General features: G+C 65.4%; 84 protein-coding genes, 2 tRNA genes and 1 pseudogene (1 of these 87 cut by a window edge). 52 read left to right on the plus strand and 35 right to left on the minus strand.

Annotated elements, in window-relative coordinates; translation table 11 throughout:
• Positions 1–486, plus strand: the 3' portion of a protein-coding gene (locus AVKW3434_RS14255; RefSeq protein WP_284406373.1) for a DUF2325 domain-containing protein. The gene continues 435 nt to the left of window position 1, outside the view; only the last 486 of its 921 coding nucleotides appear in the window; its start codon lies off the left edge, out of view; its stop codon occupies positions 484–486.
• Positions 487–626: 140 nt separating this feature from the next.
• Here AVKW3434_RS14255 and putA read toward each other — a convergent pair whose 3' ends face one another.
• Positions 627–4,427 (minus strand): trifunctional transcriptional regulator/proline dehydrogenase/L-glutamate gamma-semialdehyde dehydrogenase, encoded by a 3,801-nt coding sequence (putA, locus tag AVKW3434_RS14260; RefSeq protein WP_502869089.1) that lies wholly within the window; start codon positions 4,425–4,427, stop codon positions 627–629.
• 65 nt (positions 4,428–4,492) lie between these two features.
• Here putA and AVKW3434_RS14265 point away from each other — a divergent pair, with 65 nt between their 5' ends.
• From AVKW3434_RS14265 to rlmD, 3 genes are all read left to right on the plus strand, one after another.
• Positions 4,493–4,969 (plus strand): Lrp/AsnC ligand binding domain-containing protein, encoded by a 477-nt coding sequence (locus tag AVKW3434_RS14265; protein ID WP_272563850.1) that lies wholly within the window; start codon positions 4,493–4,495, stop codon positions 4,967–4,969.
• 112 nt (positions 4,970–5,081) lie between these two features.
• On the plus strand, positions 5,082–5,396 hold the full coding sequence (locus AVKW3434_RS14270; protein ID WP_284406375.1) for a hypothetical protein: 315 nt from the start codon (positions 5,082–5,084) through the stop codon (positions 5,394–5,396).
• Positions 5,397–5,440: 44 nt separating this feature from the next.
• On the plus strand, positions 5,441–6,880 hold the full coding sequence (gene rlmD / locus AVKW3434_RS14275; RefSeq protein ID WP_284406376.1) for a 23S rRNA (uracil(1939)-C(5))-methyltransferase RlmD: 1,440 nt from the start codon (positions 5,441–5,443) through the stop codon (positions 6,878–6,880).
• A gap of 34 nt (positions 6,881–6,914) precedes the next feature.
• On the opposite strand, the gene AVKW3434_RS14280 is transcribed toward rlmD, so the two are convergent.
• The gene (locus AVKW3434_RS14280; protein WP_284406377.1) at positions 6,915–7,295 is read right to left on the minus strand and encodes a hypothetical protein; all 381 of its coding nucleotides are present in this window, start codon (positions 7,293–7,295) and stop codon (positions 6,915–6,917) included.
• 157 nt (positions 7,296–7,452) lie between these two features.
• On the minus strand, positions 7,453–8,145 hold the full coding sequence (locus tag AVKW3434_RS14285) for a Bax inhibitor-1/YccA family protein (RefSeq protein ID WP_272563846.1): 693 nt from the start codon (positions 8,143–8,145) through the stop codon (positions 7,453–7,455).
• Between the two features lie 223 nt (positions 8,146–8,368).
• On the opposite strand from AVKW3434_RS14285, the gene AVKW3434_RS14290 reads away from it, so the two are divergent.
• Positions 8,369–8,776 carry a GlcG/HbpS family heme-binding protein gene (locus AVKW3434_RS14290; RefSeq protein WP_092745095.1) on the plus strand — a complete coding sequence of 136 codons (408 nt, stop codon included), beginning with the start codon at positions 8,369–8,371 and terminating at the stop codon, positions 8,774–8,776.
• A gap of 214 nt (positions 8,777–8,990) precedes the next feature.
• Here AVKW3434_RS14290 and hemP read toward each other — a convergent pair whose 3' ends face one another.
• From hemP to yedA, 7 genes are all read right to left on the minus strand, one after another.
• Positions 8,991–9,209, minus strand: a complete 219-nt coding sequence (gene hemP / locus AVKW3434_RS14295; protein ID WP_092745014.1) for a hemin uptake protein HemP — start codon at positions 9,207–9,209, stop codon at positions 8,991–8,993.
• A 90-nt stretch (positions 9,210–9,299) separates the two neighbouring features.
• Entirely contained in the window at positions 9,300–9,707 is a 408-nt protein-coding gene (locus tag AVKW3434_RS14300; RefSeq protein ID WP_272563844.1) for an ExbD/TolR family protein, read from the minus strand.
• Positions 9,708–9,712: 5 nt separating this feature from the next.
• Complete coding sequence (locus tag AVKW3434_RS14305; RefSeq protein ID WP_092745016.1) at positions 9,713–10,429, minus strand: MotA/TolQ/ExbB proton channel family protein; 717 nt, start codon at positions 10,427–10,429, stop codon at positions 9,713–9,715.
• 15 nt (positions 10,430–10,444) lie between these two features.
• Positions 10,445–11,146: an energy transducer TonB gene (locus AVKW3434_RS14310; RefSeq protein ID WP_284406378.1), complete on the minus strand. Its 702-nt coding sequence runs from the start codon at positions 11,144–11,146 to the stop codon at positions 10,445–10,447.
• A 97-nt stretch (positions 11,147–11,243) separates the two neighbouring features.
• A complete protein-coding gene (locus AVKW3434_RS14315; RefSeq protein WP_272552300.1) occupies positions 11,244–11,516 on the minus strand; it encodes a (2Fe-2S)-binding protein in 273 nt (90 codons plus the stop codon).
• Between the two features lie 214 nt (positions 11,517–11,730).
• Positions 11,731–12,039 (minus strand): SWIB/MDM2 domain-containing protein, encoded by a 309-nt coding sequence (locus AVKW3434_RS14320; RefSeq protein ID WP_272552302.1) that lies wholly within the window; start codon positions 12,037–12,039, stop codon positions 11,731–11,733.
• 222 nt (positions 12,040–12,261) lie between these two features.
• Complete coding sequence (gene yedA, locus AVKW3434_RS14325) at positions 12,262–13,185, minus strand: drug/metabolite exporter YedA (RefSeq protein ID WP_284406379.1); 924 nt, start codon at positions 13,183–13,185, stop codon at positions 12,262–12,264.
• Positions 13,186–13,278: 93 nt separating this feature from the next.
• On the opposite strand from yedA, the gene AVKW3434_RS14330 reads away from it, so the two are divergent.
• Positions 13,279–13,770 carry an Lrp/AsnC family transcriptional regulator gene (locus AVKW3434_RS14330; RefSeq protein ID WP_272563841.1) on the plus strand — a complete coding sequence of 164 codons (492 nt, stop codon included), beginning with the start codon at positions 13,279–13,281 and terminating at the stop codon, positions 13,768–13,770.
• 21 nt (positions 13,771–13,791) lie between these two features.
• Here the strand turns inward: AVKW3434_RS14330 and AVKW3434_RS14335 are convergent, their stop codons facing one another.
• On the minus strand, positions 13,792–14,772 hold the full coding sequence (locus AVKW3434_RS14335) for a DMT family transporter (protein ID WP_284406380.1): 981 nt from the start codon (positions 14,770–14,772) through the stop codon (positions 13,792–13,794).
• A 49-nt stretch (positions 14,773–14,821) separates the two neighbouring features.
• On the opposite strand from AVKW3434_RS14335, the gene AVKW3434_RS14340 reads away from it, so the two are divergent.
• The 15 genes from AVKW3434_RS14340 to AVKW3434_RS14410 all read left to right on the plus strand — a co-directional run bounded on the left by AVKW3434_RS14340 (position 14,822) and on the right by AVKW3434_RS14410 (position 28,724).
• Entirely contained in the window at positions 14,822–15,250 is a 429-nt protein-coding gene (locus AVKW3434_RS14340) for a gamma-glutamylcyclotransferase family protein (RefSeq protein ID WP_284406381.1), read from the plus strand.
• Between the two features lie 249 nt (positions 15,251–15,499).
• Entirely contained in the window at positions 15,500–16,819 is a 1,320-nt protein-coding gene (gene aceA / locus AVKW3434_RS14345; RefSeq protein WP_272563838.1) for an isocitrate lyase, read from the plus strand.
• 268 nt (positions 16,820–17,087) lie between these two features.
• Positions 17,088–19,007, plus strand: coding sequence for a threonine--tRNA ligase (thrS, locus tag AVKW3434_RS14350; RefSeq protein ID WP_272563837.1), 1,920 nt, complete (start codon positions 17,088–17,090; stop codon positions 19,005–19,007).
• Between the two features lie 80 nt (positions 19,008–19,087).
• Positions 19,088–19,684: a translation initiation factor IF-3 gene (infC, locus tag AVKW3434_RS14355; RefSeq protein ID WP_284400508.1), complete on the plus strand. Its 597-nt coding sequence runs from the start codon at positions 19,088–19,090 to the stop codon at positions 19,682–19,684.
• Positions 19,685–19,872: 188 nt separating this feature from the next.
• Complete coding sequence (gene rpmI / locus AVKW3434_RS14360) at positions 19,873–20,076, plus strand: 50S ribosomal protein L35 (protein ID WP_092745026.1); 204 nt, start codon at positions 19,873–19,875, stop codon at positions 20,074–20,076.
• Positions 20,077–20,100: 24 nt separating this feature from the next.
• Positions 20,101–20,463, plus strand: coding sequence for a 50S ribosomal protein L20 (rplT, locus tag AVKW3434_RS14365; RefSeq protein WP_092745027.1), 363 nt, complete (start codon positions 20,101–20,103; stop codon positions 20,461–20,463).
• A gap of 111 nt (positions 20,464–20,574) precedes the next feature.
• A complete protein-coding gene (gene pheS, locus AVKW3434_RS14370; protein WP_272563836.1) occupies positions 20,575–21,627 on the plus strand; it encodes a phenylalanine--tRNA ligase subunit alpha in 1,053 nt (350 codons plus the stop codon).
• Between the two features lie 74 nt (positions 21,628–21,701).
• Complete coding sequence (pheT, locus tag AVKW3434_RS14375) at positions 21,702–24,143, plus strand: phenylalanine--tRNA ligase subunit beta (RefSeq protein WP_284406382.1); 2,442 nt, start codon at positions 21,702–21,704, stop codon at positions 24,141–24,143.
• Positions 24,143–24,499 (plus strand): integration host factor subunit alpha, encoded by a 357-nt coding sequence (locus tag AVKW3434_RS14380; RefSeq protein WP_272563834.1) that lies wholly within the window; start codon positions 24,143–24,145, stop codon positions 24,497–24,499. The genes pheT and AVKW3434_RS14380 overlap by 1 nt, the downstream gene beginning before the upstream one ends.
• A gap of 98 nt (positions 24,500–24,597) precedes the next feature.
• Positions 24,598–25,017 (plus strand): MerR family transcriptional regulator, encoded by a 420-nt coding sequence (locus AVKW3434_RS14385; protein ID WP_284406383.1) that lies wholly within the window; start codon positions 24,598–24,600, stop codon positions 25,015–25,017.
• Positions 25,018–25,046: 29 nt separating this feature from the next.
• A tRNA-Pro gene (locus AVKW3434_RS14390) sits at positions 25,047–25,123 on the plus strand.
• A 376-nt stretch (positions 25,124–25,499) separates the two neighbouring features.
• Complete coding sequence (locus AVKW3434_RS14395) at positions 25,500–26,642, plus strand: sedoheptulose 7-phosphate cyclase (RefSeq protein ID WP_284406384.1); 1,143 nt, start codon at positions 25,500–25,502, stop codon at positions 26,640–26,642.
• The gene (locus tag AVKW3434_RS14400; protein WP_272563831.1) at positions 26,629–27,063 is read left to right on the plus strand and encodes a GlcG/HbpS family heme-binding protein; all 435 of its coding nucleotides are present in this window, start codon (positions 26,629–26,631) and stop codon (positions 27,061–27,063) included. Before AVKW3434_RS14395 ends, AVKW3434_RS14400 begins: the two co-directional genes overlap by 14 nt.
• On the plus strand, positions 27,060–27,815 hold the full coding sequence (locus tag AVKW3434_RS14405) for an SDR family NAD(P)-dependent oxidoreductase (RefSeq protein WP_284406385.1): 756 nt from the start codon (positions 27,060–27,062) through the stop codon (positions 27,813–27,815). Before AVKW3434_RS14400 ends, AVKW3434_RS14405 begins: the two co-directional genes overlap by 4 nt.
• Positions 27,816–27,824: 9 nt before the next feature.
• The gene (locus AVKW3434_RS14410; RefSeq protein WP_284406386.1) at positions 27,825–28,724 is read left to right on the plus strand and encodes a DMT family transporter; all 900 of its coding nucleotides are present in this window, start codon (positions 27,825–27,827) and stop codon (positions 28,722–28,724) included.
• Here AVKW3434_RS14410 and AVKW3434_RS14415 read toward each other — a convergent pair.
• Entirely contained in the window at positions 28,721–29,542 is an 822-nt protein-coding gene (locus AVKW3434_RS14415) for a LysR substrate-binding domain-containing protein (RefSeq protein ID WP_284406387.1), read from the minus strand. The two genes, AVKW3434_RS14410 and AVKW3434_RS14415, sit on opposite strands and share 4 nt — an antisense overlap.
• Here AVKW3434_RS14415 and AVKW3434_RS14420 point away from each other — a divergent pair.
• Positions 29,529–30,509: an ROK family protein gene (locus tag AVKW3434_RS14420; RefSeq protein ID WP_284406388.1), complete on the plus strand. Its 981-nt coding sequence runs from the start codon at positions 29,529–29,531 to the stop codon at positions 30,507–30,509. The genes AVKW3434_RS14415 and AVKW3434_RS14420 overlap by 14 nt on opposite strands.
• Position 30,510: 1 nt before the next feature.
• Positions 30,511–31,428, plus strand: a complete 918-nt coding sequence (locus AVKW3434_RS14425) for a carbohydrate kinase family protein (protein WP_284406389.1) — start codon at positions 30,511–30,513, stop codon at positions 31,426–31,428.
• A 93-nt stretch (positions 31,429–31,521) separates the two neighbouring features.
• Here AVKW3434_RS14425 and AVKW3434_RS14430 read toward each other — a convergent pair.
• From AVKW3434_RS14430 to AVKW3434_RS14440, 3 genes are all read right to left on the minus strand, one after another.
• Positions 31,522–31,611: transfer RNA gene (locus tag AVKW3434_RS14430), tRNA-Ser, on the minus strand.
• Positions 31,612–31,671: 60 nt separating this feature from the next.
• Positions 31,672–32,592, minus strand: a complete 921-nt coding sequence (locus AVKW3434_RS14435) for an SPFH domain-containing protein (protein WP_272563823.1) — start codon at positions 32,590–32,592, stop codon at positions 31,672–31,674.
• 81 nt (positions 32,593–32,673) lie between these two features.
• Positions 32,674–33,099: an NfeD family protein gene (locus AVKW3434_RS14440; protein WP_284400507.1), complete on the minus strand. Its 426-nt coding sequence runs from the start codon at positions 33,097–33,099 to the stop codon at positions 32,674–32,676.
• Positions 33,100–33,233: 134 nt separating this feature from the next.
• On the opposite strand from AVKW3434_RS14440, the gene AVKW3434_RS14445 reads away from it, so the two are divergent.
• Together AVKW3434_RS14445 and AVKW3434_RS14450 are read left to right on the plus strand one after the other, a co-directional pair.
• Positions 33,234–35,615, plus strand: coding sequence for an arginine/lysine/ornithine decarboxylase (locus tag AVKW3434_RS14445; RefSeq protein WP_284406390.1), 2,382 nt, complete (start codon positions 33,234–33,236; stop codon positions 35,613–35,615).
• Between the two features lie 175 nt (positions 35,616–35,790).
• Positions 35,791–36,351 (plus strand): fasciclin domain-containing protein, encoded by a 561-nt coding sequence (locus AVKW3434_RS14450; RefSeq protein WP_284406391.1) that lies wholly within the window; start codon positions 35,791–35,793, stop codon positions 36,349–36,351.
• 137 nt (positions 36,352–36,488) lie between these two features.
• On the opposite strand, the gene AVKW3434_RS14455 is transcribed toward AVKW3434_RS14450, so the two are convergent.
• Together AVKW3434_RS14455 and fabI are read right to left on the minus strand one after the other, a co-directional pair.
• Positions 36,489–37,364 carry a DNA ligase gene (locus tag AVKW3434_RS14455; protein ID WP_284406392.1) on the minus strand — a complete coding sequence of 292 codons (876 nt, stop codon included), beginning with the start codon at positions 37,362–37,364 and terminating at the stop codon, positions 36,489–36,491.
• Between the two features lie 75 nt (positions 37,365–37,439).
• Positions 37,440–38,237: an enoyl-ACP reductase FabI gene (fabI, locus tag AVKW3434_RS14460; RefSeq protein ID WP_272563819.1), complete on the minus strand. Its 798-nt coding sequence runs from the start codon at positions 38,235–38,237 to the stop codon at positions 37,440–37,442.
• Positions 38,238–38,362: 125 nt separating this feature from the next.
• Here fabI and AVKW3434_RS14465 point away from each other — a divergent pair, with 125 nt between their 5' ends.
• The 4 genes from AVKW3434_RS14465 to AVKW3434_RS14480 are packed head-to-tail and all read left to right on the plus strand — an operon-like array spanning position 38,363 to position 44,073.
• A complete protein-coding gene (locus AVKW3434_RS14465) occupies positions 38,363–40,195 on the plus strand; it encodes an extracellular solute-binding protein (RefSeq protein WP_284406393.1) in 1,833 nt (610 codons plus the stop codon).
• Positions 40,196–40,254: 59 nt separating this feature from the next.
• Entirely contained in the window at positions 40,255–41,292 is a 1,038-nt protein-coding gene (locus tag AVKW3434_RS14470) for a microcin C ABC transporter permease YejB (RefSeq protein WP_272563817.1), read from the plus strand.
• Positions 41,285–42,373, plus strand: coding sequence for an ABC transporter permease (locus AVKW3434_RS14475; RefSeq protein WP_284406394.1), 1,089 nt, complete (start codon positions 41,285–41,287; stop codon positions 42,371–42,373). Before AVKW3434_RS14470 ends, AVKW3434_RS14475 begins: the two co-directional genes overlap by 8 nt.
• Entirely contained in the window at positions 42,370–44,073 is a 1,704-nt protein-coding gene (locus tag AVKW3434_RS14480) for an ABC transporter ATP-binding protein (RefSeq protein WP_502869087.1), read from the plus strand. The genes AVKW3434_RS14475 and AVKW3434_RS14480 overlap by 4 nt, the downstream gene beginning before the upstream one ends.
• A 138-nt stretch (positions 44,074–44,211) precedes the next feature.
• Here AVKW3434_RS14480 and AVKW3434_RS14485 read toward each other — a convergent pair whose 3' ends face one another.
• The 3 genes from AVKW3434_RS14485 to AVKW3434_RS14495 are packed head-to-tail and all read right to left on the minus strand — an operon-like array spanning position 44,212 to position 48,011.
• Entirely contained in the window at positions 44,212–44,595 is a 384-nt protein-coding gene (locus AVKW3434_RS14485) for a FlxA-like family protein (protein WP_272563815.1), read from the minus strand.
• 56 nt (positions 44,596–44,651) lie between these two features.
• The gene (locus AVKW3434_RS14490) at positions 44,652–46,910 is read right to left on the minus strand and encodes a diguanylate cyclase domain-containing protein (RefSeq protein ID WP_284406395.1); all 2,259 of its coding nucleotides are present in this window, start codon (positions 46,908–46,910) and stop codon (positions 44,652–44,654) included.
• Positions 46,911–46,952: 42 nt separating this feature from the next.
• Positions 46,953–48,011, minus strand: coding sequence for an AI-2E family transporter (locus AVKW3434_RS14495; protein WP_284406396.1), 1,059 nt, complete (start codon positions 48,009–48,011; stop codon positions 46,953–46,955).
• A 232-nt stretch (positions 48,012–48,243) separates the two neighbouring features.
• On the opposite strand from AVKW3434_RS14495, the gene AVKW3434_RS14500 reads away from it, so the two are divergent.
• The 5 genes from AVKW3434_RS14500 to AVKW3434_RS14520 all read left to right on the plus strand — a co-directional run bounded on the left by AVKW3434_RS14500 (position 48,244) and on the right by AVKW3434_RS14520 (position 55,876).
• Positions 48,244–51,123, plus strand: coding sequence for a 2-oxoglutarate dehydrogenase E1 component (locus AVKW3434_RS14500; protein ID WP_284400425.1), 2,880 nt, complete (start codon positions 48,244–48,246; stop codon positions 51,121–51,123).
• 52 nt (positions 51,124–51,175) lie between these two features.
• Positions 51,176–52,462, plus strand: coding sequence for a 2-oxoglutarate dehydrogenase complex dihydrolipoyllysine-residue succinyltransferase (gene odhB, locus AVKW3434_RS14505; RefSeq protein WP_284406397.1), 1,287 nt, complete (start codon positions 51,176–51,178; stop codon positions 52,460–52,462).
• Between the two features lie 86 nt (positions 52,463–52,548).
• The gene (lpdA, locus tag AVKW3434_RS14510; RefSeq protein ID WP_284406398.1) at positions 52,549–53,976 is read left to right on the plus strand and encodes a dihydrolipoyl dehydrogenase; all 1,428 of its coding nucleotides are present in this window, start codon (positions 52,549–52,551) and stop codon (positions 53,974–53,976) included.
• Between the two features lie 86 nt (positions 53,977–54,062).
• Positions 54,063–55,160, plus strand: a complete 1,098-nt coding sequence (gene zapE, locus AVKW3434_RS14515; RefSeq protein ID WP_272563809.1) for a cell division protein ZapE — start codon at positions 54,063–54,065, stop codon at positions 55,158–55,160.
• A gap of 14 nt (positions 55,161–55,174) precedes the next feature.
• Positions 55,175–55,876, plus strand: coding sequence for a hypothetical protein (locus AVKW3434_RS14520; RefSeq protein ID WP_284406399.1), 702 nt, complete (start codon positions 55,175–55,177; stop codon positions 55,874–55,876).
• 88 nt (positions 55,877–55,964) lie between these two features.
• On the opposite strand, the gene AVKW3434_RS14525 is transcribed toward AVKW3434_RS14520, so the two are convergent.
• The gene (locus AVKW3434_RS14525; protein WP_272563807.1) at positions 55,965–56,753 is read right to left on the minus strand and encodes a PP2C family protein-serine/threonine phosphatase; all 789 of its coding nucleotides are present in this window, start codon (positions 56,751–56,753) and stop codon (positions 55,965–55,967) included.
• Positions 56,754–56,949: 196 nt separating this feature from the next.
• Here AVKW3434_RS14525 and yoaA point away from each other — a divergent pair, with 196 nt between their 5' ends.
• The gene (gene yoaA, locus AVKW3434_RS14530; RefSeq protein ID WP_284406400.1) at positions 56,950–59,034 is read left to right on the plus strand and encodes a DNA repair helicase YoaA; all 2,085 of its coding nucleotides are present in this window, start codon (positions 56,950–56,952) and stop codon (positions 59,032–59,034) included.
• Here the strand turns inward: yoaA and AVKW3434_RS14535 are convergent.
• Positions 58,997–59,794: an outer membrane protein assembly factor BamD gene (locus AVKW3434_RS14535; protein ID WP_272563805.1), complete on the minus strand. Its 798-nt coding sequence runs from the start codon at positions 59,792–59,794 to the stop codon at positions 58,997–58,999. The two genes, yoaA and AVKW3434_RS14535, sit on opposite strands and share 38 nt — an antisense overlap.
• A 188-nt stretch (positions 59,795–59,982) precedes the next feature.
• On the opposite strand from AVKW3434_RS14535, the gene dnaE reads away from it, so the two are divergent.
• From dnaE to clpA, 3 genes are all read left to right on the plus strand, one after another.
• Positions 59,983–63,531, plus strand: coding sequence for a DNA polymerase III subunit alpha (gene dnaE, locus AVKW3434_RS14540; RefSeq protein ID WP_284406401.1), 3,549 nt, complete (start codon positions 59,983–59,985; stop codon positions 63,529–63,531).
• 82 nt (positions 63,532–63,613) lie between these two features.
• Positions 63,614–63,982, plus strand: a complete 369-nt coding sequence (gene clpS / locus AVKW3434_RS14545) for an ATP-dependent Clp protease adapter ClpS (protein WP_272563803.1) — start codon at positions 63,614–63,616, stop codon at positions 63,980–63,982.
• A 57-nt stretch (positions 63,983–64,039) separates the two neighbouring features.
• Positions 64,040–66,391 (plus strand): ATP-dependent Clp protease ATP-binding subunit ClpA, encoded by a 2,352-nt coding sequence (gene clpA, locus AVKW3434_RS14550; RefSeq protein WP_272563802.1) that lies wholly within the window; start codon positions 64,040–64,042, stop codon positions 66,389–66,391.
• A gap of 138 nt (positions 66,392–66,529) precedes the next feature.
• Here the strand turns inward: clpA and AVKW3434_RS14555 are convergent, their stop codons facing one another.
• Positions 66,530–67,933, minus strand: coding sequence for a lytic murein transglycosylase (locus AVKW3434_RS14555; protein WP_502869088.1), 1,404 nt, complete (start codon positions 67,931–67,933; stop codon positions 66,530–66,532).
• Positions 67,934–67,994: 61 nt separating this feature from the next.
• Here AVKW3434_RS14555 and sbcB point away from each other — a divergent pair, with 61 nt between their 5' ends.
• The 3 genes from sbcB (at position 67,995) to AVKW3434_RS14570 (ending at position 72,647) form a co-directional block, all read left to right on the plus strand.
• Positions 67,995–69,431 carry an exodeoxyribonuclease I gene (gene sbcB, locus AVKW3434_RS14560; RefSeq protein ID WP_284406402.1) on the plus strand — a complete coding sequence of 479 codons (1,437 nt, stop codon included), beginning with the start codon at positions 67,995–67,997 and terminating at the stop codon, positions 69,429–69,431.
• 69 nt (positions 69,432–69,500) lie between these two features.
• Positions 69,501–70,361 carry an NAD-dependent protein deacetylase gene (locus AVKW3434_RS14565; protein ID WP_284406432.1) on the plus strand — a complete coding sequence of 287 codons (861 nt, stop codon included), beginning with the start codon at positions 69,501–69,503 and terminating at the stop codon, positions 70,359–70,361.
• A gap of 174 nt (positions 70,362–70,535) precedes the next feature.
• Complete coding sequence (locus AVKW3434_RS14570) at positions 70,536–72,647, plus strand: sigma-54-dependent Fis family transcriptional regulator (RefSeq protein ID WP_284406403.1); 2,112 nt, start codon at positions 70,536–70,538, stop codon at positions 72,645–72,647.
• Here the strand turns inward: AVKW3434_RS14570 and AVKW3434_RS14575 are convergent.
• The 3 genes from AVKW3434_RS14575 to adh form a co-directional block, all read right to left on the minus strand.
• Positions 72,622–73,044, minus strand: coding sequence for a DUF779 domain-containing protein (locus AVKW3434_RS14575; protein WP_284406404.1), 423 nt, complete (start codon positions 73,042–73,044; stop codon positions 72,622–72,624). The genes AVKW3434_RS14570 and AVKW3434_RS14575 overlap by 26 nt on opposite strands.
• A 5-nt stretch (positions 73,045–73,049) precedes the next feature.
• Complete coding sequence (gene adhP, locus AVKW3434_RS14580) at positions 73,050–74,084, minus strand: alcohol dehydrogenase AdhP (RefSeq protein WP_284406405.1); 1,035 nt, start codon at positions 74,082–74,084, stop codon at positions 73,050–73,052.
• A gap of 109 nt (positions 74,085–74,193) precedes the next feature.
• Positions 74,194–75,714, minus strand: a complete 1,521-nt coding sequence (adh, locus tag AVKW3434_RS14585; RefSeq protein ID WP_284406406.1) for an aldehyde dehydrogenase — start codon at positions 75,712–75,714, stop codon at positions 74,194–74,196.
• Between the two features lie 307 nt (positions 75,715–76,021).
• Between adh and AVKW3434_RS14590 the strand changes: the two genes are divergently transcribed.
• Both AVKW3434_RS14590 and AVKW3434_RS14595 read left to right on the plus strand, forming a co-directional pair.
• Positions 76,022–76,426: a TfoX/Sxy family protein gene (locus AVKW3434_RS14590; RefSeq protein ID WP_284406407.1), complete on the plus strand. Its 405-nt coding sequence runs from the start codon at positions 76,022–76,024 to the stop codon at positions 76,424–76,426.
• Positions 76,427–76,691: 265 nt separating this feature from the next.
• Positions 76,692–77,405 carry a YebC/PmpR family DNA-binding transcriptional regulator gene (locus tag AVKW3434_RS14595; protein WP_272563794.1) on the plus strand — a complete coding sequence of 238 codons (714 nt, stop codon included), beginning with the start codon at positions 76,692–76,694 and terminating at the stop codon, positions 77,403–77,405.
• An 85-nt stretch (positions 77,406–77,490) separates the two neighbouring features.
• Here AVKW3434_RS14595 and AVKW3434_RS14600 read toward each other — a convergent pair whose 3' ends face one another.
• Positions 77,491–77,784 carry a hypothetical protein gene (locus tag AVKW3434_RS14600; protein WP_272563793.1) on the minus strand — a complete coding sequence of 98 codons (294 nt, stop codon included), beginning with the start codon at positions 77,782–77,784 and terminating at the stop codon, positions 77,491–77,493.
• 73 nt (positions 77,785–77,857) lie between these two features.
• Positions 77,858–78,244, minus strand: coding sequence for a hypothetical protein (locus AVKW3434_RS14605; RefSeq protein ID WP_284406408.1), 387 nt, complete (start codon positions 78,242–78,244; stop codon positions 77,858–77,860).
• A 292-nt stretch (positions 78,245–78,536) separates the two neighbouring features.
• On the opposite strand from AVKW3434_RS14605, the gene AVKW3434_RS14610 reads away from it, so the two are divergent.
• Both AVKW3434_RS14610 and AVKW3434_RS14615 read left to right on the plus strand, forming a co-directional pair.
• A complete protein-coding gene (locus tag AVKW3434_RS14610) occupies positions 78,537–80,075 on the plus strand; it encodes a winged helix-turn-helix domain-containing protein (protein WP_284406409.1) in 1,539 nt (512 codons plus the stop codon).
• Positions 80,076–80,144: 69 nt separating this feature from the next.
• Positions 80,145–82,277, plus strand: coding sequence for an NAD(P)/FAD-dependent oxidoreductase (locus AVKW3434_RS14615; RefSeq protein ID WP_284406410.1), 2,133 nt, complete (start codon positions 80,145–80,147; stop codon positions 82,275–82,277).
• Positions 82,278–82,337: 60 nt separating this feature from the next.
• Here the strand turns inward: AVKW3434_RS14615 and AVKW3434_RS14620 are convergent, their stop codons facing one another.
• Positions 82,338–83,612: an amidohydrolase family protein gene (locus AVKW3434_RS14620; RefSeq protein WP_284406411.1), complete on the minus strand. Its 1,275-nt coding sequence runs from the start codon at positions 83,610–83,612 to the stop codon at positions 82,338–82,340.
• Positions 83,613–83,865: 253 nt separating this feature from the next.
• Here AVKW3434_RS14620 and AVKW3434_RS14625 point away from each other — a divergent pair, with 253 nt between their 5' ends.
• The gene (locus tag AVKW3434_RS14625) at positions 83,866–84,255 is read left to right on the plus strand and encodes a VOC family protein (protein WP_284406412.1); all 390 of its coding nucleotides are present in this window, start codon (positions 83,866–83,868) and stop codon (positions 84,253–84,255) included.
• A gap of 76 nt (positions 84,256–84,331) precedes the next feature.
• On the opposite strand, the gene AVKW3434_RS14630 is transcribed toward AVKW3434_RS14625, so the two are convergent.
• The 6 genes from AVKW3434_RS14630 to AVKW3434_RS14655 form a co-directional block, all read right to left on the minus strand.
• Entirely contained in the window at positions 84,332–85,036 is a 705-nt protein-coding gene (locus AVKW3434_RS14630; protein ID WP_284406413.1) for a helix-turn-helix domain-containing protein, read from the minus strand.
• A gap of 16 nt (positions 85,037–85,052) precedes the next feature.
• Entirely contained in the window at positions 85,053–85,667 is a 615-nt protein-coding gene (locus tag AVKW3434_RS14635; RefSeq protein ID WP_284406414.1) for a GNAT family N-acetyltransferase, read from the minus strand.
• A gap of 55 nt (positions 85,668–85,722) precedes the next feature.
• Entirely contained in the window at positions 85,723–86,646 is a 924-nt protein-coding gene (locus tag AVKW3434_RS14640) for an ABC transporter permease (RefSeq protein ID WP_284406416.1), read from the minus strand.
• 109 nt (positions 86,647–86,755) lie between these two features.
• Positions 86,756–87,817: an ABC transporter permease gene (locus tag AVKW3434_RS14645; RefSeq protein WP_284406417.1), complete on the minus strand. Its 1,062-nt coding sequence runs from the start codon at positions 87,815–87,817 to the stop codon at positions 86,756–86,758.
• Positions 87,814–89,466, minus strand: a complete 1,653-nt coding sequence (locus AVKW3434_RS14650; protein ID WP_284406418.1) for an ABC transporter ATP-binding protein — start codon at positions 89,464–89,466, stop codon at positions 87,814–87,816. Before AVKW3434_RS14650 ends, AVKW3434_RS14645 begins: the two co-directional genes overlap by 4 nt.
• Positions 89,467–89,499: 33 nt before the next feature.
• A complete protein-coding gene (locus AVKW3434_RS14655) occupies positions 89,500–90,510 on the minus strand; it encodes a BMP family protein (RefSeq protein WP_284400379.1) in 1,011 nt (336 codons plus the stop codon).
• A 257-nt stretch (positions 90,511–90,767) separates the two neighbouring features.
• On the opposite strand from AVKW3434_RS14655, the gene AVKW3434_RS14660 reads away from it, so the two are divergent.
• The 6 genes and pseudogenes from AVKW3434_RS14660 to AVKW3434_RS14685 form a co-directional block, all read left to right on the plus strand.
• Complete coding sequence (locus AVKW3434_RS14660; protein ID WP_284406433.1) at positions 90,768–92,996, plus strand: type I secretion system permease/ATPase; 2,229 nt, start codon at positions 90,768–90,770, stop codon at positions 92,994–92,996.
• Positions 92,993–94,531 (plus strand): HlyD family type I secretion periplasmic adaptor subunit, encoded by a 1,539-nt coding sequence (locus AVKW3434_RS14665; protein WP_284406419.1) that lies wholly within the window; start codon positions 92,993–92,995, stop codon positions 94,529–94,531. Before AVKW3434_RS14660 ends, AVKW3434_RS14665 begins: the two co-directional genes overlap by 4 nt.
• Positions 94,532–94,704: 173 nt before the next feature.
• Positions 94,705–95,457 (plus strand): hypothetical protein, encoded by a 753-nt coding sequence (locus AVKW3434_RS14670; protein ID WP_284406420.1) that lies wholly within the window; start codon positions 94,705–94,707, stop codon positions 95,455–95,457.
• 370 nt (positions 95,458–95,827) lie between these two features.
• Positions 95,828–96,373 carry a hypothetical protein gene (locus AVKW3434_RS14675; protein WP_284406421.1) on the plus strand — a complete coding sequence of 182 codons (546 nt, stop codon included), beginning with the start codon at positions 95,828–95,830 and terminating at the stop codon, positions 96,371–96,373.
• Positions 96,374–96,442: 69 nt separating this feature from the next.
• Entirely contained in the window at positions 96,443–96,745 is a 303-nt protein-coding gene (locus AVKW3434_RS14680; protein ID WP_284406422.1) for a hypothetical protein, read from the plus strand.
• A gap of 67 nt (positions 96,746–96,812) precedes the next feature.
• Positions 96,813–99,018: pseudogene (locus AVKW3434_RS14685) on the plus strand (hypothetical protein); the annotation flags it as partial.

The raw sequence follows: 99,018 nt of genomic DNA on the forward strand, positions 1-99,018 counted from the left end.
CGGCATGCCATGGGCCGGCAGATCGAAGCCCTGGGGCAGCGCATCCATGAGCTCATGCGCGAGGTGCTCCACTGGCAGTGGCGGGCCGCGCGTTCCCATCACACCATGCCATTGCCTGCCATGGCGTTGCGGGCGGTGGCGACCGAGGCGCTGTCGGCCCGGCCAGGACGCATGCGGTCCGTGGTTTGCATTGCGCCGGATGCCGCGGGCAGCCTGATCGCGCAGCCGGTGGGCCGCAAGCCGGAAGCGGCGGTGGAAGAAAGCGCCGCCGCATTGCCCGGCGGAAATGCGGCGCTGGAAGCCAGCCTGATCGCCGCCGACTTCGTGATCTGCCAGACCGGCTGCGTCGGCCATGACGACTATTGGCGGGTGCAGGACCACTGCAAGCGCACGGGCAAACCGTGCGTGCTGGTGGACCAGCCCCAGGTCGTTCAGATCATGCGGGGGCTGGCGCATCCGCAGGACGAGCCCTTGCTGCAGCGGTAGGCCAGTAGCCCACGCACCGCGGGCTTCGGACGGGCGCGACCGGTAGCGGCTGATGATCGGTTGCTATGAAATTTATAGCTATATGCCATAGTCGATCATGTGCTGGAGGCCATTTTGACCATGGACCCCTTTGCCGCGCATCAGGCCATGGTCATCAGGCTGGCGTTGCCGCCGGCCGCTGCGGTGTTCACGCTCAGGGCGCGTTCGATCACCAGCCGCTCCAGCGGCACCACCGTGGTCCCCGCTGCCAGCGTGGTAATGCCCACGATGGGACCCGGCCGCTGCGCCATCTGATAGCACAGCGCCGCCAGTGCCTCGGCGCTCCCCTGGTGCAGCACGGCGTCCAGCGCCACGGCGGGGCTGCGCCAGTCGTTCGCCAAGGCCACGCGCGTCTGCACGCTGGCGGGCAGCCGGGCATGCAGGGCGCTGGCTTCGGCCACCGGCCACACCGCGCTGCCCCCGACGGCCAGCACTGCCGCCAACTGGGTCAGGCGATCGCTGTCGTTGTCGGCCAGGCAGAGCGTGCGGGCGCGGGGCGCCAGCGTGTACTGGTTGCGCTCGCCCGTGGGGCCCGGCAGGGTGCAAGCCAGGCCGGCCACCGCGGCATCGGACAAGGCCGTGCAGGTCGCGGCCAGCGTGGCATGGCCTGCGCCCGGTGCCCAGTCGGCCAGCGCCTGCAGCGGGGCCTGCAGCACGGCGCGCGCAGCGGCGTCCGGTGGGGAGGCGGTCGTGCTGTCGATCGCGGCACGGGCGGCGTCGGCCGGGTGCCGGGAGAGCAGGCGCAGCAGGTACAGCGGCCCGCCGGCCTTGGGGCCCGTGCCCGACAGGCCCTCGCCGCCGAAAGGCTGCACGCCCACGACGGCGCCCACCATGTTGCGGTTCACATAGACATTGCCCGCGTGCGCGCGGCGCACCACGCGCTCCACCGTCTCGTCGATGCGCGTGTGCAGCCCCTGCGTGAGGCCGTAGCCCGTCGCGTTGATCTGGTCGAGCAGGGTGTCCAGCCCATCGCTGGCGTAGCGAACCACGTGCAGTACGGGGCCGAACACTTCGCGTTTGAGTTCGCCGATGCTGGACAGCTCGATCAGCGTCGGGGCGACGAAGGTGCCGCGTGCGAGCACCTTCGCATCCACCGCTGGGCGGAACACGGCGCGGCCTTGGGCGCGCAGCGTGGCCACGTGCTCTTCGATGCCGGCGCGGGCCTCATCGTCGATCACCGGGCCCACGTCCACCGCCAGCAGGCCGGGATCGCCCATGGTCAACTCGGCCATGGCGCCCTTGAGCATGGTGATCACGCGGTCGGCCGCATCGGCCTGCACGCACAGCACACGCAGGGCGGAGCAGCGCTGGCCGGCGCTGTCGAAGGCCGAGGCCACCACATCGCCCACCACCTGCTCCACCAGCGCGGAGGAGTCCACGATCATCGCGTTCTGCCCGCCGGTTTCGGCAATCAGCGGAATCGGGCGGCCCTGCGCGTCGAGCCGTCCGGCCACGCTGCCCTGCAGGATGCGCGCGACTTCGGTGGAGCCGGTGAACATCACGCCCATCACACGGGCATCGCCCACCAGCCGGGCGCCGACCGTCTCGCCACGCCCTGGCAGCAGTTGCACCGCACCGTGCGGCACGCCCGCTTCATGCAGCAGGCGCACGGCTTCGGCCGCGATCAGCGGGGTTTGCTCGGCGGGTTTGGCCAGCACGGTGTTGCCGGCGGCCAGGGCGGCGGCCACCTGTCCCATGAAGATGGCCAGCGGAAAATTCCACGGGCTGATGCAGACCACCGGGCCGAGCGGGCGGTGGGTTTCGTTGTCGAAATGGCCCTCGGTCTGCACGGCGTAGTAGCGCAGGAAGTCCACCGCCTCGCGCACTTCGGCCACCGCGTTGGCGCAGGTCTTGCCGGCCTCGCGCATCAGCAGGCTCATCAGCTGGGGCAGGCCCGCCTCCAGCAGGCCGGCGGTGCGCCGCAGCGCAGCGGCCCGTGCGCCGGGCGCCATGGCGGCCCAGGCGGGGCCGGCATCGCAGGCAGCCTGCAGCGCGCAGTCCACATCGGCCTCGGTCGCCTCCTGCACGTGGCCCACGACATCGGTGGGGTCTGCAGGGTTGCGCACGGCCAGCGTCGTGTCTGCATCGGCCACCGGCCCGTCGATGAGGGGCTCGGCTTGCCAGAACTGCTGCCTTTCAGCGGCCAGCGCATTCGACAGCCGGGCCAGCACGGATTCGTTGGACAGGTCCACCCCCGCCGAATTGGCGCGGCGGGCTCCGTACAGGTCCTTGGGCAGCGGAATGCGGGGATGGGGCAGGGCGGTGGTGCCTTCCGCCGCCGCGGCGGCATCCACCGTGGCGACGGGGTCGCTCACGAGCGATTCCAGCGCCAGCGTGGTGTCGGCCACGCGGTTCACGAACGAGGTGTTGGCACCGTTTTCCAGCAATCGGCGCACGAGGTAGGCGAGCAAGGTTTCGTGCGTGCCCACCGGCGCGTAGATGCGGCAGGGGCGGCCCAGCTTGCCGTCCGATGGTGCGCCCACCACCTGCTCGTACAGCGGCTCGCCCATGCCGTGCAGGCACTGGAACTCGTACTGTCCAGGCTGGTAGCCGGGGCCCGCGAGCTGGTAAATGGTGGCCAGCGTCTGCGCGTTGTGCGTGGCGAACTGGGGGTACACCATGTCGGTGGCGGCGAGCAGCTTGCGTGCGCAGGCGATGTAGGAGACGTCGGTGTTGGCCTTGCGGGTGTACACCGGGTAGTCGGACAGGCCGTCCAGCTGAGCGCGCTTGATCTCGCTGTCCCAGTAGGCGCCCTTGACCAGGCGGATCATCAGGCGGTGCCCGGTGTTGCGGGCCAGGTCGATCACCCAGTCGATCACGTGCGGACAGCGCTTCTGGTAGGCCTGGATGACGAAGCCGATGCCGTTCCAGCCCGCCAGCGACGGGGCGCGGCACAGCCGCTCCAGCAGGTCGAGCGACAGCTCCAGCCGGTCGGCCTCTTCGGCGTCGATGTTCAGTCCGATGTCGTACTGGCGGGCCAGCTCGACCAGTTGCAGCACCTTGGGGTACAGCTCGTCCATCACGCGGGCATATTGCGCCCGGCTGTAGCGCGGGTGCAGCGCCGACAGCTTGATCGAGATGCCGGGCCCCTCGTACACGCCGCGGCCGGCGGATGCCTTGCCGATGGCATGGATCGCCTCCACATACGAACGCAGATATCGCGCCGCATCGTCGGCGGTCAGCGCGGCCTCGCCCAGCATGTCGTAGGAGTAGCGAAAGCCCTGTGCCTCCATCGCGCGGGCGTTGGACAGCGCCTGTTCGATCGTTTCACCGGTGACGAACTGCTCGCCCATCATGCGCATCGCCATGTCCACGCCCTTGCGGATGAGGGGCTCGCCGCCCTTGGCGGTCAGGCGCCGCAGCGCGGAAGTCAGGCCGCGCTCGCTGTGCGTGGCCACCAGCTTGCCGGTGAGCAGCAACCCCCAGGTGGCGGCGTTCACGAACAGCGAGGGGCTCTTGCCCAGATGGGGCTCCCAGTCGCCCGAGCGGATCTTGTCGCGGATCAACGCGTCGCGCGTCGCACTGTCGGGAATGCGCAGCAAGGCCTCGGCCAGGCACATGAGCGCAACCCCTTCCTGGGACGACAGGGCGAACTCCTGCAGCAAGCCCTGCACGATGCCCGCCCGTCCGCCAGCGCTCTTGCGGTGGCGCAAGGTATCGGCCAGACGCAGGGCCAGCGCCTGGATGTCTCCGGACACACTGGCCGGCAGGCGCGCCAGATCCAGCAAGGGAGCCAGCGCCTGCGGCTCGGGCCGCCGGTACGCGGCGGTGATGGCGTGGCGCAACGGATGACTGTCCAGGGGGCGGGGCGCGAAGGCGAAATCGTCGGTTGCGGGTGCGGCAGAGTCGGCGGAGAGGGACATGGCGGCGTAGGAAGACCAGTGAGCTGGAGGTCTGTGCATCATGCAAGCGATTAATTTGAATTACTTTCCAAAAAAACCCGATAGAACAGAATAAAAATCCAAAGATGCAAGACGCCGAACCCTCCCTGGATCGCATCGATCGCCGCATCCTCAAAACGCTTCAGGAAGACGGACGCATCGCGAACCTCAAACTGGCGGAACGCGTGGCGCTGTCGCCCACGGCCGTGCTGTCCCGCGTGCAGCGCCTCACCCGCGACGGATACATCTTGGGTTACGAGGCGCGGCTCAATCCGCTCAAGCTCGGGGCCGGGCTGCTGGTGTTCGTGGAGGTGTTGCTGGACCGCACGACCCCCAATGTGTTCGACCAATTCAAGGCGGCGGTGCAGGTGCACCCCGAGATCCTGGAGTGCCACATGGTGGCGGGCGGGTTCGACTACCTGCTCAAAACCCGCTCGGCCGACATGACGGCCTACCGCGAATTCGCCGGCCATGTGCTCTGGCAATTGCCCGGCGTGCGCGAGACGCGAACCTACGCCGTCATGGAGGAGGTCAAGCACTCCACCCACCTGAATCTGGGCTGAACGGGGCGCCGTCTGTCGCACCGGGGCTCCCATCGCTGATCTGCCGTGGCATGAAGTCCGCAATAATCGGCGCCATTCACCTGTGATAACGCACCGAGGAAGGGATCCCACCATGCCAGCCATCCGCTATGCCGCTGCCGCGCTTCTGGCCGGCTTTTTCTCCCAGGGCGCGTCTGCCGCCTGCTACCTCGTCTATGGCGCCGACCAGCAGGTGCTCTACCGCTCGCAACGGCCTCCAGTGGACCTGGCCCGCCAGGTGCACGAAACGCTTCCCCGCGTGGTTCCCGGAGGCACGCTGGTGTTCACGCTGGACAACTACGGCTGCGAATTGGAGATCAACCGGCTTCCCGTGTCTGCATCCATGGGCGGCGCTTCGGTGCAAGCGTTGCCTGCCACCCCGCGTCGCGCACGCGCCGACCGCAGCTGACGCCTCGCGCCGGGAAGGGCGGCCCGGCCTGAGACAATCGGGGGATGAGCGACCCCACAGAAACACCGATCCCCACGAACGAATGGCCGCAAGGCTGGCTGGAAGTCACGTCCATGGACATGGACGCCCAGGGCGTGGCCCGCAAGCCCGACGGCAAGGTCGTCTTCATCGACGGCGCCTTGCCCCACGAACTCGTCACCGCCAATACCCACCGCAAGAAGAACAACTGGGAGCAGGCCAGCCTCACGGCAATCCACCGCGAATCGTCGCAACGCGTGCGCCCGGGCTGCCCGCATTTCGGCCTGCATGCCGGGGCCTGCGGCGGCTGCAAGATGCAGCACCTGCACGTGGCCGCTCAGGTGGCTGTGAAGCAGCGGGTGCTGGAGGACAACCTCTGGCACCTGGGCAAGGTCAAGGCCGAGACCATCATGCGGCCCATCGAAGGTCCGGCCTGGGGATACCGCTACCGTGCGCGCCTTTCGGTCCGCTACGTGATCAAGAAAGGCCAGGTGCTCGTCGGCTTCCACGAGCGCAAGAGCCGCTATGTGGCCGACATGGAGATCTGCCCCGTGCTTCCCCCCCATGTGAGCGCCATGTTGGTGCCGTTGCGCGCCCTGATCGCCTCCATGGAGGCCCGCGACACCTGCCCCCAGATCGAACTGGCCTGCGGTGACCACGTCACCGCCCTCGTTCTGCGGCACCTGGAACCCCTGAGCACGGACGACCTGGCCAAGCTGCGAGCCTTTGCGGCCGAGCAGGGCGTGCAATGGTGGCTGCAGCCCAAGGGGCCCGATACCGTGAAGCTGCTGGATGCCGATAGCGAGCAGCTGTCCTATGCACTGCCTGATTTCGGCATCACCATGCCGTTCAAGCCCACGGATTTCACGCAGGTGAATCCGCACATCAACCGCGTCCTGGTGTCGCGTGCCTTGCGCCTGCTGGACGCGCGCAAGCAGGAGCGGGTGATCGACTGGTTCTGCGGCCTGGGCAACTTCACGCTGCCGATCGCCACCCAGGCGCGCGAAGTGCTGGGCATCGAAGGCAGTGAGGCCCTCGTGGCCCGTTCGCGCGAGAACTACCGGTACAACCAAGCCTTGACCGCCGAAGGGCAGCCCCTGGCCCCGACGGACTTCGTCGCGCGGAATCTATTCGAAATGACCCCGGAGATGCTGGTGGCCGATGGCGTGGCGGACAAGTGGCTGGTCGACCCACCCCGCGAAGGGGCCTTCGCCCTCGTCAAAGCCCTGGCGGACATTCACCAGGCACGCCTGGGTGCCGAAGAGGCGCCTGCGCTGCCGGCAGGGGCCGAAGGGTGGGTGCCACCCCAACGCATCGTGTACGTGAGCTGCAATCCGGCCACGCTGGCACGCGATGCGGGGCTGCTGGTGCACCAGGCGGGCTATCGGTGCGTGGCCGCGGGCGTGGTCAACATGTTTCCCCACACGGCGCACGTGGAAAGCATGGCGGTGTTCGAGCGCGCCTGACGGCGCCGTCAACGCTGGCTGACCAGTGTGGCGGTCAGCTGCGGTTGCGGGAGGCGGCGCCTGACTCGCCAGACTCCCCGGCTTCACCGCCGCGGCTGGCGCGATCGGGCTTGGCCTCCAGCTTGCCCAGCACCGAGGGCGAGCCCTCGAGCTTGTTGTCACGCATGTATTGATCCATGTCTTTCCAGCCGGCAAAGACCGAGGCCTTGGCGGCCTTGGGATTCAGCGTGAAGCAATCTTCCAGGCCGCGCAGCGCATGCCGGCAGGCGCCGCCGATCGCCTTGGCTTCGGCCTCCTTCTGAACCACTCGGGGATCGGGTCCCAGGCCCGGAATCTCGCAGCCGGACAAAAGCACCAATGCCAGGGATGCAGCGGCGTAGCGCGGACGGAGGAGGGGGGCTGGAAGATGAGCCATGTGCCTTGATTATCGGCACGGCGCCTGGAGGATTGAGGGCGAGGCCCTGCTTTTCCGTGGAATATTCCCGAACGCATTGATGCAACACCCCCTGCACCATGGAAAAAAGGCCTCTTGCGAGGCCTTTTTTGCGTCAACGTTCAATCAGAGCAGCGCATCAATCGCGCTCGCCACCCGCGATGCCCAGCAGGGCCAGCAGGCTTTGGAACACGTTGAAGATGTCCAGGTACAGGGCCAGCGTGGCACTGATGTAGTTGGTCTCGCCACCGTCCAGGATCTGCTTGAGGTCATACAGCATGTAGGCGCTGAAGATGCCGATGGCGGCGACCGAGATCGCCATCATGCCGGCCGAAGAGCCGACGAACACGTTGATGATGGCGCCGACCATGAGCACCATCGCGCCCACGAACAGCCATTTGCCCATGCCTGACAGATCGCGCTTGATCACGCTGGCCAGGGTGGCCATCACGAAGAACACGCCTGCCGTGCCGGCAAAGGCGGTCATGATCAGATCGGTACCGTTCTTGAAGCCCAGCACCATGCCGATCAGGCGAGACAGCATCAGACCCATGAAGAACGTGAAGGCGAGCAGCACGGGAACGCCCGCAGCAGAGTGCTTGGTCTTCTCGATCGCATACATGAAGGCAAAAGCGCCGCCCAGGAACACGATCAGCCCGACGCCGCCACGCAGCGACTGGGTGATGCCGGTTGCGACGCCGACCCACGCGCCCAGCACCGTCGGCAGCATGCTCAGCGCAAGCAGCCAATAGGTATTGCGCAGCACTTTCTGCCGCTGCTCCTGCGAGACCCCATATCCCGCTGAGCCCAGGGTGGTGACTTGGTCGTTCATCTTCTATCTCTCCTTTGAGGCCTGCACAGCGCAGACGTACAAATTCTAGGTGGTGCCGATCCCGGCGCTTTCAAATACCCTCTCTCGATCCCGTACTTTAAGGATGCAGTCTTTTGCCTTGGGCCCGCAGAGCGCCGCCATGGGGAGCCGGTATGCTCGTGGACTTCGTTGGGCCATCGGCCCTGCCTTCCCTGATTTGAACTGGACTGGACTGCTTACCGCCATGAAAAACAAACCCGAACTCGAAGCCGCCGATGTCAAGAAGATCGCCGCGGCGGCCGAGGCCGAAGCCCTCAAGAACCAATGGGCGGTCACGATTGCCATCGTGGACGATGGTGGGCATCTGCTGTCCCTTCAGCGCCTGGATGGGGCCGCTCCGGTGTCGTCCCACATTGCTCCCGGGAAGGCCCGCACGGCCGCACTGGGACGCCGTGAAAGCAAGGTCTACGAAGACATCGTCAACGGGGGCCGCACGGCCTTCCTGAGCGCCCCATTCATCGACGGACTGCTGGAAGGCGGCGTGCCGATCATGAAGGACGGTCAGTGCCTGGGCGCAGTGGGGGTGAGCGGCGTGAAATCGACGGAAGACGCGCAGATCGCCAAGGCGGGCATCGCCGCATTGGGCCTTTGAATCGAAGGTGGTCGGGATGCCGAGCCAATGCCGTGTTGTGGGCATCACGCGCGGCAGACGCCGGATCCGCATGGCACATGAAAAAACCGGCCTATAGGGCCGGCTTTGTTTTGGGTGGGGTGAGAAAAAAAGCCTGGCTACGCGGGCAACCCGTTGGCTGGCAAATACGACCCTTCAGGCACTGATGTGCCCTGGAGTCGCCCCACGATGAAACCTATTTGGTCAGAATCAGTTTGCCCAGTTTGGTGGCCTGCAGGCGGTAGACCGAACCGTTGTGACAGATGGCCACGGTCTTCTGGCCTTTGAGCAGTTCCCGGCTATCGACAGCGGGTGCGGAGCTTGCCAGGTGCGCGGCGCCGGACGGCTCGCGCTCCTGAAAAACGGCGGAGCCAAAAAAAGACGAAGAAGGCAGGGCGTTGAGACTGGCGTGCATGAGAAATCCTCTGTGCTTTGCGATTGAGTTAATGATAACCATTCTCAATTGTTCGTCAAGTGAAGCGCCTGCCTATCTTGTAAATATTTATCACTGAGGCTCGGTCACGAACCCGATCTTGCGCACGCCGGCCCGTTGGGCGGCAGACATGGCCTGGGCCACGCGCTCATAGCGGACTTCCTTGTCGCCACGGATGTGCAGATCGGGTTGCGGATCCTTCACCGCTTCGGCTTTCAGGCGGGGTTCGAGTTCGTCGTCGCCGATCGTCAGTTCATTCCAGTGGTATTTGCCATCGGCGGTGACACTGAGACGAATGGTTTCGGGCTTGACGTCTTCGCGCTGATTGGAAGCGCGTGGCAGATCCACTGGCACGGCATGCTTCATCACCGGCACCGTGATGATGAAGATGATGAGCAGCACCAGCATGACGTCCACCAGCGGCGTCATGTTGATTTCGTTCATCACCTCGTCGGAGTCGTCCTGGGTTCCGAAAGACATGGTTTTCAGCCCTTCTTGATCGGCAGCACCTTGGCTTGTTCGCCAGGGGCGCTGACGCGTGCGCCCGTCACGAAGTAGGCGTGCAGGTCATGCGCGAAGCTGTTCAGGTTGTTCAGGATGGACTTGTTTCCCCGCACCAGCGCGTTGTAGCCCAGCACGGCCGGAATCGCCACGGCCAAGCCGAGGGCCGTCATGATCAGGGCCTCGCCGATCGGGCCGGCCACCTTGTCGATGGTCGATTGGCCCGAAGTGCCGATCGCCACCAGCGCGTGGTAAATGCCCCAGACGGTGCCGAACAGGCCGATGAACGGGGCGGTCGAGCCGACCGAGGCCAGCACGGCCAGGCCCGATTGCACGCGGGCCGTGAACTCGTCGATGCAGTTGCGCAGGCTGCGCGTGACCCAGTCGCTCACATCCAGGCTGTCATGCAGATGCGCCTTGGTATTGCGGTGGTGCGCCGTGGCTTCGCGCCCTTCCAGGGCCAGATGGCGGAAGGGGTTGGCAGGGTCGTCGCCGAGCTTGCTCAGGCCGGCGGCGAAGTCTTCGCTGTGCCAGAAATCACGTGCGCCACGCGCATGTTTCTTGAAGCGGAAGATGTCCATTGCCTTGATCAGGATGACGATCCAGGAGGCCAGAGACATGCCGAGCAACAGCACGGCAACAGCGCGGGTGACAAAGTCACCCTGGATCCAAACGTTGGCAATGCCGAAATGCGATTCCATGAAAACTCCTGAAAATTATTCGAGAACAAAATTGACGGGGACCAGGTTCCACATGGTCTCGGGCTCGCCGTTGCGTTTGCCCGGCACGAAGCGCCAGCGCATCACGGCGTCCTGGGCCTGGCGATCCAGCCGGTCGAAGCCGCTGGACTTGTTGATTTCCACCTTCTGCGGAAGCCCGTCCGTGCCGATGAGCACGCGCAGCACGACCTTGCCTTGTTCACCCAGCCGCTTGCTGATGGCGGGGTAGGTCGGCCTGGGGTTGTTCAGGTAGGCCGCATCGCTGGAAGGCAACTCGATCTTGGGAGGCGCCGGCGGCGCTGGAGGAGCGGGCGGTGGCGCAGGGGGCGCCATCGGTGCCGCGATGGGCGGTGCAGGAGGTTGGGGTTCGGTGATTCCAGTTGGCGCATTGGGCGCGGGTGTGCGATCGGGAATGGCCACCGGCATGGGCGCCGGACGCGGGGCAGGCGCTTTGGGGGCCGGTTTCGGCGAAGGCGGCGGCGCCGGCTTGGGGGGCGGTGGAACGGGCGGGGCTGGGGGCGCTGGCGGCGTGATGAACTCGCTCAGCACTTCGGCAGGCACGATGACCTCTGCGGCCTTGCGCAGCAGGCCCGACTGCAGTGCCCACAATCCGGCCACGTGCAACAGCACGACGGAACCTGCGATCACGGCGTTGCGGCTCACACCCCGTGAGGAGCCATATCGATCAAATTGGGACATAAAAATGATAGCTGCCAACGCCCACAGGACAAGCGCCAGAGGCCTAGAAGGCCAAGTTATTTACGGAAGATCCACCACACGGAGCCGATGACGAGAATCAGGCTGCCTGCGAGGGTTGAGAGCAGTTCCATGCTTTGCTTTCCAAGATGGAGTTGGCAAGCTGGATCGTCTGCGAGGCGATCTCTTTGTGCAGCGCGGCGACCGGATGCGAAACGCTGCATTGGGCCACGACATCCCGTGCGCAGCTTTCGCAACGGCCGCATTGGGTGGCCACGCCCAGCTCGAACTGGATCTCGTCGAAACTCATGCCAGCATGTGCATGGCGTGCAATTTCGCGGTCAGAAACCCGGCGGCAGACACAAACGATCATGGTGCAGGCAGTGTTGGCTGGCTGTTGACAATGGGGTATTATAAATGCGAATTCATCGCATTTGCAATCCTTTGGTTTTTTGCTTGTTGAAAAGCAGTGGATTGACACACCGGCAGCGCATGGGTTCCCGGTGCTACGGGCGAAAAAAAAGCCGGCAGTGGTGCCGGCTTCGTTTTTCATTCGCCGCCTGCTGAACGTGCAGACGATGGAATGCTTACTTCACGTGCTTGCCGATCAGGCCAGCCATTTCGAACATGGAAACCTGGGGCTTGCCGAACACTTCCTTGAGCTTGGCGTCGGCATTGATCATGCGCTTGTTGCTGGCGTCTTGCAGGTCGTTGGCCTTGATGTAGACCCACAGCTTGCTGATGATCTCGGTACGGGGCAAGGGCGTGGAGCCCACGACGGCAGCCAGGGCAGGGCTGGGCGTAAGGGCTTTCATGAAAGCGGCGTTCGGGGTGCGCTTCTTCGCGGGGGCTGCGGCCTTGGCTTCGGAGGCCGGCGCTTTCTTTGCAGTTGCCATGTTGGGTTTTCCTTGTTGGAAGTGAAATATCGTCACCAGCGAAAACCTGCTTCTCCACTGGCCCGCAGATGCTACTGGGAAAAAAACGCGTTTCCAAGCGAGGCATGGCTTTTTTTGCCTCCATTTGTTGCTTGGGTACCGCGCAAACGCCACGGTACTGGCGCCCGTCACGGCTACTGCAGTGAGGTGCGCATGCTCTCCGGTGGCGCATCGGCGGCGATCTCAGCGCGATCGCCGCGAAACGAAAATGGCCACGACCGCGGACAGGATCAACGCGCAGGCGACCCATTCGCCGGCGGTCAGGTGCTCGCCAGCGATGGCGCTGCCGAGCAGCAAGGCGATGAGCGGGTTGACGAAGGCATAACTCGATGCCAGTGCCGGCGTCGCGTGGCGCAACAGATAAAGGTAGGCACTGAATCCCACCAGCGAGCCCAGCGTCACCAGGTAGAGCCATGCCAGCACGGCTTCGGGTCGCGGCGGCCACGCAGGCTGCTCGCCCAGCGCCAGGGACACGGCCATCAGCACGGCACCCCCGCACAGCATTTCGCTGGCGAAACCACTGGCCCCGTCGGCCAGCGGGAAGCGCGTGGTGGACAGCACAGATCCCAGAGACCACGACAAGGTCGCCGCGAGGATGCAGACCATGCTGATAGGGGATGCAGAAAAGCTGGCGCCTTGCATGAGTACCAAAACACCCAGGGCGCCCAGCAGCATGCCCACCGTCTCGCCGCGTGTCGGCCGCCTTCCCCACAAGAGCCCCCATGCGGCGATCATCATGGGCACCACGGCCACGCAAGCCGCGATGAGGCCGGAGCCGACGTGCACGCTGGCGGTGGCCGTCAGCCCCATCCCGCCGCCCAACATCAGCGCACCGACGATGAGCGCATGGAGCCATTGCCGCTTCGTCGGGAACTTCGGTGGGTTGCCGCTTTGGGGCTTGCGCCATGCCACCCATGCCATCAGCAGTGCACCTGCAGCGAGAAAGCGGGTTCCCATCTGGAAGAACGGTGGAAAGCTTTTGAGAGCCACCTGGATGGCGAGATAGGTCGAGCCCCAGATGAGATAGCAGGCCAAAAGGGCCAGGAGCAGCACCGTGGGGAGGCCGCGTGCAGCGGGGCTGGCGGGGGATGTGGAAAGTGAAGTCATGCTGCAGATGCTATGCAGGCTGGGCGTGCTCTTCCATGGCATTTGCAAGGCTGAAGCTATGAATCGCCTTTGTTTCAATGGTTAAATAATGCCATGACCGAAGTTTCTCAATTGGATGCCCATGACGGCAGAATTTTGGCCGAATTGCAGCAGGATGCGCGCATTTCTATGGCAGAACTGGGCCGGCGGGTGCACCTCAGTCAGCCCGCGGTGACCGAGCGGGTTCGCAAACTGGAAGCTTCGGGCGTGATCCGGGGCTATGGCGTTCGTCTGGATTACGCCCGCCTGGGCTATGGCATTCGCGCCATCATCCGCGTGGGACGGGCGGAATATGCCCGGGTGGTTCGACTGATCGAAGAGACTCCCGAGGTCTTGAATGCCTACAACGTCACGGGGGAAGACAGTTGGGTCCTTGAAATCGCAGTGATCGATGTCAGCCATCTGGATGCGGTAGTGACGGGGTTCTGCCTGCTGGCGGAAACCTCAACGTGCATCGTGCTCAACGCCCCTCGCGAGCATGCGCAGGTGTTGCCGGCGCGGCGCGACAGCATCAAGCCCCCCATCCGCAAAGTGACGGGGCGTTAGCCCCTGGAGCAGAAGGCGGCATCAATGCCGATGCGATTGCGAGTGCATCGCTTCGGCAGCTGCTTTTTGGGGCGGGCGGCGCGTACCGTTTTTTTCGGGCAGCGTGGCCAGGACGACGCTGGCGATCGCAATGCCAAATGCGAGCAGTTGAACCGCGGCAAGGCGCTCTCCGAGCACCAGTACCCCCACCAACGCCGCGCTGATGGGCAACATCACGGTAAAGACGCCGCCTTGTGCGGCAGGCACCGCCTTGAGCCCTGTCATCCACAGCCACACGGTCCACATGCTCGCGGCCAGTGCGTAGAAGACGAGCAAAGTCCAAAGACCGGGTGTGAGGCTGGCAAAGTCAAAATGCCATGCTGCGTACAGTCCCATGGGGGTGGCCAGCACGAATCCCCACAGGTTGATCAACGAAGTGATTCGGCGCGGCCCCAGCGTGCCCGTCAGTTTCTTGCCGATGACCGAATAGGCCGCCTCGCACAGAACGGCACCCAGCAAGAGCAATTGCCCAAGCCAAACCAGATTGGGAGCGTTTTCGCCCTCATGCCGGGAGTTTAATTGGGTGTGATGCTCTGAATTTGATAGCGAAAAGAGCGCGATGCCGACGACGGCGCACCCGACCGCGATCCAGGTCCTCGCAGAGACCTTTTCCTTCAGGAAGAACCAGCTCATTACTGCCACTGCGGCAGGTATTCCGGCCATCGTCACCCCTGCCGATACGGCGCTGGTGAGACTCACGCCCGAGATCATGCAAAGGGTGAAGAGGAAATTGCCCAAAAAAGATTCGAGAAACAGCAGGCGCCGCACCTGCGGTGTCATGGGGCCTTCATCCGCCGGTTTTTTGAGCCAGTGGAGCATTCCCAATCCCCCAATGCCGAACCGCATCCAGGCCAGCAGGAAGACCGGCAGCGCGGCCGCCAGTGGCTTGGACAAGGCGACATAGCTGCCTACGAGCGACATGCTCAATGCAAGGCAGAGATAGGCGATGGGGCGGCTTGGCATGTTCGCGTGTTGGCTAGACTTTGCGGGTAGTACCCTGGAGCGCGCCATCATGCCCGACGAAACCCTTCATCCTTTTTCACGCTACGTTTTTGTCTATGGCACCTTGCGCCGTGGCGGCAGCAATGACATTACCCGACTGACGCCCCGCGCGACATTCCTGGGGGAGGCCACCGTCTGCGGAACGCTTTATGACCTCGGTGCCTATCCAGGCATTGCGCTGCATTTGGCGGACGCGTCGGAGCAGGGCGATTTTGTGGTGCACGGGGAGGTCTATGCGATTTCGCCCGAGCTGGAGATCCGGCTGGACGAAATCGAGGGGCTGCTGCCCGAGCCCAATGGCGAGTACGAGAAGCGGGAGATCTCGGTCTCCGTCGGGGTGCAGGAGCTGGAATGCCTGGTGTATGAAATCAATTCCGAATACTTGAAGAACGCCACCCGGATCGTGCATGGCGACTGGATGAGCGGTCGCCAAACCTGATTTTTTGTATCGCAAAATTTGATTTTCACATTGCAAAAATACATGATGCTGCGCTGCGGCAAAATTTCTTGATATGAGAAATTAAATTTCGCAATAAGAGATGGTGTGAATAAGTTGTTGATTTAAAACAATAAATTTTATCTCTTATATAAGACATAAGAGCTTGATTAAGTCTTGTACAAGACTTAAAGTGATCTCCAAGGGCGGCCTCTTGCAGCCCGGCTCATCAACCAACCCACGGAGTGACTTATGCCGCAATCCTTCAATGAACAGCTCAGCCGCGAACAGCAAATTGCCGCCCTCGAAAAAGACTGGGCACAGAACCCGCGTTGGAAGGGCATCAAGCGCGGTTACAGCGCTGCGGATGTCGTGCGTCTTCGGGGCTCCTTCCAGGTGGAATACACGCTGGCACGGCGTGGCGCCGAAAAACTGTGGGGGTTGGTCAACAACGAGCCTTATGTGAACTGCCTGGGCGCACTCACGGGAGGCCAGGCCATGCAGCAAGTCAAGGCCGGCATCAAGGCCATTTATCTGTCGGGCTGGCAGGTTGCGGCAGACAACAACGAATATGCGGCGATGTACCCCGACCAGTCGCTGTATCCCGTCGATTCGGTGCCGAAGGTGGTGGAGCGCATCAACAACGCTTTCACCCGCGCCGATGAAATTCAATGGTCCAAAGGGGCCAATCCTGGCGACGCCGGTTTTGTCGACTACTACGCGCCTATCGTGGCCGACGCGGAGGCAGGCTTCGGTGGCGTGCTGAACGCCTACGAGTTGATGAAGGCCATGATCCGCGCGGGGGCCGGCGGCGTGCATTTCGAAGACCAGCTGGCGTCTGTGAAGAAGTGTGGCCACATGGGCGGCAAGGTGCTGGTTCCCACCCAGGAGGCGGTGCAGAAGTTGATCGCTGCACGCATGGCTGCAGACGTCTACGGCGTGCCGACCCTGGTGATCGCCCGGACCGATGCGGAAGCCGCCGACCTGATCACCAGCGATTACGACGCCAATGACAAGCCGTTCCTGACGGGTGAGCGCACGGCCGAAGGTTTCTACAAGACCAAAAAGGGCTTGGATCAGGCCATCAGCCGCGCTGTTGCATATGCGGATTACGCGGATCTGGTGTGGTGCGAGACAGGCACGCCGGACCTGGAGTTCGCAAAGAAGTTTGCGGATGCCGTGCATGCCAAGCACCCCGGCAAGCTGCTGGCGTACAACTGCTCGCCATCATTCAACTGGAAGAAGAACCTCGACGATGCCACCATCGCCAAGTTCCAGCGCGAACTGGGCGCCATGGGCTACAAGTACCAGTTCATCACGCTGGCCGGCATCCACAGCATGTGGTTCAACATGTTCGATCTGGCGCAGGATTATGTGAAGCGCGGCATGTCGGCCTATGTCGAGAAGGTGCAGGAGCCTGAATTTGCAGCGCGAGATCGGGGCTACACCTTCGTGTCGCACCAGCAAGAAGTGGGCACCGGTTACTTCGACGACGTGACCACGGTGATCCAGGGTGGCAAATCCAGCGTGACGGCACTTACGGGTTCGACCGAAGAAGAGCAGTTCCACTGACCTGGCGTTTTCGATTGGCCTGGGGCTTCAAGGCTCCAGGCTTTTTCCATTGGGGGCAGGTTAGAATCCCGCGACCACCCATCAGCACAAGAGCGAGAAAGGCACATCTGGTTATGACACCGCGAACTACAACGGAGATGTTGACCGGCCTTTAAGGCTGCCTGTTCGCGCCTGCACAGATTTGCACTCTTCTTCCAAAAGCGCGGACTTCGTTCCGCGCTTTTTGCTTTGTGGCACCGCGCGCCACCCCCTCGACAAGGATTCTTCAATGATTCAGATCACGCTCCCCGACAATTCCCAACGCGAATATCCTGGCCCGGTGACGGTGGCAGAGGTGGCCCAGTCCATCGGTCCAGGACTGGCCAAGATGACGGTGGCAGGCAAAGTGGATGGGCGCTTGGTGGATGCCAGCGATGTGATCGACCACGATGCCCGCCTGCAAATCATCACGCCGCGCGATGAGGAAGGCGTGGAGATCATCCGCCACTCCTGCGCGCACTTGGTCGGCCACGCCGTGAAGCAACTCTATCCGACGGCCCGGATGGTCATCGGCCCCGTCATCGACGAAGGCTTTTACTACGACATCGCCTATGAGCGGCCTTTCACGCCCGACGACATCGCTGCCATCGAGCAGCGCATGAAGGAGTTGATCGCGCAGGACTACGACGTGATCAAGAAGATGACCCCGCGGGACGAGGTGATCGAGGTGTTCAAGGCGCGTGGGGAAGACTACAAGCTGCGTCTTGTGGAGGACATGCCCGAAGAGAAAGCCATGGGTCTGTACTACCACCAGGAGTACGTAGACATGTGCCGTGGCCCCCACGTGCCCAACACACGATTCCTGAAAGTCTTCAAGCTGACGCGGGTGTCCGGTGCGTACTGGCGTGGCGATGCCAAGAACGAGCAATTGCAACGCGTCTACGGTACCGCGTGGGCCGACAAGAAAGACTTGGACGCGTACGTCAAGCGCATCGAGGAGGCCGAAAAGCGCGATCACCGTCGCCTCGGCAGAGAGCTGGACCTGTTCCACATTGACGAGCACTCGCCCGGTACTGTTTTCTGGCACCCCAAAGGTTGGACGATCTGGCAGGGCGTCGAACAGTACATGCGTCAGGTGTATCGCGACAACGGCTACCAAGAGGTGAAAGGCCCGCAAATCCTGGACAAGCACCTGTGGGAAAAAACGGGGCACTGGGACAAGTACCGCGAGAACATGTTCACGACGGAGAGCGAAAAGCACGACTATGCGCTCAAACCGATGAACTGCCCCGGGCACATCCTGATCTTCAACCAAGGCGTGAAGAGCTATCGCGATCTGCCTTTGCGCTTCGGCGAGTTCGGCCAGTGCCATCGCAATGAGCCGACGGGTGGCCTGCATGGAATCATGCGGGTGCGTGCGTTCACCCAGGATGATGGACATATCTTCTGCACCGAAGAGCAGATCCAGCAGGAATGCATCAACTTCACCACGCTGCTGCAAAAGGTCTATAAAGACTTCGGCTTCACGGACATCATCTACAAAGTCGCCACCCGGCCTGAAAAGCGCATCGGCTCCGAAGAAAGCTGGGACAAGGCAGAGAATGCATTGATTGAAAGCCTGAAAGCCTCTGGCTGCGACTACCAAATCGCCGTCGGTGACGGCGCTTTCTACGGCCCCAAGCTGGAATACACGCTGCGCGATGCCATTGGCCGTCACTGGCAATGCGGCACGATTCAGGTCGATCCTTCCATGCCTGAGCGGCTGGGTGCCGAGTACGTTGGGGAAGATGGTGCCCGCCATCGCCCCATCGTTCTTCACCGTGCCATCGTTGGCAGCCTGGAGCGTTTCATCGGAATTTTGATCGAGCAGCACGCAGGCGCGTTGCCGGTCTGGTTGGCACCAGTGCAGGTGGCTGTGCTGAACATCACGGGTGCACAGGACGATTACTGTCGTGAAATCGCCGCAAAGCTTCAAAAAGCACTGCCGAATCAAGACCTTAGGGTGGCGCTTGACCTGCGTAACGAAAAGATTACGTATAAAATACGAGAGCATTCGTTGCAAAAGCTGCCTTACATCATCGTCGCCGGTGAGAAAGAAAAGGCTGCAGGAGCTGTCGCAGTGCGCGCCCGGGGCAATCGAGACCTCGGTGTGATGTCCCTCGAAGCGTTCGTAGCGCTGATCGCCCAGGACATCGCTTCTAAAGCTTGATTTGATGTCAAACTTGGCTTTAGCCCGCGTGAGCTGTGCGGTACTCGCTACGTTATTCGTAGCATTTTGATTGAAGGAAAATAGCCATCGCTACTGAATTTCGTGATCGTCGCCAGCGCGAAGAGCGCAAGCACCGCCTGAACCGTGAAATCATGGCCCCTGAGGTTCGCCTCTCCGGCCCTGAGAATGAGCCGCTCGGGGTCGTGAGCCTCATGGAAGCCCTCCGCATGGCGGGCGAGCTGGATGTGGACTTGGTGGAGATTGCCGCCACGGCCAACCCTCCCGTGTGTCGCCTGATGGACTATGGCAAGTTCAAGTATCAGGAGCAAAAACGCGCGGCAGAGGCCAAGGCCAAGCAGACGGTCATCGAGATCAAGGAAATCAAATTCCGTCCCGGTACGGATGATGGTGACTACAACATCAAGATGCGCAACATTCGCCGCTTTCTGGCGGAGGGTGACAAATGCAAGATCACCCTGCGCTTTCGCGGTCGGGAAATCACCCATCAGGAATTGGGCTTGGCCTTGCTCAATCGCATTCGCGATGATTTGGGCGACACCATCCTAATTGAGCAGTTTCCCAAGCTCGAAGGCCGGCAAATGATCATGATGATCGCGCCTGGTAAGAAGAAGCCTGCTGGCAAACCGGCAGCGGAAGGCGCCACCACCGCTGCTTGATGTGGCCGGTGAGCTAAGTGTTTAAGTAAATTGACCGGGCCAGCCTCAAGGCTGGCTCGGGCATAGGGGCCGTGAAAGCGGCACCGAACGGCAGGCCAAGGCCTTGCCGTCAAAAAGTGACTCGGGGCCAACAAGGTTGCGGATCGGTTCGCAAACGCCTCGCGAGCACAAACAAAAGGAGCATTCACATGCCCAAAATGAAGACCAAGAGCAGCGCGAAAAAGCGTTTCCGCGTTCGTCCCGGTGGCACCGTCAAGCGCGGTCAAGCCTTCAAGCGTCACATCTTGACGAAGAAGACCACCAAGAATAAGCGCCATCTGCGTGGTGCAGTTTCTGTGCATGAGACCAATATGGGCTCCATTGCGCAAATGCTGCCTGGTGCTGGCCTTTAACAACGACGAACAAGGAGTACTCACATGCCTCGCGTCAAACGTGGTGTAACGGCCCGTGCCCGTCACAAGAAAGTTCTGGCCCTTGCTAAGGGTTTCCGTGGTCGCCGCGGTAATGTTTTCCGTATCGCCAAACAGGCGGTAATGAAGGCTGGGCAGTATGCCTACCGTGACCGCCGCACCAAGAAGCGCGTGTTCCGCCAACTGTGGATCGCCCGTATCAACGCCGCTTCGCGCGAATTGGGCCTGACCTACAGCCAATTCACGAACGGTCTGAAGAAGGCTGCCATTGAGATCGACCGCAAGATGCTGGCCGACCTCGCGGTGCACGACAAGGCTGCTTTTGGCAGCATCGTGGAGCAAGTCAAGGCCAAGCTGGCTGCTGCTTGAGTTCACGACTGGTAGCTATCTTATTGATAGCTGCTTGCGCAATAAACGCAAGGGCTAGGGCTTGAAAAGGCACTAGCCCTTGTTCATTTCCAAGAGACGATGAGAGCTGGTATGAACGAGTTGGACTCCCTGGTCGAAAGCGCGCGGAACCTGTTCGCGCAAGCCGTCACCCCTGCCGATCTGGAAAATGCCAAGGCGCAGTTCCTGGGCAAGTCGGGGCGAGTGACCGAGCTCATGAAGGGCATGGCCCAGCTGTCCGTTGAGGAAAAGAAATCCCGCGGTGCCGCCATCAATGTCGCCAAGCAGGCCATTGAAGCATCCCTGAACGCAAGCCGAAAAGCGTTGGCGGATGCCGAGCTGGAGGCACAACTGCAGGCGGAATCGTTGGATGTCACCTTGCCTGGACGCCAACGGGGGCAAGGTGGATTGCATCCCGTGTCCTTGACCCTGGAGCGCATCGAGGGCATTTTCGGCTCGATGGGTTTTGACGTGGCCGAGGGGCCCGAGATTGAATCCGACTGGTTCAATTTCACGGCGTTGAATACGCCTGAAGACCACCCGGCGCGCTCCATGCACGACACGTTCTATGTCGAGGGCGGCACGGCCACCGCTCCGAACCTGTTGCGCACGCATACCAGCCCCATGCAGATCCGCCATGCCGTTCAGCATGTCAAAAAACACCGCGCTTTGATCGACTCGGGCCAGGCCATGCCGGAGATCCGCGTCATTGCCCCGGGCCGTACGTACCGCGTGGACAGCGATGCCACGCACTCACCCATGTTCCATCAGTGCGAAGGCCTGTGGATCGGCGAGAACGTGAGCTTCAAGGATCTGAAGGTCGTCTTTACCGACTTCTGCCGTACTTTCTTTGAAAGCGATGATTTGGTCTTGCGCTTTCGGCCCAGCTTTTTCCCTTTCACCGAGCCCAGTGCCGAAATAGACATCCAGTTCCAGACAGGCCCCTTGGCCGGGCGCTGGCTCGAAGTGGCGGGCTCTGGTCAAGTGCATCCGAACGTCGTGCGGAACATGGGCCTCGATCCAGAAAAATACATCGGCTTTGCGTTCGGCATGGGTCCTGACCGGCTGACGATGCTGCGCTATGGGGTCAATGATTTGCGCCTCTTCTTTGATGGCGACATTCGTTTTCTTTCGCAGTTCCAGTAAACCGCACGCTGCGTTCCATACAGGCGGCCCACCTAACGAGGGCTGCTGCGCTCAAGAATCACTGAAGACTGAATATGCAATTTCCAGAATCCTGGCTGCGCGAGTTCTGCAATCCTCCACTTTCGACCACAGAATTGGCCGAGACACTGACCATGGCAGGGCTCGAAGTGGAAGAGCTGCAGCCTGTGGCGCCTCCTTTCACGAAGATCGTGGTGGGAGAAATCAAGGAGGCGGTGCAGCATCCAAGTGCTGATCGCCTGCGCGTTTGCCAGGTCGATACGGGGCAGGGTGCTTTGCTCAACATCGTGTGTGGTGCGCCCAATGCACGCGTCGGTATCAAAGTGCCTTGCGCGCTTGTCGGTGCGGAGTTGCCTCCCGGGGAGGATGGCAAACCGTTCTTGATCAAGGTGGGCAAGCTTCGCGGTGTGGAAAGCCAGGGCATGCTGTGCTCCGCCAGGGAGTTGAAGCTCTCGGAAGACCATGGAGGCCTTTTGGAATTGGCGGCCGATGCTCCGCTCGGGCAGGACATTCGGACGCATCTGAACCTGGACGACACGCTGTTCACCCTCAAGCTCACGCCCAATCTGGCACATGCCTTGAGCGTTTACGGCATCGCGCGTGAAGTCTCTGCCCTGACTGGAGCGCCGCTGAAGCCGCTGCAGTTTCCGGCGGTACCGGTGGGTCATGGCGACGTTTTGCCAGTCAAGATCAGCGCCTCGGATCTGTGTGGGAGATTCTCGGGACGTATTGTTCGCAACATCAACACGCAGGCTGCGACTCCGCAGTGGATGCTGGACCGGCTTGCACGTTGCGGGCAGCGAAGCGTCTCCCCGCTGGTCGATATCTCCAACTATGTGATGTTCGAGCTCGGTCGCCCCTCGCACATTTTCGATCTGGACAAAATTCACGGCGCCCTGGATGTGCGTTGGGCGCGTGCAGGCGAAGAGCTCAAATTGCTGAATGGCAACACCGTCGCCCTCGACGAAAAGGTGGGCGTCATTGCGGATGCAAGCCAGGTCGAATCGCTGGCGGGCATCATGGGGGGCGATGCGACGGCCGTGTCGAACGACACCCGCCATATCTACATCGAAGCGGCTTTCTGGTGGCCCAAGGCCGTGGCTGGCCGCTCGCGCCGCTATAACTTCTCGACCGATGCTGGACATCGTTTCGAACGTGGCGTGGATCCGAGCCAGACTGTGGAACACATTGAGCGCATCACGCAGTTGGTGATCGACATCTGCGGCACGCCTGAAACCGCTTGCGGGCCGATGGACGACCAGTGTCCGAACATGCCTGAAGCCAAGCCCGTCACGCTCCGTGTTGCCAGAACCGTCAAGGTGATCGGCATGCCATTGACGCAAGAGCAGTGTGCCGATGCGCTGAAGCGCCTGGGACTGCCAGTGACCTCTGGCGAGGGCACGTTGACGGTGCTGCCGCCTGCCTATCGGTTCGATCTCGCGATCGAGGAAGATCTCATCGAAGAAGTGGCTCGCATGGTGGGCTACCAGCAACTGCCTACCACGCCGCCATTGGCGCCCATCACGCCCAAGCTGCGTGCCGAAGAGCGTCGGGGGCCTTTTGCCGTGCGTCGTGCACTGGCGGGGCTTGGATACCAGGAAACCATCAACTTCAGCTTCGTGGAGGAGCATTGGGAGCACGAGCTGGCGGGCAATCCACAGCCCATCCGTTTGTTGAACCCCATTGCCAGCCAGATGAGCGTGATGCGCTCGTCGCTGCTGGGCTCCTTGCTGCAGGTCTTGAAGTTCAACCTGGATCGCAAGGCGTCGCGCGTGCGGGTTTTCGAGTTGGGCCGGGTCTTTCTGCGCGATGCGTCCGTTGCGGGGTCTGATACCACGGTAGAAGGTTTTCATCAGCCCATGCGCGTGGCTGGTCTTGCGTACGGCGCAGCCGACCTTCTTCAGTGGGGCCGCAGAGAGCAGGGCGTGGATTTCTTCGATGCCAAAGGCGATGTCGAGGCGCTGCTTGCTCCCCTGAAGCCCGTTTTTGAGCCTGCAACGCACCCGGCCATGCATCCTGGTCGGTGTGCCCGCGTGCTGTTGAATGGCCAGGCCGTTGGGTTCATCGGGGAGTTGCACCCTCGGTGGCGCCAGTCCTGGGAGCTTCCCCAAGCCCCAGTCATGTTCGAGCTGGAACTCGATGCGGTCATGCAGCGGCAGGTCCCTCGTTTTCATGCAGTGGCCAAGCATCAGGCTGTGGAGCGGGATCTGGCCGTAGTGGTTGCCGAGCGGATCACGCACGCCGATGTGATGGCGGCCATTCAGGCTGCCGTGCCTCCTACACGGCTTCGCGCGGCGGTGCTGTTTGATGTGTTCCGGCCCAAGCCTTTGCGTGATGGCGAAGCCGCTGTTGGTGGTCTCGCCAGCGGTGAAAAGAGCTTGGCCGTGCGCCTGACGCTGGGGGCTGATGGCGCCACGCTGACGGATGCTGAAATCGAAGCGACGATTCAGTCGGTGGTCGAACAACTGTCGAGCCGTACCGGTGCGAGGTTGCGGTGATGACGATGCTGAACGGGAGCGCTGACGTGATGGAATTTGCGGTAGAAAGCCTGGAAACCCCTGCGCTGACGAAGGCACAGCTGGCGGACCTTCTGTTCGATCACATTGGTCTGAATAAACGTGAATCGAAAGACATGATCGATGCTTTTTTCGATCTGATTGCGCAGCGCCTGGTGGACGGTCAAGACGTGAAGCTGTCGGGCTTCGGTAACTTTCAGATCCGTACCAAAGCCCCGAGGCCGGGGCGAAATCCCCGCACGGGCGAGGCGATTCCGATTCAGGCCCGCCGTGTCGTGACTTTCCATGCCAGCAGCAAGCTCAAGGAGCAGATCCAGAACGCGGGCGCTGCTGGCTGAAGCGCTGTCTCTTTCCCGCCTGCCACTGAACGGAAGTGGCTGGCGCCTTTGTTCCGGCTGCAGTACGCTGCTTGTTTATTCGCTAGAAACCGCGTCCCATGGGCACACCGCTTCCTCCCATCCCGGCCAAACGGTATTTCACCATTGGAGAGGTGGCCGCGCTCTGTGGCGTCAAACCGCACGTACTGCGCTATTGGGAGCAGGAGTTCACGCAGCTTCGGCCCATGAAGCGCAGGGGAAACCGCCGCTACTACCAGCACCACGAGGTGCTCATGATCCGTCGCATCAGGGATCTGCTGTACGAGCAAGGCTTCACGATCAGCGGCGCGCGCAATCGCCTTCAGGAGGTCGACTCCCTGCCGCCGGAGATGGATGGCAACTCCTCTTTCGCCCTGCAGGCAGCACATGGGACCGACCTGTCGAGCCAGACAACAGCGTTGCCCTCGATTGCTCTCTTAGATGCTCAGGTCCTGCGGCGGGAATTATTTGAAATTCGTGCGCTGCTTTCCTTGAACTGAGTTTTTTGTGCATATAATCTAAGTCTTGTCGGCGTGTAGCGCAGCCTGGTAGCGCACTTGCATGGGGTGCAAGGGGTCGCGAGTTCGAATCCCGCCACGCCGACCATTTATAAAAAAATCAACGGGCTATCGCCAAAAGCGGTAGCCCGTTTTTTCTTTGTCTTACCGCATTCTCTTGCCCTCTGGGCTTTGCGGTTCCCACAGTGCAGGGTCGACCTCTCCATTCCTCCCTGCACCCGCATTGATCGTTGCTCGGTCAGTCGGCATCAAGGCGATCTACGGCCCCGTGCTCGCTAGGGGGCGCTCCAGATAAACCGGGACCCGGCTTTGGCCCGCTTGCCTGCGCTTGTGAGGGATTCATCAACCAAGCCGTAGAAAGCTCGCGAAACGTTCAGCAATGCCGACATCGCTTCGCAATACGCTTGGCTCCCTACAAAAAAGGGAGGGCATGGATGAACGATCGGGTAATATGGCCGGCAAGCATGGGAGCGCTGACCCGTTTTGAGGCGCATGGCTGGAGGGTGCATGCGACCCAGGAGGTTTCATATGAAGTGCGCCAGATCGATGGCATCTTCGGTCTCGACTCCCTCGAATTGATCGCCTGCGGCAGGGCCCAGCCTTGTTTGCGCCAAGCCATCGTGATCGATGCACGCGTGGATCAACTCTACGGCGAAGAAATGCGTGCGTACTATGGTCACCATGGAGTCGAGGTTTCCATCCTGAGTCTTTCCGTTTCGGAAGAAACGAAAGACCTGGATGCGGCCATGACGATCGCCCGCCACCTCGAATCGGCAGGGGTGCTGCGCCGTTCGGAGCCCGTGGTTGCCATCGGAGGTGGCGTGTTGCTCGACCTCGTCGGTTTTGCAGCAGGGCTCTATCGGCGAGGGATTCCTTACGTCAAGGTTCCCACCAACGCCATGGCGCTGTGGGATGCCGCGGTGGGTATCAAGACGGCCGTGAATGCGCTGGATCGTCGCAACCGCCTGGGCTCATACCACGCGCCCACCGTTGCCCTGCTGGATCGCAGCTTCTTGTCGACGGTGGAGTCCCGCGAACTCTCCAATGGAATGGGAGAGTTGCTCAAACTCGCGGTGATCAAGAGCCCTCGGTTGTTCGACCTGCTGGAGCGGCACTCCGAGATGCTGCTGCTGACCCGCTTCCAGGACGGGATCGTCGCTCCGGAGGTCATCGGTCTGGCGGTGGAGGGCATGCTGGAAGAGTTGGCTCCCAACCTGTGGGAGCTCACGCTGGACCGATGCGTCGATTTCGGACACTCGTTTGCTCCGCTGATCGAGATGAAGGCGCTGCCCGAATTGCTGCATGGCGAGGCGGTCGCTTTGGATGTGCTGTTCTCTTGCCGCCTGGCGCGGGCGAGAGGACTCCTTGCAGACCAGGATGTGCGTCGGGTCGTGCGTGTCATGAAATCCATGCAATTGCCTTTGCGGCATCGCTTTTTCGAGCAGCCCGACCTGCTTCAGGAGGCGCTGGCCGACACGATGCGTCATCGCGATGGCCGGCAGCGACTGCCACTGCCCTACGGGATCGGCGCATGCCGCTTTGTGAATGATGTGGACGCCGATGCCATCCGCATTGCTGCCGAGGAGATGGCGCATGCAGATGCCTGAAACCGGTCTTTCGCGGCTGAGCGCCAGCCAGGCGCAGCAATTGGTGCAAAGCGCGCTGATCACAGGCCTGGACGAAGGCCTGGCCGTTTCGGCGGCGGCGGTGGACAGTTCCGGACACCTTCTGGCGTTTGCCCGTGCGGACGATGCCTTTCTGGGATCGATCGATGCGTCGATTGCGAAGGCGCGGACAGCGGTTTATTTCCGCAGGGACACCGCCGCGATGCAGCAGGCGCTGGAACAGGGCAAGACCGCCTATCTCGCCCTGGCCGACGTCCTGCCCCTGGAAGGCGGCGTTCCGCTGCTGGTGGGAGGAACCTTGGTGGGCGGACTCGGAATCAGCGGTGCCGCGTCTGCCCAGGATGGGGTGCTGGCCCGGGCCATCGCATCGTTGCTGAACTCGTTGTCAGGTCGGACCCCATGAACGCTTTCAAGGACAAGGTGGTGCTGGTCACTGGCGGAGGCACGGGCATCGGGCGGGCGACGGCGCTTGCGTTCGCCAAGCAAGGCGCCCACGTGGCCATCGCGGGCCGCACGGTGTCTTCCTGCGCTGAGACCGCCAAGATGATTCTGGACGCCGGCGGAATCGGCTTCGCGGTGGCCTGCGATGTCGGCAGCGAGAACGACGTGATGAACCTGATGGACGATGTCGAGCGCCGCCTTGGTGTCGTGGACATCGCATTCCTCAATGCGGGCGTTGGAACAGCCTCGGCCATCGTCGACCAAGACATCGACGCGTTTGAAGCGGTCATGCGCACCAATTGCACAGGGTTCATGCTGTGCATGAAACATCTGCTCAGACCGATGTACGAGCGGCGTTCGGGTTGCATCGTCAACAACCTGTCCGTACACGCCCATCGCACGATCCTGGAAGGAACGGGCGCGTACACCGCTTCCAAGCATGCAGCGCTTGCGCTGACCAAGGCCGCCGCAGTCGAGGCGGCTCCTTATGGTGTGCGCGTGAATGCCGTGTCCCCTGGGCCGATTTCCACGGAGATGCTGGCCCGCTCCAGTGCTGTCTCCGGCGGTCTGGAGGGATGGGCCGAGCGGCTGCCCATGAAGCGCGTGGGTGAGCCGAATGACGTGGCGCAAGCCGTGCTTTGGCTCAGCAGTCCCCAGGCCTCTTTTTTGACGGGCGCGGTGGTGCCCGTGGACGGCGGCTTTCTCGCACTTTGATGCCCGAACATGACATGGATTGCTTTGGGCCTGCTGGCCGGGTTGGTGCTGGGAACCTACGACTTTTTGACCAAACTCGCCCTCAAGGAAAAAACGGTCCTGGAGGTGGTGCTGTGGTCGTCCGTTCTCGGCGCGCTGATCTGGGCTCCGTTCTTTTTCCTGCCGGCCGCTTGGGCAGGCACGCTGCAACCCATGGGGTTGTACCCTGCCGCGTTGACCCGGGCCGAGCAGTTGGCCTTGCTGCCCAAATCCGCAATGATGGTGGTCACGTGGATTCTTTCGTACTACTCGGTCAAGTCCTTGCCGTTGTCGATCTCCGCGGGCGTGCGCGCTTCTGGGCCGCTCTGGACGGCGGCGGGTGCCATCGTTTTTCTGTCCGAGCAACTCAACTGGTGGCAATGGATGGGGCTCGCAGTCTCCATGGGGTCCTACTACCTGTTCTCTTTGATCGGGCAAAAAGAGGGCATCCGGTTTCAGCGCAACGGGTGGGTGCTGTGCATGCTCGCGGCCACGTTGCTGTCTTCGGCCAACGCGCTTTACGACAAGCACATTCTGGCAACCCTGCAATTGGACTTGGCCGCCGTCCAGGCGTATTCGGCCATTCAGCGGGGCGGCATGGCGCTGCTGCTATTGCCCTGGGTTTTCGGGGCGATGGAATGCCGAAGCCTGTTGTCCCGAAATTGGGCGGTTCCTGCGATTGCCGCTGCGTACATATTGGCCGAGTTCATTTATCTCACGGCCGTGCAGACCGAAGGCGCTCTGATCTCGGTGATATCGGTGCTTCGGCGAACCAATCTCGTCATGGTGTTCGCGTTGAGCGCCCTGTTCTTCGCCGAGCGATTCATTCGGCAAAAAATGCTGGCAATTTCAGGCGTGTTGGTCGGCATCGTGCTGACCATCGTTCATTAGCCATCTTGCACCAATGCGCGGATCCAATGGATCACGGTGCTGCCGTGGCGAGAGATCAAGGCCCGCTCCGATGCGAGCAGGAAATAAGCCTGCTCCGACGGAATGGCGATGTCGGAGACCCGCACCAGACTGCCGTTTTGAAGAAGGCCTTTCACCAGAGAACGCCGACCCAGTGCGATCCCTTGCAGATTGAGGGCTGCATCCAGCATGAAGCCTGTGTCGGAATAGGTCAGCGTGCGCTGCGCCGGCGAGATCTGTATGCCGGCCTTCTTGAGCCAGGGTTCCCAGGGCTGCCTGCTATGGGACAGGAACACCGCGCGTTTGAACAGGTCCTGGACACTGGGCGCATCGCAACGTTTCAGATAGGCCGGTGCAGCCACTGGAAACCACTCGTCCTCCAGCAGCGGTTCGCAATGGTGGGCCTGGGGCCGTGCTTTGGCGAACCGGATGGCAATGTCTGCCTCTCCCTGATCGACGTCCACCTTGCATGTGGTCGGCGACACCTCGATGGAGACGGCCGGGTGCAGGCGCTGGAATTCGGTGAGGGCTGGAACCAGCCGAAAGCGTGCAAAAGAAGGCAACACGCTGATTCGGATCACGCTGCGCTCCTGCGTGAAGCCCGAGAAGGCCTCTTCCAGCGTGTCCAACGCGTCTTTCATCTGCTGATGCAAATGCTCGCCTTCGGGGGTCATCGCGACCGAGCGGGTCGTCCGTGTGAACAGGCTATTGCCCAGCAGTCGTTCCAGTTCACGAATCCGGTGGCTGACGGAACTGTGGGAAATATTCAGCTCGTCTGCCGCTTTGTTGAAGCTGCGCATGCGTGCCACAGCGTCGAACGCAAGAATCAAATGGATGGGGGGTATCTTTCGCATGGACGCGGATAAGGAAAATTCGAAGGAAAGATTCCATATCGGGATCGATCTGGGCGGGACGAAAATCGAAGGCATCGTACTCGACCATCAATATCGAGAATGCCGGCGAATCCGAATGGAGACCCGGGCCAGCGACGGCTATCTTCCAGTTTTGCAGCGCATTATCGAAATGCATTCCCAACTGGCTGCTGTGGTTTTGGGTGAAGACGCGACATTGGGAATCTGCACCCCGGGGTCCATTTCGAAAACCACCGGCTTGCTGAAAAATTGCAATGCAACCGAGTTGAACGGCCATCCTCTGCAGGCGGATCTGCGCCAGCGGCTGGGCCGCCCATTCGCCATGGAAAACGATGCCAACTGCTTTGCGATGGCTGAAGCCCTCCAAGGCGCAGGCAGCGGTCACGGCTGCGTGCTCGGGCTCGTGCTTGGCACAGGAGTGGGGGCAGGCATCGTGGTCAATGGTCGCGTGTGGAGCGGGCGCCATGGCATCGCCGGAGAATGGGGCCATATGTCCATCGATCCGGACGGGCCTGCCTGCTATTGCGGCCGCCAAGGATGCGTCGAGCGCTATCTGAGCGGAACTGCGCTGGAGGCCGGCTACCGGCAGTCCACTGGGCAATCCGCCGATGCCGCCCGCATAGTTGAAATGGCGCGCCATGGCGAGGGCGCAGCCGTCGAACTGCTGGACCGATTCCTCAGTCAATTTGCCGGCGCGGTCGCCAACGTGGTCGCCATTCTGGACCCGGATGTGATCGTCATCGGCGGTGGGCTTGCCAGCATGAATGAACTGTATGAAGAGGGTGCTCTTCGGCTGCAGCGCATGGTCTTCAACGATGACTTCCACACCCCCGTGCTGCGCAACAGGCTGGGCAATTCGGCGGGTGTGATCGGCGCTGCCATGGTCGGGGTTTGAAGTGCGTGTCCTGACGATTGGTGGTGCCACGCTCGACATCGTGGTTGCAGGGGTGGACGCGATGCGTGGCACCGGAGCCAAACACGATGTGGCCAGCGTGCAATGGTCCAGTGGAGGCGGTGCGGTGAACGCGGCGCTGGGATTTGCGGCCTTTCACGCACAGGTCACGGCCTGCTGCGCTGTCGGCGCGGATGTGGAAGGGCGATGGCTGAGCGACACGTTGGACCGGCAAGGCATCGCGGTGGAACGTGTGCAGACCATCCCCGGATGCTCCACGGGAAAGGCCGTGATCCACCTGGACCCGCAGGGCGATGCCACCGTGTTCGCGCAGCGCGGTGCCAGTACCCGGCTGTCGTTGGCGGATGCCTCTGGGATGCTCATGCAAGCCGAGCTTGTCTATGTGTCCGCGTTGGCCGATGCCGCCACCGACGAGTTGAGCCACGCGTTGGCGGGCCTGCCGTCCCGGCCTTTCCAACTGGTGGTCAATCCGGGCGCACGTGCACTGCGCCAATCGCCTGACCCCTTGGAACGGTTGCTGCAAGCGGCGGACCTGGTCTGCCTGAACGCGATCGAAGCGCGGTGGCTGGCCGCCCACAGAGGTGTGACCTGCGCCGCGGAGATGGATGCCCACGAGGCCGTGGCGCTTGCCGCTGCATTGGTACGCCGCCAGGGGCAAGGGGTGCTGGTCACCCTCGGCGCTGGCGGTGCGGCGTTCTTCGATGGGCAGCACGGCCACCACCACCCTGCAGAGCCCACCACCGTCGTGTCCACACTGGGTGCAGGGGACGCCTATGCGTCGGCGTTTGCCTTCCACTGGTTTTCGGGGCGTGGGGCCCGGGCCTCGCTGGAGGCGGCCAACCGCCGTGCGGTGGATGTGCTTGGCGTCGCGGCTGCGAATCTCGCCACCTTGGTCATGTAGGGCAACGAGGCGTCAACGCTGCATTGCGGCACGCAATAAAAAAGCCACCCGAAGGTGGCTTTTTTGTTCCCGACTTGGAATCAGGACTGTTTTTGGCGGAGAGGGCGGGATTCGAACCCGCGGTGGGGATTAGCCCACACACGCTTTCCAGGCGTGCGACTTAAACCGCTCATCCACCTCTCCGAAGCCCGCGATTGTAGCAGTGGTTTTGGCCTGTTTTTGGAAAAACCGTTGAAGGGCCGTTCAAGGCGCGCGTTGGGTCGTTTGAACCATCTTCATGGCGGAGCCGATCAGAGCAGACACTTCGCTCATGTTGCTGGGCACGATCAGTGTGGTGGTCGCATCCGCGGCCACCTTGCCGTACGCGTCCACGGCGCGCTCGGCCACCTTCAGCTGCACGGCCTGTTCGCCGCCCGGCTGCCGGATGGCCGCGGCGACTCGCTCGATGGCCTGTGCGGTGGCTTCGGCCACGGCCGTGATGGAGGCAGCCTCGCCCTGGGCGTTGTTGATCTGCGCCTGCTTTTCGCCCTCCGACCGCGCGATGAACGCTTCGCGCTCGCCGGTGGCGATGTTGATCTGCTCCTGGCGGCGGCCTTCCGAAGCGGCGATGAGGGCGCGCTTTTCGCGCTCGGCCGTGATCTGCGCCTGCATGGAGCGCAGGATTTCGGCCGGTGGCGTGAGGTCCTTGATTTCGTAGCGCAGCACCTTCACGCCCCAGTTCAAAGCGGCCTCGTCGATCGCCTGGACCACCTGGGCGTTGATGATGTCGCGCTCTTCGAAGGTCTTGTCGAGTTCGAGCTTGCCGATCACGCTGCGCAGCGACGTTTGCGCCAGTTGGGTGACGGCCATGATGTAGTTGCTGGAGCCGTAGCTGGCGCGCATGGGGTCGGTCACCTGAAAGTAGAGGATGCCGTCCACCTGCAGCTGGGTGTTGTCGCGGGTGATGCAGACCTGGCTGGGCACGTCGAGCGGAATTTCCTTGAGGCTGTGCTTGTAGGCCACGCGGTCGACGAACGGCACGAGGAAGTTCAGCCCCGGCGTGAGGGTGCCGGCATATTTGCCCAGCCGCTCCTTGACCCAGGCGTTCTGTTGGGGAACCACCTTCACCGAGCGTGCGATGAAGATGCCGGCGATGACGACGATGACGAGGGCAATGATTTCCATGGGGTCCTTTGCGATGGTGAAGATTCGGATGGGTGCGTTGCGTTGCGTTGTGGCGGTGCGTGAGGGGGCAGGGGGCCGGCCTCAGAGCTTGTCGACCAGCAGCCGGTTGCCGATGACTTCCGCCACGCGGTGCATGCCGGAGGAGGGCGCATTGCCGGGGCGCAGGACCACCGTCCATTGGGCGCCGCGGTAACGCACCTGCGCGGTGCCGTCGGAGTTCCAGATCTCCACGTTCACGGACTCGCCCACATCCATGTTCACATCGCGGTTGCTCGATGCGGGCTGGGCGCCCGGGTTCTTTTTACGGAACACATAGCAGCCCACCACGCCCGCGGAACCGACCGCGGCCGCCGCCAGCAGCTGCGCCGCGACCGAGCCGCCCGCATGGGCCGCCAGGGCACCGGCGGCCAGGCCGATGGCCAGCATGAGCAGGTAGAACGTGCCCGTGAACAGCTCCACGGCAACGGCCCCTCCCGCCATCAGCCACCAGAGGGTGGATTGCTCTATCACTGCGCGCTCCTCGTTGTGTTTAGTGCACCACATTCTGGGTCAAAAGACCGGACCGTCAAAGGCGTGACAACGTTATTCCTTACACTTCGCGCCTGTTTCGTTTTTTGGGCCCGCTCGCTCGGAGGCTGCGCATGAAATTCCGCTTTCCCATCGTCATCATCGACGAGGACTATCGTTCCGAGAACACGTCGGGCCTGGGCATCCGCGCGCTGGCGCAGGCCATCGAGTCGGAGGGCTTCGAGGTACTGGGCGTCACGAGCTACGGCGACCTGTCGCAGTTCGCGCAGCAGCAAAGCCGCGCGAGCGCGTTCATCCTGTCGATCGACGACGAGGAGTTCACCCTCGGCTCGGGCCTGGACCCCATCGTGCTGAGCCTGCGCACCTTCATCGCCGAGGTGCGCCGCAAGAACTCCGACGTGCCGATCTACGTGCACGGCGAGACCAAGACCAGCCGCCACCTGCCCAACGACATCCTGCGGGAACTGCACGGCTTCATCCACATGTTCGAGGACACGCCGGAGTTCGTGGCCCGCCACATCATCCGCGAAGCCAAGAGCTACCTGGAGAGCGTGCAGCCGCCGTTCTTCAAGGCGCTGCTGGACTATGCCGAAGACGGCTCGTACAGCTGGCACTGCCCCGGCCACTCCGGCGGCGTGGCGTTCCTCAAGAGCCCCGTGGGACAGATGTTCCACCAGTTCTTCGGCGAGAACATGCTGCGCGCCGACGTGTGCAATGCGGTCGAGGAACTGGGCCAGCTGCTGGACCACAACGGCGCCATCGGCGAGAGCGAGCGCAATGCCGCGCGCATCTTCAATGCGGACCACTGCTTCTTCGTGACCAATGGCACCAGCACGTCCAACAAGATGGTGTGGCACCACACGGTGGCGCCCGGCGATGTGGTGGTGGTGGACCGCAACTGCCACAAGTCCATCCTGCACAGCATCATCATGACGGGCGCCATTCCGGTGTTCATGAAGCCCACGCGCAACCACTTCGGCATCATCGGCCCGATCCCCCAGTCGGAGTTCGAGCCCGAGGCAATCCAGGCCAAGATCCGCGCCAATCCGCTGCTCAAGGGTGTGGATGCCAAGGCCGTCAAGCCGCGCGTTCTCACCCTCACGCAATCCACCTACGACGGCGTGCTCTACAACACCGAAACCATCAAGGGCATGCTCGACGGCTACGTGGACAACCTGCATTTCGACGAGGCCTGGTTGCCGCACGCGGCGTTCCACCCGTTCTACGGCAGCTACCACGCGATGGGCAAGAAGCGCGCGCGGCCCAAGCACTCGGTGGTGTATGCCACGCAGTCCATCCACAAGCTGCTGGCCGGCATCAGCCAGGCCAGCCATGTGCTGGTGCAGGACTCGCAGACGGTCAAGCTCGACCGGCCGCTGTTCAACGAGGCGTACCTGATGCACACCTCGACCTCGCCGCAGTACAGCATCATCGCCAGCTGCGACGTGGCCGCCGCGATGATGGAGCCGCCCGGCGGCACGGCGCTGGTGGAGGAAAGCCTGCTTGAAGCCCTGGACTTCCGCCGCGCGATGCGCAAGGTGGAAGAGGAGTTCGGCAAGGACGACTGGTGGTTCAAGGTGTGGGGCCCGGACAAGCTCGTGGACGAGGGCCTGGGCCGCGCCGAGGACTGGGTCATCCGCAGCGACGGCAAGGGCAAGAAGAACCACGCCAGCAAGTGGCACGGCTTCGGCCAGCTGGCCGACGGCTTCAACATGCTGGACCCGATCAAGTCCACCATCGTCACGCCCGGCCTGAACCTGGACGGCAAGTTCGACGAGAACGGCATTCCCGCCTCCATCGTGACCAAGTACCTGGCCGAGCACGGCGTGGTGGTGGAGAAGACGGGGCTCTACAGCTTCTTCATCATGTTCACCATCGGCATCACCAAGGGCCGCTGGAACACGCTGCTGACGGCGCTGCAGCAGTTCAAGGACGACTACGAGAAGAACCAGCCGATGTGGCGCATCCTTCCGGAGTTCTGCCAGCAGCACAAGCGCTACGAGCGCATGGGCCTGCGGGACCTGTGCCAGCACGTGCACCAGCTCTATGCCAAGTACGACATCGCGCGCCTGACCACCGAGATGTACCTGTCGGACCTGACGCCGTCGATGAAGCCCAGCGACGCCTATGCGCACATCGCGCACCGCAAGACCGAGCGCGTGGAGATCGATGCGCTGGAAGGCCGCATCACGACCAGCCTGATCACGCCGTACCCACCCGGCATTCCGCTGCTCATTCCGGGCGAGGTCTTCAACAAGAAGATCGTGGACTACCTCAAGTTCTCGCGCGAATTCTCCAAGCTGTGCCCGGGCTTCGAGACCGACATCCACGGCCTGGTGGAGATCGAGGACGACAACGGCAACGTGCGCTACTACGCCGACTGCGTAGCCGCCGCAACGCAGCCGCCGTCCGCGCGCAAGAGCCGCAAGAACGCGCCTGCCGCCGAAGACATCGTGCAGGTGGGCAGCGACGGACCGTTCGGCCGCAAGGTCTGATCGCCGCGCAAGGCCGTGGGCCTTGACTCCGAAAGCCCGGCTGCGCGAAAGCGCCTCCGGGCTTTTTGTATGGGAATGTCACGGGATTGAATCCAGGCGGCTTCCTGCACCGTATCAGTGTTCAGCCGCGCGAATTTTCGGGCGGCATCCACCCACTGACACAACGGAGATTTCCATGACCTTTCGCATGAATGCCCGCCTGGCCGCCGCCAGCCTCACGCTCGCCTTGTCTGCCGCTGCGATGCCCGCTTTCGCGCAGGTGACCGTCGGTGGCGCGCCGATGTATCCGACCAAGGACATCATCGACAACGCGGTGAACTCCAAGGACCACACCACGCTGGTCGCCGCCGTGAAGGCCGCCGGCCTGGTGGACACGCTGAAGGGCCCCGGTCCTTTCACGGTGTTCGCGCCCACCAACGCCGCCTTCGCCGCACTGCCTGCCGGCACGGTGGACACGCTGTTGAAACCCGAGAACAAGGCCACGCTGACCAAGGTGCTGACTTACCACGTGGTGGCGGGCAAGGTCGATGCGGCGGCGCTGTCCAAGATGATTGCCGACGGCAAGGGCTCGGCCAGCCTGAAGACCGTCGCCGGTGGCACGCTGACGGCCAAGGCCAGCGGCTCCTCGATTGCGCTGACGGATGAAAAGGGCGGCATGTCCAACGTGACCATCGCCGATGTGTACCAGTCCAACGGCGTGATCCACGTCGTGGACAAGGTGCTGCTGCCCAAGTAAGCCGCGCCGGGCGGTCCGCATCGTTGGCACCCGATGGCGCCAGCCGATGCGGGCCTTGCCAATGCATCCAGGAAAGCCGCAAGGGTACCCCGGAGGGGCCTTGCGGCTTTTTCCGTGGGAGCCCGGCCCCAGGCCTGCTAGGGTGCGGCGGCGTGCATGTCCTCGCGCACGCGCAGGAAGCTGGCGAAGCGCGGCAGGCCGCCCTCGTGCGTGCCGCGAAAGCGGTAGGTCACCCAACTGCCCAGGGGCGGTGGATGCGCCCGGTCCGCATCGGTGAAGCCGGCGCCGAGCCGAAAGCGCTGGCCGCCGGGCATCTCCACCAGCAAGGCGCCCATGCGGCCCCGGTGCCGGCCTTTGCCGGGCACGTAGCCCACGACCCGCGCTTCGGTGTCTTCATGGGTCTTGAGCTTGATGAGATCGTCGCTGCGGCCGGCCTGGTAGAGCGACGCCCCACGGTGCAGCATCAGCCCTTCGCCCCCGTCGCGCACCGTGCGGTGCAGCAGGGCCTGCAACCGGGCGTCGGTGGCGATGCGCTGCTGGGGCACGGCCTGCACCCAGGGCTGGCCGATGCCGGCCACGGCGGCCTGCAATGCCGGCAGGCGCTCGTCGAACGGGCCGCCCTGCGCGGGCAGGTCGAACACCATGAACTGCAGGTGGCGCCAGGCCACATCGTCAGGCCGCTGCTGCCGCACGGTGGACTGTGCCTGAGCGAAGCGGCCCCGGCCGGCCCACAGCTCGCCATCCATCGGCATCGCGGGCCAGCCCTGGGTGAACCAGGCGGGCGCATTCACCCGCTCGCCACCGCGCGTGCGCAACTGGTGGCCGTCCCAGTAGCCGCGCACCCCGTCGTACTTTTCGCTCACCCAGTAGTCCGCCAGCGGCAGCCCGGCGCGGTAGACGTTGGCCAGCAGCAGGGGCGGCGGCGAGGCGGTCGATGCCGGCGCTGGGGGTTGCGCCCAGGCCGGCAGCGCGCCGCAGACCAGCAGGACGGTGATGGCGATGCGGCGAAGCATGGCACTGTTTTGCTATAATTTTAATAGCGGTATGCCCTAGAGAAATATGCGCCGGCGGCCGATTCGGCTTGAATCTCAGGACAGCTCGGCGCTTTCCCGGCTGATGCCGCCCGTCTGGCTGAAGCCGCCGTCCACGTACATGATCTCGGCCGTCACGCCGCTGGCCAGGTCCGACAGCAGGAAGGCGGCGGCATTGCCCACGTCTTCGATCGTCACGTTGCGGCGCAGGGGCGAGGCGCCGGCGACCACGCCCAGCAGCTTGCCGAAGTCCTTGATGCCGCTGGCCGCCAGGGTCTTGATGGGGCCGGCGCTGATGCCGTTGGCGCGCATGCCGCGCGGGCCCAGCGATTCGGCCAGGTAGCGCACGCTGGCCTCCAGGCTGGCCTTGGCCAGGCCCATGGTGTTGTAGTTGGGCACCGTCCGCAGCGCGCCCAGGTAGCTCAGGGTGACCACGGACGATTTTTCGTTGAGATAGGGCAGGGCGGCCTTGGCCATGGCGGGAAAGCTGTAGGCGCTGATGTCGTGCGCGATGCGGAACGATTCGCGCGACAGCCCTTCGAGAAAATCGCCGGCGATCGCCTCGCGCGGCGCGAAGCCGATGCTGTGCACGAAGCCGTCGAACTTCGGCCAGGCCTGTGACAGGTCGGCGAACATGCGGTCGATCTGCTCGTCGCTGCCCACGTCGCAATCGAAGATGAGCTTGGAGTCGAACTCGGCGGCGAAGTCGGTGATGCGGTCCTTGAAGCGCTCGCCGACGTAACTGAAGGCAAGTTCTGCGCCTTGCGCGTGGCAGGCGCGGGCGATGCCGTAGGCGATCGAGCGGTTGGACAACACGCCGGTGATAAGCAGCTTCTTGCCGGTCAGAAAACCCATGTTTCTTCTCCTGTGGAATGCGGGGGGTTGGGGGCGTGGTGGCGGCGCGTGCGCCGCTGATGGCCCACCGGGGCATGTGACATGCGACCCGTCGGGGCGCCGCCAGCGTAGTGCAGAATTGTCGCATGCGTCTTTGGCCGATCTTGTTGCTGTGGGGGAGTGCGATGCCCGTGTGGGCGGGACACGCCTATGCGCTGTGGGGCGAGCCCCGGATGCCTGCGGGCTTCGACCACTTCGGATACGTCAACCCCGACGCGCCCAAGGGCGGCGAGCTGCGGCTGGTGAGCAACCTGCGCGTCTCCACCTTCGACAAATACAACCCATTCACCATCAAGGGCAATTCGCCGGCCTACCTGTCGGACCTGATGTTCGATACGTTGCTCACCGGCTCGCTGGACGAGACCGCCACCGGCTACGGTCTGCTGGCGCAGGACGTGGAGGTGGCCGCCGATGGTCTCTCGGTGGTGTTCCGCCTGCGGCCCGAAGCGCGCTTTCACAACGGCAAACCGGTGCTGGCGCAGGACGTGAAGTTCAGCTACGACACGCTGATGGGCCCCTACACCTCGCCGGCCTACAAGACGGCGCTGTTCGACGTGGCGGGCATCGACGTGATCGACGACCGGACGGTGCGCTACCGCTTCAAGCACCCCAACCGCGAGCTGCCGCTCACCGTGGGCGGGCTGCCGGTCTTCAGCCGCGACTGGGGCGTGGAGAACGGCAAGGCCAAGCGCTTCGATCAGGTGGTGATGGACATCCCGATCGGCAGCGGTCCTTACAAGATCGGTCCGGTGCGCTTCGGCAAGGACATCACCTACGTGCGTGACCCCGGCTACTGGGCGCGCGATCTCAACGTGCGCAAGGGCACCGCCAATTTCGACCGCATCCTGGTGAAGATCTACCGCGACAACACCGCGCGGCTGGAGGCGCTCAAGGCGGGCGAGTTCGACCTCATGCGCTTTTTCAGCGCGGGCGACTGGGCGCGCCGCGTCACGGGGCGCAAGTTCGATACCGGCGAGCTGGTCAAGGGCAACTTCGAGCACAAGCTGCCTTCGGGCTTCCAGAGCTACGTGCTCAACACGCGCCGGCCGCTGCTGCAGGATGCCCGCGTGCGCGAGGCGCTGGGGCTGGCCTACGACTTCGAGTGGATGAGCCGCCAGCTGTTCTACGGCGCCTACCAGCGCATCAACGGCCTGTTCGGCAACACCCTGTGCGAGACCCGCGGCACACCCACGCCCGAGGAGCTGGCGCTGATGGAGCCCTGGCGCCAGAGCCTTCCCGCCAGCGCCTTCGGCCCCATGACCACGCCGCCGCGCACCGAGGGCGGCACCACGCTGCGCGACAACCTGCGCCGTGCCCAGGCCCTTTTGAGAGAGGCGGGCTGGGAGGTGAAGGACGGCGCGCTGCGCAACGCGCAGGGCCAGGCCATGGTGCTGGAGTACCTGGACAGCAGCGAGGGCGGCGTGCGGTCGCTTTCGTCGTGGATCCGCAACCTGCAAAAGCTCGGCATCACGCTGAACTTCCGGGCGGTGGATTTCGCGCTCTACCAGCAGCGCCTGAGCAAGTTCGACTTCGACATCACCACCATCGCGTACCAGGGCACCAACAACCCGGGCCAGGAACTGGCCGACATGTTCGGCTCGCAGGCGGCGGACACGGAAGACTCGGGCAACTTCCCCGGCGTGAAGAGCAAGGCCGTGGACGCAATGATCCGCAGCATCGTGTCGGCCAAGACGCTGGACGAGCTGCTGCCCGCCTGCCATGCCCTGGAGCGCGTCATCGCGCACGGGCACTACCTGATTCCCCAGTACACCGCGCCTTCGCACCGCATGGTCTACAACGCCTGGCGCCTGGAGCGGCCGGCCACGCTGCCGCCGTATTCCACGGGCGAGGCCTGGGCCATCGACACCTGGTGGGCGCGCATGCCGCCCCAGACGGCGCCGGGCCCCGCGCGGCGCTGATCCGTTCGACCCCCAGCACCGTCCAGACCCGCCCAATTTTCCGACCCACCACCGCCGCCATGTTCGCCTACATCCTCAAGCGCGTGCTGCTCATGCTGCCCACCCTGCTGGGCGTGCTGCTGCTGACCTTCGTGGTGATCCAGTTCGTGCCGGGCGGCCCCGTCGAGCAGTACCTGGCCGAGTCCAAGGCCGGGATGGGACGCGGCGGCGGCGGGGCCGAAGGCGGCGGCCTGGCCTACCGGGGTGCGCAGGGCGTGGACCCGAAGCGGCTGGAGCAGATCAAGGCGCTCTACGGCTTCGACAAGCCGGCGCACGAGCGGTTTTTCCAGATGCTCGGGCAGTTCGCGCGATTCGACCTGGGCCGCAGCTTCTTTCAGAACAAGGACGTGTGGCAGCTCGTGAAGGAAAAGCTGCCCGTGTCGATCAGCCTGGGCCTGTGGACCTTCTTCATCAGCTACCTCGTGGCCGTGCCGCTCGGCGTGGCCAAGGCGGTGCGGGCGGGCTCGCGCTTCGACTTCGTCACCACGCTCATCGTGCTGGTGGGCTACGCCATTCCCGGTTTCGTACTCGGCGTGGCGCTGCTGGTGATCTTCGGCGGGCAGTTGCAGTGGTTCCCGCTGCGGGGGCTCACCTCGGCGAACTGGGACGAGATGACCTGGGGCGCGCGCATCGTGGACTACCTGTGGCACATCACGCTGCCGGTCACGGCCATGGTGCTGGGCAGCTTCGCGGTGACGGCCATGCTGACCAAGAACGCCTTTCTCGAAGAGATCCGCAAGCAATACGTGCTCACGGCCCGCGCCAAGGGGCTGTCGGAGCGGCAGGTGCTGTGGAAGCACGTGTTCCGCAATGCCCTCATTCCCATCATCACGGGGTTTCCAGCGGCGTTCATCGGGGCGTTCTTCGCCGGCTCGCTGCTGATCGAGACGCTGTTCTCGCTCGACGGCCTGGGCCTGCTGAGCTACGAAAGCGTGATCCGGCGCGACTACCCCGTGGTGCTGGGCACGCTGTATCTCTTCACGCTGATCGGACTGGTGACCAAGCTGGTGAGCGATCTTTGCTACGTATGGGTGGACCCGCGTGTCAAGTTTGACTAACCCCCCCGAGCCGGCCGGTGGCCGTACCCCGACAGGCGCGGTGCCCGTGGCCCCGTCGCTCTCGCCCGGCCGCCGTGCGTGGCGCCGCTTCAAGCGCAATCGGCTGGGCTACTGGAGCCTGATCCTGTTCAGCGCGCTGGTGGCCCTGAGCCTGGTGGCGGAGCTGATCAGCAACGACCGTCCCCTGATCGTGCGCTACGAAGGGCAGACCTACCTGCCCATGCTGCACGACTATCCCGAGAAGACTTTCGGCGGCGATTTCGACACCCCCACCGACTACCTGGACCCGTTCATCCGCGAGCGGCTGAAGCAAGGCAGCAACTGGGCGCTGTACACGCTGAACCCCTACGGTCCGGACACGCTGAACTATTTCGCGAAGTCGGCCAACCCGTCCGGCCCCACGGCGCAGAACTGGCTGGGCACGGACGACCGGGGCCGCGACCTGCTCGCGCAACTGATCTACGGCTTTCGCGTGAGCGTGCTGTTCGGCATCGCGCTCACGGTGGTGGGCGTGCTGCTGGGCGTCATCACCGGGGCGATCCAGGGGTTTTTCGGCGGCAAGACCGACCTGGCGTTCCAGCGCTTCATCGAGATCTGGGGTTCGATGCCCGAGCTGTACCTGCTCATCATCTTCAGCGCCGTGTTCGCCCCCAGCGTCGGGCTGCTGCTGGTGCTGCTGTCGCTGTTCGGCTGGATGGGCCTGTCGGACTACGTGCGCGCGGAGTTCCTGCGCAACCGGCAGCTCGACTACGTGAAGGCCGCCCGCGCGCTGGGCGTGCCCAACGGGCAGATCATCTGGCGCCACATCCTGCCCAACAGCATGACGCCGGTGGTGACCTTTCTGCCGTTTCGCATGAGCGCGGCCATCCTGGCGCTCGCCTCGCTCGATTTCCTGGGCCTGGGCGTGCCGCCCGGCACCCCGTCGCTGGGCGAGCTGCTCAACCAGGGCAAGAACAACATCGACGCCTGGTGGATTTCGCTGTTCACGTTCGCGGCGCTGGTGGTCACGCTGCTGCTGCTCACCTTCATGGGCGACGCGCTGCGCGATGCGCTCGACCCCCGCAAGGCAGACCATTCATGAGCGACGCACGCATGCGCGGCACCGCGCCGATTCCAGACTCTTCTGCTTCATCGTCTTCGGCCGGCACTTCGCCTGCCGCCTCGTCGGCGCCGCTGCTGCAGGTGCAGGACCTGCACGTGCGCTTCGGCGACAAAGAAGTGGTGCGCGGGGTCGGCTTCGACATCGCGGCGGGCGAGAAGCTCGCGCTGGTGGGCGAATCGGGCTCGGGCAAGACCATCACCGCGCTGTCGATCCTGCGGCTGGCGGGCGATGCGCACATCACCGGCCGGGCGCTGATGGACGGGCAGGACCTGCTGGCCCTGTCCGAGCGCGAGATGCGCGGTGTGCGCGGCGGCGACATCGCCATGGTGTTCCAGGAGCCCATGACGGCACTCAACCCGCTCATGGCGGTGGGGGACCAGGTGGCCGAGGTGCTGCAGCTCAAGCAGGCGCTCTCGCGCGCCCAGGCCCGCCAGGCGGCCGTCGAACTGCTGGCCAGCACCGGCATTCCCGAACCCGCCCGGCGTGCGGACGCGTTCCCGCACCAGCTGTCGGGCGGGCAGCGCCAGCGCGCGATGATCGCCATGGCCCTGGCCAGCCGCCCGCGCCTGCTGCTGGCCGACGAGCCCACCACCGCGCTGGACGTGACGCTGCGCGGCCAGATCCTCGACCTGCTGTCCGACCTGCAGCGCCAGACCGGCATGGCCGTGCTGCTCATCACCCACGACCTGCACCTGGTGCGCAAGTTCGCGGACCGCGTGGCGGTCATGGAGCACGGCGTGCTGGTGGAGGCCGGCGCCGTGTCGGATGTGTTTCGCGCGCCGCAGCACGCGTACACGCAGCGGCTCATCGGCAGCGTGCCGCGCCGCGACGTGCTGGAGCCGGAGCCCTCGGCCACGGCGGTGCCCGCGGCGCAGGCGCACGCGCTGCGCGTGGCCTATGCCACGCCGCTGCCCGGCATCCGCGGCTGGTTCCGCCGCGGGGAGTTCGTGGCGGTGAAGGGGGCCGACTTTTCCATCGCGCCGGCCCGCACGCTCGGGGTGGTGGGCGAATCGGGTTCGGGCAAGTCCACGCTGGCGCAGGCGCTGCTGGGGCTGCTGCCGTACCAGGGCGACCTGCGGATCGCAGGGCAGGGCTGGCAACTGCCGGCCCAGCGCAACACCCCGGCCAATCAGGCCTTGCGCCGGCAGGTGCAGGTGGTGTTCCAGGACCCGTTTTCGTCGCTGTCGCCGCGCCTGACGGTCGAGGAGATCGTGGGCGAGGGACTGCAGGTGCACGAGCCCGGCCTGCCGCCCGCCGACCGCCGCGCGCGCGTGGAGTCGGCGCTGCAGGACGTGGGACTGACCGACGCGCAGTTCCCGGGCCTGCTGGCGCGCTATCCGCACGAGTTTTCCGGGGGGCAGCGCCAGCGGCTGGCGATTGCCCGCGCGCTCATCCTGAGCCCCCGGCTGCTGGTGCTGGACGAGCCCACCAGCGCGCTCGACGTCACCATCCAGCAGCAGGTGCTGGCGTTGCTGCAGCGCCTTCAGAAGGAGCGTTCGCTGAGTTACCTGCTCATCACGCACGACGTGGCCGTCATCCGTGCGATGGCGCACGACGTGATCGTGATGAAGGACGGCGAGGTGCTGGAGTCGGGCCCGGTGCAGACGGTGCTGGATGCACCCCGGCATCCCTATACCCAGCGGCTGGTGTCCGCGGCCGGGCTGGATGGGGTGGATTGAGCCGGATTTGGGGTGTTTTCGGCCCCATGCCGGGGTATTGATTGTCCTGATTGCTATCAATTAAGTAGCAAAACACCGGTTTGAGGCGTTGGGGCGCGCCGCGCGTTCGTGCGGTCGGCTGGGCGCCGTGCGCTGCGATCAGGCGAAGGTATCGACCTGCGTGCCCAGCGTTGTGGAGGCGGCGGGCGGGGTCTTCTTCTGGTCGGCCGACTGCTGCTGCTCCATGGCCTTTTCCATGGCCTTTTGCTGCTGCTCCTGCTGCTGGGCCTGCTGGATGGCTGCGATCTGCTGCTGCACGAGCTGGATCTGGTTCTGCAGCGCCTGCAGCTTCTGCTGCTTGGCTTTGGCGTCGTTGGGGTCGGATGCCTGGCTGGCTTCTGCCGACGCCTGCTTGAGATCGGCCGTGAGGTCCTTGAGCTGCTTTTGAAGCGCCGCGATGTCGCCGCTCGATTGGCCCGAAGAGCGGCTCCCCGAAACGCTGGTGGAGGAAGTGCTGGAGGCGGAGGAGATGGACAGGGACATGAAGGAGTATCGGCCGGTCGGGGACGAAACTGTAGGCCTTGCCGGCTTTTATTCCGTCATTTCCTGTCCGCCGGCACGATGGTGGGCTCCTGGTCGGGCCCGGCATACAGCCGGAAATGCCCCCGCCCCGCGCGCTTGGCCGCATACATCGCCATGTCGGCGCTGCGCGACAGCTCCTCGAAATTGCGGCCATGCTGCGGAAACAGCGCGATGCCGCCGCTCAGGCCGATCTTCCGGACCTCGCCCTGCAGATCGAACGGCGGTTCGCACGCGGCCATGATCTTTTGCGACACCAGGCAGGCCTGGTCGGCGTTGTCCAGCTTGGGCAGCAGCACGACGAACTCGTCGCCCCCCTGGCGGCACACCGTGTCGGAATGCCGCACCGCGCCCTTGAAGCGGCGGGCGACCTGCACCAGCAGCAGGTCGCCGGCATCGTGGCCGAGGGTGTCGTTCACCTGCTTGAACCCGTCCAGATCGATGTACATCAGCGCCAGGCTGCGGTCGTCCCGCAGCGCGTGCGCGATGGCCTGCTGGGCGCGGTCCTGCAGCAGCACGCGGTTGGGCAGGTCGGTCAGCACGTCGTACTGCGCGAGGTGGGCCATGCGGCGCGACATCTCCATGGCCTCGGTCACGTCGCGCAGCACCATCACCGTGCCGGTGACATGCCCGTGCCGGTCGGTGATGGGGCTGACCGATTTCTCGATGTCGATGCGCCGTCCGTCGCGGCACTGGAGCACCACGCCGCGTTTCGAGGGCTGGGCCCGGCCTTCGGCCAGCGCCTGGCGGGTGGGGCTCAAGCCGCTGTCGCTGCTGGCCTCCTGCAGCGGCACGACGTCGTCGATGTCCGATCCGGCGGCATGAAAGGCCTGCCAGCCGGTCATCTTTTCGGCCACCGGGTTGATGTAGGTGACGCAGCCCTCGGCATCGGTGCAGATGACCGCATCGCCGATGGACTGCAGCGTCAGCCGGATCAGCTCCTTTTCCTCGAACAGCAGGTCTTCCATGCGCTTGCGATCGGTCAGGTCGTCGATCTGCACGAAGATGCCCTGCACCTCGTCGCCTTCCTTGTCCGGGATGTACGACACCAGCGTGTGGCGCACCTCGCCGGAGGGCAGGGGCATGGTCCGCTCGAAGACCTGCTTGTGGCCCTTGAGCGCCTGCCGGATGTGCGTCAACGCGTGTTCGTAGGTTCCCCTATCGAGCACGTCCAGCAGCTTCACGTTGGGCATGCGGTCGCGCGAGACGCCCAGCCAGTCCATGTACGCCTGATTGGCGAAGCGGTTGTGCTGGTCCTTGTCCCAATAGCTCACCATCGAAGGCAGGTTGTCCAGGATGGTGCGCGTGTCGTGTTCGGCCTGCTTGAGCTGTGCCGCGATGGCCTGGCGGCGCTGCAGCTCCCGCGCGAAGAGGGCGGACAGGCCCAGGCAGGCGGCCATCAGCAGCACCGCGAAAGCGCCCAGCACCTTGGCGCTGGCGCGCCACTTGGCCAGGATGGTGTCCGCCGACTGCCCGACGCTCACCGCCAGCGGGTAGTTGCCGATGCGGCGGAAGGTGTGCAGCCGCTCGGTGCGGTCCTGCGGGTCCTGCGCCGTGTAGCTGCCGCTGTCGACCGTCTGCAGCCGCGTGAGCAGGCCGGAGTCGTCCATCGGCTGGCCGACATCCTTTTCGGCATAGGGAAAGCGCGCGACGGTGGTGCCGTCGCGGGTGCTCCACAGCTCGACCCGGCTCATCGGTCCGACATCGATGGAGGCGAACAGCTCCTTGAAATAGTTGATTCTCACGGTGCCCACCACAACGCCGCCGAAGCTGCCGTCGCCGCGGAAATACGCGCGGCTGATGGGCAGGCTGTACGAGCCCGACACCCGGCCCCGGATGGGGTTGCCGATGTACAGCCCCTCGCGCTGGCTGGTCTGGTGCACCTGGAAATAATCCCGGTCGGCCAGGTTGAGGTTCAGGCGCTCCAGGCTGGTGGATCGCATCACCACGTTGCCCTTGTCGTCCAACACCGCGACCGCACCCAGGCCGGGCGTGTGCAGGGAATGGTCGAACAGGAACGTGTTGCGCATCTGCGGGCTCAGGCTCGGCAGGCCGGGGTCCGACAGGCTCTTGGCCACCCCGACCAGCGAGTAGTCGAAGCCGTTCAGGGTGCGCTGGATGTTCTGCTCGATGGTGCGTGCCAGGCTGCTGTTGGTGTGCAGCGCGTACGACCAGGCATCGTCGCGGATCGTGAGGATCGCCCGCACGAAGAGCGCACCGATGCCTGCCGACAGCACGAGGGCCAGCAGGACGAGGCGACGGGGCGAAATCTGGGGCATGGCGCATGGCGGCCGGCACGGAGGCCGGCGGGTGCTGCGCTGTTACTTTATCGGGGAATCGGCGGGTTGCGAGAACAGGTCCCAGGTGGCGATGAAGAGCGCTGCGATCACCGGGCCGATGACGAAACCGGTCAGCCCGAACAGGGCCATGCCGCCCAGGGTGGAGATGAGGACGATGTAGTCCGGCATCTTCGTGTCCTTGCCCACCAGCACCGGGCGCAGGGCGTTGTCCACCAGCCCGATCACGCAGACGCAAAAAGCCACCAGCACCGAGCCCTGCCAGATGGCGCCGGTCGCGAAGAAATAGATGGCCACCGGGCCCCAGATCAGGCCGGCACCGATGGCCGGCAGCAGCGACAGGAAGGCCATCAGCACGCCCCAGAGGATGGGGCCCTGGATGCCCAGGATCCAGAAGATCCCCCCGCCCAGCGCACCCTGCACGGCGGCCACCACGATGTTGCCCTTGACGGTGGCGCGGATCACGGTGGTGAACTTGCTGGCCAGCTGGCGCTTGTGCTCTTCGTCGAGGGGCACCGCCTGGCGGATGCGGTTGACCAGCGAACTGCCGTCACGCACCAGGAAGAACAGCAGGTACAGCATGATGCCGAAGCTCACGATGAACTGCAGCGTGTTCTGGCCCACGTCCAGCGCCTTGGTGGCCAGGAACTGGCCGGCCTGCACGGACACGGACGAGAGCTTGGCCTCCACCTCGGCGGCCGACGTCAGGTTGAAGCGGTCCAGCAGGCCCATCAGCCAGGAGGGCAAGGCACTCAGCACCTGCTGCACGTAGGCGCCGAAGTTGAGCTGTCCCGATTTCATGCGTTCGTAGATGAGTCCGGCCTCCTGGACCAGCGAAATGCTGATGAAGGTCATGGGCAGGATCACGATCACCAGGCACAGTCCGAGGGTGCACAGGGCCGCCAGGTTGCGCCGCCCGCGCATGCGCCGCAGCAGCCGCCGGTGCAGCGGCGTGAACAGGATCGCCAGGATGACGCCCCAGAAAACCGCTCCGTGGAACGGCCACAGGATGGCGAAGAACGCGACAGTGACCGCGATGAGAAGAAGCAACAGCGTGCGGCTCTGAAGGGTGGGTGAGTTCATAGAGGCGGGGTACGGATAATGACGAAATGTAAGCGACCGCAGTGACACGGCGGCGAAGGAACACGCGCTTACGCCGTGTAGGGCTCGCTCCTGGGCGTTCGGTGGCACAATGGCGCCCGCACCCCCGGCCCTTCCCCAGCCACAGTCGCATCCGCCAATCGGTTCAGCCGTGTCGCGGAAGGTTTTACCCACCAGCTAATGCTTCCCTCAGGGAAGCGGAGGTCAGCGGAATATGAGCGATACGACATCCGTATACCAAGCCTACCAAGGCAACACCTATCTTTTCGGCGGCAATGCGCCCTATGTCGAAGAGATGTACGAGAACTATCTCGTCAACCCCGGCAGCGTGCCCGACACGTGGCGCGAATACTTCGATGCCCTGCAGCACGTGCCTGCCGTCGACGGATCGAACGCCAAGGACGTGCCCCACCTGCCCGTGGTCAATGCCTTCGCCGAGCGCGCCAAGCAAGGCGGCACGAAGGTCGTCGGTGCCACCGGCGCCGACTCCGAAATGGGCCGCAAGCGCACCGCCGTACAGCAACTGATCTCGGCCTACCGCAATGTCGGCCAGCGCTGGGCCGATCTGGACCCCCTGAAGCGCACCGAGCGCCCTGAAATTCCCGAACTCGAAGCCTCCTTCTACGGCTTCAGCGACGCCGACCAGGAAACGGTGTTCAACACGAGCAACACCTTCTTCGGCAAGGAAGCCATGCCGCTGCGCGAGCTGACCAACGCGCTGCGCGAAACGTACTGCGGCTCGATCGGGGTCGAGTACATGTATGCCACCGACCAGAACCAGAAGCGCTGGTGGCAGGAAAAGCTCGAGACCATCCGCAGCAAGCCCAGCTTCGGTCCCGACAAGAAAAAGCACATCCTGGACCGCCTCACGGCCGCCGAAGGCCTGGAGCGTTTCCTGCACACGAAGTACGTCGGCCAAAAGCGCTTCTCGCTCGAAGGCGGCGAAAGCTTCATCGCCGCCATGGATGAACTCATCCAGGCCGCCGGCACCAAGGGCGTTCAGGAAATCGTGATCGGCATGGCCCACCGCGGCCGCCTGAACGTGCTGGTGAACACGCTGGGCAAGATGCCCAAGGACCTGTTCGCCGAGTTCGACCATACCGCTCCGGAAGACCTGCCGGCAGGCGACGTGAAGTACCACCAGGGCTTCAGCTCCGACGTCAGCACCCCTGGCGGCCCGGTGCACCTGTCGCTGGCCTTCAACCCCTCGCACCTGGAAATCGTGAACCCCGTCGTGGAAGGTTCGGTGCGCGCCCGCATGGACCGCCGCGCCGACCCGCATGGCAAGCAGGTGCTGCCCGTGCTGGTGCACGGCGACGCGGCCTTCGCCGGCCAGGGCGTCATCCAGGAAACGCTGGCGCTGGCCCAGACCCGTGGCTATTCCACGGGCGGCACGGTGCACATCGTGATCAACAACCAGATCGGCTTCACCACCTCCGATCCGCGCGACAGCCGCTCCACGCTGTATTGCACGGACGTGGTCAAGATGATCGAGTCGCCCGTGCTGCACGTGAACGGCGACGATCCCGAAGCGGTCGTGTTCGCCACGCAACTCGCCCTCGAATTCCGCATGGAGTTCCAGAAGGACGTGGTGGTGGACATCATCTGCTTCCGCAAGCTGGGCCACAACGAGCAGGACACGCCCGCGCTCACCCAGCCGCTGATGTACAAGAAGATCGGCGCGCACCCCGGCACCCGCAAGCTGTACGCCGACAAGCTGGCCACGCAGGGCCTGGGCGAGACCCTGGGCGACGACATGTCCAAGGCCTACCGCGCCGCCATGGATGCGGGCAAGCACACGGTCGATCCGGTGCTGACCAACTTCAAGAGCAAGTACGCGGTGGACTGGAGCCCCTTCCTGGGCAAGAAGTGGACCGATGCGGGCGACACCGCCATCCCGCTGGCGGAGTGGAAGCGCCTGTCCGAAAAGATCACCACCATTCCTGAAGGCGTGACGCCGCACCAACTGGTCAAGAAGGTGTACGACGACCGCGCCGCCATGGGCCGTGGCGACATTCCGGTGGACTGGGGCATGGGCGAGCACATGGCCTTCGCCTCGCTGGTGGCCAGCGGCTTCCCCGTGCGCCTGTCCGGCGAGGACTGCGGCCGCGGCACGTTCACGCACCGCCACTCGGTCATCCATGACCAAAAGCGCGAGAAGTGGGACACGGGCACCTATGTGCCGCTGCAGAACGTGAGCGAGAACCAGGCACCGTTCGTCGTGATCGACTCCATCCTGTCCGAAGAGGCGGTGCTGGGCTTCGAATACGGCTATGCCTCCAACGACCCCAACACGCTCGTGATCTGGGAGGCGCAATTCGGCGACTTCGCCAACGGTGCGCAGGTCGTGATCGACCAGTTCATCGCTTCGGGCGAAGTGAAGTGGGGCCGCGTGAACGGCATCACGCTGATGCTGCCGCACGGCTACGAAGGCCAGGGCCCCGAGCACAGCTCGGCCCGCCTGGAGCGCTTCATGCAGCTGTCGGCCGACGCCAACATGCAGGTGGTTCAGCCCACCACCGCCAGCCAGATCTTCCACGTGCTGCGCCGCCAGATGGTCCGCCACCTGCGCAAGCCGCTGATCATCATGACGCCGAAGTCGCTGCTGCGTAACAAGGACGCGACCTCGCCGCTGTCCGAGTTCACCAAGGGCAGCTTCCAGACGGTGATCCCGGAGCAGAATGAAGCCATCGAGAAGAAGGCCGAGAAGGTCAAGCGCGTGATCGCCTGCTCGGGCAAGGTGTACTACGACCTGGTCAAGAAGCGCGAAGAGAAGGAAGCCGACGACGTCGTCATCCTGCGCGTGGAACAGCTCTATCCGTTCCCGCACAAGGCCTTCGCCGCCGAGTTGAAGAAGTACCCGAACGCCACCGACATCGTGTGGTGCCAGGACGAGCCGCAGAACCAGGGCGCCTGGTTCTTCGTGCAGCACTACATCCACGAGAACATGCTCGAAGGCCAGAAGCTGGGTTACTCCGGCCGTGCCGCCTCGGCATCGCCCGCGGTGGGCTACTCGCACCTGCACCAGGAGCAGCAAAAGGCCCTGGTGGACGGCGCGTTCGCCAAGCTCAAGGGGTTTGTCCTGACCAAGTAAGGCCGGAAACCCGAACACACAAAAAGCAGAAACAAACCCCGAAAGAATTCCCATGGCTATCGTTGAAGTCAAAGTCCCCCAACTGTCCGAATCCGTGGCGGAAGCCACGATGCTCACGTGGAAGAAGAAGGCCGGCGAGGCTGTCGCCGTCGATGAAATCCTGATCGAAATCGAGACCGACAAGGTCGTGCTCGAAGTGCCCGCTCCCTCGGCCGGCGTGCTGGCGGAAATCGTGCAAGGCGACGGCGCCACCGTGGTGGCCGACCAGCTCATCGCCAAGATCGACACCGAAGGCAAGGCCGGCGCAGCCGCCGCTCCTGCTGCGGCAGCCCCTGCCGCCGCCGCGCCCGCAGCTGCGGCACCCGCACCAGCCGCTGCAGCCCCCGCTGCCGCGGGCGGCTCCAAGGGCGACGTGGCCATGCCCGCCGCCGCCAAGCTGCTGGCCGACAACAACCTGTCCGTTTCGGCCGTGGCCGGCACGGGCAAGGATGGCCGCGTGACCAAGGGCGACGTGCTGGGTGCCGTGGCATCGGGCACGGGCAAGGCCGCTGCGGCCGCACCGAGCGCTATCCCCACGGGCGTGCCCACCAAGGCGCTGCCGCAGGTGGCTGCGCCCACCGCCAAGGAAGACCTGAGCGGCCGCCCCGAGCAGCGCGTGCCCATGAGCCGCCTGCGCGCCCGCGTGGCCGAGCGCCTGCTGCAGTCGCAATCGACCAACGCCATCCTGACCACGTTCAACGAAGTGAACATGGCCCCGGTGATGGACATGCGCAAGAAGTTCCAGGACGCCTTCACCAAGGAACACGGCGTGAAGATCGGCTTCATGAGCTTCTTCGTGAAGGCGGCCGTGCATGCCCTGAAGAAGTACCCGGTGCTGAACGCCTCGGTCGACGGCAACGACATCGTCTACCACGGCTACTTCGACATCGGCATCGCCGTGGGCTCGCCCCGCGGCCTGGTGGTGCCCATCCTGCGCAATGCCGACCAGATGACGTTCGCCGACATCGAAAAGAAGATCGCCGAGTTCGGCCAGAAGGCCAAGGACGGCAAGCTGGGCATCGAAGAGATGACCGGCGGCACGTTCTCGATCTCCAATGGCGGCACGTTCGGCTCCATGCTGTCCACCCCCATCATCAACCCGCCGCAGTCGGCCATCCTGGGCGTGCACGCCACCAAGGACCGTGCCGTGGTGGAAAACGGCCAGATCGTCATCCGCCCGATGAACTACCTGGCCATGTCGTACGACCACCGCATCATCGACGGCCGTGAAGCCGTGCTGGGCCTGGTGGCCATGAAGGAAGCGCTGGAAGATCCTTCCCGCCTGCTGTTCGACATCTGATCCCCCTGGATGGACCCGCCCGCGTGGCCCGGCCGTTGGCCGCGCCCGCCGGTGGGTCTTTCTTCAACTGATTGAGTGAGATTGACATGAGCAAACAATTCGACGTGATCGTGATCGGTGGCGGCCCCGGCGGCTACATCGCTGCCATCCGTGCGGCGCAACTGGGCTTCAACGTGGCCTGCATCGACGAGTGGAAGAACGGCAAGGGCGGCCCTGCACCGGGCGGCACCTGCACCAACGTGGGTTGCATCCCCTCCAAGGCGCTGCTGCAGTCGTCCGAGCATTTCGACCAGGCCAACCATCACTTCGCCGACCATGGCATCGAGGTGCAGGGCGTCCGCATGGACGTGGCCAAGATGATCGCCCGCAAGGACAGCGTGGTGAAGCAGAACAACGACGGCATCCTGTACCTGTTCAAGAAGAACAAGATCACGTTCTTCCACGGCCGTGGCTCGTTCGTGAAGGCCGCCGACGGTGGCTATGAAATCCGCGTGGCCGGCGCTGCCGAAGAGTCCATCACCGGCAAGCAGATCATCCTGGCCACGGGCTCCAACGCCCGCGCGCTGCCCGGCGTGCCGTTCGACGAAGAGCACATCCTCTCCAACGACGGAGCCCTGCGCATCGGCGAGACGCCCAAGACGCTGGGCCTGATCGGCGCCGGCGTGATCGGCCTGGAAATGGGTTCGGTCTGGCGCCGCCTGGGCGCCGAAGTGACGGTGCTGGAAGGCCTGCCCACGTTCCTGGGCGCGGTGGACGAGCAGATCGCCAAGGAAGCCAAGAAGGCGTTCGACAAGCAGAACCTCAAGATCGAGCTGGGCGTGAAGATCGGCGAAATCAAGACCGGCAAGAAGAGCGTGAGCGTGGCCTACACCAACGCCAAGGGCGAAGCCCAGACGCTGGAAGTGGACAAGCTCATCGTGTCCATCGGCCGCGTGCCCAACACCATCGGTCTCAACGGCGAAGCCGTGGGCCTGCAGCTGGACGAGCGCGGCGCGATCGTGGTCGATGCCGATTGCAAGACCAACCTGCCGGGCGTTTGGGCAGTGGGCGACGTGGTGCGTGGCCCGATGCTGGCGCACAAGGCCGAGGAAGAGGGCGTGGCCGTCGCCGAGCGCATCGCGGGCCAGCATGGCCATGTGAACTTCAACACCATCCCCTGGGTGATCTACACCAACCCCGAGATCGCATGGGTGGGCCGCACCGAGCAGCAGCTCAAGGCGGACGGCGTGAAGTACAAGGCCGGCACGTTCCCGTTCCTGGCCAACGGCCGCGCCCGCGCGCTGGGCGACACGACCGGCATGGTGAAGTTCCTGGCCGACGCGGCCACGGATGAGATCCTGGGCGTGCACATCGTCGGCCCCATGGCCAGCGAGCTGATCGCCGAAGCCGTGGTCGCCATGGAGTTCAAGGCCAGCGCCGAAGACATCGCGCGCATCTGCCACGCCCACCCGAGCTTGAGCGAAGCCACCAAGGAAGCGGCCCTGGCCGTGGACAAGCGCACGCTGAACTTCTGATCCCGGGACTTTGGGTAAAAATGGCTGCCTGCGCTTGAAACACTAGCGCAGGCAGCTATCTTTTTTATAGCGTTTGGAGTGTGCGTGTGAATGTGAAGCAGGCGTATGAGGCGGAGCTGGCCAGCAAGGGCTATCAAAGCGATCCGGCCCAGCTGCGCGCCGTCGAGGCGTTGCAGCGGTGTGCCGACGATTGGGCGCTGTACAAGGAGCGCCGCTCCAACGCCTTGAAGAAGCTCATCAACCGGCCCGAGGTGCCGCGCGGCGTATACATGTACGGCGGCGTGGGGCGGGGCAAGAGCTTTCTCATGGACTGCTTTTTCAACGCCGTGCCCATCCGCCGCAAGGTGCGGCTGCATTTCCACGAGTTCATGCGCGAAGTGCACCGCGAACTGGCGGGCCTGCAGGGCACCGTCAATCCGCTGGATGTGCTGGGCGAGCGCATTTCCAAGCGCTACAAGCTCATCTGCTTCGACGAGTTCCATGTGGCGGACATCACCGACGCGATGATCCTGCACCGCCTGCTGGCGGCGCTGTTCGACAACGGCGTGGGTTTCGTCACTACCTCCAATTTCGAGCCCGACGGGCTGTACCCCGGCGGGCTGCACCGCGACCGCATCCTGCCGGCCATCGAGCTGCTGAACCAGCGGATGGAAGTGGTCAACGTGGACAACGGCACCGACTACCGCCGTCGCACGCTGGAGATGGTGCGGCTGTACCACACGCCGCTGGGGCCCCAGGCCGATGCGGAGATGTCCGAGGCGTTCGACCAGCTGGCCGAAGTGCGCGACGAAGACCCGGTGCTGCACATCGAGGCACGCGAGATCCGTGCGCGCCGCAAGGCCGGTGGCGTCGTATGGTTCGATTTCAGCGTGCTGTGCGGCGGGCCCCGCTCGCAGAACGACTACCTGGAAATCGCCACGCAGTTCCACACCGTGCTGCTGTCGGATGTGCCCCACATGCCCGTGTCGATGGCGTCGCCGGCCCGGCGCTTCACGTGGCTGGTGGACGTGCTGTACGACCGGCGCGTCAAGCTCATCCTGTCCGCCGCCGTGCCGCCCGAAGCGCTGTACACCGAGGGCCCTCTGGCCCATGAATTTCCGCGCACCGTCTCCCGGCTCAATGAAATGCAGTCCAAGGAGTTCCTGGACCTGGAGCGGCGCGTGGTGGACACCGGACTGACGTAACCTCTTTTCTCACCATGCCATCCTTCCAACGCCTTTTCCTTGCCACCGCACTGGCGCTCGCCTCGACGCTGGCGGTGGCCCAGTCACCGCTGGCTGCATCGCGCGCCGCTGCCGATGCCGCGCAGGCCGAGCGCCGTGCCGAGCGCGACCAGATCCAGCGCGACCGCCGCGCGCTGGAGGCGCGGCGCATCAAGGAAGAGGCCGTCTGCTATCAGCGCTTTTCCGTCGAAGACTGCCTGATCGGCGTGCGGGCGCAGGTGCGGGACCAGGAAAGCGCCCTGCGGCAGCGCGAAGTGGCCTTGAACGACGCCGATCGCCGCGAAAAGGCGGCCTTGCGCGTGCAGTCGATCGAGCAAAAGCAGCAGGAGCAGCGCGAGAAGCTCGAAGCCGGCGAACGCCCGGCGCCCATGCAGGCCGCATCCCGCGCCCAGGCGCAAGCGCAGGGCCGTGCGGAGCGCGAGCACGACGCGCAGCAGCGCGCCGCCCAGCAGCATTCGCGGGAGCAGTCGCACGACGCCGCCAAGGCAGAGCGCGCGGCGGCGCAACCCGGCCAGATTTCCGAGGCGCGCGCCCGCTACGAGGCCAAGCAAAAGGCCGCCCAGGAGCGGCGCGAAAAGCACGAGAAGGCGCGGGCCGATGCCGAAGCCCAGGGCCGCAAGCCGGCAGCGGCGCTGCCGCCGCCACCGCCGGTTCCATCGGCCAGCGCTGCCCCCTGAAGTCGGCGGCGACCCGCGTCTCGCACCAGGCACGTTGCCCCGCCATGGTGGGCCCGGTCCTTGGAGCGGGGGGCGCCGGGCGCTCGGCTCAGCGGACGAGCCGGGCCGGTTTCTTCTCTTCGGCCAGCGCCTCGATCTTCACGATGGCGAGCGAGAGGTTGTCTCCGCCGCCACGGGCCCGTGACCGCGCTTTCTCGATGAGGAATTCCGTGGCTTCGCGCGGGGACAGCGAGTCCACCACCGAGGCCAGTTCCGTGGGCGAAAAATAGTGCCAGACACCGTCACTGCACGCCAGGAGCACGTCGCCCGGCAGCAGTTGCGGAATCATGTGCTGGGCCACCGGCGGATCGCTCTCGGTGCCAAGGCAGCCCACCAGGATGTTGGAGTGCGGATGGGTGTTAGCCTCGGCCTCGGTGATTTCGCCGCGGTCGACCAGGGCCTGCACATACGAGTGGTCGCTGGTGCGATGGGCCAGCCGCGCGCCCTGGAAGTGGTAGATGCGCGAATCGCCGGCATGCGCCCAGTGGCAGTCGCCCCGGGGATTGATGATGAAGGCCGCCACCGTGCTGTGGGGCTCCTGCTCGGCCGAGATGGCGGTGAGGCGGATCACGATGTGCGCCTCTTCCACCATGTGCTTGAGCATCGTCGCGGTGTCGTCGGTGTCCGGCGAGTACCGCTCGAACCATTGCCGGGCCGTGAGCATCACCTGATCGGACGCCTTGCGCCCTCCGCTGCGCCCCCCCATGCCGTCTGCCACGACCCCGAGCACGCAGCCGTTGTAGCGGGGGTGGGCGATCAACGCGACCTGGTCCTGCTGGTATTCACGATCGCCTTTGTGGATGCCGGTTGACGCAGTGAGGCGAAACGGTTTGGTCATGGCAGAAATGGTGGAAGGCGCGGGCCGGCCGAAGGGCCGGGCGAAGCACGTATTATCGGGCGCCCTTTGGCAGTTTTGCCATGCGACGCCTCTCCTTCCTCCTTTCCTTGCACCGCCTTTTTTCCTGTCCGTCTCCTCCCGGTCCCACCATGCGGTCCAGTGCGGTCGCCCGCGAGCGCAGGCGGGGATGAACGGCATGGAACTGCCTCGCATCGAATCGCTCGTCCATGGCGTGCAGGCCGCGTTCGAAGAGGGCGGCGTGCTGTCGCTGGCCCAGGCGCATTTCTCGCCCCGCGCCGGCCAGACCGAGATGGCGCTGGCGGTGGCCGAAACCATCGAGCAGGGTGGCGCCCTGGTGGTGGAGGCGGGAACGGGCGTCGGCAAGACGTTTTCCTATCTGGTGCCGGCGTTGCTCAGTGGCGAGCGGGTGCTGGTGTCCACCGCCACCAAGGCGCTGCAGGACCAGCTGTTCGCACGCGACCTGCCCCGCCTTGTTCAGGCGCTGGCTTTGCCGGTGCGCACCGCGTTGCTCAAGGGGCGGGCCAGCTACCTTTGCCTGCACCGCATGGAGTTGGCGCGCCAGGACGGCGCCGCGCACGATGCGGCTGTGGCGCGGGTGCTGGCCCGGGTGGAAACCTGGTCGCAGGGCACGGTGAGCGGCGACCTGGCCGAGCTGCCGGGGCTGGATGAGCGGTCTCCGGTGATTCCGCTGGTCACCTCCACCCGCGAGAACTGCCTGGGTTCGCCGTGCCCGCGCTTTCGGGCCTGCCATGTCCACCGTGCCCGGCGCGAGGCGCTGGCTGCCGATGTGGTGGTGATCAACCACCACCTCTTTTTTGCGGACCAGGCTGTTCGCGATTCCGGCATGGCCGAACTGCTGCCTTCCGTGCGCGTCGTCGTCTTCGACGAAGCGCACCAACTGAACGAAACCGGCGTGCAATTCATGGGCCGGCAAGCCTCCACCGCGCAGTTGCTGGACTTTTCGCGCGACGTGATGGCGGCGGGCTTGCAATTCGCCCGCGGGCTGGCCGATTGGCTGGGGGTGGCCGCCGCGCTGGACCGCGCCGGCCGCGACCTGCGCCTGGCCGCAGGCCGTGCCCCGGCGGGTTCGCGGTTGCGCTGGACCGGCGAGGTGCCCGACGGCGTGGACCTCGGCGAATGGCATGCGGCCATGCAGCAGGTGGTCGGCGCCTGCCGCACCGCCCTGGCGGCCCTGGACACCGTGAGCGAGATCGCCCCGGACTTCGTGCGCCTGCATGGCCGCGCGGTGCAGCTCATGGAGCGCATGGACGGCTTTTCCCAGCCTTGCGGCGCGGATGCGGTCCGATGGGTGGATGTGGCGGGCGCATTGCGGCTCGTGGAAGCGCCGCTCGACATTGCAGGCCCGATGCGGTCGCTGTGGCAATCGCCTGCCGGCGAGCCCGAGGCCGAGACATCGGCATGGGACGAGCCGGAAGCGGCCGCGGTGCTGTCGCAGGGCAAGCCCCGTGCATGGATCTTCACCTCGGCCACCCTGGGGGACGATGCGACCCTGCGCTGGTTCGCCGAGCCCTGCGGTTTGCAGGACGCGCGCATCCTGCGGGTGGAAAGTCCGTTCGACTATGCATCGCAGGCGGCCTTCCATGTGCCCCTGGAACTGCCCAAGCCTTCCGACCCCGCCCACAGCGCGGCATTGGCGGCCTGGGTGGGCGGCGCGGTGGTGGTGCTCGGAGGGCGTACCCTGGTGCTCACCACCACGCTCAAGGCCCTGCGGACCATCGGTGATGCGCTGCAGGCCCGGTTCGCCGCGGATTCCAGCATCGAGGTGCTGGTGCAGGGTCAGTGGCCCAAGCGGCGTTTGATGGAGCGGTTCCGCGAAGGCGGGTCCGAGGGGCGGGCAGGGTGCGTGCTGGTCGCGTCCGCCACGTTCTGGGAAGGGTTCGACGTGCCGGGCGAGGCCCTGCAACTGGTGGTGATCGACAAACTGCCGTTCCCGCCACCGGGCGATCCGCTGGTGGAGGCGCGCTCCCAGCGGCTGGAACAGGCCAAACGCAGTGCCTTCCGGTACTTCTCGCTGCCGGAGGCCGCGATCGCCCTCAAGCAGGGTGCGGGGCGGTTGATTCGCAGTGAGAGCGACCGGGGCGTGCTGGTGGTGGCCGACACCCGCCTGGTCGAGATGGGCTACGGCAAGCGCCTGCTGTCAGCCTTGCCACCCATGCGGCGCCTTCACACGGCGCAGGAATTCGATGCGGCGCTGCGCGCGCTCACCACACCTTCCACCACGGCTCCGACTTGGCCTTGAGCCCATCGCGGTTCAACTCGCTCTGCGGGTAGGAACTCGCCATCACACGCTGCGCATCGTCGCGCAACTGGGTCATGCCCAGCGCATCGTAGGACTTCACCAGGATGTACAGGGCCTCTTCCAGCGCAGGCACTTCCTTGTAGTCGGCCAGGGCGATCTGCGCCCGGCTGATGGCCGCCACATAGGCGCCGCGCTCGTAGTAGTAGCGGGCCACGTGCACTTCGTACTGCGCCAGGGAATTGACGATGTAGGTCATGCGCTGGCGCGAGTCCTGGGCATAACGCGATTCCGGGAACCGCGTGGTCAGCTCGCGGAAGGACTCGAACGAATCCTTGGCGGCCTTCTGGTCGCGCTCGGACAGGTCCTGCCGCGACAGCCAGGAGAACAGCCCCAGGTTGTCGTTGAAGTTGACGAGGCCCTTCAGGTACAGCGCGTAGTCGTAGGCGGGGCTGGCGGGGTGCAGCTTCATGAAGCGGTCCAGCGTGGCGATGGCCTGGGCTTTTTCGCCGGCCTTGTACTGGGCGTAGGCCTTTTCCAGCTGGGCCTGCTGCGCCAGCGGCGTGCCGGCCGCGCGGCCTTCGAGCTTTTCCAGCAGGGGCACGGCCTTGTCGTAGCCGCCACTGTTGAGTTCGTCGCGGGCTTCGGAGTAGATGCGATTGGGGCTCCAGCCGGCGGTCTTGTCTTCGGGGGTGCTGGAGCAGCCCGCCATCAGGCCGGCGGCCAGCAGGGCGGACAACAGGGGCAGGGGAAAACGCGGCATGGAGGCAGCTTTCAGGCAAAAGAAGGGCATCGGTTCCCGCTTCCGATCAGGGGCCGGGACGGCCACAGGGGGCTGGCCGCGGCGATCGGGCAGGAGCCGGATTGTACCGGCGTGCCAGCCGGCGGCCTGAACGAAACGCCGGGGCTCTGGCGCGGGGCAGGGAAGCGGGCGTTCCTACAATACCCGCCATGTTTGTCCATTTGCGCCTGCACACCGAATTTTCCGTCGTCGACGGCACCAACCGCATTGATGAAGTGGCCAAGGCGGCTGCCAAGGACGGCCAGCCCGCCCTGGCGATCACCGACCTCGGCAATCTTTTCGGCGCCATCAAGTTCTACAAGGAAGCGCGGGGCAAGGGCGTCAAGCCCGTGCTGGGCGCTGAAGTGTTCGTCGAGCCCGAGGAGCCGGGCAATCCGCCCTCCCGCATGATCCTGCTGGTGCAGGGCAAGCAGGGGTACCTGAACCTGTCGGAACTGCTAGCGCGCGCCTGGACGCGCAACGTGGTGAAGAACCAGCCCCTGTGCACCTGGGCCTGGCTGGAGGAACTGGGCGAGGGCCTCATCGCGCTGGCGGGTGCCCAGGCCGGTCCCGTGGGACAGGCGATCGTGAAGGGCGACGACGCGGGGGCCGCGCGCCTGGCACTGCGGCTGGCCGGGCTGTTTCCCCATCGCTTCTACCTGGAGATCCAGCGCGCCGGCCGGCCCGACGACGAGGCCCACGTGGTGTCGGCCGTGCAACTGGCCGCACGGCTGAACCTGCCCGTCGTCGCAACCCATCCCGTGCAGTTCGCCACGGCCGACGACTACGAGGCGCACGAGGCGCGCGTCTGCATCTCCGAGGGCGAAATCCTGGGCAACCAGCGGCGCGTACGCAAGTTCACGCGCGAGCAATACTTTAAATCGAGCGCGCAGATGCAGGCGCTGTTCGCCGACGTGCCGTCCGCGATCGCCAACACGCTGGAGATCGCCAAGCGCTGCAACCTGACCCTGGTGCTGGGCAAGCCGCAGCTGCCGGACTTTCCCACCCCGGGTGGCATGCCCATTGACGAGTACTTCCGGGTGGCTTCGTTGGAGGGGCTGGAAGAGCGCCTGGCGCACCTGTACCCCAAGGAGGCCGAGCGCGACAAGGAGCGCCCGCGCTACCTGGAGCGGCTGGAGTTTGAGATCAACACCATCCTGAAGATGGGGTTTCCGGGCTACTTCCTGATCGTGGGGGACTTCATCCAGTGGGCCAAGAACAACGGCTGCCCGGTGGGGCCGGGCCGGGGGTCCGGCGCGGGCTCGCTGGTGGCCTATGCGCTCAAGATCACCGACCTGGACCCGCTGCAGTACAACCTGCTGTTCGAGCGGTTTCTGAACCCCGAGCGGGTGTCGATGCCCGACTTCGACATCGATTTCTGCCAGTCCAACCGCGACCGCGTGATCGACTACGTGAAGGACAAGTACGGCAAGGATGCCGTGAGCCAGATCGCCACGTTCGGCACCATGGCCGCCAAGGCCGCCATCCGCGACGTGGGCCGGGTCATGGACATGAGCTACACCTTCTGCGATGGCATTTCCAAGCTCGTGCCGGGCAAGCCCGGCATGTCGTACACGCTCCAGTACCCGCCCAACCCCAAGAAGGAAGGCGACAAGAACAACTACGCGTTGGAACTGGAGCCGCTGCTGGCCGAGCGTGTGCAGAAGGAAGAAGACGTCAAGACCATCATCGAGATGGCGCAAAAGCTCGAGGGCATGACCCGCAACATCGGCATGCACGCCGGGGGCGTGCTCATCGCCCCGGGCAAACTCACCGATTTTTGCCCGCTCTACCAGCAGCCGGGCAGCGATTCCGCCGTGAGCCAGTACGACAAGGACGATGTGGAAGCCATCGGCCTGGTGAAGTTCGACTTCTTGGGCCTGGCCACGCTGACGATCCTGGAGATCGCCAAGGAGTTCATCGTCAAGCGCCACAAGGGCCAGGAGAACTTCACGTTCGAGAACATTCCGCTGGACGATGCGCGCACCTACCAGCTGTTCTCCGATGGCAAGACCGAAGCCGTGTTCCAGTTTGAAAGCCGCGGCATGCAGGGCATGCTCAAGGAAGCACGTCCCAGCCGGCTGGAAGACCTGATCGCCCTGAACGCGCTGTACCGGCCGGGCCCGATGGACCTGATCCCCAGTTTCGTGAACCGCAAGCACGGCAAGGAGGTGGTGGAGTACCCCCATCCGCTGGTCGAGAAGGTGCTGTCGGAAACCTACGGGATCATGGTGTACCAGGAGCAGGTGATGCAGACCGCCCAGGTGCTGGGCGGCTACTCGCTCGGCGGCGCCGACATGCTGCGCCGGGCGATGGGCAAGAAGAAGGCCGAGGAGATGGCCGAGCACCGCGAGATCTTCCGCGCGGGTGCGGCCAAACAGAACATCAGCCAGGAAAAGGCCGACGAGGTGTTCGACCTGATGGAGAAGTTCGCGGGGTACGGCTTCAACAAGTCGCACGCGGCCGCTTACTCGCTGCTGGCCTACCAGACCGGCTGGCTCAAGGTGCACTACACGGCCGAATTCTTCTGCGCCAACATGACGGTGGAAATGGACGACACCGACAAGCTCAAGGTGCTGTTCGAAGACGCCATGAAGAAGTTCGGGCTGACGTTCGAGCCGCCGGACGTGAACCGGGGCATGTACCGGTTCGAGCCGGTCACGGACAAGGTCATCCGCTACGGCCTGGGCGCCATCAAGGGCACCGGACAGCAGGCGATCGAGGCCATCATCGCGGCCCGGGACGGGCGCGGGGCGGGACCGCGCGGCGATACCAAGGGCCCTTTCACCAGCCTGTTCGACTTCTGCGTGCGCGTGGACCGCACGCGCCTGAACAAGCGCACGCTGGAGGCGCTCATCAAGGCGGGCGCCTTCGATGCCATGAACATGAACCGGGCCTCGCTCGTTGCCTCGATCGACCGGGCGTTTGACTTCGCGAACGCGACGCTGGCCAACGCCAACCAGGGCGGCCTGTTCGACATGATGGGCGAGGACGCCCACGGCTCCAGTACGCAGGAGCCCGAACTCGTCGAGATGGTGCCCTGGGGCGTGAAGGAACGCCTCACCCAGGAAAAGACGGCCGTGGGCTTCTACCTGTCGGGCCACCTGTTCGACGAGGTGGCCAGCGAGGTGCGCCGTTTCGTGCGCACGCAGATCGAGGAACTGCTCGACAGCCGAGAACCCCAGATCCTGGCCGGCATCATCAGCGATTTCCGGGTCATCAACGGGCAGCGGGGCCGGCTGGCCTTGTTCAAGCTGGACGACAAGTCCGCCACCATCGAAGCCTCGGCTGACGAGAACGTGGTCAATGCCCACCGGGACATGCTGAAGGACGACGAATTCGTGGTCATGAGCGGCCGCCTGCAGCTCGACCATTTCAGCGGCGGGCTGCGGGTGAAGGTGCAGCAGGTGTGGGACCTGGCGGCGGCGCGGGCCAAGTTCGGGCGCTACCTTCAGGTCGCCATCGGCGATACCGCGCCGGACGTGCAGCGCCTGGTGCGTGAATTCCCACCCCGCCGGCAGGAAACCGAGCAGGGCGAGGTGCTGGTGCACGGCCTTCGGGTGCGCATGGGCATCCGCTGCAAGGCCGGCCAGGGCCAGGCCGTGGCGGAGTTGCAACTGGGCGAGGGCAGCCGTTTCTTCCCCTCCGATGCCGCTTTGGCGGCGTGGAGCGCCCAGGCCGGCACCGGTTCGGTCAATGTCGTGTACGACGCGGGCTAGATGGAGCGCGGGGTAAGGCTTGAAACACCGTTGGGTGATCACTACATGGGAGAGGCTGCGTCGACCGCCGTGGCTCGCTAGAATGAAATCCATGGCAACTAAACCACCTTCCCCCACCCCCGCTCCGCCCACCAGGACGCCAGCGCGGGACGATGGCGGTTCGGTCGTGCTCGAACGTCGCACGCAGAAGACCCAGCCGCCGCAAATGTTTCAGGTGGTCATGCTCAATGATGACTTCACGCCGATGGAATTCGTCATCGTCGTGCTGCAGGAATTCTTCAGCAAAGACCGGGAAGCCGCCACGCAGATCATGCTGAAAATCCATTTGGACGGCAAAGGCGTATGTGGGGTGTATTCCCGCGATGTCGCCGCCACCAAAGTGGAGCAGGTCCGCGAGGCGGCCCACAAGGCGGGGCATCCGCTGCAATGCCTCAGCGAGCCTGTTGAATAAACGGCCTTTGGTCCCGATCTACAGTAATCCCTTCCACGCAAGCACAAAGGAGTTCACATGATTGCCCAGGAACTGGAAGTCAGCTTGCACATGGCCTTTGTCGAGGCCCGCCAGCAGCGCCACGAGTTCATTACCGTGGAGCATCTGCTGCTTGCACTGCTAGATAACCCCAGCGCAGCCGAGGTGCTGCGCGCATGTTCGGCCAACATCGATGATCTGCGTTCATCGCTGGCCAATTTCATCAAAGACAACACCCCCCAGGTCGCCGGCACCGACGAGGTGGACACGCAGCCCACGCTGGGTTTCCAGCGCGTGATCCAGCGCGCCATCATGCACGTGCAGTCCACGGGCAACGGCAAGAAGGAAGTCACGGGCGCCAACGTGCTCGTGGCCATCTTTGGCGAGAAGGATTCGCACGCCGTGTACTACCTGCACCAGCAGGGCGTCACGCGCCTGGACGTGGTCAATTTCATTGCCCACGGCATCAAGAAGGGCGAGCCGCCGGAACCCGCCAAGCCAGAGAATCAGGCCGAAGGCGAAGAGGGCGGTGGCGGTGGCGAGCGCAACGAGAAAGCCTCGCCGCTCGAGCAGTACACCCAGAACCTCAACCAGGCGGCCAAGGACGGCAAGATCGACCCGCTGATCGGCCGCCACTACGAGGTCGAGCGCACGATCCAGATCCTGTGCCGGCGCCGCAAGAACAACCCGCTGCTGGTGGGCGAAGCCGGCGTGGGCAAGACGGCCATCGCCGAGGGCCTGGCCTGGCGCATCACGCAGAACGACGTGCCGGAAATCCTGGCCGAGGCGGTCGTGTATTCGCTCGACATGGGCGCCTTGCTGGCGGGCACCAAGTACCGTGGTGATTTCGAGCAGCGCCTGAAGGGTGTGCTCAAGTCGCTCAAGGACAAGCCCAACGCGGTGCTGTTCATCGACGAAATCCACACGCTGATCGGCGCCGGTGCGGCCTCGGGCGGCACGCTGGACGCTTCCAACCTGCTCAAGCCGGCGCTCTCCAGCGGCCAGCTCAAATGCATCGGTGCGACCACGTTCACCGAGTACCGCGGCATCTTCGAAAAAGACGCGGCCCTGTCGCGCCGGTTCCAGAAGGTCGATGTGGTGGAGCCGACGGTGCAGGAAACGGTGGACATCCTCAAGGGCCTCAAGTCGCGTTTCGAAGAGCACCACAGCGTGAAGTACGCTGCGGCGGCACTGCAAGCGGCGGCCGAGCTGTCGGCCAAGTACATCAACGACCGTCACCTGCCCGACAAGGCGATCGACGTGATCGACGAAGCCGGCGCAGCCCAGCGCATCCAGGTCGCCAGCAAGCGCAAGAAGACCATCGGCAAGGCCGAGATCGAGGAAATCGTGGCGAAGATCGCGCGCATTCCGCCCGCGAACGTGTCCAACGACGACCGCAGCAAGCTGCAGACCATCGAGCGCGACCTCAAGAGCGTGGTGTTCGGCCAGGACAAGGCGCTGGAGGTGCTCGCTTCCGCTGTGAAGATGGCGCGTTCGGGCCTGGGCAAGGGCGACAAGCCGATCGGCTCGTTCCTGTTCAGCGGCCCCACCGGCGTCGGCAAGACCGAAGCGGCCAAGCAGCTCGCCTACATCATGGGTATCGAGTTGATCCGCTTCGACATGTCCGAGTACATGGAGCGCCATGCGGTGAGCCGCCTGATCGGTGCGCCTCCTGGCTATGTCGGGTTCGACCAGGGTGGGTTGCTGACCGAGGCGGTCACGAAGAAGCCGCACTCCGTGCTGCTGCTCGACGAGATCGAAAAGGCGCATCCGGACATCTTCAACGTGCTGCTGCAGGTGATGGATCACGGCACGTTGACCGACAACAACGGGCGCAAGGCCGACTTCCGCAACGTCATCATCATCATGACGACGAACGCGGGTGCCGAGACCATGAACAAGGCCACCATCGGGTTCACGAACCCGCGGCAGGCGGGCGACGAAATGGGCGACATCAAGCGCCTGTTCACGCCTGAGTTCCGCAACCGGCTGGATGCCATCGTGAACTTCAAGGCGCTGGACGAGCAGATCATCCTGCGCGTGGTGGACAAGTTCCTGCTGCAACTCGAAACTCAGCTGAGCGAGAAGAAGGTGGAGGTGACCTTCACCGACACGCTGCGCAAGCACCTGGCCAAGAAGGGCTTCGATCCGCTGATGGGTGCCCGCCCGATGCAGCGCTTGATCCAGGACACCATTCGCCGTGCCCTGGCCGACGAACTGCTCTTCGGCCGCCTGACCGAAGGTGGACGCCTGACGGTGGACATCGAGGTGAAGACGGACGAAAAAGGCGTCGAGACGCCCGAGGTGCTGCTGGACATCCAGCCGCTGCCCAAGCGGGAGCGCTCGGCGAAATCCGAGCCCGCCGAGCCGGAAGAGGCCACGGCAGACTGATCGGCGGATGGATCGCCCGGCCGCCCATGGTGGCCGCCTGATGTGAAAAAAGCCCGCGTTCGCCGCGGGCTTTTTCTTTTCAACCATTGCCCTGGCTTGCAGGCCGCTCAGGGCGTGGTCAGGCGGCGCCGGCCCGCATCACGGCGCCATCAGCCGCTGCAGCAACTCCAAGGTGGGATAGCCGTCGGCCACCACGCCGATGCTCTGCTGGAACTGGCGCAGGCCGGCGCGCGTGGCGGGGCCCATCACGCCGTCCGCCGTGCCGGCGGAAAACCCCCGCTGGTTCAATGCCGTCTGCAGGTCTTTCACCTGGCTGCGGGACAGGGGCTGCAGGTCCCGCGGCCAGGGGGCCACCACGCCCGTGCCGCCCTCGATCTGCCGCGCTAGCAGGCCCACCGCCAGGGCGTAGTTCACCGAGTTGTTGTAGCGCAGGATGCTGCGGAAGTTGTCGCCCACCAGGAAGGCTGGTCCGCGCGCACCCGCGGGGGCGATGACATACGCCGCACCCAGGTCGGGCAGGGGTTGCCGGTCGATGGCCACCACCCCTTCCGCGGCCCACTGGGCGGACGACTGGCGCACGGTGTTCTCGGCGCGGGCGTGATCGAAGCCCGGTGGCAGCTGCACCTCGACGCCCCAGGGCTGCCCGCTGCGCCAGCCGGAGCTGGCCAGGTAGTTGGCGGTGGACGACGCCACATCGGGGATGCTGCCCCAGATGTCGCGGCGGCCGTCTCCGTCGGCGTCGACCGCGTAGGCGAGGAACACGGACGGCAGGAACTGCGTGTGGCCCATGGCCCCGGCCCACGATCCGATCATGCGGTCGGCCGCGATGTCACCCTGGTCCAGGATGCGCAGTGCCGCCAGCAGTTCGTTGCGGGCCCATTGGGCGCGGCGGCCCTCGAACCCCAGCGTGGCCAGCGCATCGACGGCACGGAAGGTGCCGAAATTGCCGCCGTAGTTGCTCTCCATGCCCCAGATGGCGGTGACGATCGAGGCCGGCACGCCGTACCGCGCAGCGGCGGCTTCCAGGGGCACCGCGTATTCGGCCCGCTTGGCCTGGCCCTGGGCGATGCGCTGGGCAGAAACAGCGCTGTCCAGGTAGGCCCACGGAGTGCGCGTGAACTCGGGCTGCGCGCGGTCCAGCTCGATCACCCGCTGTTGCAACTGCGCGCTGGCCAAGGCCGTCTGCACGGTGTCGGGCTGGATCCCGGCCGCCAGTGCGTCCTGGGTGAAGGCCGCGATCCAGGCCGTGAAACCGGCCTGTTCGGCCGCAGCGGCTTCTTCGGGGCTGACCGCCGGCGCCGCGGTGTCCTGGACCAGGGGAGGGGGCGGGGCAGAAGGCATCGCAGCCGGTGGGGACACTGCGGGCTGCGGAGGCGGCACGGCGGGAGCGGCGTGGGCCAGGGCCGCTTCCGGAGGCTGGGCGCGCGGCGCCGATGCACAGCCTGCGAGGGCCGCCGCAGCGGCCAGCGGAACCAGCCAGTGGGCCGCGCGGGTTCTGGTGGAGGGGCGGAGGGGCGATGGGGGGGCAAGGCGTCGTTGCATGCCTTATTGTCCCGCGCCCCGGCATACTTGCGGGCTTCGGTGTTACCGGCTGCACGATTTCATGCATACCTTTTTCTGGCACGACTACGAAACCTTTGGCGCCAACACGCGCCGTGACCGCCCCGCGCAGTTCGCGGGCATCCGCACCGATGCGGACCTGAACGAAATCGGCGAACCGCTGATGGTCTATTGCCAGCCCGCGCCCGATTACCTGCCCGACCCGGTGTCGTGCCTCATCACCGGCATCACGCCGCAGGTCGCATTGGAGCGTGGCCTGCCGGAGCATGCGTTCGCGGCGCGCATCGAGGCCGAGCTGGCGCTGCCCGGCACCATCGGCGTCGGCTACAACACCATCCGGTTCGACGACGAGATCACGCGCTTCATGTTCTGGCGCAACCTGATGGACCCCTATGCCCGGGAATGGCAGAACCAGTGCGGCCGGTGGGATCTGCTCGACGTGGTGCGCATGGCCTACGCGCTGCGCCCGGATGGCATCGTCTGGCCGAAGAAGGAAGACGGCTCGCCCAGCTTCAAGCTGGAGCACCTGTCCAAAGCCAATGGCCTCGCGCACGAGGCCGCGCACGATGCGCTCTCCGACGTGCGCGCCACCATCGCCCTGGCCCGGCTGATCCGCGACCGGCAGCCCAAGCTGTTCGAGTTCGCGCTGGGGCTGCATAAAAAAGACCGCGTGGCCGCCGAATTGCGCCTGCCCGCCACGGCCGACACCGCACGGCCCTTTTTGCACATCTCGGGCATGTTCCCGGCCGAGCGCGGCTGCGTCGCGGTGATGTGGCCGCTCGCCAGCCACCCCACCAACAAGAACGAACTGATCGCCTGGGACCTGGCCCACGATCCGTCCGAAGTGGCCCTGCTGGGCGCCGATGCGATCCGCGAGCGGCTGTTCAGCCGGGCGGATGCGTTGCCCGAAGGCGTGACGCGCCTGCCCATCAAGACCGTGCACCTGAACAAGTCGCCGATGGTGGTGGGCAACGTCAACACGTTGACGCCCCAGATGGCCCAGCGCTGGTCCGTCGATCTGGAGCGGGCCGCCGGCCATGCCGAGGTGGCGCGCGCCTTGCCCGACATGAGCGCCATCTGGGCCAGCGTGTTCGCGCGGCCGCAGGAAGCCGCACCGGACGTGGACCAGGACCTGTACGGCGGCTTCGTCGGCAACGAGGACCGTCGCCGCCTGAACCGCCTGCGTGCGCTGCCGCCCCAGGAACTCGCCTTGGCCAAGACGGGCTTCGACGACGAGCGGCTCGAAGAGCTGGTGTGGCGCTACCGTGCGCGCAATTTCCCGCATACGTTGGACGAGGCCGGCCAGGAGCGCTGGGAGGGCCACCGCGTGGCCTGCCTGATGGAAGGGGCAGGCGGCGCGCTCACCTTCGACGAATTGTTCGCCAAGCTGGACGAACTGGGCGCCGAGGCGGACGAGCGGGGCGAGGAAATCCTGGGCGCGCTGTACGACTATGCGGAAAGCATCGCGCCCGCGATGTAGCGGGAGGCTTCGATGTCCACGACTCCGTCCCCTTTGAATAGCACCACCACGCCAACCCCGGCCGAGGCCATGGCCGCCACCGCCGAGGCCGGCGTGCAGGCGCTGGCGGAGTTCATGGCGGCGCACCCGCGGGTGTTCGTGCTCACCGGGGCGGGCTGCAGCACGGCAGCGGGCATTCCCGATTACCGCGATGGCAATGGCGACTGGAAGCGGCCGCCGCCCCTCACGTTCCAGGCCTTCATGGGCGACGAGGCCACGCGCCGGCGCTACTGGGCGCGCAGCTTCATCGGCTGGCGCGTGATGGGGCGGGCGCGCCCTGCACCGGCGCACCATGCGCTCGCCGAGCTGGAAGCGGCCGGCCGGTTGGAACTGCTGCTCACGCAGAACGTGGACGGCCTGCACACGGCTGCGGGGAGCCTTCGCACCATCGATCTGCACGGGCGCATCGACACCGTGCGCTGCATGGCCTGCGAAGCCCGTTTGCCACGAGCCGAGCTGCAGGACGAGTTGCTGCGCCGCAATCCCGATTGGGCCGCGCTGCATGCGCATGCGGCGCCCGATGGCGATGCCGACCTGGAAGACCAGGATTTCAGCGCGTTCGATGTGCCGCCGTGCCCGCGCTGCGGCGCCGGCCCGCTCAAGCCCGATGTGGTGTTCTTCGGCGAAAGCGTGCCGCGCGATCGCGTGCAGGCCGCCCGCGACGCACTCCTGCGCGCCGATGCCATGCTGGTGGCCGGCTCGTCGCTCATGGTGTATTCGGGCTTTCGCTTCGTGCAGATGGCGGCGGATGCGGGCAAGCCCGTGGCGGCCGTCAACTGGGGCCGCACGCGGGCCGATCCGCTGCTGTCGCTCAAGGTCGAGCAGGATGTCGGAGCGGCGCTGGGCGCGGTGGCCCGTGCGCTGGCTGGAGGGGCTGCCGGTCTGCTTTAAACAAGGGCTGCACGCGGCATGGCGGCGCTTGGGTTGGGGCTTCAGGATGATCCGAGGGCGCAACCAGGGCTTTGGAAACATCCTGGCCCTGCCATTGGTGTAAGGTGCCAGTCGCCCAAGCAACACTCTGGCGCCACGCAGCGCCGGGCGATGACAGAGCCCCAAGGAGACAGCATGCAGACGAACGCATTCCTCGGTGCGCCCGGCCCGACGCCGGGCGAGGTGGCCGCTTCGGCGGCGCAGCGGATCACGCAGGCGCACGAGCGCTCCGCCGCCTTCGGCCTGCGGCGGCACGAATCGGCGGACCTGCGGCCCCTGGATGCCGAAGCCCTGGCCTGGATGGTGGCCCGCAACGAAGCGCTGTTCGCCCACGCCCGCCCCGTGATGGAAACGCTGTCGGCCCAGATCGCAGGCACCCAGAGCATGGTGCTGCTGACCGATGCGCAGGGCGTGGTGCTGCACGCCCTGGGCGACGACGAGTTTCTGGACCGGGCGAGCCGGGTCGCCCTGCGCCCCGGTGCGGCGTGGTCCGAGCGCAGCAAGGGCACCAATGCCATCGGCACGGCCCTGGCGCTGGGCGAGGCGCTGCAGGTCAACGGCAATGAGCACTTTCTGCAGGCCAACCATTTCCTGACCTGTTCCTGCGCGCCCATCCTCGACCCGCACGGGCATGTGATCGGCGCGCTCGACGTGAGCGGCGACCACCGCAGCCAGAGCGCCCACACCATGGCGCTGGTGCGCATGTCGGCCAAGATGGTGGAGAACCACCTGTTCGGCAAGGTGTTCGAAGACGCGGTGCGGCTGCGCTTCCATGCGCGGCCGGAATTCCTCGGCACGCTGGTGGAGGGGCTGGCCGCGTTCACGCCGGACGGGCGCTTCCTCGCTGCCAATCGCAGCGGGCAGTTCCAGCTGGGCATGTCGGCCAACGCGTTGCAGGCGCACACGTTCTCTTCGCTGTTCGGCATGCCCATGGCGGCGCTGCTGGCGCATGCCCGCCAGGCCGTTCCGGAGCCGCTGCGCCTGCAGCTACCGGGCGGCGTGGCGGTGCAGGCACTGGTGGAGTGTCGGCCGCGTGCCGGCACGCTGCTGCCCTGGGTCGATCCGGGTCACGGGCCACATCGGCCCGATGGGGCCGGGGCGCCACCGGCGACCTGGCCAGGGGAGGGCGATGCACCGGGCGCGCCGCCCGCCCGTCCGCGCCCGGCCAAGCTGGCCCGGCTGTCCAGCCTGCGCTACCTGGACACGGGCGATGCCCAGCTCGCCCAGGTGATCGACCGGGTCACGCGGCTGCTGGGCAGTGACGTGTCCACGCTGATCCTGGGCGAGACCGGCACGGGCAAAGAGCTGCTGGCCCGCGCCATCCACCAGGACGGGCCACGGCAGGGCGGCCCTTTCGTGGCGGTCAATTGCGCGTCGATTCCCGAGACGCTGATCGAGTCCGAGCTGTTCGGCTACGACGAGGGTGCCTTCACCGGTGCACGGCGCAAGGGCCATCCCGGCAAGATCGTGCAGGCCCATGGCGGCACGCTGTTCCTCGACGAGATCGGCGACATGCCGCTGTCGATGCAGGCGCGCCTGCTGCGCGTGCTGCAGGAGCGCAGCGTCTCGCCGCTGGGCGCCGCGCGGCAGGTGCCGGTGGATGTGGCCGTGGTCTGCGCCACGCACCGAAACCTGCGCGAGATGATGGCGCAGGGCACTTTCCGCGATGACCTGTATTACCGGCTGAACGGGCTCGTGGTGCGGCTGCCCGCGCTGCGCGAGCGCACCGACCTGGCCGTGATCGTCGAGCGCATCCTGCGTGCGCAGGCCGACGCCTCTGCCAGCGCGGTGCCGCGCGTCGCGCCCGAGGCCATGGCGCTGTTCGCCGCGCATGCCTGGCCGGGCAACCTGCGCCAGTTGAGCAGCGTGCTGCGCACCGCGGCGCTGATGGCGCGGGGCGAGGCCGGGGTGATCCAGCGGGCCCATCTGCCCGAGGACTTCTTGGAGGATTGCAACCTGCTGCTGGCCCATGCCAACGGCACTGGCAACGCGGCCAAGGGAGCTACCGTCCCGGCGGCTACAACAATGCCGGGTAGTCCCCCGGTGGCGCGCAGCCCCGTCGCCGTGCCGCGCTTGGGCGATACCACCGCAGCGGCCCTGGCGCAGGCACTCGCGGCCCATGGCGGCAACGTATCGGCCGCGGCGCGTGCGTTGGGCGTGTCGCGCAACACCGTGTACCGCCACCTCAAGGCGGCGCAGGCCGCAGGCGGGCCCGAGCCTTTCAAGCCGGCGGCCCGAGCGCGCTAACGGCCTCCCATTCCGCGTCGCTGTACAGCCGCGACCGTGTGAGAAAGCGCAGGCCCGTGGGCCGCTCCAGCGAGAACATGCCGCCGTTGCCGGGCACCGCATCGATGATGAGGTGCGTGTGCTCCCAGTAGGCGAACTGCGAGCGGCTCATGTAAAAGGGCGTACCCGCGATCTCGCCCAGCAGCACGTCCGAATCGCCCAGCAGAAACTCTCCCAGCGCGAAGCACATCGGCGCGCTGCCGTCGCAGCACCCTCCCGACTGGTGGAACATGAGCGGGCCGTGCTGGGCGACCAGGCGCTCGATGAGCGCGACGGCCGCCGGCGTGGCAGAGACGCGGCCCACGGGCCCGGTCTCCGGGGCGGGTACCGGGGTGGAGGGGGCGGCCGGCGTGTTCATGGGGATCAGGCCGTTGCCATGTCCAGCACGATGCGCCCCTGGATCTGTCCCTGGCGCATGCGGTCGAACACGTCGTTGATTTTCTCGAGCTTCTCCGTGGCCACGGTGGCCTTCACCTGGCCGCGGGCGGCGAAGTCGAGCGACTCCTGCAGGTCGAGCCGCGTGCCCACGATGGAGCCGCGCACCGTCACGCCGCGCAGCACCATGTCGAAGATCGGCAGGGGGAAGTTGCCGGGCGGCAGACCGTTGAGCGCCACCGTGCCGCCGCGCCGCACCATGCCCAGGGCCTGCTCGAAGGCCTTGGGCGACACGGCGGTCACGAGCGCGCCGTGGGCGCCGCCGATCTCCTTTTGCAGGTAGGCGGCGGGGTCGGTGGTCTTGGCGTTCACCGTCACGCTCGCACCCAGTTGCCTGGCGAGGTCGAGCTTGTCGTCCTCCACGTCCACGGCCGCCACGTTCAGGCCCATGGCCTTGGCGTACTGCACGGCCATGTGGCCCAGGCCGCCGATGCCCGAGATGACGACCCAGTCGCCGGGCTTGGTGTCGGTCACCTTGAGGCCCTTGTACACCGTCACACCCGCGCACAGCACCGGCGCGATGTCCACGAAGCCGATGTCCTTGGGCAGGTGGCCCACGAAGTTCGGGTCGGCCAGGGCGTAGTCGGCAAAGCCGCCATTGACCGAATAGCCGGTGTTGCTCTGCGACTCGCACAGCGTCTCCCAGCCGCCCATGCAGTGCGTGCAGTAGCCGCACGCCGAGTGCAGCCACGGCACGCCCACGCGGTCGCCTTCCTTCACGTGCTTGACGTTCTTGCCGACGCCGGCCACGAAGCCCACGCCCTCATGGCCCGGGATGAACGGCGGGTTCGGCTTGACGGGCCAGTCGCCTTCGGCGGCGTGCAGGTCGGTGTGGCACACGCCGGAGGCCTCGATCTTCACGAGGATCTGGTCGTCCGAAGGCGTGGGCACGGGCACTTCCTCGATGGTGAGCGGCTGGCCGAATGTGCGAACGACAGCGGCCTTCATGGTCTTGGCGGTCATGGGTGGGGAAATCCTTTCGTCTGCAGCGGATGTGCAGCGGGTTCAACGGGGTGTCGGGCCTTCACGGTAGGCCCGACACCCGGTGGCTGGGCTGATGCAGATCAAGCGATCAGAAGAAGCCCAGCGGCGCCTGCGAGTAGCTCACCAGCAGGTTCTTGGTCTGCTGGTAGTGGTCCAGCATCATCTTGTGGTTCTCGCGGCCGATGCCCGATTGCTTGTAGCCGCCGAAGGCCGCGTGCGCGGGGTACTGGTGGTAGCAGTTGGTCCACACGCGCCCGGCCTGGATGCCCTTGCCCATGCGGAAGGTGCGCGCGCCGTCGCGGCTCCACACGCCGGCGCCCAGGCCGTAGAGCGTGTCGTTGGCGATCTCCAGCGCCTCTTCCTCGGTCTTGAAGGTGGTCACCGACAGCACGGGGCCGAAGATCTCCTCCTGGAAGATGCGCATCTTGTTGTGGCCCTTGAACACCGTGGGCTTGACGTAGTAGCCGCCGGCCAGGTCGCCGTCCAGGTGGTTGCGCTCGCCGCCGATCAGGCACTGCGCGCCCTCCTGCTTGCCCAGGTCCAGGTACGAGAGGATCTTCTCCAACTGCTCCTGCGAGGCCTGCGCGCCGATCATGGTGGCCTTGTCCAGCGGGTGGCCCTGCTTGATGGCCGCCACGCGCTTCAAGGCGCGTTCCATGAACCTGTCATAGATCGATTCCTGCACCAGCGCGCGGCTGGGGCAGGTGCACACCTCGCCCTGGTTGAGCGCGAACATCGCAAAGCCTTCCAGCGCCTTGTCGAAGAAGCCATCGTCGGCCGCCATCACGTCTTCGAAGAACACGTTGGGGCTCTTGCCACCCAGCTCCAGCGTCACGGGGATGATGTTCTGGCTGGCGTACTGCATGATGAGCCGGCCCGTGGTGGTCTCGCCCGTGAAGGCTATTTTTGCGATGCGCGGGCTGCTGGCCAGCGGCTTGCCGGCTTCCAGGCCGAACCCGTTCACCACGTTGACCACGCCGGGCGGCAGCAGGTCGCCCACCAGTTCCAGCAGCACCAGGATGGAGGCGGGCGTCTGCTCGGCGGGCTTGAGCACCACGCAGTTGCCGGCGGCCAGGGCCGGTGCGAGCTTCCATACCGCCATGAGGATCGGGAAGTTCCACGGAATGATCTGCCCCACCACGCCCAGCGGCTCGTGGAAGTGGTAGGCCATGGTTTCGTGGTCGATCTCGCTGATGCCGCCTTCCTGCGCGCGGATGCAGCCCGCGAAGTAGCGGAAGTGGTCGATGGCCAGGGGAATGTCGGCGGCCATGGTCTCGCGCAGCGGCTTGCCGTTGTCCAGCGTCTCGGCCACCGCGATGGTGAGCAGGTTGGCTTCCATGCGGTCGGCGATCTTCAGCAGGGCGTTCGCCCGGTCGGTGGTGGAGGTCTTGCCCCAGGCGACCTTGGCCTTGTGGGCGGCATCCAGCGCAGCGTCGATGTCCTTGTCGTTGGAGCGGGGGATGGAGGTGAACACCTGGCCGTTGATGGGCGAGGTGTTCTCGAAATACTGGCCGTCGATGGGCGGCACCCACTGCCCGCCGATGTAGTTGCCGTACTGCTTCTTGTAAGGGTTAGCGATGCCGAGGCTGGCGATTTCTGCCATGTTCATGGTGCTTGTCTCCTGTGGTCGGTTGGGGTGTTCCACGCCACCGGCGCGGCGCGGGCCTCTGTGTTGGCGCAATGCACGTGCCAGCCAGGTCAGGGCAGGCAAAAATTCAAAATGAATAGCAGGGAAACCAAGCAGATCAAGCGGCGGTGGTTGATTTCTCTTTGATCGCTTCAAGGCCGCATCGAGCGCTGGAGTGCCCCGTGGCGCAACGGGTGTTCCGTTGCGGAACACTTGGCGGGTCGATGTGGAACAACGCCGGACCCGCACAATGGACGGGTTCCCCATTCGACCTCCGCACGCCACCCCGATGAAAAAGCCGCCTTCCGCTCCCGTGAGTGCCTTCGCTCAGGAACTGCCCGGGGTCTTCGCGCCTTGGGGCTCCGTCCGCTTGCGGCGCATGTTCGGCGGCTGGGGCGTTTTTCACGAAGACCACATGCTGGCGCTGGTGGTGAGCGATGCGCTGTACCTCAAGGCTGACGCGCTCACCGCGCCGGTGTTCGACGCCCGTGGACTGCAGCCTTTCGTCTACGAGCGCCATGGTCGCCCGGTGGCGCTGTCGTACCGGCAGGCCCCGGCGGAAATGTACGAAGGCCCGGCCGAAGCGGTGGAGTGGGCCGGCCGGGCATGGGAGGCCGCCCTGCGGTCGGCTTCCCGGCCGGGGCCGGCGGCAAGCCGCAGGCCGGGTGGTTCGGTGGACAAAAAGGGGCGGTGAGCCACCGCGCCATTCGGTGCTATCGATTTGATAGCTACCAGGGCAATCAAAACCCCGGCATGGGCTCTTTTTCGCCTCAAGGGTGGCGGTAACCGCGGCGGTGGGGGGGCGCGGGTGTATAACCGATGCCCTCCGGGTCGGGCGCCCGTGCAGCGCCTGCGGGCGCGGGGGGCATTCGCCCCATGCCGTCGCCCGGCCCATCCAACCAATCGATCAATCAACGACGCGGGACGCCTGGAGCGCCGCAAACCAAGGAATCGTCACGATGGGCGCGCAGTGGAAAGCAAAGGGCAAGGCACAGGTCGCGGATGCCAAAGGCAAGCTGTTCGGCAAGCTGGTCAAGGAAATCATGGTCGCGGCGCGAGGCGGCGCCGATCCGGCGGGCAATGCGCGGCTGCGCCTGGTGGTGGAGCAGGCCCGCAAGGTGTCCATGCCCAAGGACACCCTGGAGCGCGCCATCAAGAAGGGCGCGGGCCTGTCCGGCGATGCGGTCAATTACGAGCGCGTGATCTATGAAGGCTTCGCCCCGCACCAGGTGGCGGTGATGGTGGAGTGCCTCACCGACAACGTGAACCGCACGGCGCCGGAAATGCGGGTGCTCTTTCGCAAGGGCCAACTGGGCACGTCCGGCTCCGTGGCCTGGGACTTCCACCATGTGGGCATCATCGAGGCCGAGCCGGCGTCTGCCGATGCGGATCCCGAAATGGCCGCCATCGAGGCGGGTGCCCAGGATTTCGAGCCCGGCGAGGAAGAGGGCAACACCACGTTCTGGACCGATCCCACCGACCTGGACCTGGTGTGCCGCGCGCTGCCGGCGCAGGGGTTCACGGTGCTGTCGGCCAAGCTGGGCTACCGGCCCAAGAACCCGGTGAACCCGGCCAATCTCAGCGCGGAGCAACTGGAAGAGGTCGAATCGTTCCTGGCCGCCATTGACGGCAACGACGACGTGCAGAACGTGTTCGTGGCGCTGGCGGGCTGAGCGCCTCCGGCACGCCTGCCTTCCAAAAAGAAAGCCGCCCCGGCCGTGAGGCCGGGGCGGCTTTTTCAATGCGCCAGGAGACGCTTCAGAAGTCCAGGATGTTGGACTGCACCACGGTCGGAATGTGCGACTGCACGAACGACTGGATGGTGCTGCAGGGCAGGAAGAACGGCCGCTGGGTGATCGTCACGGTGCAGGTCTGGCCGTTCACCGAAAACGTGCCAGCCACCGTGCCCAGTGGCGTGCCCACCGAAAAGCTCCCACCCGCGGGACCGCCCGAGATGACGCCGCCATTCTGGTGAATGAGGGCGGCGATCTTGACGAACAGGTCTTGGGCACTGCCCGTGAAGCTCACATTGAAAGGGCTGCATGAAGCCATGGTTTTTCTCCTGCGTAATGAAAAATGGCCGAATTGATTTTATTTTTGATTCGGCCCCTCCCTTGGTGGCAAATCAGCAGCGGCCCACCACCGTGCCGCTGTAAATGGGATTGCCGTTGAGGTAAATGGTGACCTTCAGGCCCGTGGGAATGAAGGAACCGCAAGTCTGGGCGCATGCCTTCAGTTGGCCACCGACGGGAATGTGGATCGGAGAGGTAATGCACAGATTGCCGTAGATGGGCACCGAGAAGCAGATCTGGTTGGTGGTCGGGTTGTAGCTGGCGCCCACGCAGACGGAAAGCTTCAGCGCTTCCACGCCTTCCAGGTTGGGAGCGCCGGCAGCGTTGCTGCGCAGTGCAGGTGCGTGGCTGCTGCCCTCGGCGAAACCCACGGCCGTGAAGTTCGGCACATGGGTCGAGTCGTCTTGGGCGCCGTTTTGGTTGCAATTACAGTCGGACATTATGTTTCCTAGAGGGTTTGTTTTCTCTGAACAAAATACCGGCTTCAGCAAGATTGCGTGGCCGGTTGCTTTCTCATGACGCCCCTCGATTATTTTTTTAATGGCGTTTTTGACTCCGCTTAAAAATCCCCCTCGGTTGCGATTCATGAGTGGGCGGATTTTGTTCTTCGCCCCCTTTTATTGCCCTTAAAGCGGCCTTGGAAAACCTGAAGCGTTCTGAAACAATCTTGGTGTAGAGTGAGAGACCCGCCGGGGAGGCTGGGTTGTTAGAGGCGACAAGAACTTGCGGGCCATGACCACTGAATTCACGTTTTCCCACTTCACGCTGAGGGTCCACGAGCGCCAGTTGCTGGCCCACGGTAAGCCTGTCCTGCTGGGAGCCCGCGCTTTCGATGTGCTGTGCGCCCTGGTCCACAAAGCCGGCGCGCTGGTGACCAAATCGGAGCTGTTCAACCTCGTCTGGCCGGGCATGGTGGTGGAGGAAAACAACCTGCAGGTGCATGTGTCCTCGCTGCGCAAGCTGCTGGGCTCCGACTTGATCATGACCATCCCGGGGCAGGGCTACCGGTTCGTCGCGCGCGTCGCGCCGGTGGCCAGTGGCGCCCAAGTGCCCGAGCCGCTGCCGGCCGCCGTGGTGTCCAGCGCCTCCCGCTCGGTGGCGGTGCTGCCGTTCGGCGTGGCAGGTGGTCTGGCCGAAGACGGCTACCTGGCCGACGGCATGGCCGAGGACATCATCAACCGCCTGTCCCGCTCGCGCTGGCTGTACGTGATCGCCCGCAGCTCCTCGGTGAGCTACCGGCATCCGCTGCCGCCCAATGGCACCATCAGCCAGGAACTGGGCGTGCGCTACCTCGTGTCAGGCCTGATCCGGTTCAACGGCAACCGGCTGCGCGTGACCGCGGAGCTGATCGACGGGCCGCGCAATGAAACCATCTGGGCGCAAAGCTTCGACCGGCCGGTGGACGACCTCTTTCAGGTGCAGGACGAGATATCGGCCGCCATCGTGAGCGCCATCGAGCCGGTGTACCTGCGGCGCGAGGAATGGGTCAGCAGCCAGACCACGCCCCGCGACCGCGAGCACTGGGAACTGCTGATGCGCGCGCGCTGGCATTTCTGGCGCTCCACGCGCGACCACATGGAGAAGGCGGAGTACTTCGCGCAAAAGGCGCTGGACACCAAGCCCGACGATCCCCCGACCCTGGCCCTGCTGGCATTCATCCTGATGTCGCGGGTGTGGGCCGGCTGGTCCGAATCCGCCCGCATGGACATCGCCGAAGCCAACCGCCATGCCCTGCAGGCGGTGAGTCACGACGACACCGACGCCTTCGCCCATTTCACGCTGGGCACGGTGCTTTCGTTCTCGCGCAATTTCCCGCAGGCGATTTCCGAGCAGGAGCACGCCCTGTCGATCTATCCGCAGTTCGCCGCGGCGGCGGGCGAACTGGGGCGCCTGCTGGCGTTTTGCGGGCGCACGCAGGAGGCCGCGAGCTACGCATTGCAGGCCTGCGAGGCCAGTCCGCTCGATCCGCACCTGAGCCTGTGGATCCGCACGCGGGCGCTGGCGAGCTTCATCGAGGGCGATTACCAGGCCGCGCTGGGCTTCGCCCTGCAGGCGCTGTCCAAGCGCCCGGACTGGTTCTTCAACCACTACCTGCTGGCCGCGTGCCAGGTTGCGTCCGGCCGCCCGGAGGACGGGCAGCAGACCCTGCGGCAGGCCCAGAAGTTCGGCCCGTACTCCCTGCAGGCGTTGAAGGCCGGCCACCCCTTCGTGCATGACGAGCATCTCAACCATTACACCGACTGCCTGCGGCAGGCGGGCTGGAGCGAGTGAGGCGCGCATCCACCCGGTCGTCCACGAGAAACCCAACCATCGGCAATCCAAAAGAGAGAGGGAAACGGTATGTCTGAAGCGAATGCACCCCAGAAAATCGCCATCCTGGGGGGTGGCCTCGCCGCCCTGACGGTGGCCTACGAGCTGACCAGCCAACCCGGCTGGCAGGAGAAATACGCCATCACGGTGTACCAGATGGGCTGGCGGCTCGGCGGCAAGTGCGCCACCAAGCGGGGGCCCAACAACCGCATCGAGGAGCACGGCATCCACGGGTTCCTGGGCAGCTACTACAACGCGCTGCCGATCATGGCCGACTGCTACAAGGCCCTGGGCCGCCCGGCGGACGCCAAGCTGGCCACGTTCGAGCAGGCCTTCATTCCCGAGAGCTTCGTGCTGATGTGGGAGTTCGAGAACGGCGGCTTCAAGCGCTGGCCCATGACCGTGCCGACCAATTCGCTGACCCCGGACGATGCCTCGTCGCTGCAGACCATCCGCCAGTGGATCGGTGGGCTGATCGAGACCACGCAGGGCCTGATCGACCCCGAGGCCACGCCCGGCCTGAGCGAGATCCACAAGCTGGAGCTGCGCGCCGGCCAGGACATCCTGGAGCGTCTGCAGACCGCGATCCTCGACGAGAACGCCGAGCTGGGCACCAGCCACCCCGCGCTCGATGAGGTGTGGGACTGGCTGCACGCGCGGCTCAAAAGCCTGATCGACGAGAACGACGACCTGCGGCGCCTGTACATCCTGCTCGAATACCTGATGGCCATCGTGCGCGGCGTGCTGGCCGACCGCATCATCGAGCGCGGCTTCGACGCGGTGGACAACGAGAATTTCAGCGACTGGCTGGCGCGCCACGGCGCTTCGGTGATGACCGTGTCGTCCCCGCTCGCGCTCAACACGGTGAACCTGTCCTACCAGTACCCGCAGGGCGACACGGCCCGCACCGCCAGCATGGCGGCAGGTGCCTACCTGCACTGGTCGCTGCGCAGCTATGCGTACATGGGCGCGTTCGCCTGGCTGTTCGCGGCGGGCACGGGCGAGACGGTGATCGCGCCGCTGTACCTGGTGCTGCGCCAGCGCGGCGTGCAGTTCGAGTTCTTCCACAAGGTCGAAAACCTCGCGCTGTCGGCGGACGGCCAGTCGGTGGCTGCCGTGCAGATGGGCGTGCAGGCCACCCTGGTGAAGCCGGATGCGCCCTACGAACCGCTCGTGCCGATCGAAGGCCTGCCAGCGTGGCCGTCCGGGCCCTGCTACGACCAGTTGGTGGAAGGCGATGCGCTGCGCGAGCAGGACATCGACCTGGAGTCGTACTGGACGCCCTGGAAGAATGTGGGCCAGAAGACCCTGAAGGCCGGCGAAGACTTCGATCAGGTGGTGCTGGCCATCGCGGTGGGCGCCGTGCCCTACCTGTGCAAGGAGCTGCTGGCCGCGCGTCCCGAATGGCGCGCGATGGTCGAGAAGGTGCCCACCGTGCAGACGCAGACCATGCAGGTCTGGCTGAACCGCAGCACCACCGATCTGGGCTGGGACATTCCCCTCAAGAACCCCACCGACACGGTGATCGGCGCCACCTACATGAACCCGCTGGATGGGCAGGTGGACTTCACCCACCTGCTGCAGTGGGAGTCGTGGCCGGCCAGCCAGATGCCCAAATCGCTGTGGTACTTCTCGGGCGCCATGGCCGACTACGAGCCGCCGCCGCCCCTGACCGACACCGGCTATCCCGCGCGCGCCCACGCCCGGGTGAAGGCCCAGTGCATCCAGTACCTGCAGGTGTGCATGGGGCCGCTGCTGCCGAAATCCACGACCAACGTGGTCTCGCCGCCGGGCGACCCGACGGGCATGGATTTCAGCCTGCTGCAGGACCACGACCCGGCCAACACCGGGCTGGGCGTGCAGCGCTTCGACCAGCAGTTCTGGCGCGCCAACATCGACCCGTCCGAGCGCTATGTGATCAGCCCGCCGGGCAGCACCGCCGCGCGGCTCAAGGCCTGGGAGTCGGGCTTCAGCAACCTCGTGCTGGCGGGCGACTGGATCTACACCGGGCTGAATGTGGGCAGCGCCGAGGGCGCGACCATGGGCGGCCGGCTCGCGTCGCACGCCATCAGCGGGTATCCAGCGCTGACGGACATCGTGGGCTATCCGGTCTCGGCCGACGCCCCGTGCGCACCGCCTGCGGCGCCCGCCGCCGCTGAATAAGGCAATAAGGCGACAGGGCCAGCGGGAAACCGGGCTGCGGCGGTGCAGCCCGTGGGCCGGTCAGCCGCGCAGGAAGTCCGCGTGGCCGGGCCGGCCGGGCAGATGCAGCGCCGCCACGGGCGCCGGGCTGCCCGCCACCCGCCGGCCTCGCCGCCACACCCCCAGGCGCGTGGCGCGCAGCCGGATCGCCTCGGCCGGATCGCGCGCATGCAGCAGCACGAAGTCGGCATGGCAGCCGGCCTGCAGGCCATAGCCCTCCAGGCCCAGTAGCCGGGCCGGGTTCGTGGTCACTGCCTCGAAGCACTGGCGCATGGCGTGCTGGCCGGTCATCTGCCCCACGTGCAGGCCCATGTGGGCGGCCTCCAGCATGTCGCCGCTGCCGCCCCCGTACCACGGGTCCATCACGCAATCGTGGCCGAAGGCCACCGTCAGGCCCGCGGCCATCAACTCGGGCACGCGGGTCATGCCGCGGCGCTTGGGGTAGGTGTCGTGGCGGCCCTGGAGGGTGATGTTGATGAGCGGGTTGGCCACCACCCCCAGCTGCGCCTCGGCCATCAGGGGGATGAGCTTGCTCACGTAGTAGTTGTCCATGCTGTGCATGGAGGTGAGGTGCGAGCCCGTCACCCGGCCATGCAGGCCCAGCCGCTGGGTTTCGAAGGCCAGCGTTTCGACGTGGCGCGAGAGCGGGTCGTCCGTCTCGTCGCAGTGCATGTCCACCCGCTTGCCCCGATCGGCGGCCAGCTCGCACAGGATGCGCACGCTTTCCGCTCCCTGCGCCATGGTGCGTTCGAAATGGGGAATGCCGCCCACCACGTCCACGCCCAGGTCCAGCGCGCGCTGGAGGTTGTCCAGGCCGCCCGCGGCGCGCAGCACGCCGTCCTGCGGGAAGGCGACCAGCTGCAGGTCGAGGTAGGGCGACACGCGGCGCTTCACGTCCAGAAGCGCGTGCACGGGCAGCAGCCGTGGGTCGCTGGTGTCCACGTGCGAGCGGATGGCCAGCAGGCCGCGCGCCACGGCCCAGTCGCAGTAGTGCATCGCCCGCTCCACGATGGCCTCGTGCGTGAGCTGGGGCTTCAGTTCGCCCCACAGCGCGATGCCCTCCAGCAGCGTGCCGCTCTCGTTCACGCGGGGCTGGCCGTAGCTCAAGGTCGAGTCCATGTGGAAGTGCGCATCGACGAACGGCGGGCTCAGCAGCAGGCCGCCCGCATCGACGGTCTCGTGCGCCGGGGCCTGCAGGCCCTCGGTCACTTCGGCAATGCGCCCGTCCTGCACGGCCACGGAAACGTTCGTGCGGCCATCGGGCAGGGTGGCGTTGTGGATGAGCAGGTCGAGCATGGTGTGTGGGGCCGGGCAAGGGTGAGAGGGGGGCTGGCGGGAGCGGTGCAGGCCGGCATGCAAAAGGCTTGCCTGCGGCGCCACCGGGCCTGCCAGTGTAGGGCGCGGGGAATGTCGTTGCGCAGCCTGATCGCCGGGCAGGGTGCGCCGGCCGGGATGACGGCCCATGTCGGATTTCTTCCAGACTGCACGGAAAAGGCCGCCTATGCTGCGGGCACGTTCGATCCACCCTGTCTTTGCTGAAGGAGACCCCATGCAGTTCGGCTACACCATTCTTTATGTCGAGGACGTGCCCGGCACCGTCGCTTTCTACGAGGCCGCGTTCGGTCTTTCGCGCCGTTTCGTGCACGAGGCGGGCGATTTCGGCGAGATGGAGACCGGCGCCACCGCGCTGGCGTTCTCGTCGCTCCAGCTGATGGCCCAGCTGGGCAAGAACCCGCAGCGGGCGGTGCCGGGCGCGCCCCAGTGCGAGATCGCCTTCACCACGGCCGATGTCGCCGTGGCCGTGGACCGCGCGATCCAGGCCGGCGCCACCCTGGTGCAGGCCCCAGAGTCCATGCCCTGGGGTCAGACGGTGGCCTATGTGCACGACTGCAACGGCTTTCTGGTGGAGTTGTGCACGCCGATGGGCGCGGGCAACTGACGGCGGGGGGCGGCGCTTGGGCGGCGCTGCGCCGTTCAACGCGGCTGGTTCGATGTGGCCGATGGCACGGCCGCGTTCAGCCGTAGCCGCTGGACTGCACGGAGGCCAGCAGGTCCTTCGATGCCCGCAGCCGGGCGGGCGTCTGTCCCAGCCAATGCCGGCATTCGCGGCCGAAGTGCGCCTGGTCGGCGTAGCCATGGTCCGCCGCGATGGCGGCAAGCGGCGGGGCTTCATCGCCCGCCAGGGCCTGGGCCGCTCGGCGCACCCGCGCGAGGGCGCGCCAGTAGCGCGGCGGCTCGCCGGTCGCGGTGCGCATCAGCCGCTCCAGCGTGCGTTCCGACACGCCCAATGCCCGCGCGGCGGCCCCTACGGCCGGGGCCTGCGCCAGGGCGGCCAGTGCCTCCTGCACGCGCGCGTCGCACCGCGTGAAGTCGGCCAGCGCCGCGTGCACGCGGGCGGCGGTCTCGGCCGGATCGCGGGCCAGGTCGATGGCCTGCACCGACTGCAGCAGCGCGTCGGCATCCACCCCCACGCCGGGATGCAGCCGAAAGCCCAGCCAGTCCTCGCCGGCGCGGGCGGGCACGCCGTAGGCCTGTTGCGGCAAATGCGACACCATCCAGTGCACGGCACCGTGTGCGTTGATCTGCACGATGAGGTCGCGGCACCCGTCGGGCAGCACGCAGGTCACGCCGGCTTCGGTGCCCTGGTGCTGCCAGCGTTCCAGCACCGTGGGCGGCAGCCACACCGCGGTGAGGCAGGCGGGCAGCAGGGGGCGTTCCATGGGAGGCCGGGGTCCTTCAGCCGCCATGCGTGCCGGCGTGCCAGTCGGTGCGGGCGAGCCGGTACAGGCAATGCGGCCGCACCGGGTGGCCCACCGGCACGGCCGGGTGGTCGAACGCTTCGGCGGGGCTTTCGCGCATGCCCAGGCGCTGCATCACCGCGCGCGAGCGCTGGTTGCCCAGGGTGGTGAACGATACGATCTCCGCCAGGCCCAAGTCTTCGAAGCCTGCACGCAGCGCCAGGCGCGCCGCCTCGCTGGCCAGGCCCTGGCCCCAGAAGGGCCGGGCGAGCCGCCAGCCGATCTCCACGCACGGCGCGAAGGGCAGTTCGGCCGAGGGCGTGTGCAGGCCCACGAAGCCCATGAAGCGCGGGCCGCTGTCGCCCTGCAGGCAATCCGCGGCCCAGAAACCCCAGCCGCGCTGCGCGATCAGCGCCTCGATCCGGTCGGCCATGGCATCGCTGGCGTCGCGGGCCAGCGGCGCGGAAAAGTGCGCCATCACCGCCGGGTCGGCATTCATCGCGGCGAAGGGCGCGCGGTCGGCGGCGGTCCAGGGCCGAAGGCGCAGCCGCGGCGTGGCCAGGGACTCCGGGGCGATGGGAACGAAGGTGTCCGGGGGCTGGGTTGTCGGCATGGGCCGATGTTATGGGACGGGAGAGGGGGCCGAGGCCCAGCCAACCCGATGTTCGCTACCGCTCGCCCTTGCGGTAGGGCTTCATCAGCGCCTGTGGATACGCCGCCTTGCGGGCCACCAGCACCAGCGCCAGGATCGACAGCAGGTAGGGCAGCATCAGGTACACCTGATACGGCAGCCACGCATCGCCTGCCTGCTGCAGCCGCAACTGCAGCGCGTCGAAAAAGGCGAACAGCAGGGCGCCCAGCAGCGCTTTGCCCGGCCGCCACGAGGCGAACACCACCAGCGCCACGCAGATCCAGCCGCGCCCGTTGACCATGTTGAAGAAGAACGCATTGAACGCCGACAGCGTGAGAAACGCGCCCGCCACGCCCATCAGGGCCGAGCCCGCCACCACCGAAGCGGTGCGCGTGGCCGCCACCGGAATGCCCTGGCCCTCGGCCGCCTGGGGGTTCTCGCCCACCATGCGCACCGCCAGCCCGAGCGGGGTGCGCAGCAGCAACCAAGCCAGCAGCGGCACCAGCAGCAGGGCCAGCAGCGTGAGCGGCGTCTGGGCCGACAGGATGGGAATGCCCAGCCAGGCCATGGGCGCGAACGGCTCGACCGTGGGCGGCGTGGTCACCTTCGGAAAGCCCACGCGGTAGCCGTAGTAGCTGAGCGAGGTGGCCAGCAGCGTGATGCCCAGCCCCGACACGTGCTGCGACAGCGCGAGCCCCACGGTCAGCCAGGCGTGCAGCAGCCCGAAGGCCGCCCCGGTCAGCGCAGCCACCAACACGCCGGTCCAAAGGCCATGGCCGGCATGCACCGTGAGCCAGCCTGTGAAGGCGCCCGCGACCATGATCCCCTCGATGCCCAGGTTCAAAACGCCTGCGCGCTCGCACAGCAGCACGCCCAGCGTGCCCAGGACGAGCGGCGTGGCCACCCGCAGCGTGGCGATCCAGAACGCCGGGTTGGCCAGGATGTCCATCAGCTCGGTCATGCGGGCGGCGCCTTTTGGGTATTTGCTATTTTTTTAATAGCATCAAGGGCAATCATGACTAGGGCATGGGGGCGATTTGGTTTGAAACCGGTCATGGCATGCTCCCGCATCACTTCCAGCGCACCCGGTACTGCGCGAGCAGCCCCGCCACCAGCACCGCGATCAGCGAGGCCGCCACGATCACATCGGCGATGTAGGTGGGAACGCCCACCGCGCGGCTCATGCTGTCCGCCCCCACCAGCACCCCCGCCACGAAAACGCCCGCGGCCACCACGCCCAGCGGGTGAAGGCCCGCCAGCATGGCGATCACGATGCCGCTGTAGCCATAGCCCGGCGACATGTCGAGCGTCACGTAGCTGGTGCGGCCCGCCACCTCGATGGCGCCTGCCAGCCCTGCCAGGCCGCCCGAGAGCAGGGCCACCAGCACCACCGTGCGCGTGATGGGCACGCCGGCGAACGCCGCCGCGCGGGCATTGGCCCCCGCCGCGCGGATCTCGAAACCCGGCACCGTGCGCGTGAGCAGCGCCCACAGCAGCACGGCCAGCCCCACGGCCCACAGCAGGCCGGTGTGCAGCCGCGTCTGCGGCACCAGGCGCGACAGTTCCAGCTCGCCTTGCAGCGCCACGCTTTGCGGCCAGCCGAGGGCGAGGGGGTCTTTCATCGGACCGTCGAGCAGAGCGGACACCAGCAGCAGCATCACGAAGTTCAGCAGCAGCGTGGTCACCACCTCGTCGACGCCGAGCCGCGCCTTCATCAGCGCCGGCCCCAGCAGCAGGGCGGCCCCGGCCAGCGCGGCGGCCAGCATCATGAGCGGGAACAGCACCGGCACGGGCCATTGCAGGCCGGTGCCGCCATGCATGCCGCCCACCGCCACCGCCGCGATCGCGCCGGCATACAGCTGGCCCTCCGCGCCGATGTTGAAGAGCCGCGCGCGGAACGCCACGGCCGCGGACAGCCCCGTCAGGATGAGCGGCGTGGCGCGCGTCAAGGTCTCGGTCAGCGCGAACACCGAGCCGAACGCGCCCTGCGCCAGCAGCGCGTAGGTGCGCCCCACGGGGGCGCCGGCCCACAGCACCAGCAGGGCGCTCACCAGCAGGGTGAAGGCCACCGCGCCGACCGGGGCCGCCACATAGGCCAGCGCCGAAGTGCGCTCGCGTTTTTCCAGTCTCATGGGGTGTCGCTTTCAGGCGCGGGCGCCACGGTGGCCGGTGCGGCGTCGGCGCTGCCGCGGCCCCCGCCGGGGTCTGCTCCGGCCATGGCCAGGCCGATGGCCTCGCGCGTCCAGCCCTCGGCGGGGCGGGCTTCGCTCAGGTGCCCGGCGTGCATCACCGCCACGCGGTCGCCCAGCGCCAGCACCTCGTCCAGGTCTTCCGAGATCAGCAGCACGGCCGCGCCGGCATCGCGCGCCGCCACCAGCTGCCGCTGCACGAACGTGACCGCGCCGATGTCCAGGCCCCAGGTGGGCTGGTGCGCCACGATCAGGCGGGGGGCCGGCTGCGTTCCGTCGCCCGGCGGCAGCAGGGCCCGGCCCAGGATGAGTTTTTGCATGTTGCCGCCCGACAGCGACCGCGCCGGCGCGTCCAGCCCGCCGCCGCGCACGTCGAACGTCTCGGCCACGCGTCGGGCATGCTGGCGCGCCGCGCCGCGCCGTATCCAGAAGCCGGCGAACGCGCCGCGCGAGAACCAGCGGCTGGACAGGCGCTCGGACACCGCGTTCTCCCACACCGGCAGATCGCCCACCACGCCCACGGCATGGCGGTCTTCAGGAATGCGGGCCACGCCTTGCGCCACCAGCCGGGTGGGCCGGGCGGCCAGCGGGGCGCCCAGCAGCGTGGCGGTGCCGCCCGTGGGGGCGCGCACGCCGCACAGCACATCGGCCAGCGCCACCTGGCCATTGCCCGACACGCCCGCGATGGCCACGATCTCGCCCGCATGCAGCGTGAGGCTCACACCCCGCAGCGCGTCGTGCGCCGACCGCGCCGACGCCTGCGTCCGCACGTCGTCCAGGGTGCACACCGGCGCACCCACCGCGCGGGCCGGGCTGCGCGCCGCCACCTCCACCGCATGGCCCACCATCCACTGCGCGAGCTGGCCCTGCGTGGTGCCCCGCGCGGGCGCCTCGGCCACGAGCCGGCCCTGCCGCAGCACGGCGATGCGGTGCGACACGCGCAGCACCTCGCCCAGCTTGTGGCTGATGAACACGATCGACAGGCCCTGCGCCACCATCTGGGCCAGGGTGTGGAACAGCGCCTCGCTCTCCTGCGGCGTGAGCACCGCGGTGGGCTCGTCCAGGATCAGGATGCGGGCGCCGCGGTACAGCGCTTTCAGGATTTCCACGCGCTGCCGCTCGCCCACCGAAAGGCTGCCCACGCGGGCATCGGGCACCACCGGCAGGCCGAACCGGGCCGAGACGTCCAGCAGCCGCGCGCGGGCCGCGGCCCGGCGCGAGAACGGCTGCCACAGCGGCTCGCTGCCCAGCACCACGTTATCGAGCACGCTCAGGTTGTCGGCCAGCGTGAAGTGCTGGTGCACCATGCCGATGCCGGCCGCCAGCGACGCGCGGGGCTGGCCCGGCGGCAGCGGCTGGCCGAAGACCTCGATGTGCCCCGCATCGGCCCGGTAGTGCCCGAAGAGGATCGACATCAGCGTGGACTTGCCCGCGCCGTTTTCGCCCAGCAGCGCCAGCACCTCGCCCCGGGCGAGGGTCAGGTCGATGCCATCGTTGGCCACCAGCGGGCCGAACCGCTTGGTGATGCCGCGAAGGCGCAGCACGGGCGGCCTGGCCTCGGCCGACGGCGGGCGGGCGGCGGACTCACCCACGCGGCGTGCTCCGCCCGGCGCAGCGCGCGCGCATCACTTGGCCGTGGACTTGGGCTGGCTGTCGTCCACCTTCACGGTGAACTTGCCAGCCAGGATGTCGGCCTCCCTGGCCTTCACCTTGGCCACGACCTCGGCCGGCACCTTCTTCTCGAACGTGCCCAGCGGCGCGAGTTCGGAGCCCTTGTGCTTCATCATCGAGTAGGGGCCGTAGTCCTCGGCGGCGAACTTGCCTTCCTTGACCAGCGCGATCGCGCGGTCCACGCTGGGCTCCATGTGCCACAGCGCCGAGGCCACCACCGTGTCCGGGTACTGGGCCTGCGTGTTGATCACATTGCCGATGGCCAGCTTGCCCTTTTCCTTGGCGGCGTCGGACACGCCGAAGCGCTCGGCATACAGCACGTCGGCGCCCTTGTCGATCATGGCGAAGGTCGCCTCCTTGGCCTTCGGCGGGTCGAACCAGCTGTTGATGAAGGTGATGGTGAATTCGGCCTTCGGGTTCACTTCCTTCGCGCCGGCCATGAAGGCGTGCATCAGGCGGTTGACCTCTGGAATCGGAAAGCCGCCCACCATGCCGATCTTGTTCGTGCGGGTCATGCCGCCTGCCACCATGCCGGACAGGTAGGCCGGCTCCTGGATGTAGTTGTCGAACACGCTGAAATTGGGCGCCTGCGGCTTGCCCGAGGAGCCCATCACGAAGGCCGTCTTGGGAAAGTCCTTGGCCACCTTGCGCGCGGCGGCCTCCACGCCGAACACCTCGCCGAAGATCAGCTGGTTGCCCCCGGTGGCGTATTCGCGCATCACGCGCTCGTAATCGGCATTGGCCACGTTCTCGCTGCTCTTGTATTCGATCTCGCCACGCGTTTCCGCCGCCTTGAGCGCCTTGTGGATGCGGCTCACCCATTGCTGTTCATAGGGCACCGTGTAGATTGCCGCCACCTTCAGCTTGGCCTGCGCGAAAGCCAGCGTGGGCGCCAGGCCCAGGGTGGCGGAGATGGCCAGGGAGGTGCAGAACAGGCGGCCGGTGAAGAGGCGGCGAGAGGTCATGGAGCGTCTTTCTATGCAAGGAATCGATGCCGGGGTAACGCAATATACGTGCCCAACAGGGCTTTTGAAAGTGGATGCGGTGCAACGAAATTGATGGAAAGTCAATGCGATTGCGTAATTTGTTGTTTGCGTGGCTATTTTTGGAAAATAAGAGAATAGGTGCTAGTCCTACATAAACATTGCAAGATTTTGTCGTATAGCATCCTCGCCTTTCGATAGGCAGGAAGTGTGTGATGGTGGCGATTAATGTGTCGGCAATGGCCGGTGGATCAACCGAGGAGCGCCGATCGGCGGATCCCATCACCGACAGGGGAGGACATGGCGGCATCGCCGCCCTTTGCCTCGTCGCCCGAATGCACCATGTGGCAGCCGATCCGGGCACCCTCGCACATCAAATGGGCTTGCAGCCCAGCGAGGTACCCACGCTGCAGGATCTGGTCCGCGCGGCCAAGCACATCGGCCTGAAAGCCAAGATCAGTGTCACCACCCCCGACCGGCTGGCCCTCAGCCCCTTGCCGGCCCTGGCCATGGTGCGCAACGCGGCCGGCGAGGTGCGGGCCATCGTCCTGGCGCAATGCAACGGCCAGCGTGTGCTGCTGCAAGACCCTTCCGCCGGCCCCGGCGGCAACCGCCCCACCATCGAATCCCTGGAAGACTTCGCTGCGCAGTGGACCGGCGAGTTGCTGCTCATCACCAGCCGCGCCAGCCTGGCGGGCGAGCTGGCCAAGTTCGACTTTTCATGGTTCATTCCCAGCCTCGTCAAGCACCGCAAGCTGCTGGGCGAGGTGCTGCTGATTTCTTTCATGCTGCAGCTCTTCGCGCTGATCAGCCCCTTGTTCTTCCAGGTGGTGATGGACAAGGTGCTCGTCCACCATGGCGTGACCACGCTGGACGTGCTGGTCATCGGCCTGGTCGTGGTGGTGGTGTTCGAGAGTCTGCTGAACGGCCTGCGCGGCTACGTCTTCAGCCACACCACCAACCGCATCGACGTGGAACTGGGCGCGCGGCTGTTCCGCCACCTCATGCAACTGCCGCTGTCGTACTTCCAGGCGCGCCGCGTGGGCGATTCGGTGGCCCGCGTGCGGGAGCTGGAGAACATCCGCAGCTTCCTGACCGGCAACGCCCTCACCGTGGTGCTGGACGTGCTGTTTTCCGTCATCTTCATCGCCGTGATGCTGTTCTACAGCGTGCCCCTCACGTTGATCGTGCTGGTCAGCCTTCCGCTGTATTTCGGCCTGAGCCTGGCCATCGTGCCCGTGCTGCGGCGCCGGCTGGACCACAAGTTCGCGCGCGGCGCGGAGAACCAGGCCATGCTCGTGGAAACCGTCACCGGCATCCAGACCGTCAAGGCCAGCGCGCTGGAGCCTTCGTTCGCCCGCCGCTGGGACAACCAGCTGGCCGCCTACGTCAGCGCCAGCTTCAAGACGCAGAACGTCGCCGCCTGGGCGCACGAGGCCGTCAACCTGATTGGCAAGCTCGTGAACGCCGCCACCCTCTGGTACGGGGCCCACCTCGTCATGGACAACCAGCTCACCGTGGGCCAGTTCGTCGCCTTCAACATGTTCGCGCAGCGCGTGGCCCAGCCCATCATGCGCATGGCCCAGCTGTGGACCGACTTCCAGCAGACCGGCATCTCCATGGCGCGCCTGGGCGACATCCTCAACACCCGCACCGAGGTGCCGCCTTCCAGCGCCGCGCAGTTGCCCCCCATCCAGGGCCGCATCACCCTGGACGGCGTGCACTTTCGCTACCGGCCCGAGGCCTCGCCCGTGCTGGGCGGCGTCAGCCTGGACGTGCGGCCTGGGGAGGTCATCGGCATCGTGGGCCGTTCGGGCTCGGGCAAGAGTACCCTCACAAAATTAGTGCAGCGGCTGTACGTGCCGGAGCAGGGCCGCATCCTGGTCGATGGCATCGACATCAGCCTCATCGATGCCGCCCAACTGCGCCGCCAGGTGGGCGTGGTGCTGCAGGAGAACCTGCTGTTCAACCGCAGCGTGCGCGAGAACATCGCCATCGCCGACCCCGCCGCACCCATCGAAGCCGTGGTGCACGCCGCCCGCCTGGCCGGCGCGCACGACTTCATCAGCGAACTGCCCGAAGGCTACGACACCCTGGTGGGCGAGCAGGGCGGCAGCCTGTCGGGCGGCCAGCGCCAGCGCATCGCCATCGCGCGGGCCCTGTTCACCAACCCCCGCATCCTCATCCTGGACGAAGCCACCAGCGCGCTCGACTACGAGAGCGAGGCCATCATCCAGCGCAACATGGCGCACATCTGCCAAGGGCGCACCGTGCTCATCATCGCCCACCGCTTGAGCGCCGTGCGGCACGCGAACCGCATCATCGTCATGGACAAGGGCAAGGGCAAGATCGTCGAGGCCGGGCCGCACGATGCGCTGATCCAGCGGCAGCAGGGCCTGTATGCCCACCTGTGGCGCATGCAGGACGGCAGCAAGGCCGCTCCCGCTGCCGAAGGGGCGATCGCATGACGGACACCGTGATCGCCAGCGCCGCCGTGGCGTCGGATACCCCTGCGAATGCCCCCGCAAGTGCCCACGTCGCCAAACCCCAAACGCAGCGACACCCCGTCATCGAACTGCTGGGCCGCTACCGCGCCGTCTTTCGTGCCGCCTGGGCGCACCGGGCCGAACTGGCGGGCCCTTCGCGACTGGCGGACGAGCAGGCCTTTTTGCCCGCCGCGTTGAGCCTGCAGGAAACGCCGGTCCACCCGGCGCCCCGGCGCATCGCCTTCGTGCTGATGGCACTGTTCGTGATCGCGTTGCTGTGGGCCATCTTCGGCAAGATCGACATCGTGGCCGTGGCGCCCGGGCGGGTCATCGTGAGCGACCGGACCAAGCTCGTGCAGCCGCTGGAGAACAGCGTCATCCGCCGCATTCTGGTCAAGGACGGCGACCACGTGCAGGCCGGCCAGCCCTTGTTGGAGCTGGACCCTACCGCCGCGCGGGCCGACAAGGCCAGCTTCCACGAAGCGCGGCGGTCCGCAGATTCGGAATGGGTGCGCAGCCGGGCACTGCAGCAGATGCTATCGAATCAGGAGCAAAAGAGCCTTGCTGTTAGTGTGGTGGTGGCTCGTTTGACCGCAAAGGACCTTCCCGCCGAATGGAGCCGGGAAGAAACCGCTGAGGCCAATGCCTACCTGGCGGCCGAGTGGAGCGACATCACAGCGCGGCTGGCCAAGCTGGCCGCCGAGCGCCAGCGCCGCCAGGCGGAGATGGCCACCGTGCGGGCCATGATCGGCAAGCTGGAGGCCACCGTGCCCATCGCGCGCCAGCGCGAGCAGGACTTCAAGGCCCTGGCGGACCAGGGCTTCATGTCGGGCCACGCCAACCAGGACCGCACGCGCGAGCGCATCGAACTGGAGCGGGACCTGGCCACCCAGCAGGCCCGGCTGGAAGAAGCCCAGGCTGCGCTGCGCGAGGCCGAGCAAACCCGCAGCGCCTACCTGGCCGAAACCCGCCGCGCCCTGAGCGATCGCCAGGCGCAGGCAGACTTGAAGCGCCAGCAATCGGGCCAGGAACTGGCGAAGGCCACGCAGCGCGAACGGCTTGCCACGCTCACGGCGCCTGTGGCCGGCACCGTGCAGCAACTGGCCGCCCACACCGAAGGCGGGGTGGTCACCGAAGCCCAGGCGCTGATGGTGATCGTGCCCGACAGCGCCGGCGTGAGCGCCGAGGTGACCCTGGAAAACAAGGACATCGGCTTCGTGGTGCCAGGGCAGGAGGTGGCCATCAAGCTGGAGACCTTCCCGTTCACGCGCTACGGCACCGTGAAGGCCACGGTGGACAAGGTGACGCAGGACGCGGTCACCGACGAAAAGCGCGGCGCGATCTTCCCGGCGCTCATCACCTTGAACCAGAGTCACATCGACGTCGACGGCAAACCCATCCGGCTGGCGCCGGGGATGAACCTGACCGCGGAAATCAAGACCGGGCAGCGGCGGGTCATCGAGTACCTGCTCAGCCCGATCCAGCGGGCGGGCAGCGAAAGCTTGAGGGAGCGCTGACGGCACGCTTGGCGCACGGGACCGCCAATCGGTTGCCACCTGCCAACGCGGCAAGGCAGCACGGCGGGCCCGCACGGCACACCAAACTCCTCCTGCGAGCCATCGCACAGCCGCGGCTATGAAAGCGATGGACGTGGGTTTGACAGATCCATTGGAAAACGAAAGCAATCCCGATGAGCAACAACAGCAGCAGCAACAGCAACAACAGCCAGAACGCACCGGCCGTGTCATGGCGATTCCAGGGCACCCAGGGAGCGAAGCCCTGGAAGGAAAGCTACGTCGAATCCACCCTTGCGGCGGAGCTCGCCAGCGCGATGGTGCTTCCTGCAGGCGACATCGCTACCGCACCCGAGCTCTCTGCCGCCGTGCAGGAAGCGCGGCTGACGCAGGCCTCCAGTGCACAGGTGACGGCCACTGCGGCAGACACCGTGCAATGGAACCTGGAGGCACTGCAGTCGCGTGGCCGGGATGGCGTGCTGGGCGAACTGGTTGCCACCGAGGGGGCTTCGCAGACCGTCGCCAGCGTGGAGAGCACGCGTCCCTACGCTTACGAGTTGGGGATGGACTCGGCACAGGACCCAGCGCTCTCGGAACACACCAAGCCGCTGGAGTGGTCGGCGGGTGAAGCAAGCATGGAAAGCACCCGTCCCTATACGACCGACAGCGAAGCGCTGGCGATCTTCGAATCCACCAAGCCGATGCAGCTGTCGGATGTGACGGACGGTGCAGGAACGACCAAGCCGCTGGAGTGGTCGCCCTCCATGAGCAGTGCACTGGAGCAGCCCTTCGCGCTAGCACTGGAAGGCAGCGCACAGCAATTGCTGCAGGCCATGGCGGGCTTTGCGCCATCGGCGATGGGGACTGCGGCAACGGCTTCGGCGACCCAGGCGGTTTTGTGGAATCAGGCCCTCGCCGTGGGGGCGTAATAGTCGTTGTGGGCATCGGGGTGCCGGCCAGCGTGTCCACGCGGCTGCCCGCGCCGGCCTGGGCTTGCGACCAAGCAATACGGGCAACCGGTGCTACTGCGGTATCACGATTCGACTCAAGAAACCAAGTAAGAAAGGGAAAGACAGTGAGCGATGCGATACGGGCATGCCCGCGAAAGCGCGGCAGAGCCGGCAACCGCTGGTTTGCTATGGAAAGAGTAGCAATCAAGGCAGTCAGCACTAGGGCATCAGTGCAATTGGATTCAGATAATCGAACCCAGGGAACGAGGATGAGCGCTTTGACGCATTCGAGCGGCCGGCAGGGAAGTCGGGCTATGGAAAAACACGCATTTGATTCAAGGAGTGCAGCATGACTTTCGATGCCAACGATATTTTCAAATTCATCCTCGGGGTGATTTGCGGGGCATTCGTTTTCTGCATGTTGCTGGTTTTTCTTTTCAACAAATCACCCAGAGGGCGGCAGAAGGGGGCGCTATGGGTCGTGGTGTTATTCGCGGGCGGGCTGATCTGGGGCTATATCGCACTGGTCGGCAAGCCACGGCGCCTTGCTGCCGAGGAAGCCCGAAAAAACAATGCTCTCACTCAGCAGCAGATGAAGGAACGATATGCCAGGGGCAAGGCGATATTCGATGAGCGGTGCAAAAGTGCGGAGGAAAGGATTAATCGAACTGTAGAAGGGGTAGAAGGCGTTCTATTGATGAATGTGCGAGGGGCTGATGCTAGCGAAAGAAATTCCGATCCCTATTGGCCGGATGCAGGACTGGCCCAGCAGTTCGGTGGTGATTCTTATATTCGATCTTTTCTTGAGTGGGAGCACCAGCAAAGACCGCCAAATAGAGGTTATTTAAATACTGAATTAGAGAGTCCTAGAAAGCATTTGACTTTCTCCGGATAATCCTATGTCGATGTAAAAGAATCTGATGGGATATTTAGATACACGCTCAAAAATCCGCCATCTGCAGAAATGTCAAAAGAGCGGTTGACCAAAGCATCTGCACGCTACGCCGTCTCGTTCGAGAACATCATCAACCCTGCCGATCGTGAGTATTGGATCGCAGGCACCACCGTGATGATTACGGATACGAAGACGCAGGAATTGATTGCCAAGAAAACCTGGTATTCCTTTGAGCCCGGTTTTGGCAGTCATGCAGGGAATCGCCAGCCTTGGCGGTTCGCGCTGACATGTCCAGATATAAAGGGGGAAGAAAATCACTTTCCCACCCGTTTTTATGTCGATCAAATCCTGAAGCCAAAGCAAGGAAATTAAAATGGCCAACGAAATCCAAACCTATGTGAAATACACAAATCTGCAAATGGCGGCGGAAGCCTTTTTTTTGAATAAGGAGTCCCCGCCTGGTGATATTGGTCGTGGACTTTTAACTGTTGATAGATTAACCAACGGCAACGGCCGCTCCAGCAAGTTCACCGAAGCAGAAGCCAAGAATTTCGCCGACACTTGGACGGTTGCAGAACACATCAGCAACACCGCCACCGGCTTCTCCGGCACCCTGTTCCGCGCCTTGAAGAGCGACGAAACGCAAGGCATCACCGCCGGAGACCTCGTCCTGTCCTTCCGCTCCACCGAATTCCTGGACGACAGCGCGCGCGACAACCAGGCCACCAACAGCATGGAGATCAAGCCCTACGGCTGGGCGTTCGGGCAGATCGCGGACATGGAGGACTGGTACGCCAGCCTTAAAACCAAGGGACTGATCCCGGCAGGCCAGCAGATCGCCGTCACCGGCTACAGCCTGGGCGGCCACCTGGCCACCGCCTTCAACCTCTTGCGCGTGGAAGACGGCACGCTGAATACCGCCGTCAAAGAGACTTACACCTTCAACGGCGCGGGCGTCGGCGTCGTCCAGCAGGGCACGCGCCTGACCGAGGTGATCCGCGACTTCAACACGCAGCGCAAGAACGCCTCAGGCACCGCCATTGCGTTCTCCGAGCCCGACGCCCAGGCGCAGTACGAGAAGTACCGCGCGCTGTTCGGGGCCAGTTCCACCGGCGTGACGGCCCAGGCCGCCAAGGACGCGGCCGCCAGCGTGAAAGCGCTGCGCACCACGATCAACTCGCCCGAAACGGGCGTTCCGGTGTACTGGCCCACGGCTCGCAACGAGCAACTGGGCAAGATCCAGGCCGCTCTGGAGCGGATCGCCACCATCGAGGCGGAGGCCGAGCGCGTGCCCGGCCTGTCCTCCGGCAGTGGCGCGGACTCGCCCCTGAACATCCAGGGCCCGGCCAACATCCAGGCGCTGCAACTGGACTACCAACTGGCGGTGATGGCGGCGCAGACCAAGACCGCGCCCTCCGCAGGCACCCTCGGCGGCGGATTGCAGGCCGTGCTGGGCCGTGTGCCCGGCCCCTTCACCATCGCCAGCTTCCACGACGTGTATGGGGATACCAGTCCCTCGGCCGTGGCCAACTCCCAACTGCACTATGGCCAGCCCCAGGGCGTGTTCATCGAAGACCAGCCCTTGCTGCGCGGCACGGTCATCGGGGGAGCGGCAAGCGCGACGGCGAATGCGGCCGGTGACATCAAGCTGCTGGTGCCGGACTTCGGCACCAACGACTTCGGCGACACCCACAGCCTCGTGCTCATGCAGGACTCGCTGAACGTGCAAAAGACGCTGGCCCAACTGGACCCTAGCCTCACGCTGGAGAAGGCGTCGGCCCTCCTGCGCGCGGCCTCCAACAAGAAGGCGAGCTGGAGCACCGGCACGCAAGGCAAGGCCGAAGGCGATGTGCTGGAGAACGTCGTCAACGCGCTGGGCGACATGCTCGGGCTGAACTGGCAAGGCGCCACGCGCCTCAAAGGGAGCCTGGAGGGCAACACCTGGGCGCAGACCGAGGACGGCAAGGGCGATGGCACCAGCGGCCGCACCACCTTCTATGCCCGGCTCAAGGCCGTTACCGACAGCGAAGCCTACAAGGCCCTGGTGGGCAAGGGCAGCGTTGCGGCGTCCGAGATCACGGCCGCCGATGGGAAAACCCAGTTCGCGTCATTCCTCGCGCTCAATGCCCTGAGCCCGATCGCCATCAAGACCGACGATGCCCAGGCCATCGCCAAACTCAAGGCCGCCAACCCCACACTGGCGCAGCGGTGGGATGCCGATGCCAAGCTGACCGATGCGCAACGGGCCCAAGGGTTGGCGAATTTCTCCACCGGCTGGTATGCGGATCGGCTGGCCTTGGTGCAGGCCAAGGCCACCGCCAACAAGGGCGATGTGGAAAAACCGGTCCGGATCACCCCCAACGGCACCGTGCTGGAATACCACTACTACGACACGGAGGTGTCGACCCAGGACCAGACGCTGACCGTGCTGCCCGCCGTGGCGCGCAACGGCGCACCCGTGGCCTACGTGCGATTCGGCAACGACCAGGCCAATTCGCTCAACGGAGCAGGCCAGGACGACCACCTGTACGGAGGCGCCGGCAACGACACCCTCACAGGCCTTGGCGGTGCCGACTACCTGGAAGGCGGCGCCGGCAACGACGTGCTGATCGGCGGTGCAGGCGACGACACCCTGGTGGGCGGCG

The sequence above is a fragment of the Acidovorax sp. SUPP3434 genome (genome assembly GCF_030159015.1).
Classification (GTDB): Bacteria; Pseudomonadota; Gammaproteobacteria; order Burkholderiales; family Burkholderiaceae_C; genus Paracidovorax.

What these genes read in the sequence shown, in the direction of transcription:
- AVKW3434_RS14310 (WP_284406378.1), bottom strand. Translation starts at nt 11,146, where the DNA reads ATGTCCCAATTTGATCGATATGGCTCCTCACGGGGTGTGAGCCGCAAC.
- pheT (WP_284406382.1), top strand. Translation starts at nt 21,702, where the DNA reads ATGCAATTTCCAGAATCCTGGCTGCGCGAGTTCTGCAATCCTCCACTT.
- AVKW3434_RS14400 (WP_272563831.1), top strand. Translation starts at nt 26,629, where the DNA reads ATGCAGATGCCTGAAACCGGTCTTTCGCGGCTGAGCGCCAGCCAGGCG.
- AVKW3434_RS14615 (WP_284406410.1), top strand. Translation starts at nt 80,145, where the DNA reads ATGTCTGAAGCGAATGCACCCCAGAAAATCGCCATCCTGGGGGGTGGC.
- AVKW3434_RS14410 (WP_284406386.1), top strand. Translation starts at nt 27,825, where the DNA reads ATGACATGGATTGCTTTGGGCCTGCTGGCCGGGTTGGTGCTGGGAACC.
- aceA (WP_272563838.1), top strand. Translation starts at nt 15,500, where the DNA reads ATGCCGCAATCCTTCAATGAACAGCTCAGCCGCGAACAGCAAATTGCC.
- AVKW3434_RS14285 (WP_272563846.1), bottom strand. Translation starts at nt 8,145, where the DNA reads ATGAACGACCAAGTCACCACCCTGGGCTCAGCGGGATATGGGGTCTCG.
- AVKW3434_RS14265 (WP_272563850.1), top strand. Translation starts at nt 4,493, where the DNA reads ATGCAAGACGCCGAACCCTCCCTGGATCGCATCGATCGCCGCATCCTC.
- AVKW3434_RS14500 (WP_284400425.1), top strand. Translation starts at nt 48,244, where the DNA reads ATGAGCGATACGACATCCGTATACCAAGCCTACCAAGGCAACACCTAT.
- AVKW3434_RS14290 (WP_092745095.1), top strand. Translation starts at nt 8,369, where the DNA reads ATGAAAAACAAACCCGAACTCGAAGCCGCCGATGTCAAGAAGATCGCC.
- AVKW3434_RS14395 (WP_284406384.1), top strand. Translation starts at nt 25,500, where the DNA reads ATGGGAGCGCTGACCCGTTTTGAGGCGCATGGCTGGAGGGTGCATGCG.
- AVKW3434_RS14330 (WP_272563841.1), top strand. Translation starts at nt 13,279, where the DNA reads ATGACCGAAGTTTCTCAATTGGATGCCCATGACGGCAGAATTTTGGCC.
- AVKW3434_RS14465 (WP_284406393.1), top strand. Translation starts at nt 38,363, where the DNA reads ATGCGTCTTTGGCCGATCTTGTTGCTGTGGGGGAGTGCGATGCCCGTG.
- AVKW3434_RS14450 (WP_284406391.1), top strand. Translation starts at nt 35,791, where the DNA reads ATGACCTTTCGCATGAATGCCCGCCTGGCCGCCGCCAGCCTCACGCTC.
- AVKW3434_RS14520 (WP_284406399.1), top strand. Translation starts at nt 55,175, where the DNA reads ATGCCATCCTTCCAACGCCTTTTCCTTGCCACCGCACTGGCGCTCGCC.
- AVKW3434_RS14455 (WP_284406392.1), bottom strand. Translation starts at nt 37,364, where the DNA reads ATGCTTCGCCGCATCGCCATCACCGTCCTGCTGGTCTGCGGCGCGCTG.
- AVKW3434_RS14605 (WP_284406408.1), bottom strand. Translation starts at nt 78,244, where the DNA reads ATGTCCGACTGTAATTGCAACCAAAACGGCGCCCAAGACGACTCGACC.
- AVKW3434_RS14565 (WP_284406432.1), top strand. Translation starts at nt 69,501, where the DNA reads ATGGCCGCCACCGCCGAGGCCGGCGTGCAGGCGCTGGCGGAGTTCATG.
- AVKW3434_RS14340 (WP_284406381.1), top strand. Translation starts at nt 14,822, where the DNA reads ATGCCCGACGAAACCCTTCATCCTTTTTCACGCTACGTTTTTGTCTAT.
- yoaA (WP_284406400.1), top strand. Translation starts at nt 56,950, where the DNA reads ATGGAACTGCCTCGCATCGAATCGCTCGTCCATGGCGTGCAGGCCGCG.
- AVKW3434_RS14575 (WP_284406404.1), bottom strand. Translation starts at nt 73,044, where the DNA reads ATGAACACGCCGGCCGCCCCCTCCACCCCGGTACCCGCCCCGGAGACC.
- thrS (WP_272563837.1), top strand. Translation starts at nt 17,088, where the DNA reads ATGATTCAGATCACGCTCCCCGACAATTCCCAACGCGAATATCCTGGC.
- AVKW3434_RS14595 (WP_272563794.1), top strand. Translation starts at nt 76,692, where the DNA reads ATGGGCGCGCAGTGGAAAGCAAAGGGCAAGGCACAGGTCGCGGATGCC.
- AVKW3434_RS14305 (WP_092745016.1), bottom strand. Translation starts at nt 10,429, where the DNA reads ATGGAATCGCATTTCGGCATTGCCAACGTTTGGATCCAGGGTGACTTT.
- AVKW3434_RS14570 (WP_284406403.1), top strand. Translation starts at nt 70,536, where the DNA reads ATGCAGACGAACGCATTCCTCGGTGCGCCCGGCCCGACGCCGGGCGAG.
- rpmI (WP_092745026.1), top strand. Translation starts at nt 19,873, where the DNA reads ATGCCCAAAATGAAGACCAAGAGCAGCGCGAAAAAGCGTTTCCGCGTT.
- AVKW3434_RS14480 (WP_502869087.1), top strand. Translation starts at nt 42,370, where the DNA reads ATGAGCGACGCACGCATGCGCGGCACCGCGCCGATTCCAGACTCTTCT.
- AVKW3434_RS14445 (WP_284406390.1), top strand. Translation starts at nt 33,234, where the DNA reads ATGAAATTCCGCTTTCCCATCGTCATCATCGACGAGGACTATCGTTCC.
- AVKW3434_RS14470 (WP_272563817.1), top strand. Translation starts at nt 40,255, where the DNA reads ATGTTCGCCTACATCCTCAAGCGCGTGCTGCTCATGCTGCCCACCCTG.
- AVKW3434_RS14665 (WP_284406419.1), top strand. Translation starts at nt 92,993, where the DNA reads ATGACGGACACCGTGATCGCCAGCGCCGCCGTGGCGTCGGATACCCCT.
- AVKW3434_RS14555 (WP_502869088.1), bottom strand. Translation starts at nt 67,933, where the DNA reads ATGCAACGACGCCTTGCCCCCCCATCGCCCCTCCGCCCCTCCACCAGA.
- AVKW3434_RS14280 (WP_284406377.1), bottom strand. Translation starts at nt 7,295, where the DNA reads ATGGCTCATCTTCCAGCCCCCCTCCTCCGTCCGCGCTACGCCGCTGCA.
- dnaE (WP_284406401.1), top strand. Translation starts at nt 59,983, where the DNA reads ATGTTTGTCCATTTGCGCCTGCACACCGAATTTTCCGTCGTCGACGGC.
- adh (WP_284406406.1), bottom strand. Translation starts at nt 75,714, where the DNA reads ATGAACATGGCAGAAATCGCCAGCCTCGGCATCGCTAACCCTTACAAG.
- AVKW3434_RS14415 (WP_284406387.1), bottom strand. Translation starts at nt 29,542, where the DNA reads ATGCGCAGCTTCAACAAAGCGGCAGACGAGCTGAATATTTCCCACAGT.
- AVKW3434_RS14525 (WP_272563807.1), bottom strand. Translation starts at nt 56,753, where the DNA reads ATGACCAAACCGTTTCGCCTCACTGCGTCAACCGGCATCCACAAAGGC.
- AVKW3434_RS14630 (WP_284406413.1), bottom strand. Translation starts at nt 85,036, where the DNA reads ATGGAACGCCCCCTGCTGCCCGCCTGCCTCACCGCGGTGTGGCTGCCG.
- AVKW3434_RS14680 (WP_284406422.1), top strand. Translation starts at nt 96,443, where the DNA reads ATGTCAAAAGAGCGGTTGACCAAAGCATCTGCACGCTACGCCGTCTCG.
- AVKW3434_RS14590 (WP_284406407.1), top strand. Translation starts at nt 76,022, where the DNA reads ATGAAAAAGCCGCCTTCCGCTCCCGTGAGTGCCTTCGCTCAGGAACTG.
- lpdA (WP_284406398.1), top strand. Translation starts at nt 52,549, where the DNA reads ATGAGCAAACAATTCGACGTGATCGTGATCGGTGGCGGCCCCGGCGGC.
- AVKW3434_RS14270 (WP_284406375.1), top strand. Translation starts at nt 5,082, where the DNA reads ATGCCAGCCATCCGCTATGCCGCTGCCGCGCTTCTGGCCGGCTTTTTC.
- yedA (WP_284406379.1), bottom strand. Translation starts at nt 13,185, where the DNA reads ATGACTTCACTTTCCACATCCCCCGCCAGCCCCGCTGCACGCGGCCTC.
- AVKW3434_RS14670 (WP_284406420.1), top strand. Translation starts at nt 94,705, where the DNA reads ATGAGCAACAACAGCAGCAGCAACAGCAACAACAGCCAGAACGCACCG.
- AVKW3434_RS14495 (WP_284406396.1), bottom strand. Translation starts at nt 48,011, where the DNA reads ATGAACTCACCCACCCTTCAGAGCCGCACGCTGTTGCTTCTTCTCATC.
- AVKW3434_RS14535 (WP_272563805.1), bottom strand. Translation starts at nt 59,794, where the DNA reads ATGCCGCGTTTTCCCCTGCCCCTGTTGTCCGCCCTGCTGGCCGCCGGC.
- adhP (WP_284406405.1), bottom strand. Translation starts at nt 74,084, where the DNA reads ATGACCGCCAAGACCATGAAGGCCGCTGTCGTTCGCACATTCGGCCAG.
- AVKW3434_RS14660 (WP_284406433.1), top strand. Translation starts at nt 90,768, where the DNA reads ATGGCCGGTGGATCAACCGAGGAGCGCCGATCGGCGGATCCCATCACC.
- AVKW3434_RS14335 (WP_284406380.1), bottom strand. Translation starts at nt 14,772, where the DNA reads ATGCCAAGCCGCCCCATCGCCTATCTCTGCCTTGCATTGAGCATGTCG.
- rlmD (WP_284406376.1), top strand. Translation starts at nt 5,441, where the DNA reads ATGAGCGACCCCACAGAAACACCGATCCCCACGAACGAATGGCCGCAA.
- clpS (WP_272563803.1), top strand. Translation starts at nt 63,614, where the DNA reads ATGAAATCCATGGCAACTAAACCACCTTCCCCCACCCCCGCTCCGCCC.
- fabI (WP_272563819.1), bottom strand. Translation starts at nt 38,237, where the DNA reads ATGGGTTTTCTGACCGGCAAGAAGCTGCTTATCACCGGCGTGTTGTCC.
- AVKW3434_RS14600 (WP_272563793.1), bottom strand. Translation starts at nt 77,784, where the DNA reads ATGGCTTCATGCAGCCCTTTCAATGTGAGCTTCACGGGCAGTGCCCAA.
- AVKW3434_RS14490 (WP_284406395.1), bottom strand. Translation starts at nt 46,910, where the DNA reads ATGCCCCAGATTTCGCCCCGTCGCCTCGTCCTGCTGGCCCTCGTGCTG.
- AVKW3434_RS14315 (WP_272552300.1), bottom strand. Translation starts at nt 11,516, where the DNA reads ATGATCGTTTGTGTCTGCCGCCGGGTTTCTGACCGCGAAATTGCACGC.
- AVKW3434_RS14435 (WP_272563823.1), bottom strand. Translation starts at nt 32,592, where the DNA reads ATGGAAATCATTGCCCTCGTCATCGTCGTCATCGCCGGCATCTTCATC.
- AVKW3434_RS14610 (WP_284406409.1), top strand. Translation starts at nt 78,537, where the DNA reads ATGACCACTGAATTCACGTTTTCCCACTTCACGCTGAGGGTCCACGAG.
- AVKW3434_RS14620 (WP_284406411.1), bottom strand. Translation starts at nt 83,612, where the DNA reads ATGCTCGACCTGCTCATCCACAACGCCACCCTGCCCGATGGCCGCACG.
- AVKW3434_RS14655 (WP_284400379.1), bottom strand. Translation starts at nt 90,510, where the DNA reads ATGACCTCTCGCCGCCTCTTCACCGGCCGCCTGTTCTGCACCTCCCTG.
- AVKW3434_RS14320 (WP_272552302.1), bottom strand. Translation starts at nt 12,039, where the DNA reads ATGGCAACTGCAAAGAAAGCGCCGGCCTCCGAAGCCAAGGCCGCAGCC.
- AVKW3434_RS14485 (WP_272563815.1), bottom strand. Translation starts at nt 44,595, where the DNA reads ATGTCCCTGTCCATCTCCTCCGCCTCCAGCACTTCCTCCACCAGCGTT.
- pheS (WP_272563836.1), top strand. Translation starts at nt 20,575, where the DNA reads ATGAACGAGTTGGACTCCCTGGTCGAAAGCGCGCGGAACCTGTTCGCG.
- hemP (WP_092745014.1), bottom strand. Translation starts at nt 9,209, where the DNA reads ATGCACGCCAGTCTCAACGCCCTGCCTTCTTCGTCTTTTTTTGGCTCC.
- AVKW3434_RS14635 (WP_284406414.1), bottom strand. Translation starts at nt 85,667, where the DNA reads ATGCCGACAACCCAGCCCCCGGACACCTTCGTTCCCATCGCCCCGGAG.
- AVKW3434_RS14645 (WP_284406417.1), bottom strand. Translation starts at nt 87,817, where the DNA reads ATGAGACTGGAAAAACGCGAGCGCACTTCGGCGCTGGCCTATGTGGCG.
- putA (WP_502869089.1), bottom strand. Translation starts at nt 4,427, where the DNA reads ATGCACAGACCTCCAGCTCACTGGTCTTCCTACGCCGCCATGTCCCTC.
- clpA (WP_272563802.1), top strand. Translation starts at nt 64,040, where the DNA reads ATGATTGCCCAGGAACTGGAAGTCAGCTTGCACATGGCCTTTGTCGAG.
- AVKW3434_RS14385 (WP_284406383.1), top strand. Translation starts at nt 24,598, where the DNA reads ATGGGCACACCGCTTCCTCCCATCCCGGCCAAACGGTATTTCACCATT.
- odhB (WP_284406397.1), top strand. Translation starts at nt 51,176, where the DNA reads ATGGCTATCGTTGAAGTCAAAGTCCCCCAACTGTCCGAATCCGTGGCG.
- rplT (WP_092745027.1), top strand. Translation starts at nt 20,101, where the DNA reads ATGCCTCGCGTCAAACGTGGTGTAACGGCCCGTGCCCGTCACAAGAAA.
- AVKW3434_RS14405 (WP_284406385.1), top strand. Translation starts at nt 27,060, where the DNA reads ATGAACGCTTTCAAGGACAAGGTGGTGCTGGTCACTGGCGGAGGCACG.
- sbcB (WP_284406402.1), top strand. Translation starts at nt 67,995, where the DNA reads ATGCATACCTTTTTCTGGCACGACTACGAAACCTTTGGCGCCAACACG.
- AVKW3434_RS14300 (WP_272563844.1), bottom strand. Translation starts at nt 9,707, where the DNA reads ATGTCTTTCGGAACCCAGGACGACTCCGACGAGGTGATGAACGAAATC.
- AVKW3434_RS14675 (WP_284406421.1), top strand. Translation starts at nt 95,828, where the DNA reads ATGACTTTCGATGCCAACGATATTTTCAAATTCATCCTCGGGGTGATT.
- AVKW3434_RS14640 (WP_284406416.1), bottom strand. Translation starts at nt 86,646, where the DNA reads ATGACCGAGCTGATGGACATCCTGGCCAACCCGGCGTTCTGGATCGCC.
- AVKW3434_RS14380 (WP_272563834.1), top strand. Translation starts at nt 24,143, where the DNA reads ATGACGATGCTGAACGGGAGCGCTGACGTGATGGAATTTGCGGTAGAA.
- AVKW3434_RS14625 (WP_284406412.1), top strand. Translation starts at nt 83,866, where the DNA reads ATGCAGTTCGGCTACACCATTCTTTATGTCGAGGACGTGCCCGGCACC.